Consider the following 115,343-nt stretch of genomic DNA (forward strand, 5'->3'; position numbering starts at 1 on the left):
GGGCTCTGTCTCTGGCTCGCCATCTCGCAAAGCGCGGGCGGTGGCGCTGTTTCCTACTACTTCTAACACGCTGGACCTCAGACAAAGAACTATATGCACGCATAAAAACTGCTCCCCGGAAGTCGGAACTGAATTTCTCAGTCCAACTTCCGGGAAGCAGTTCACCTGGTGAAGGAGCGTCGGTGCAAAACGTGCAGGAAGTGAGAGAGCGTCCGGCTTACCGGGTGACTTCCTCCAGCAGCTCCAGCACGTGCCGGTACTGGGCGCCCGTGGCCCGTGTCATGCCCAGTTCGCAGGTGCGGTTGCACGAGGCGTGGGCGGCGGCGCCCATCTTGGCCACCTCCGCAGCCTGTCTCGCCGTCGCCGACTCCGTCAGTTCAGGGTGCAGCATGCCCCGGTCCCCGGCAAACGCGCAGCAGCCCCAGTTTTCCGGGATGTCCACCCGCTCGGCCACCGCTCCGGCAATGGCACCCAAGGCATCGTTGAGGCCCATCCTGGTGGACGAACAGGTGGGGTGCAGTGCCAGGGACTCCAGCTTCCCGTGGTCAGGCAGCCGGGGCAGGATCTGTTCCGCAGCGAAGTCGACGGCGTCCACCATGCGGAGCGCACGTTGCCCCGGCGCGGGTATGTCCGATTCGACGGCCTGCCGCAGCCCTTCGGTGCACGAGGAGGCGTCGCAGACGATGGGAAGTTCACCGTCCCGGGTGGCTTCCCTGAGGGCGGCCAGGGTCTTCCGGCGCATGGTTGTTTGGCCCGCGGACATGCCCTTGGAGGACCAGGGGGTACCGCAGCACAGGCCGTCGATCCCTTCCGGGACGAGGAGCGTGAGCCCGGCGCGGCCGCATAGCTGCTCAAAGCTGTACTGGACGCCATGGCCTTCTGCGTCGGGACCCGCACCCGCGGGTCCGAACATGGTCCCCACGCACGCCGGGAAGTAGACGGCGTCGGCTCCGCCCGCCGGCGTCGGACGCTTGCGAACCGAACCGCCGCCGGGCAGTTCGGCGGAGTACAGCGGTACCGTGTCCTTCCCGAGGATTGCCCGGGCGGCCTTGTTGGGCGGCGTGATGGCAGCTGCCGGGAGCTTGTCGACCACGGTCAAGGCCAGCGAGGCACCACGGGTCACTCCCTCCCAGTGCTTGGCGACGGCGTTCCACGCACCGTTGGCGAGCGGACCGGCGTCGGCCTTCCGCAGCCGTTTCACGAGCGATCCGGTGTTGATGTCCACCGGGCAGGCGGTCTGGCACATCCCGTCCACGGCGCAGGTGTCCACGGATTCGTACTCGTAGTCCTTTTCCAGTTCTCGCACCAGCGCCATGTCCCCGGCCAGCCTGGCGGATTCGATGGCCCGCAGCGTCACGATCCGCTGGCGCGGCGTGAGCGTGATGTCCTTGCTGGGGCACACCGGCTCGCAGTAGCCGCAGGAGACGCAGCGGTCCACCTCCTCGGCCACGGGCGGCGCCGTCTTGATGTGCCGCAGGTGAGCCAGCGGGTCCTCGTCCATCAGCACGCCCGGGTTGAGCATCGCAGCGGGGTCGAAGAGCCGCTTAATGGTTCGCATGACGTCGTAAAGCTCATCGCCGTACTGCCGGCGGACGAAGGGAGCCATTACACGACCTGTCCCGTGCTCGGCCTTCAGCGATCCGCCCTCGCCCAGGACCAGGTCCACCATGTCCTCCGTGAAGGCGCTGTAGCGGTCCAGTTCGGCCGGAGAGGCGAAACCGTCAGTAAGCATGAAGTGAACGTTGCCGTCCTTGGCGTGGCCGAAGATCACGCTGTTGCTGTAGCCGTATTTGTCGAAGAGCCGGTTCAGTTCCCGGCACGTCCTGCCCAGCACCGGAACCGGAACCACGATGTCTTCCAACAAGGCAGTGGTGCCCTGGGGACGGGCACCGGCAACTGATGCGTAGAGTCCCTTGCGCAACTGCCAGAGCTGCCCACGTTCCCGGGCGTCGCCCGTAAACCGGGCGGGCGAAGACAGGCCGAGGCCCGGGAGGACAGCCTCGCCGTGGGCCTGGAGCTCCACGAGGTCACCGCCGCTGCCGGCGGAATACTCCACGAGCAGGGCGGCATGCTCCCGGACTGCCAGGTCTTGCACGACGGCGGGCGTTCCCTTGAGCGTCCGGCCCACCTTGAGGGACAGCGCATCCATCAGCTCAATGGTGGCGGCACCGGTTTCAACGAGGGCGGGCAGGGCAGCGTTGGCGGCTTCGAGATCCGGAAACACCAGCAAGCCTGCGGCCGCGTGCTGGAGCCGCGGGATGGTGCGGAAGACCGCCTCTGCAACGAACCCCAGGGTGCCTTCGCTGCCAATGATCAGGTGGGTCATGATGTCCACCGGGGACTGGAAGTCCAGCAGGGAGTTCAGGCCATAACCCATGGTGTTCTTCATCGAGAACTGCTGCCGGATTTTGCGCACGGAGTCCACATTGTTACGGACCCGCCTGGCCAGCCGGACCAGGCCTGCGTGGAGTTCCGGTTCGAGGGCGCGGAGCCTTTGGTCGGCGTCGGCTGCTCCGGTATCGATGACGCTGCCGGAGGGCAGCACCACAGTCAGTGACTCCAAGGTGCGGTAGGTGTTGTCCACCGTGCCGCAGTTCATCCCGGAGGAGTTGTTTGCCACCACGCCGCCGACGGTGCACGCCGCCTCGCTGGCCGGATCCGGGCCGAACTTCCGCCCGTAGCGGGCGAGCCTCGCGTTGAGTGCCCGTACCGTGACGCCGGGCTGAACGCGGACCCGCGCGCCGTCGTCGAGCACTTCAATCTCCCGGAAGTTGCGGCGGACATCCACCAGCACGCCGGCGGTGACCGCCTGGCCGCTCAGGCTGGTCCCTCCGGAGCGGAACGTCAATGGCACGCCTTGGGCGGCACTGGCCCGCAGCAGCCCGCCCACTTCGGCGGCACTCCCGGCCGTCACCACGGCCTGCGGGAGCAGGAGGAAATGCGAGGCGTCGTGGGCGTTCGCGTGCAGGTCGATGGCCCGGGTGCTCACCTGCGCGGGATCCTTCACTGCCGCGCGAAGGCCTGCCGTGTCCAGCGGTGCCATCAGGGGACCATCCAGCCAAGTACGGGGGTGGACTGCAGGAAGATCAGGACAGTGATGAGCGCCAGCAGGCCGAGGCTCCAGCCGAGGAGCTTCCGGAAGAGGGCACCCTCGGCACCGTCAAGGCCCACCGCCGCCGAGGCCACGGCAAGGTTCTGCAGCGAAAGCATCTTGCCCATCACACCGGCGGAGGAGTTGGAGGCCGCCATCAGCACCGGAGAGAGGCCGGTCTGCGCCGCGGCGGTGGCCTGCATCTGGCCGAACAGGGAGTTGGAGGAGGTGTCGGAGCCGGTGAGGGCCACACCGATCCATCCGATCAGCGGTGAGAGGATGGCGAAGAAGCCGCCCGCGGAAGCCAGCGCGAAGCCAAGGGTGGTGGTCTGGCCGGACAGGTTCATCACGAAGGACAGCCCCAGGACGGCGGTGACGGTGACGATCGTCCAGCGCAGCTGCACGATCGTATCCCGGTAGATGCGCAGGCCCTGGGATGCAGTGATTTTATACAGCGCCATGGTGAGCAAGCCGGAGAACATCAGCAGGGTGCCGGTCGCCTTGATGTGGTCCAGCTTGAATTTCGTGGCTGCGACAGGCTTGCCGGCGGAATCGGTGATGTCCAGGCCGGGCCACGCGAACGTCACGCTGCCCACCTGGCCCAGCCAGGTCTTGACGAACGGGATCTGGGCCACCGAAAACACAGCGATGATGATCAGGTACGGGGCGATCGCCATCCAGATCCTCCGTGGTTCGGGCCGTGAGTTATCGGCGGACACCGCGGTCCCCGAGGCGGGCACGGAGGCCGGGTGTTCGGCGCCAGTCACGGACCCGGCGGCGGAGCGGCCGTCACGGGCGACGGCGACGGCAGCAGCCGCGTGCGCAGCCTCCGGTTCGGCTTTCGGTGCGGCTTCGACAGTGCCGCCCATTCCGACGGTTTCTTTCGGCTGCCAGACCTTCAGCATCAGCAGCACGGCGGCCACTGTCACGACGGCGGCAACAACGTCGGTGAGTTCCACGGCAAAGTAGTTGGAGGTTACGAACTGGGCCGCTCCGAAGGCGACGCCTGCCACCAGGGCTACGGGCCAGGTCTGCTTCACGCCGCGCCGGCCGTCGACGATGAACACCAGCAGCAGCGGCACGATCAGGGCAATGAACGGCGTCTGGCGTCCGGCCATCGAGGACAGGTCGTGCAGCGGCAGTCCGGTGACGCCGTTGAGTGCGATGATCGGCGCGGCCATGGCGCCGAAGGCCACGGGAGCAGTGTTGGCCAGCAGCGAGACCACAGCCGACTTCAGCGGCTTCATGCCGGCCGCCATCAGCATGGCAGCGGAGATCGCCACGGGGGCGCCGAATCCGGCCAGGGATTCCAGCAGCGCACCAAAGCAGAAGGCGATCAGGATGGACAGGATGCGGAGGTCGTTGGAGATGGAGCGGATTGTCTGACCCAGCACCTCGAACCAGGGTGTGGCCACGGTGAGCCGGTAGATCCACAGCGCGTTGACCAGGATCCAGAGGATCGGGAACAGTCCGTAGAAGATGCCGGCTGCGGTGGCGCTCAGGGCCTGGTTGACCGGCATCTGCCAGCCCACGATGGCCAGCACGAGGGACAGGGCCAGGCTGGCGAGGGCGGCCTTTGGCGCTTTGACTTTGAAAACGCCGAGCAGGACGAAGAGCAGGACGAGGGGAAGCGCAGCGCAAAGGGCTGAAATCACTAGGGACCCGGCAATGGGATCGAGGATCTGCTGAAACATGTGTCTCCAGATTTGTGTTAGGCGTCACAACACCGTGGCGCCCTTCGATTGTCTAACAAGTACACATGTTGGTCAAGAGAGACTTGTTGGCTTGTCTGGCAAGATTGAGGTGACTCAAGCAACTCTTGGCGGGAATGGAGCTCCGGTGGCCGGGCGAATCACAGCAGTTTCGATCGTGGACGCGATCGCCGCGGATCTGCGGAGCCGGATCTTTTCCGGTGAACTCGGTTCCGGCCACACCCTTACCGAAACGGACGTGGCCTCCTCCTACGAGGTGGCTCGTCCCACAGCAAAGGCCTCGATCGAGAAGCTCGTCGCGGAGGGGCTGCTGGACCGCGGGACGCACAAGACCGCCCGCGTGGTGGAACTCGGACCGGATTCCGTGCGGGACATCTATCTGGCCCGCGCCTATTTGGAAAGCGAAGTACTCCGGCGGCTCGCGCGCACCAGGGACGTGCCGGAAGCGGCCGTGCAGGCCAACCGTGACATCGCGGCGCTGCAGACGGGAGCCCCGCTCGACGTCATCGAACCGGACATGCGGTTCCACACCAGCCTGATCGACGCCGTCGGCAACGAACGCATCAGCAGGATGTACCGCTCGCTCGTAGGGGAGGTGCGGCTGTGCATGGTCCGCATCCAGTCCCTGCACCTCCTGGACACCGCATTGATCCAGGCCGAACACCAAAAGATCCTCGAACTCATTGAAGCAGGCCGGGGGGACGCCGCCGCCGAACTGCTCGACGAGCACCTGGGGCGCGCGCGGGAACGGCTGGTCGCCGCTATGGGAGGCATTGCCGGTCCGGAAGCCGGCGCACGCTCCGAACTGCTGCCGGAATAACCTGCACGCCCGCAGCCGGGCCTGCACGCAGGCGCCCGCGCCCCCCAGTAGCGCACCCCCGGAGTAGAGAGCGGCTAGCGGACGCGCTCCACGCGCTTCTCGTCCCAGACCGGCTCGGCGGATTCGTACACCTTGCCGTCGGAGCCGAACACCAGGAAGCGGTCGAACGTCCGGGCGAACCAGCGGTCGTGCGTCACGGCCAGGACCGTTCCCTCGAAGTGGTCGATGGCGCGCTCCAGGGCCTCGGCGGAGTGCAGGTCCAGGTTGTCCGTGGGCTCGTCGAGGAGCAGGAGGGTTGCTCCGGAAAGCTGCAGCAGCAGGATCTGGAACCGCGCCTGCTGGCCGCCGGACAGGGACTCGTACTTTTGCTCCGACTGTGATGCCAGGCCGTATCCGTCCAAGGCACCGGCTGCGGCCTCACGTCCCAGTCCTGAGCGGTGTTCGTCGCCGCGGTGCAGGATCTCCAGCAGCGTCTTGCCCAGCAGGTCGGGGCGAACATGCGTCTGCGCGAAGAAGCCTGGACGGATGCGGGCGCCGAGCTTCACGGTGCCTTCGTGCGGCACTTCGGCGATGTCGACGTCGGACACCGGCAGGTGTTCCCGCTCGGGATCCGTTCCGCCGGTGGCGAGCAGGCGCAGGAAGTGGCTCTTGCCGGAGCCGTTGGAGCCAAGCACGCCCACGCGGTCGCCGAACCACACCTCGGTGGAGAACGGCTTCATCAGCCCGGTCAGTTCCAGCTTTTCGGCCACGATGGCACGCTTGGCGGTCCGTCCGCCCTTGAGCCGCATCTGCACGTTCTGCTCGATCGGCAGGGCCTCGGGCGGGCCTGCTTCCAGGAACTTCGCCAGCCTGGTCTGGGCGGCGTGGTACCTGTTGGCCATGTCGGAGCGGAACGCGGCCTTGTTCTTGTACATGTTGACGAGTTCCTTGAGCTTCACGTGCTCCTCGTCCCAGCGTTTGCGCAGCTCCTCGAAGCGGGCGTTGCGGTCCGCGCGCGCCTCCACATAGGAGCCGAACCCGCCGCCGTGGACCCAGGCTCCTGCCCCGTTGATGCCCGGCTCAAGCGTCACGATCCGGCTGGCAGCGTTGTTCAGCAGCTCGCGGTCGTGGCTGATGAAGAAAACGGTCTTCTTGGACTCGTTGAGCTTGGCCTCGAGCCAGCGCTTGCCCGGCACGTCCAGGTAGTTGTCCGGCTCGTCCAGGAGCAGCAGTTCGTCCGGGCCGGCGAAGAGCGCTTCGAGCACCAGCCGCTTCTGCTCACCACCGGAGAGGGTCGACGCCGGGCGGTGCTGCGCGCGGTCGAACGGAAGTCCCAGCGCGGCCATGCAGACCTCGTCCCAGACGGTTTCGACGTCGTAGCCGCCGGCGTCTCCCCAGTCCACGATCGCCTGGGCGTACTGCATCTGGGTGGGCTCGTCGTCGTGCTCCATCATGGCCAGTTCGGCCTCGTCGACGGCGCGCGCGGCGGCGGCCAGCGCCGGCGGGGCCGCGGACACCAGGAGGTCGCGGACAGTGGATTCGTCCCGGACCTGCCCCACAAACTGGCGCATGATGCCCATGTTGCCGGACCGGCCGATCACGCCTTCATCCGGGACCAGGTCGCCGGAAATGATGCGGAAAAGCGTCGTCTTTCCCGTTCCGTTGGGTCCGATCAGCGCCGTCTTGGTGCCGTCCGGGACCTTGAAGTTCACCCCGTTGAGCAGTTGCGTGCCGTCGGAGAGGAAGTAGTCGATGCCGGAAACGTCAATATGAGCCACGCGTTCAATCTTCCCATGCCCGCGTGGGCGCTAGGCGGGGCTGCAGCCTCCGTTGGCATCCTGGAAAGTGTCCAGCCGGTGGATAAAGGCGGCCATGGCCTCACGCGTGATCGCGTCCAGGGGCCGGTACGTTCCGTCGCTCCAGCCCTTGGAGACTCCCGAATAGTTGGTCCAGGCGATCTCGCCGTAGAAAGGGGCCGGAACAGGAACGTCCTTGAACGGCGAGGCAGTGGGCTCCGCATAGCCCAGGGTGGCCGGCAGCCGGCAGTATTCCCCGCTGTACCTGTAGATAAAGGCGGCCATGGCCTCACGGCTCATCGATGCCCCCGGGCGGAACGTGCCGTCCTCCCAGCCGTTGGCCAGCCCTTCGGCCTCGAGCCACGCGATCTGCTTATAGAACAGGCTTCCGGTGGGCACGTCAACGAACGGCGACTTCGCCGGCGGAGTGTACGCAGGGCTGCCCGCCAGCCGGTACATGAAGGCCGCCATGGCCTCGCGGCTGATCGCCTGGTAGGGCCGGTAGGTGCCGTCGCCCCAGCCGGTGCTCAACCCGCTGTCGTACATCCAGATGATGTCCGAACGGAAGCCGGATCCGCTGATGTCGGTAAAGGGATCGGGGGCTGTAATAGTGACACCCGCCGCGTCCCCGGACACGTAATCGATCCGGACCCTGGTGCCGGCGTGGGTCACGAACGTGCTGCCCGCCTGCCATGCATGGTTCGTCGCGTAATAGCCGTCGAAGGGAACGGTGGACGGCATGAGCAGCAATGAGGAGACGGCTGTGGCTCCGCCACGCTGGACGATCTTCACGCCCTTGTTTCCGTTCACGGCCAGCCGGGCGTCATAGCCCACAGGGAGTCGCAGCTCAACGAAGTACACTTCCCCGCTTTTGGGGTCCGTGAATTTCAGGGCCCGATTGGCTTCGGTGCCGGCCCACGCTTTGAGGGTGTAGCTCTTACTTCCGGCGGCAATCCCTGTGTTGCGGATTTCGTCGCCTCGGCCGAACCCGCCTGCTTCCCAGTGGCTGGAGCTGATGGTGGGCAGCTCAAACCAGCGTGATGCCCCCATGAGGTCCATCGTGTCGCCGTACTCGCGTACGCTGCAGGAGCTGTCGGTGTAGTTGCCGTTGAGGTCGGATCCGACGTCTGACGTGCCGCTGAGGCACTGCAGGCTGTCGGCGTGCATGAGGCCCAGGACGTGTCCAAACTCGTGGGCTACAACATTGTTGGTGAAGTTGCTCGGCAAGGGCATCAGAATCCGCCCGCCCTGGTTCCCGGCGCTCCAGCCTGCTCCCAGCGCACCCCACGACAGTTCGGTCACGGGCACGAACACAACAAGCGCTTTGTATGACGCATTGACCCAGCCCAGCTCGCGGGTCACAGTGTCCATGATCTCGTAGTACGTCTGGGTGGACTTTGCCGCGGAGGGAACGCCGGTCCGGGTGGAAGCGACAGACATGGAAAGCCGGTTGTTCGACATGGTCTTCCAGAAGTTGCTGGAGGCAGTGATCCCGGCTTTTGCGGCATTCAAGTCGATGGCTGCCGTCTGTTCCGCCGTTTTGTCCGCGAGCTTGACGGTCACCAGGGTCACCTGGATGTCACCGGCACGGGTCAGGCTGCTAGCAGCCCCCTGCGGAGTTTCCGCTTCCCGGATGGCTCTCAGGGCCTCGGGTTCGAAGGTGTGGTCGGAATGCGGCGTGCCCTCGGCAGTCGACGAAACCGGGGGTACGGCAGGGTCGGACGGGGCTGCCTGCGCCGGTAGGGTCACCAGGCTGATCGACGTCATCGAAAGAAGCAGGGCCGATAGGACGGCGGCCGTCCGGTGAATGAGCTGCATCGGGCGTCAGTGCTTCTTTCCGTGTTCAGAAATCAAGTGCAGTAGGGCCGCCGCGGGGCGAGCCCTCCCAGAATATGGTCCGCTTGCGTACTTTCCGGGCGCACTCGCCAAAGACTGACGGAATCCTGCGCTGAACCTGCGCTAACGCCGGGTTAACCGGCGGCGACGAGGAAGTTCTTGAGTAAAGGACCCGATGTTGTGGCTCCCAGGCCGCCTTCTTCGACGAAGACAGCGACGGCGAGGTCGCCGTGCACCGCCACAATCCAGGCGTGCGTCTTGGGCGGGTTCTCATTTCCGAATTCCGCAGTGCCCGTCTTGGCTCCCACCGGTTCCCCCGGTACGGAGGCCAGGAATCCAGCGTGTCCCGAGGTAACCACGGCGCGCATCATGTCGGCCAGCGCGGCCGTTTCCGCCGCCGTGACCGGCTTCTCGGCGGCCTTGGCCGGAGCCGGAGCCGTGGAGGACGACGACGACGTTCCGTCCGCCGTCGGGGTTCCGGACCCCTCGGGGGCTGCTGTGCCGGAGTTGGCTTCCGCGTTCAGCACGAGGACGGGTGACACGGGGGACCCCTTGGCCACGGAGCCGGCCATTACAGCAGCAGCCAGCGGCGAGAGCAGTACCTTGCCCTGGCCGATCATGGAAGCGGCATGCTCGGTGCCCTCCGCTTCGCCGGGAACCGAGCCGAGGAAGGCGGCTGCCCCCAGGCCGGGCGCCTCAACGGCAACACCGAGGGAGGTGGCCGCGGATTCAAGCTGCGCCTGGCTGACGGTGTCGCGGGCCGCAATGAAGGCTGTGTTGCAGGAGTGCGCGAACGCGTCCCGCAAGGTGACGGATCCCAGGGAGCTTTCCGGATAGCCCTCCGCATTCTTGAACGTACGGCCGTCCACCGTGAGCGTCGGCGTGCATTCAACCTTGGAGTCCGGAGTCAGGCCGTTGCGGATCATGGCCAGGGAATCCACCATCTTGAACGTTGAGCCGGGGGCATACTGGCCCAGCAGGGCCGTGTTGTAGCCGTTGCTGCCAGGTCCTGAAGCTGCTGCCAGAACTGCGCCGCTGGAAGGGCGCAGGGCCACGATGGCGGACGCCGGACCGACTTCCGCCAGGACATCTTCGGCGAGCTGCTGCAAGCGGGGGTCCAAGGTGGTTTTCACCGGCGTTCCCGGTTTCATATCAGCCTGGAACAGAATCCGGCGGCCTTTGTTGGGCAGTGCCTGCTTCTCGTCAGCCGAGAGCCCTGCCTTTTCGGCATAGACCTGGATTCCGTCGGTGCCGCGGAGCTGTGCGTCGTATTGCTGCTGGAGCCCGCCCGTACCGGTGGTGTCCCCGGCTTTGAGCGTCCCGCCGGATTTTTCGATCTGCTCGGCATTCGCCTCGGCCGCTGTGCCCAGGAGGGCGCGGGCGAAGGTGCGGGTCAGCGCCAGCGGCAGGAGGTCGGCGATGGACGAGGCGCCTGGGATCTGGGCAATCTGTTCGTCGGTAATGGTCCGGCCGTCCTGGCGCAGGGTGATGGCGGTGACGAAAGCGGCGGGGCCGGCAGCCTGTACCTGCTGTGTGTACGCGGCGGGGTCCACTCCCACCAGCTGGGCAAGTTTGGCGGCGGACGCAGCGGGGTCGGCTGAACCCAGCTTGGGCTTGTCGATGCCAACGTTCACCACCGGGCGGTAGGTGACGAGCTTCGCGTCGCCGGCGCCGAGGATATCGGCACGCTGGGGCGACTGGGCGCCCGCGCCAATGACTTCGCCTTCGGCCAGTTCGGGGGCTAGCAGGGCAGGCTTCCACACGGTCAGCCATTTGCCTCCGGACTTCTTCAGTTCGGCGGAGGCGGTGTATTTCCACTCGCCGGAGCCGATCTTCCAGCTGTAGTTCAGCGGGACCGTCGCGGTGTCCTTCTCTAATGTCAGCTCTCCGGTTTCCACGTCCGGTTTGGCGGGATCGAGAGCCTGGAAGACTTCCTTCAGCTGTTCGTTGGCGGCTGCGGAGTCCTTGCCCTCAAAAGCGACGGAGCCGACGTCAAGCGCAGTCATCGCAGAGGCGAGCTGCTTCGCTGCGTCCTGCGCGCCGGCACGGCCGTCGTCGCAAGCCACCAGCGATCCGCCAATTATGAGTCCGACAAGGGCAAGCGAAAGTTTCTGAAAGTTCCCCACCGCGCCATTATGCCCGCAAGCCCGGACAATGTTCTTGTCACATGGCACCCGCCCGTGTTTAGGGCCGGATGATCCGGCGCTGCGTGGCCACGGAAATCGCAGCGGTGCGGTTGTCCACGCCGAGTTTTCCGTAGATGTGCACCAAGTGGGTCTTGACGGTGGCCTCGGAGATGAAAAGCTGCCGGGCGATGGCACGGTTCGGCAGTCCCGTGGCGAGCAGCTGCAGCAGCTGGATTTCCCTGGCGGACAGTGCCGGTTCAGGGTTCCGGATCCTGCCCATCAGCCGGGCGGCCACCTCCGGAGCCAGCGCCGTCCCGCCGGCCGCCGCGGAGAGGACGGCCTGCCGGATTTGCTCGGGCGGGGCATCCTTCAGCATGTAACCGCTGGCGCCGGCTTCGACGGCAGCCAGGATATCGGCGTCGGAATCATAGGTGGTGAGGATCAGCACCGGCGGTGCCGGCATACCCGCCTCGCCGGCCTTGATCTTTTGCGTGGCCGTGACGCCGTCCATGCCCGCTCCCATTTGCAGGTCCATCAGGACCACGTCCACAGGCTCGCCCAGGGTGTGGAGCCTGGCCAGCTGGGCAAGCGCAGCAGCACCGTCGCCGGCTTCGGCGGCCACTGTGATGCCTTCGAAGTCGCTCAGCATGGCCCGGAGCCCGGCGCGTACCACCGGGTGGTCGTCCACCAGCAGGATTCGGATTCCGCTCATGGCCGCTCCCCGTTTGCCGGTTTCCCGGTCGCCGACGCGTCCACCAGCGGGAGCCGGATGGCCACCACTGTTCCCTCGCCCGGAGCGGACTCGATGTCGAGAGTGCCGGCCAGCGCCGCCACCCGTTCCCGGAGGGACCGGAGGCCGTATCCGGAACCATCCTGCGGTTGTGGTCTGTTCGGGTCGACCCCGGATCCCGCCGCTTCCGGGCGGAACCCGACGCCGTCGTCGTAGATGTCCATGGCCACTTCGCTGCCTAGAAAGGACAGGGTCACGACGGCGGTGCTTGCCTTTGCGTGGACCCACACGTTCGCCAGGCTCGCCTGTGCCGCGCGGAGGAGGGTGGTGGAGTACGGGTTGGGCAGCTCCACAGGAGTGCCTTCGAGGTCGAAGCGGCACCGAAGGCCGGCCCCGCGTGCCGCTGCCTCGGCCTCGGTCTTCTCGCAGAGCCGGCGCAGGCTCCCCGCCAGGGACATCTGCTCAAGCGCCGGGGACTGCAGGTCGCGGACAAAGTTGCGCGCCTCGGCAAGGTTGGCGGACGCAGTTTCCTGCACCGTGCGGAGCCGTTCGCGGGCTGTGGCGGTGTCGCCGTCGACGAGTGCCTTTTCAGCCGAGCGGCCCATCAGCACGATGCTCGAGAAACCCTGGGCCAGGGTGTCGTGTATTTCGCGGGCCAGCCGTGCCCGCTCGGTGAGGGTTCCGGCGTCGTGCTGGCTGCGGGCCAGTTCGCCGCGCGTCCGTCGCAACTCCTCGGCCGCGAGGCGCTGGTTCTCGCCCTCAAGGTACAGCGCCCGGTACGCGAGGCCGGTAATCACGGCGAACGCCGCTCCGAATACCGGCCCCAGCACCATCGGCAGCTCCAGGGCCGGGCCGGCCGCGCCTCTGTTGTGGAACCAAAGCGCCACCACAACCAGCACGGTGGACGCCGCAATGACCGGGAGGGCCGCACGCCGCCGCAGTACGTGGAGCTGCAGGAAGAAGAGTGGAAAGGCCAGCCAGACGAAATCCGCGCTGGACCAGATGAGCACCAGCCACAAGGCCGAGACTGCCCCGAGCCACCATGGTGCGTATCGCCGCGGATCAAAGCGCTTCGCATCCGTGGAGTGGCGTTTCTCCAGGACCGTGCCGATGAGGTAGACGGCTGCGAGCACCACGGCAAGGACCAGGGAAAGCCAGCCCGACAGCGCCGGACCGGACGTCAGGACGCGCGCCATGGCCACCAGAAGCAAGACGGCGAAGCCCACGTGGAGGCTGATTCTCAGGAGCCGCAGGATTATCGCCGAACCGCTGGGTTCGCTTTGGATCACCACGTGCCTCGCATCAATCCAGCGTATCCTCCACGACTCCCGTTTCACGGTGAAATCGGGCCCGGCGGCCGGAGATCAACCATTTGGTTGAGCCGCTGCTCCACCCGGTGCCTCCGGATGGCCAACCGGGAGGCCGATGTGCGCTGCCGTCCGTGGCGGAAGAGTGGGAAACAGCACCACACCACCACGAAAGGAACCACGTGTTTCTCGCCATTCGCGATCTCCGCTTTGCCAAAGGCCGCTTCGTCCTGATGGCAGCAGTCATCGCCCTGATCACTTTGCTGCTCGTGATGCTCTCGGGACTGACTGCCGGCCTGGGCAACCAGTCAACGTCGGCGATCGCCGGGCTGCGGACCGACCAGATAATCTTCGGTGCCCCGGCGGGCACTCCGGCCAAGGCGTCGTTTACCGAGTCGGAAGTGACCCGGGAGCAGCTGGCTGCCTGGTCCGCGCAGGACGGCGTTGCCGGGGTGGAGGCGCTCGGGATCAGCCAGGTCCGAGCGCAGGCCGTTGGCACGGCCGGTTCGCCTGGCGGCACCGCAAACGTGGCAGTCTTCGGCGGCAGTAACGGCCTGTCCGCGGGTCCGGCCAGCCCCATGCCTGATCCCGCGGACGACGGAACGGTTGTGGTGGGCGAAACCCTCGCAGCGGACCTGCATCTCAGCCCCGGCAGCCTCCTGGCAGTGGGCGGCGTTGAACTTGCCGTTGCGGGCATCGTTCCTGACCAGTGGTATTCACACATCGGCGTCGTCTGGACCTCGTTGAGTGACTGGCGGCAACTGGCCCGCATCGGCAGCGGGTCCCTGGGCACCGTACTGGCCGTGACGTTCGACGCCGGCGCCCAGGTTGACGTGGACGCCGCCAATGCTGCTGCCGGGACGGTCAGCACCACCCGCGACGGTTCGTTCCAGGCCCTCGGATCCTTCAAGAGCGAGAACGGCTCGCTGATGTTGATGCAGGCGTTCCTGTACGGCATCTCCGCCCTTGTGATCGTGGCTTTCCTGACGGTGTGGACCGTCCAGCGGACCCGGGACATTGCCGTGGTCAAGGCTATGGGCGGGTCGCCCGGCTACGTACTCCGGGATGCAATGGGACAGGCCCTGATGGTGCTGGCCGCAGGGACAATTGCCGGCGGCGGAACGGGCCTGCTCGGCGGGTTCCTGGCGGCACAAGCTGCGCCGTTCCTGCTCACCCCCGCCACCACGCTGGTGCCCATCGCCGGCATCCTGCTCCTGGGCCTGTGCGGTGCAGCAGTGGCCGTCCGCGGCGTGACCAGGATTGACCCCCTGCTTGCCCTCGGCGGCAACTGACTCCGCCCCCACGATCCCCCCACACTTATATTCCTTGAAAGGCATACTCCATTGGATACCCCGCTCAACCTGGTCAACGTGACGCTCGAGTACCCGGACGGAGACACCACCCTCAAGGCACTGGACTGCGTGAACCTCGCGCTCGGCGCAGGGGAATTTCTCGCCCTCGTAGGACCTTCGGGATCCGGCAAGTCCTCCTTGCTTGCAGTCTCAGCGGCGCTCATCCGTCCCACCTCGGGCGTGGTGACCATCGACGGGCAGGAGGCCAACGGCCTGCGGGACGCTGAGCTGACAGCCCTGCGCAGGGAACGGATCGGCATCATCTTCCAACAGCCGAATCTTCTGCCGTCCCTGACTGCGGCCGAGCAGCTCCTCCTCGCGGACCATCTGCGCGGGAAACCCCTGGCTGCGGCCCGCAGGCGTGCCGACGAGCTTCTGGACGTCGTCGGGCTCGGTACCGTGCGGGACAAGCGTCCGCATCAGCTGTCCGGCGGACAGCGTCAGCGCGTCAACATAGCCCGCGCCCTGATGGGCCGCCCCAAGGTGCTTCTAGTGGACGAACCTACCGCCGCCCTGGACCACGAGCGGAGCGGGGGCATCATCCGGCTCCTGCGCGAGGTCACGGACGAATTCAATGTGGCCACTGTGATGGTCACCCACGACACCGAATTCGTGCCAATGACAGACCTCGTGGCCAGCGTGCGGGACGGGCGGGTTTCTGCCCTTCAGCCCGCCAAAGTCCCCTCACGGGCGTCATCGTAAGCTTCCCTGGCGCCCAGAATGCTGGCGACATTTGACTCAGCCCATTCCCTGAGCACGGTCAGCGGGCCCAACAGGGACACCCCCAGGTCAGTCAACTGGTAGTCAACGCGGGGCGGGACCTGGGCGAACACCGTTCTGGTGATCAGCCCGTCCCGTTCCAGCGCCCTGAGCGTCTGGGTGAGGACCTTGGGGGTGATTACGTGGACATGCTTGCGCAATTCGGAGAAACGGACCGGTCCGTCCGCCAGGACCTGCACCACCAGGGAGGCCCATTTGTCACCGACCCTCTGAAAGACAACCCGCGAGGGGCACTTCGGATCCATGATGTCTCCACCCGGCCAGGCGACAAGCTGGTTGGTATCGATTAGGCAGCCTCGTTTCTTCTGCGCCCCTAGGTATCCTAGAGATACTGTGAATTTCTACGATACCCAGTCCGAGGAGCGGCATGAAAATCGCGGTGTACGGTGCCACCGGCATGGTGGGCGGCCAGATCGTCAAGGAATCGCTGCGGCGGGGCCACAAAGTCACCGCCATTTCCCGGACAGGCGCTGCACTCCCCGGCGCCACGGCCTGCAGCGCGGAACTGGCAGACACGCGCATGTTCGCGAGCATTGCCAGCGATCACGACGCCGTGGTGCTGGCCACGGTGCCCAGCCGCACGGGCGGTGATCACGGCGAATGGCTGGCCGCCATGAAGGCAGCCTTCAGCAGTGCCGGTACAACGCGCCTGCTGGTGGTAGGGGGCGCCGGCGCACTCGAAATCAACGGTGTGCGCCTGTGTGATTCGCCCGATTTTCCTGAGCCCTACCGCCCCGAAGCCCGCACCATGGCCGCCGCCTACGATGAAATTCGATCTGCTCCGGAATCCCTTAACTGGACCATGCTGGCGCCCGCCCCAGTCATGCAGCCGGGCATCCGCACCGGCAAGTATGTGACGGCGGACAACTCACCCGCCGGCCGGTCCATCACTACCCAGGACTTTGCCGCGGCAATGCTGGACGAGTTGGAAAATCCGGCCCACCACCGGGCACGCTTCACAGTTGCGAACACGGACGCCAGCGCGGTCGGCGAGCCGGGATACCCCGTTTCCTGATCTGGCGGGCCGTACCACCGGCCCCGCAAGCCGAAGCCACCGGAGCCGGCGCTACAGGCCAAGCCGGGGAAGCGGCAACCCGAATATGTCTTTGAGGGCATATTTCGCGGCGTGGAAGCCGGGCATGCCGGTAACGCCGGGACCGGGAGGGGTGGAGGAGGAGCACAGGTACACGCCCGGCAGGGGAGTTCGCCACGGGACTGGACTAACCACGGGCCTCTGTATCAGCCCGCGGAGGTCCATCAAACCTGCCGCGAAGTCGCCGCCCACGTAGTTCTGGTTGTATACCGCCAGTCCGGCCGCCGTCGTCACCTGCACCTGGACCACAAGGTCACGGAAACCAGGGGCAAAACGTTCCAATTGCGCCGTCACAGCCTCCGCCATGTCCTTGGTTGATCCAGCCGGAACATGGCAGTACGTCCACAGGATGTGCCGTCCCTTCGGGGCGCGGGAATCGTCAAACCGCGAAGGCTGGGACACCAGGACGTAGGGACGATCCGGGTGCTTTCCGGCAGCCACCTGGTTTTCGGCTTCGGCCATCTCGGCTCGCGTGCCGCCCACGTGGACGGTGCCGGCGTCCGCCAATTCCGCCGCTTGCCACGGAACCGGTCCGGCCAGGATGAAATCGACCTTGCAGGCGGCGTTCCCGAACCGATATGACGCCAGGGAGCGGAGGTACCCGGCGGGCAACCTGTCTCCGGAAAGCCTGAGCAGTGCCGGGGGCGCTATATCCAGGAGTGTCGCCCTGACCGCCGGCAGTTCCGCCAGGGAATCGATCCGCCGCCCGGTTTCCACGGACCCGCCGTGCGCTTCGATGTCCCGGACCATGGCGCTGGCGATGGAAGCTGACCCGCCCGCCGGAATAGGCCAGCCCTGCGCATGCGCCAGCGTGCCCAGCATGAGCCCTGCGCCGGCGGGTGCCAGCGACGGCAAGGCGCCCACGGAGTGCGCGGCAACACCAGTCAGGAGGGCCGGTGCCAGATCGTCCCTGAATCTGGTGTTCCATGCCGGTGAGCCCTGCTCAAGGGTCCGCAGGCCGAATAGCACTGCTGCAACGGGGTCGTGCGGGATCCGCAAGAGCTGGTTGAGGGTGAAGTCGGCAACGCCGGCGGCCCGGCGGACGAGGGGTGCCATCAGGCGGTGGTACGCGGGGCCGTCCCGTCCGAGCCCCTCCGCAGTGCGGTCCAGGGAGCGGTACGCCAGCGCAGCCCGGCCCCCGTCCAGGGGCGACGCGAAGGAGAGCTCGGGTGTGATGAGGTGGATTCGCCGCGCCAGCTCGAAGGCCTGGAAAAAGGGGGAGGCCAGCGCCATCGGCTGGACTGCCGAGCAAATATCATGCAGGTGGCCGGGCTGCATCAGTTCGGAGGTCCGAAGGCCGCCGCCGGGAGTGGCTGCCTCCTCAAACACGTGAACCTTGAGCCCGGCGCGGGCCATTGTTACCGCTGCGGCAAGGCCGTTGGGACCGGAGCCGACGACGGCGACGTCAGGCATCGCTGGCCGCCCTCCGCCAGGGGAGCACCGATGCGGCAGGGTTCGCCGGATCCACTCGCAACCAGTCGGGTGCGCCGTCGAACGGCCCTCCTTGGGGATCGTCCAGCGAGTGGCGGCGGATGATGTCGTAGCCCGGGTCCCAGATATCCCAGGCGACCCGGACCATCAGGTATGCCGTGGCAATCATGTGCAGGCCCACCGCCAGCACGTAATAGGGCATATCGATGTTGTGCTGGGTCGGGCCCCCGCTCGTTACCTGCCCGAGGTACATCCAGACCGCCGCCCAGTGCAGGCCTTCGATGCCCTGCCAGATCAGGAAATCGCGCCAGCGCGGGCGGGCCAGGGCCAGAAGGGGGATCAGCCAGATAACGAACTGCGGTGAATACACCTTGTTGGTCAGGATGAATGCCGCAACTATCAGAAACGCCAGCTGGGCGAGCCTGGGGCGGCGCGGTGACGTCAGCGCCAGCAAGGCGATGAGCACGCAGCTGATGAGGAACAGGTTGAGGGCGAGGGTGTTGATCGCTTCGGGCCCCAGGGGCATCCATTGCAGGCGCCCGGCCACCAGGTTGTAGGCGAACCAGGGGGAGCTGTAGCCGGCCGGGCGGTCCTCGGTGAACTGGTAGAAGTACTTCCAGCCGGAGGGGTTCATCGCGGCGATGGGGAGGTTGATGGCGAGCCACGCGGCGGCGGCCGCGGCGGCGGTGACCAGCAGGGGTCGGATCTTTCCGGTCCGCAGCGCCAGCAGGAGGATCGCCCCGAAGATCAGGACCGGGTAGAGCTTGGTGGCCGTACCCAAACCGATCAGGACGCCGGCCAGCACCAGCCGGTCACGGGAGAAGAAATACATCCCGACGGCCAGCAGGCACACGGCCCACATGTCCCAGTTGATCACCCCGGCGAGGATGATACCGGGGGCCACCGCCACCATAGCGGCGTCCCACGGCCGGCGCCGGCTCATGCGCGCAGTTGCGAGGACCGTGACGATCCAGACGGCGGCGATGAGAGTGGCATTGACGTCGAAGTAGCCGAGAATGCGTGCGTCGGTGGGGCCCTGCCCCGGGACCAGCATGGCTGTCAGGCCCGCGATGATTCCCATCAGGACGGGATATTCGAAGAAGCTGCCTTCACTGAAGAAGGGAAAGGTGCCATCGCCCAGTCCGCGGTTGCGGAAAAGCTCCGGGAAATCCGAATAACAGGTGGAGTAGAACTGTCCCGGCGACTCCCAGCCGTTCGCGCGGCAGTAGTTCTTGACCATGATGCTTGCCAGGGCGGCCAGAACCGTAAGGATGATCAGAACGCGTTCAACGGTGAAAATACCCGGCGAGACGACTCCGGGTTCAGCCCGGCGCCCCATGGGCCCGCCGATCAGCTCGGTGAAGTTCCTGAGCAGGAGATCACTTCGGCTCGGAATAACCAGGCGGGACCGTTTCCGGTGCGCCGGCGGCATTGTCTCCTGCATGCCTCGAGCTTACCGTCGCAGCTGCGCACCAGCCGTCCCGGCCTGACGGCTGTACCGGCCAACAAAAAGCCCACGCGTCGCCGCGTGGGCCTTCTGTGCATAAATTTTGCTCGCCGCCATTGGATCTCCTGGATATTTCCGTTACCGGCTGCAGCGCGGTACTTGAGGGAACGACGATCATTACTCAGCGAATGACGCCGCCCATCTGGTGCAGGACGACATACACGTCTTCACGGTTCTGGTCGAGGAGCTGGCCGTTGAACAGCGTCTTCTCCTTCATCGCCGGCTGCCAGCCAAAGCGCAGAACGGCACGGAGCCTTTTCATCATGGTTACCTCCTTCCGGGGTGTTGTCAGGCGGCGTCGGCCACGGTCGACGTGTTGCATGGTGCTGGCAGTGCTGCTCACTTAGGGTCCTTTGATGAGTGTTTCCGCCCGGAATTGGGCATGACGAATAGGGCCAATTAATTGACGGAATTAATGGCAGTAATGAGGCATAGGAATGCCCGGTGAATTGGCTCCGGAATAAAGACCGAAGCAATTGCTGGATTTCGCCAAGCGAAGAATGGCTCCAAGATGCAGCTACGCCACAGACCCCAACAAGAAGCCGGGTTCCGAACTATGGGGTGTTGCGTAACCACATGGGGCCGGCTTTACGGCTGGCTGCCGGGGAGCTTCCCGAGTCAGGATGCCGCCACAAGGATTCGGCCGGAAGGCCGGAATCGCCAGGTTAGGAGGCAGTCACTCCGTGAAAAGGGCGCGTGACAGCAGCAGAGGCCGGGGTGGCGGTGATGGTCATCTTCCATCCGCTAGTCAAAGTAATCATTTTTCCCAACCTCCTTTTCTATTCTGCCGCTGTTCGGTTGACTAACCGGACAGCACGCGCCGATGACCCTGGCAAAACGCACTGGAGTCAGGAATAAAATTACACCAGCATTGGGGCATTTGACTAGCGGATTTGAAGAATTGCAGGAAATATTTGATAAATCGTCTTTATAGTCCCCAGCGGACCACGGCCGGGGTCTTCTTGTCCCATCCAAGCGTGCAGACTTTAGCCGTCCCCAGGATGAAATGCCGGCCCTCGTGCGGGTCGAGTCCCAACCAGCGTGCGGTCAGGATCCTGGAGAAGTGTCCATGGGCCACAATCAGTACGTTGTCCAGTCCGGATTCCAGCACGCGGGCCACAATTTTGTCCGCCCGTGCAGCCACTTCCTCAAGGGCCTCGCCGTTGGGCACGCCGTGCGTCCAGATCAGGTACTCCGGGTTGTCCTTGCGGATCAGGTCGGAACTGATGCCTTCGTAGTCGCCATAGTTCCATTCCACTGCCAGGGGTTCCTGTTCAGCGTCGGGGAATCCCGCCAGTTCCGCCGTCCGGCGGGCGCGCCGCAGGGGTGAGGTCAGCACCAGGTCGAAGTCAACGCCGTCGAGAATCTTCCGTGCCTCCACGGACTGCTGCTCGCCCTCCACCGTCAGGGGCAGGTCGGTGAGCCCGGTGTACTGGCCGCTCTTGGACCATTCAGTTTCACCGTGGCGCAGGATCCAAAGCTGGGGGCGTGCGGTGCTGTTAAGTGAAATCACTTATGACTCCTCGGTAGTGGAAAGTTCGACGCCGGCGGCCGGCTGCTGTTCTGCGGCCGCGGGCTGGCTTGCCCACCACTCGCGCAGCCTGACCTCGGCCACTGCGGGATCGAGCGGGCCGTGCTCCATGCGCTCTTCAAGCAGGAATTTGTAGGCCTTGCCCACCACCGGCCCGGGCTTCAGCCCAAGCAGGGCCATGATCTGGCCGCCGTCAAGGTCAGGCCGGACCGCTTCCAGCGATTCCTGCTCGCGCAGCGCCGCAATGCGCGCCTCGAGGTCGTCATAGGCGAAGGAAAGCCTGTCGGCCTTGCGCTGGTTGCGTGTGGTCACATCCGACCGCGTCAACCGGTGCAGGCGTTCCAGGAGGGGCCCGGCGTCCGTCACGTAGCGGCGGACGGCGGAGTCGCTCCACCCGGCCTCGCCGTAGCCGTAGAAACGCATGTGCAGCTCCACCAGGCGTGCCACGGCCTTGATGGTGTCGTTGTCGAAGCGGAGGGCCTTCATCCGCTTCTTAGTCAGTTTGGAGCCCACCATGTCGTGGTGGCGGAAGCTCACGGCACCGCCCGGTTCGAAACGGCGCGTCGCCGGCTTGCCGACGTCGTGCATAAGGGCAGCGAACCGCAGCACAAAATCGGGGCCGGGCACGGCGCCGTCGGAATCCGTCTCCAGGGATGCGGCCTGCTCAAGTACCTGCAGGGAATGCTGGTAAACGTCCTTGTGGCGGTGGTGTTCGTCCGCTTCGAGCCGCAGCGCGGAAACTTCCGGCAGGACGAATTCGGCCAGGCCTGTGTCCACCAGGAGGTCGATGCCCACGCGGGGATGCGCTCCGCAGATGAGCTTCACCAGTTCCTCGCGGATACGTTCCGCGGAAATAATGGTGATCCGTTCCGCCATCTGCGTCATCGCCTGCTTAACGTCCTCGCGGACCGCCACACCGAGCTGGGAGGCGAAGCGGGCCGCCCGCATCATGCGTAGCGGGTCATCGGAAAACGACGACTCCGGCGAACTTGGCGTGGCCAGAACGGAGGCATGGAGGTCGCGGACGCCGCCGAACGGATCAACCAATTCCATCGAGGGCAGCCGCAGCGCCATGGCGTTAATGGTGAAGTCCCGGCGCAGGAGGTCATCCGTGAGGGATGACCCGAACGCGACGACGGGCTTGCGTGACTCCGGGTCGTAAGCCTCGGCGCGGTAGGTGGTGATTTCAATCTGGAAGCCGGACTTCCGCATTCCGATGGTGCCGAATGCCCGTCCGATCTCCCAGAAGTTGTCCGCCCATTTCTTGATGAGCGCCAGAGTCTGGTCCGGCGTGGCGTCCGTGGTGAAGTCAAGGTCAGGGGAGAGCCTGCCCAGGAACAGGTCACGAACGGGGCCGCCTACCAGCGACAATTCGTGTCCGGCGTCGACGAAGCGCTGCCCGAGCTCCAGGACCACCGGGGCCACCTGGAAATCGACGGTGTGCGGGTCGGACTTTTGATGTGCGTGCGCCATAGTTACTTAAGCTTGTCAGAAAACCGTGCCAACAAGCACCAATCGGGGCCGCCTAACCCTGCCGTTACACCGTTGCTTCCGGAATTTACGTCATACGCAGTCCACTTTCTTGTCATGTTCCGGTCATCACGAACGGGCAAGAGTCGTTAGAGTGGACTTCATGGCCCATCCCGTACCGAGTGCTCCTGGCAGGAGGACAAACCCACCGTTGCCGTCGGCAATCGGTGCCCATGTCGCGCCCGCCCAGCACTCGGGACCGGCCTCGCTGCCCACCGTTGAGGAAATCTCCGCCGGCGGCGTTGTTGTTGACACGTCCGACGGCGAACTGAGGGTTGCGATCATCGCCCGCCTCAACCGCGGGGGGCGCCTCGAGTGGTGCCTGCCGAAGGGCCATCCGGAGGGCAAGGAAAAGAACGAGGAAGCGGCCGTCCGCGAGATCGCCGAAGAAACCGGCATCAGCGGAAGCATCCTGGCCCCGCTGGGCAGTATCGACTACTGGTTTACCGTCAGCGGACACCGCGTCCACAAAACCGTCCACCACTACCTGCTCCGGGCCACGGGCGGCGAGCTGACTATCGAAAACGATCCCGACCAGGAAGCTGTGGATGTCGCCTGGGTGCCCATCCAGGAGCTCGCCCGCAAGCTGTCTTTTCCGAATGAGCGCCGCATCGCGGACCTCGCCAGGGAAGTCCTGCCGGATCACCTCTGAGGTTCTGTGACTGATTCCAAGACCGTCCAGCCCAGCGAGGCCCGCTCCAGTGCCGTCATGGCGGCCGGAACACTCGTCTCCCGGTTCCTGGGCTTCGGCAAGACCTGGATGCTGGGTGCAGCCCTTGGCCTCGGCTCCACGGTCAATGACACCTTTATCAATGCCAACAACCTGCCCAACCTGATCTTCCTCCTCGTGGCCGGTGGTGTGTTCAACGCCGTCCTGGTGCCCCAGATCATCAAGGCCAGCAAGGCCCCGGACAGGGGAGCGGACTACATCAGCCGCCTGCTCACCCTGGCTGTCCTGGTGCTTCTCAGCCTGACGCTGCTGGTGACCCTCCTGGCGCCGTGGGTTATTGAGCTGACCACGCAGGGCTATTCGGCGGAACAGAAATCACTGGCGGTTTCCTTCGCCTTCTGGTGCCTGCCCCAGATCTTCTTTTACGGCCTGTATGCCCTGCTCACGCAGGTCCTCAACGCCAACGGGGCGTTCGGACCGGCAATGTGGGCACCTATCCTGAACAACATCGTGGCCATCGCCGGCCTGGGCATGTTCATCTGGATCCTCGGGGCCAACGTCACAAATCCCCACACCCTGGACAACTGGGGACCCACCCAGACGTTCCTTATCGCCGGGTTTTCCACCATCGGCGTGGTGGCCCAGACGGCCATCCTGCTGATTCCGGTATTCCGGCTCCGGCTGGGACTCCGTCCAAGGTTTGGTTGGCGCGGAGTGGGCCTGGGGCAGGCCGCAAAACTGAGCGTCTGGACGCTCCTTACTGCCGCCGTCGGCCAGCTCGCCTTCCTGTACGTAATGCGCATTGCCACTATTCCGGGTACCGAACGCCTGCGCCTCGAGCGTGCCGGGGATCCGGCGGCCGGGTTCCTCCCGGGCAACGCCGTGCTGGAAGTGGCCAGCCAGCTATACCTGCTGCCGCACTCGATCATCGCCCTCTCGCTGGCCACCGTTCTGTTCAACAGGATGACGCGGGCCTCCCAGGACGGCGACAGGGCGGCCTTGCGGGACGCCCTGTCCCACGGCCTGCGGACCATGGCAGTGGCCACGGTCTTTGGCGCATTGGCTCTCTTCGCACTGGCCGGACCCCTGGGCATGTTCTTCTCCGGCGGCAAGGTGCAGGACGGCGTGATGCTCGCGCAGACCCTGACCATCCTGGCCCTCAGCACGCCGTTCATGAGCGCCAACTTCATGATGTCCCGGGTCTTTTACGCCAACGAGGACGCCCGCACGCCCTTCTACATCCAGCTGGTCCTGGCGATCGTCAACGTGGTTGCGGCCTTCGCCATCCAGTTCTTGCCGTACAACCAGATCATCTTTGCCATAGCCATCCTTTACACGGGCGGCAACATCCTGTCCGTGATTGTGAGTGCGCACTTCCTCCGCCGCCTTCTGGGGCACCTTGACGGCCCCCGCATCGCCAATTCGTACATACGCATGGGTTACGCGGCACTGGGTTCCGCCGTGGCCGGCGCCGGTGCGCTGTGGCTCATGGGCAGCTACAGCGCCGACGGGTTCGCCTGGAGCGGCCGGATCGAGGCCTTGGTGACCGTCGTCGTCGTCGGGCCTGTGATGCTCGTGGCGTACCTGTTCCTGCTCAAGCTCTTCCGCGTCACGGAACTCCGCGACCTGCTGCAGCCGCTTCTCGGCAGGCTGGGGCGGGGGTCCGCCCCAACTACACCGGCGGACACCGCAGCGGATACGGCGCGGGATACCGCCGGGCTCCGGGGACGCACGACGCCGGAGCGCGCCACCGTTTCGGTTGACACCGGCCTGATCCCCCGAATTTCCGGAGAGTTCGATGCGGCATCGTTCCGCGCGGGACCGCAGGTTGAGGAACCGGCACCGGACCATGACCCGCACCAAACCGCTTCCGCGGGTGAATACCTTCCGTCCGAGGATGTGCCCACCACCGCGCGGGGTAGCATCATGCGCGAGGAAATCCCGCTGCCCGGGCGCCGTACCTTCCAGGGAACGGCCGGCCGCAACCCGCACTTCAGCACCCGCTCGGGAGGTCGGCGGAAGAAAAAGAGGTGAACTGCCGCGGTTTCACCGTGCCTGTCTCACACGGCCGTAACGCACCATCGGCTAGGATCAGAAGCTAACTAGGGTAGTAGTAACAGACCAGAAATTAACCGGCTAACCGGCGTATCCGCTTTGGCATGATTGAGGCGGGGATTCCCCGGGCAGTCTAGGAGGAACCCGTGTCCCACCCGATCGATGTTGGATCAGTGCTCGGCGGCCGCTACAAGGTCACCGCCACCGTATTGACCTCACACGACCATGATCTGGTGCTGGATGGTGTTGACCAGGTCCTCAACCGGCCGGTGAGCATCCTGGTTGCGGGTCCGGATAACGCGGAGCAGGTGGCCCAGAGCGCCCGCGAGGTTGCCACCGGGGAACGGCCCGGAAACGTGCAGATCCTCGATCTTGGCGTCAGCGAGTCCACCACCTACCTGATCACCAACCACACGTCAGCCGCCGATCTCCTGGACCTCGTGGTTGCCTCCAACCCGCCCTATGTGGAGCCCTTCTTCACGGACACGCTGGGCAGCGAGATTTTCGGTACCGCCCGGTCCCACGAGCCGGAAACATATGACGGCCTGTACGACGAGGAAGAAGTCGACGCCGGCTACATCAACTACGGCAACAACCAGCCGGCCGGCCAGGACCGCAAGCCCACGTCCCCGCCGGTTGTCCCTCCCGTGGTGCCGCCCCGCACCGCGCCCGTTCGCCCGACGTCGGCCCCCTCCGTCGGCTCCTCCGGATCCGACTCGGGCCAGGCACGCGGGCATGGAGCCGGCGCTGCTGGAGCCGCTGCCGGCGCAGCCGGGCTCGCTGCCGGTGGCGCAGCGGCTGGCAAAGCGTCCCGGGAACCCACCACTGCACCTCAGGCGACCACCCCGCAGCAGGCCGTACCCGCCGGGCGGAACACCGAAACCCCCAATGCCCAGGCCCGCGCAGAAGCCGAATCGCCCAAAGTCTCCCTGTGGGCGAACAACGACTATGACTACCCGGAAGAAGAGGCGCCCTCCACCGGGCCGGCCAGGACCGCCCGCGAACGGATGGCAGCCACATTCCCGGCATTCGCCGGTGGCGGTCGGGGCGACGAAGCGGACGAATATTACGACGACGACGAGCCACCGGAGCGCGAGCCACGGTCAATGCGGTGGCTCGTAGGAGGGCTGCTTGCTGCCGTGCTGGTGGTCGGCCTCATCTTTGCCGTCTCCAACCTCGGAAGCCTCTTCAAGAGCGAGCCCCAGAGCAACCCCGCTCCCGGAACCTCAAGCAGCGCGTCCCAGCCACAGACCAGCGGCGAGCCGACAGCAAGCCAGTCCACAGCGCCGGCCGCAGGTCCGCCCGCCGTCGAGGGCGTCTCCCGCCTTGGCGACTTCGATTTTGCCGCCACCTACGATGGTGACCTTTCCAAGACGTTCGACGGCAATGCGGCAAGCTACTGGTCGGACATGGAGTTTGCAACGGACAACTGGGGCGGGCTGGCTCCCGATGTTTCCCTGGTGGTGAAGCTGAAGAGCCCCTCGAAGGTTTCGTCCATCACGCTCAGCCAGCTTGGCGGCTCCGGAGGCAACATCAGCGTGCTGACAAATGACCGTCCGTCCCTGGAAGGCGCCAAGCAGGTCGGGACCAACAGCTTTACCTCACCAGATCTGACCATGCCGCTCCCGGAGCCGGTCACAGCCCAGTACGTGATCGTGTCCATCAAGAACCTGCCCAAGCTGGCTGCACCGAAAACCCGCTTCGGCTACGGTCTCCGCCTCGGCGAGATCAAGGTCCAGTAGCGGCCTGACCCCCGGCCAATACGGGGCTGCCCCGGGCCAGAGCACCTTCTGTGCCCGGTAACACGGCTTCCTCCGGAACGACTAGGCGGTACCCTGAGTGGTGGCGTCTTGTTGGCCTACCTCCATGCCCGGAATATTCAGGATCAACAATGGGTTGTGCCATGTGGCCGGCCAGCAAAAGCAGGCGCATCGACTAAGGAAGAGGTTCACCGTTCAGTGAGCACCGCAGAAAACACCGCGTCCCAAGTACGTGATGTCATCATCGTCGGCTCCGGCCCTGCAGGCTACACGGCTGCAGTTTATACGGCACGTGCCAACCTTAAGCCGCTGCTCCTTGCCGGTTCCGTCACTGCCGGCGGGGAGTTGATGAACACCACCGACGTGGAAAACTATCCCGGATTCCCTGAAGGCATCATGGGTCCCGACCTCATGGAGAACTTCGAGAAGCAGGCCGCCCGGTTCGGCACGGAGATCCAGTTCGAGGACGTCACGGCTTTGGATCTCGACGGCGACATCAAATCCGTCACCATCGCGACGGGGGAGACCTTCCAGGCTCGAGCCATTATCCTGTCCACAGGATCGGCTTACCGTGAGCTCGGCCTTCCGAACGAAAAGCGACTCTCAGGCCACGGCGTTAGCTGGTGTGCAACCTGTGATGGTTTCTTTTTCAAGGACCAGGACATCGCGGTCATCGGCGGTGGCGACTCGGCCATGGAAGAAGCACTGTTCCTCACCAAGTTCGCCAAGTCAGTCACCGTGGTGCACCGCCGGGACACGCTCAAGGCGTCCAAGATCATGGGTGACCGCGCACAGGCCCACGAGAAGATCAACTTCGTGTGGAACACCGCTGTTGAAGATGTCCTCGGCGGCGACAAGGTCACCGGCCTGAAGCTGAAGAACCTCGTGGACGGCAGCGAATCCGAATTGGCTGTCACCGGCGTATTCGTGGCGATCGGAAACGATCCGCGCACGGAGCTCATCAAGGACACCCTGGAGATCACGCCGGCCGGCACCATTGCCGTTGAAGGGCGCAGCTCCAAGACGAGCGTCAAGGGTGTGTTCGCTGCTGGCGACGTTGTAGACCCCACCTACCGCCAGGCCATCACTGCCTCCGGCTCCGGTTGCGTGGCAGCTATCGACGTCGAGCACTATCTCGCAGACTTCCACGCCTAACAGCGCACTATTGATCCGAAGGGAAACAACAAAACAATGAGCAACGCGAAAGACGTAACCGACGCAAGCTTCAGCACGGATGTACTCTCGGCCGACAAGCCGGTCATCGTGGACTTCTGGGCAGAATGGTGCGGTCCCTGCCGCAAGCTGGGCCCTATCCTGGACGAGATCTCCGTTGAGTACAGCGAGAAGGTCAATGTCGTCAAGGTAAACGTAGATGACAACCCGGCAATCGCAGCCGAATACGGCATCACGTCCATTCCCGCCGTCTACCTGTTCCAGGGTGGCGAGGTGAAGAACACCGTTATAGGCGCCAAGCCGAAGCAGTTCTTTGAGAAGGAATTTGCTGACGTCCTGTCGTAGTACGCTGACCGTCTAAGCGGCATCATGCGTAGCCCGGCAACCCGGGATAAGAAAAGCGGTGGCCATCACCTGGAAAGGTGATGGCCACCGCTTTTCTTTCCTTGCTTTGCTGACTATAGCCGAGTAGCGGGCGGGATGGCCGGCGTCACGGGTGACGGGGCACTGGCGGCCTGGCAACCTGCCCACGAGCTGTTTCGGGGGACCGCTCGACCTACTCCCATCGGACAGAAGCGTGCCCAGCGGGGTGACGGGCTTTCAACAACTCAGGCTGGTTGTTTCGGATCAAGATTCTCATCAGGATTGGCCCACGGAGCGAAGTGGCTCACGGTCTCGAATGGCGGGGCCCCTTGGTGAACTTGCTGTGCATTCTAGTGTCGCCGTAGTCTCGCTAGATTAGTCGAGGAGCTCCTGGTATCTGACTGTGTCGTGGCTTGGCGTCGCCGCCAAGTGCTGATCGAGCCTCTTCCAAAGCCTGCGAGTGTTTCACGTGAAACACTGTCACCCCTGTTCCCAGCGTCCGACAATATGCGTGAGTCCACATGGCGCTGGACGTGGAGTCCTGCAAGGGTGACGGAGTTCGGCTACTAGGTTCTCAGAGACAGTCCAAAAGGAAGTCGCCCTCAATCGACCAGTTCAGGCTCACCCCTCCCGGGAGAATTGTTTCACGTGAAACTCTCGGCGATCCTGCTCGAGAATTCGGCATTAGGAGGCCCCTTCGATTTCGAACTTACTGCGCGAGCCCATTAGGGAGCACTCATCCTGCCAACTCGCCATAGCTTGGCGGAAGCTCCCGCGGCTCTGAATAGACCCTTTCGTGCGTCAAAGTTCAGCCCGAGATCGTAATACGCCGATGCACCAGCCCTAGGGAACCTGGTTCAGTTCACAACCAGCGCCGATCGCTCTCGATCCTAGCGACACATAGGATGGCGACCCCATTCTTTCATCGCTATGGCGCCAACAACTTCACACTCATTGAAGCCCGGCAATGAACAAACGAATCGAAAGCCCGATTTCCTGACAAACTCGGGCACACGAAGGATTTCAACAAGGAAGCGGGTAGCCCCGCAACTCAACCGACTTCGACTGCTCGACTGGCGAATTCGCGAATGGTCCACGAGGGCGCCAAGTCCGGTCAGAGGACGATTCCGCATGGATGCGGACGACACCGCACGGTTGAGGACAGTTCTGGGACTCTAACATCGTCCGATTGAGCGACTCCCGTGTCCATTGGGCCGCTCACTGCGCCAGCGTTTAAATGCAAGGGGACCATTTCAGGGGGCATCAACGGATCGTCACCTGAATCTGAACGCTGAGCCCACAGGATCTCCGAGTGAGCGCCCTATGTGTACCAGCAACGTACCGCCACATGCGGAGCCCCTTGGTAACTCAGGGTAATCGGCGTCTGGAGTCTGGGAGTCGAATCCTGGTCAGTAGATGGAGCAATCTGACATCCTTCCAGGGGAGTGCCCGGGCATGGACTCCGAAAGGGGCCGACAATGACCGATACCCCATCACGGTCCCGTCAAATGCGACCACCGCCGCTGTTTCACGTGAAACATCCACCTAGCACGTGCTGCACCAAACACCATCCTGCGCCGGTCATGCTCCACAACTCCTCATCATTGCGATACACCTGTCTGACGAATCCAACACCAGTAGATGCGCAAGGATGGCAGAATCTTCCGTCGTGGACGTCGCCTGGTCACATGGAACGGACCATGCACCGTGCTCGTGTCTTGACCCCCGGGGTCTGAGGTCAAGAGGATCAACTGGCAGGACGACCCCACCTATACAGCTCGCATTCGCCCGCGAGTGAAGTGCAGCAGCTCGGTTCAGGACCACACTCTGCTCCCACGGCAGTGGCACAGTGCAGTGGTGCGCCGCCGATCAGCCCGGCTTCCTATGCCGGCGGATCTCCAGGCAACCGCACCTGGCGCCCACGCACCAAGGCACCGCCGCACCAGGGCACCAGCGCACCAGCTCGCCAGCTCGCCAGCTCGCCAGCTCGCCAGCTCGCCACGATGTGTACTAGGAATGTCCGGGGAAGGGTGCACGTGCACTCACCCATGTTTCACGTGAAACACAGGCTACATCGGTTCTCAGTAACCAATCTGGTTTTCAAGTCGCACCAGCTGCCAACAGGCGCATTGATTCCCATACTGTTGGTAACTGAACTCACCCCCCCAAAAAGGGATTTCATGACTGCTGAGCAATGTCGCTCCACCGTCACGACTCGGCCCCTGGTTCTCCAAATCCGCTAACCCCATGTAGGTGAATCCTGGCTACCATCGGGCACAACAGTGGCCGAAGACACAGCCCGTGGGATAGACGGGCCCGGTACCTCAGGTCAGGACACGGCGCCCACTCTTCCAAATAGAGCCGACGAAAGTGAAATCCGCAGAAGTATGGGGGAGTATTCAACTCGGCGCTCCTTTGAAACGGCTGCCCGGACCAATGGGAGCCCCGCTGAAGTGATGCCAGCTGGAGACCACCATCTGGAGAACCACGCCTGGCAGACAGCGGCCTCCTCCAGATGGGCGCGCGTTCTCCGACCAACCTATACGGGGAGCCAACCCACGGTACCAATGGCGGCCACGGCGACCCCAGTCCAGTAGCAACGGGAATACCCGAATCTTCCCCACGTCGGGTAGAGCGCACTTCTCATCCGTGGATCGCTTGGCGGATCAGGCTTTCACTCAGCACCGTAGAACCGGAGAATGCCGCGCGGCCACCGACGCTGGCACGTTCGCGATCGAACAAGACACATCGCCGCGACAGACGGGAGACCATCGTCGCCGGCCTGTCAGCCCACCTTGCGGGCTCCCATGCCACCCCAATCTTGGCTTGCACCCTCGGTTTGATACCCCCGACCGCAACCCAGCCGCGGATGAACCCCTCGAGAGTGAAGACGCCTATTCCACGCAACAGGCCACTGTGAACCGGACTGCTACTTGTAAGGACGCTTCTTGAACGCCAGGAATTCGCCGAGGTATCCGGTGAAGAAGTCGGCCCGGCTCCGCGAACCGAGACGTTTGAAGTTCGGTGAAGAAAAGTTATCCGCCCGCGGGCTGTCCCGGCAGGTTCCACGCCTAACAACACGCACCTCGGATACGGGGGCATAGCTTTCGAGATTTTATGGCAAGCCGCTAATACGCTCGGTACGGCCTGCGAGTCTGTATCTGGCCCATGGTTCCGCAATTTGAGCGCGCATTCCTGATGATCTAGCCGCGAGCCTGTTGCCGAGTAGCCGTACAGTGGCGCCTTCCAATCGACCGGAAGTGCTAATGAGGAAGAGCGGACGATGCGTGGTGGCTGTCTTCTGATGTCGTGAACGTACGCGATGGGACTCGGAGTGATGGATCTTTCGCTGTCAGAGCCAGCAGCAAAGTTGTCACGGATCCGCTCCGGAGCGGACTTTTCCCCAAGTGCCCTCCATTTGTCCACATCCGATATCCACAGGTTTGTCCACAGCTCTTTCCACACGTCCGTTGCTGTGATTTTCGCCATGGCCCCTGGTGGCAAGGAACCAGTGTTCGCCGTGACGGGAGTCACTAAAGACTTCCAAAGTCGCGGAAGCTTCCGGATGGTCGAAATTGCCTGCCAATGGTGAAAAGACTGCCCACAATCCGCGAAAATGACGCCTTTGGCGCCAAATTCTCGCCGAAAACAGCTACCTGCCATGTTTCACGTGAAACACAAGAATCCGCTGGCGGACCTAAACCACGACGGCCTTGGATGTACAGCACCGTGACATCATCATGATCGGAGTGTAGTTGCCAATTGTCCACAAAGTTATCCACAGTGATATCCACCGGGTTATGCACCGCCCACCTCACCAACTGACACGCTGTCCACACAGTCGGGAGAGGTCCGACGATGCATGGACGTACTCATGTCGGACCTGTACGACGGCTCTCCGACATCAACGCAGACGTCAAGGAACAGGTCGAGTCCGGTCACTACTGACTGACGATTGGCGTTGTGCCGTCAGGGGAGGTGCTGCCCCCGACGCGCCACGGACCCCAACAATCTGGATCTGTGTGCGTCTCGATCGCAGGAGGTAGCGATGGCGAGAGCTAGCGATCGCGAAAGGTTCCGATCTTCAACTAGGCGCAGGCCCACTCGCCCTGCGAACATCACCGAAGGAAATCAGAAGGGCGACATGGCGTGAAGGCTCCATCCATCAGTCTGTCTCCCGAGGGTTGGCCACACCGCGATCATTCACTCAAATGGAGCCAATCTTGATGTGTAAGTCGAAGCTGATCCGACGACCGCGGACAGGCCGGACAGGCAGGCGTACTCTTCGTCAAGCTGCGGGGGAGCCACGACATTCCGGTAGCCGCCGAGACTCGACTGGACCAGGGGCCTGGGGCATGTCGGCGGCAGCGCGTCCTCGTCTGACATCACGACAGCCCATCGGCATTCCGGGTGACCGGAGCAGTCCAGGTTGCGCTTGTCCTAGACCTTTCCACAGTTGGCCAAATTCCGATGCGCGACCCAAGTCCCCAGAGTCCGTGGCTGTTTCACCACAAGCCGACGAGGTCACAGGGTCGGACAGGCTACTTGCCAACCTGCTAGCTAAGCACGACTCTGACCCGGCGCAGCAGGCCCTTCCTGCACTTGCCCGTGAAAGATGGGTACTGCGTCGTGGAATCACCCGACTACATCAACGTTTCACGTGAAACATAAACCGGCCCTGCAATTGGAGGCAGTGCGACTTGCCGAGCTCTGGACGCTCCGACGCTCCCGGGGGAGTGCCCGGTGAGCCCGTCCATTCAGAACCATGCCACGGGACCAACTAAGTCATGGGTCGACGGTTGGGCTACGCGTTGGGTCGGCATCTGGGATGGGCGCCGCACGAAGACATCGGTCGAGAGAACTGTGGTCTGCAGTCAGCGGAAAAATTCAGTTCCACAGGCAACAGCGGCAGTCCCGCTCGGCCGGCAGCCCCTGTCAGTCGAAGTTCGTCAGTGGGTCAGTCCCAATGCCTGGCCACTGCCACGTCCTGCACATCTAACCGCACCATAATCGCCTGCGCAGCCACTGTAGATCCGAAGGAGATATAGGTGACAGAAGCCGAGATGCACAGAGACCCTGTTGTCGGCACCTTCATCGGGCCATGTCCGCTAGGTGGTTCCGGAGATTGCCTCCGTGGCCGTCCGTCCCTGGCGCCGGCTAAGCCGTGACGCTACCAGTAGACGTCCACACTTTGCGATCCGCCGTAGTCTGATAATTCGCAATCAACAGGGTGCGAGTAGCTACTCCAGTGTGTGCCTGGCATGGTTCCACGTGAACAGCACATGCATCCAATTGAGGCTACAGCTTGAGTTAATCTGCGCCACCCAATGAAATTCCGCGTTACCAACACCGATCCGTCCGGTTCGATTCGGCGAAAGAGGTCCACAGGATCCGCAAAACCCGCCCTTTGCCCTAGTGGAAGACCATCTTCCCTGCGTCAAACAATGTGCCCGGATGGATAGATCTGTACTCGAACGGCGTCCGCACCCAACTCCTTCCGGATCTACCCGCCCTTTCCTCCACCACTACAACGCCGGTGTTACCTACATCAGGAGACTCGGGGACAAGAAGCCCCGATGCGGTGGATTCCGCTATTCCCGTCTCAGGAGACCATCTGCCACCAACCGTCTCCTGGCGATCGAAACGTGAACTGGAGCCGACATCCTTACCTACAGCTCCAGAAGCCACTTGGTTCCGGCCTTGCCACAGGGTGCCTGCGTCCATCCGGCGCCGAGATCTTGCCGGGGTGGGGCAGTCGGGGCCATGTGTGAATATTCGCGCTTTTGGGGTCCATCCGTCGTGTGTTCGGGGGCCGCTGGGCAGAGCGCGCAGTAGCGGTCTTGGGTGCCGGTAGTGGCGTGTTTGGGGGCCATCCTGATTTAGGCTCCTTCCGTCGTGTGTATAGGGCGCACGGCGGAAGGAGTAATCATCAATGGTACGGAAGATCAGAGCGAAGCTCGTGTTGCGGCTGCGCGCCGAGGGCTTGTCGGGCCGGGCAATCGCTGCGTCGCAGGGCATGTCCCGTAAGAGCATCACGGCGGTGCTGGAGGCTGCCGACGCGGCCGGCGTGGCGTGGGATGATATCGCCGACAGTTCGGAGGGCGAGGTCTATACCCGGCTGTTTCCTGGGCGCGGTGAGCATCAGAGTGTGTTCGCGCAGCCGGACTGGGACCAGGTGCATAGGGAGATGGCCCGGGTCGGGGTGACGCTGAAGCTGCTGCATGGCGAGTACGCGGATTCACGCGCCGCTGGCGGTGAGCCGGTGATGGGTTATGACCGGTTCTGCAGGACCTATCAGCGACATGTGCTGGTCACTGGGATGGCGTCCCGGGTCGGGCACAAGGCGGCGCAGACGGTGGAGGTCGACTGGTCGGGCCCGACGATGCAGCTGACAGATCCCGTGACGGGCAAGTCGAGGACGGTGTATCTGTTTGTGGCTTGCCTGCCTTTCAGCCGGTACGCGTTCGTTGAACCCGCCCTGAACATGAAGCAGGACACCTGGTTGCGGGCCCACGTGGCGATGTTCGAGGCCTTTGGCGGTTCGGTGCCGCGGATCGTTCCGGACAACCTGAAGACCGGTGTGATCAAGCATCCCCGCGAAGGCGAGGTCGTGCTCAATGACGCTTACCGGGAGATGGCGGCGCACTATTCGGCGGCGGTGCTGCCCGGCCGTATCAGGGCACCGAAGGACAAGGCGAGCGTGGAGAACACGGTCGCCCACGTGGCTACCTGGGTCATTGCCGGGCTGCGCCAGCAGCAATTCACCTCGTTGCCGGAGCTTCGTGCCGCCATCACCGACCGGGTAGGTGCGTATAACGCGGAGCCGTTCCAGAAGCGGCCGGGGTCCAGAGCCAGCGTGTTCGCAGCCGAGGAGCAGCCCCTCCTGACGGGGTTGCCGGCGGCGGCCTATGAGATCAGCCGGTGGGCCTACGGGCGCCGGGTGGGCCGGAACGGGCACGTGGTCTGGGAAAGGAACTACTACTCGGTGCCGTTCGCCCATGTTGGCACGTCGGTGGACCTGCGGATCACCGATCGGGTGCTTCAGGCGTACCGGGGCAGCGAACGGTTGACCAGCCATCTGTTGCTGCCCGAGAGCGCGGCGAACGAGTACCGCACCAATGATGCCGACCTTCCGGCCGGCGAGAAATACCGGCAGTGGGATCCGGAGCGGGTGCGGGAATGGGCCGGACGGATCGGCCCGGCAGCAGTGACCGTGGTCAACCGGATCTTCGAGTCCGTCCCGGTCGACGAGCAGGGCTTGGACGCGGCCCTTGCCGTGTTGCGGCTTTCCCGGCGCTATTCGGCCGAACGGGTGGAGGCGGCCTGCCGGCTTGCGTTGGCAGGCAGGGTGCGGTCCCCGAGGTATGCGCATTTGCAGCCGATCCTTGCCACGGAGCAGGACAAAGCCGCCGGGCTCAGGCCTCCACGGGATGAAGGAGTCGAACACGGCGGATACGTGCGCGGCGCCGAGTACTACGCAGGTGGCGCCAAATGAGCGGGATCGATACTGAAACCAAGCGCAAGCTCCGTGAGATGGGTGCCGTCCCGATGCTAGAAGCGCTCGAGGCACAGGACGAGGCACTCGTGCTCGGCATGGCCTTCGAGGAACGGCTCCGCCTGGTCGTGGACGAGGCCCACTCCGGGTTCAATCACGCCAAGGTCGAGGGGCTGATCCGACGGGCCGGGCTCCGCTACCCGGGCGCGGACCTACGCCGGCTCGACCTCGTGGACGAGCGCGGCCTCGACCGGAGCCTGATCGCCCAGCTCGGCACGTGCTCCTTCATTGAACGGCAGCAGAACGTCGTGTTTCAGGGATTCACCGGGTCCGGGAAGTCCTACCTCGGGTGCGCTCTGGCCAAGCAGGCCTGTCTGCACCGGATCCGGTCCCACTACGTCCGAATGCCCGACCTCGAGGAAGCCTGGGCGCTGGCGAAGGACAAGCCCTTGGGGGCCACGAAGTTCCTGAAGAAGTACGCGGCTTTCACTTTGCTGGTGATCGACGAGTGGCTTCTCGACCACCCCGACGAGGGCATCCGCAGCATGCTGCTGGAACTGCTCGAACGGCGATACGACACAGCTTCCACCGTGTTCTGCACCCAATACGCCAAGAAGGACTGGCACCAGCGGCTCGGCTCCGGGGTGCACGCCGATGCGATCATGGACCGCATCGTGCACAACACCATCTGGGTCGACACCGGCAATCACAACATGCGTGAACACGCCACCATGACGCAATAGGAAAACGCCGGTGGGGGCCGGTGGCCCCCATGCATGCGGCCGCTGGCCCCCACCGGCAATATCACTGGCCCCCAAAGGCGAGATCGACTGGCCTCCAAGCCTTCAAATACTCAATGTGAGCCATTTTTGGTCGTCTGCGGGCTTGTAGGCCCGGTTGGCCCCGCAATACTCCCTTCTATCCGGGAGCCCAGTATTCACAGCCTAGAGGGCCCTAAGACGGCTCTCCAAGCCGCTAGGTGCCCCCGCGAGACGACAGCACGGACACGAGTAGCGGTCGGCAGGAAGCGCCCGTCTGCGTTCTCCGTAGCTCTGCGGACTCCACGACGGCGAAGCCACGGGCATCCCGCCGCCATAGACTTCAGCTGTTTGAGGTCATCTGAAACCCAAAACTGATGCTGATCAGGTACTACCAGCAGTGATCTCCGGCCAAGTCGTCGACCAGCGGTAGGAGGACACAAAAGAGGGCCTGTTTCACGTGAAACAGGCCCTCTCCGGTCGCGTAGGTTTCAGTTCTCAGATCCTGGTGAAAGAACTTCCATGATCCGGTTCAAGTCCTCCACGCTGGCAAATTCGATACTCACGCGGCCCTTTCGGGCGCCGAGGGAGATCTTTACATTAGTATCCAGTCGATCTGACAGAGACGACGCGAGGTAGTCCAACCGCTCATGACGGGCGCCCGGACGGGGGACATTGTTCTTCGCGGTGGTTGCCGGGCTCTGGTACAGAGTGACAGCTTCCTCGGTGGCGCGAACGGACATTCCTTCTGCGACGATCTTCTGCGCCAGGCGTTCCATCGCCGCTGCATCGGGAAGCGCAAGGAGTGCGCGCGCGTGCCCAGCGGACAGCACACTCGCTGCAACCCTTCGCTGGACCAGCGGGGGCAGCTTCAGGAGGCGCAAGGTGTTCGAGACTTGGGGGCGGGAACGGCCAATGCGATCTGCAAGCTGTTCATGCGTCGTTCCGAAGTCCTCCAACAGCTGCTGGTAGGCGGCCGCCTCTTCGAGGGGATTAAGTTGGCTGCGGTGAAGGTTTTCGAGGAGTGCATCTCGAAGCAGGTCATCGTCAGTGGTGTCCCTGACAATTGCAGGGATGGTTTCCATCCCCGCGGCCTGCACTGCACGCCACCGGCGCTCACCCATAACGAGCTCATACGGTTCGCCACCCTTTTCGGTTGACGTCCGGACCACAATTGGCTGAAGAACGCCTATTTCGCGGACAGAGTGAATGAGCTCCGCCATGTCGTCCTCATCGAAGACGGAGCGGGGCTGTTTACGGTTCGGGTGAATGTCGCCGACCGGAATTTCCGCGAACCTGACACCCGGGACTTCTACCAGTTCAGGTCCGGTATCGGTGACAACGGCAGCCTCTGACGAAGCCACCTCATCCTCATCAGGCTTTTCGGCATCGGCTCGCTTGGCTGAGACGGAGTTGGCTGCTGCTTTCCGGGCCGGAGCCTTCAACTCAGATGGCGCTGCGCTCCCGACGGACTTTTTGGGTCCAGGGGAAGCCGGCACAGACGATTCTTCTTCCACGGGAACGGCTGTGGCCGTGGACGTCTTGCGTGCCTCGGGAAAGAACAAGTCCACTGGTCGTGAAGGCGCTGCGCCGTTGCCGGAAGCGTTAGCCGGAGCGGAACTTGGAATGAGTGCGCCAAGACCACGACCGAGGCCGCGTCGCTTATCGCTCATGGATAAATCCCTCCAATGGAAGAGCCCGGCAGACCCGGCTCTGGCTAGTGCAGTTGTTGAAAATTCTAACGTTCAGCGATTTCGGCTGCGGCTTCCAAGTAGGACAGTGCACCGCTGGAGGAGGGGTCGTACGTCATCACAGTCTGCTGGTAACTGGGTGCCTCGGAGATCCTAACCGATCGCGGCACCACGGCACCGAGGACCTGGTCGGGGAAGTGCTGACGAACTTCGGCTGCCACCTGTGCGGCCAGGTTCGTCCGGCCGTCATACATGGTGAGAAGAATGGTGGAAACAACCAAATCTGCGTTGAGGTGCTTCTGGATCATCTCAATGTTCTTCAGAAGCTGGCTGAGGCCTTCCAAAGCGTAGTACTCGCACTGGATGGGAATCAGGACCTCGCTGGCGGCGCAGAACGCGTTGACCGTTAGCAGCCCAAGGCTCGGCGGGCAGTCGATGAAGATGTAGTCAAGACGGGCCTCGCCCGACTTCTCGCGTTCCTTGGCATACACATCAATCGCGCGGCGGAGCCGCTGTTCCCTGGCGACGAGTGAAACAAGTTCAATTTCAGCGCCGGCCAAGTGAATGGTGGCGGGTGCACAAATCAGGTTATCGATGTCAGGGCACGGGGCCACAACGTCCTTGAGGGGAACGTCGTTGATCAGAACGTCGTAGATGCTGTCGACGTCCGCATGATGTTCAATGCCGAGGGCAGTGGAGGCGTTACCTTGGGGATCGATGTCGATGACCAGGACCTTCAGCCCGGCGGCAGCGAGGGCAGCGGCAATGTTGACCGTGGTGGTTGTCTTGCCAACCCCGCCCTTCTGGTTCGAGACTGTGAAGACGCGCGTCTTCTCCGGCTTCGGCAGGTCCCGGCCGATCAACCGTTCGCGGCGTTTGTTTTCGTGGGCCAGGTCCCGGGCAATCGGGCTCGAGTCATCAATGGAGTCCATGATGTTGCCACTGACCGATTCAGTTTCACGTGAAACTGCCGCGGACTTGGACCGGTTTGTAACCGAATTCAGATGATTCCACGAATCCGTGGGCGCAATTGAGGGCGCGACCATGGCCCGTGCGGACCCCAGGGACACGAACGGGGGTATCCGCTGTGTGGAGGCTTCGCTACTGGTCACTGTGACACACTCACTCTCATTCGGCTTTTTCTGCCGTTCACTAGCCTAACTGCTTCCCCCAAAAGTCCTGCGGCACCGGGCCAGCGGTTAGGCAATCTTTTGTGTCTTATTAACGATGATTCGGACCACAGTGGTGGGTTCTTCGAGGATGTCCTCACCGACCACCACTACGGACGTCTGAACGCCGCCGAGCTTGCGGATGGCTTTGGCAGCCTTCTCGATTTCTTCCCCCGCGCTGCGTCCTTTGATAGCCACAACCTCGCCCTTACCAGCGAGCAGGGGGATCGTCAGGCCGGCAAGGTTGGACAAAGCCGAAACCGCACGAGCGGTGACGACGTCGGCATTCACCATACCCACGGCCAGTTCAGCACGCGTGCGCATGACCGTTACGTTGCTCAGCCCGAGGTCGTCCACAACCTCCTGAAGCCATATCACCCGGCGTTCCAGCGGTTCGATCAGGGTCAGTTCAAGGTCAGGCCTCGCAATTGCCAGACACAGTCCCGGCAGTCCGGCTCCGCTGCCAACATCCGCGACGTGGCTGCCTTGGGCAATTTCCCGCTCGATAACGGCGCAATTCAAAACATGCCGGCTCCAGAGCCTGGGGATTTCACGCGGTCCGATAAGGCCACGTTCGGTACCGGAGGTGGCCAGGTGCTCCACGTAGCGCTTGGCCAGGTCGAGGCGGTCGCCAAAGATGGCCTCAGCCGCCTTCAGCTCGGCGTCGGTAATGTCAACCATTGTCAGCGTCCCGGAATCTTCAGTCTGCGGAGACAACGATGTGCCTCCCGGCACCTTCGCCTTCGGATTCGCTGACGAACCCGAGATCGGCCACAGCGTCGTGGACAATCTTTCGCTCGTAGGCGCTCATCGGTTCCAGTGCCACAGCCTTACCGGATTCCTTCACGGAAGCCACGGCGTCCTCCGCGATCTTCTGGAGGTGGCCTGCGCGCTCCTGGCGGTAGCCGTTGATGTCCAGCACCAAGCGGGAACGGTTCTCGGTGGCGGAAAGGACCGAAAGCCGGGTCAACTCCTGCAGGGCTTCGAGCACTTCACCGTCGCGGCCAACAAGACTCTCAAGACCCGCAGATTCTTCCTCTGCCACGATGGAAATGTATGTCCGTCCGTTGCGGACCTCTATGTCGATATCGCCGTCAATGTCTGCGATGTCAAGCAATTCCTCCAGGTAGTCGGCGGCGACGTCGCCTTCTTCTTCCAGCCGGCTGGCGGAAGAACCCTTGCCTGTATCCTGGATCTCATCCTGGGCGTCGTCCTGGTCTTCAATGGCCTCGGCGGAAACGGCGTTTTCGGTGCTATCGACAGACATTACTTCTTCTTCCTGTTCTTACGTTGTGGCTGGATGCGCTGGCTCTTGGCTTCGGCGACCGCGGCTGCAGCGGCAGCTTCAGCCTCGACGTCGGCCTTCTTGCCTCCCAGGATGGGCAGGGCCGGGAGGCCCTTGGCGGCACGGCGCTCGGCGAGGGCCTTGGCGGCGGGGGATCCCGGCGTTGGCATGCGGCGGATGACGAAGAACTGCTGGGCCATGGTCCAGAGGTTGGTGGTGGTCCAGTAGATGAGGACACCGATGGGGAAGTTGATGCCGCCCACACCGAAGACGATCGGCAGGATGTAAAGCATCATCTTCTGCTGGCGCATGAACGGGCTGGCCATTGCCTCTTCGGACATGTTCTTGGCCATGATCTGCTTCTGCGTGATGAACTGCGATGCCGTCATGGCCAGGATCATCACGATCGAGAGGGTCCAAACAGCCACCACGTTGCCGCCAGGAGGCGTGCCGTGAAGCAGGGTGGCGGACAGCGGGGCACCGAAAATGCTCGACTCGTCGAACTGGACAACTTGTTCGTGGCTCATGGCGCCAATGCCGGCACCCTTATCGCGGGCCGCCGTGATGCCGGAGAGCACCTGGAACAGCGCAAAGAAGAAAGGCATCTGGATCAGCATGGGCAGGCAGGCCGAGAACGGGTTGGTGCCGTGCTTCTTGTACATGGCCATCTGTTCCTGGGCCATGGCCTGGCGGGACAGCTGGTCCGTCTTGCCCTTGTACTTGTCCTGCAGCTTCTTCAGGTCCGGCTGCAGGAGCTGCATTCCGCGCTGGGCCTTGATCTGCTTGACGAACACGGGGATCAGGGCGGCGCGAATGACCAGCACCAGGCCGATGATGGACAGCGTCCACGTCCAGCCGTTCGCTGCCGGCAGGCCAATGGTGCTCAGTCCCTCATGGAAGCCCACCATGATGATGGACACGAGCCACTTGAACGGAAACATGATTGTTTCAAAGAAGTCCATACGATATCCCTATTCGTCAGGCCGCAGTGCGGCCTTCTCCATCAGTCTGAGCAGCCAGGTACTTGTCCGGGTTGTTCAGCACAACAATTGTGGGGGTCCGGTTTTCGGGCCAGTGGCGGTGACCGGCGGGGACATGGTCCACTCCGCCGGCGTTCCAAGGATGACAACGCAGCAGGCGCCGGGCCGCGAGCCAGCTTCCCTTGACGGCGCCATGCACCGTGATCGCTTCGAGGGCGTACGCCGAGCACGAAGGAAAGAAGCGGCAGACCTGGCCGTACAAGGGTGAAATCACCTTGCGGTAGGCCTTCAGCAGCAGGATGAGAAAGTTGCGGGGCAGGTTCCAGAGCGCTGTGCCCACCAGGACCGCTGCCGGTTTGAGGAAGAGGACGACGGCGGCAATGGAGTTACGCACGCGGTGTCCCTTCCTGTCTTGTTTCCCGTGAAACCGCTGACGCGGCCCGAGGAAGGCGGCCGCCCAGCCGTTTCATGGTCGTTTCCAGAGCGGCATTGTAATCTGCCAGCAGTTGGTCCCAGCTGGCAGACGCGGCCGCAGGCAGTGCCCGGACCACAATGGCGAACCCGGTACCGTATTCCTGCAACGACAAAGCACCGGCTTCCCTCAGTCTCCTCTTAACGAGGTTCCTGACAACAGCGTTCCCGACACTCTTGGAAACGATGAATCCGATCCGGCTTGGTTCGTCAGCAGCAATAGCTACCGTATATAACACTACGTTCCGGCGTCCATTGCGGACGCCGGAACGTACAGTTGTTGAAAAATCGGTTGGGGTCCTCAGACGGTTCCTGGTGGCTAGCACCGTTAAACTCGCAAAGGGGTGTTGACCGACGAGTCAGTGTATTTAGGCCGACAGTTCGGTGCGGCCCTTGCCACGACGGGCTGCCAGGATGGCACGGCCGGCACGGGTACGCATACGAAGGCGGAAGCCGTGCTTCTTGGCTCGACGGCGGTTATTCGGCTGAAAAGTCCGCTTGCTCACGTTAGTTACTCCAGTGGATCAAAGGTGCGCCCACCCGATCAAAAAGGGGAAGAACTGGCCGACGCTAAGTTTTGTATGTGCACACGCTGCCCTCGGCTCGTAGGACGCAGAACGTCAGAGAGATTCAAATGAGGTCGAAAAGCGGACACAAAGGACTTCACAACGTTAGGCCAAAAAGCATCCGAGAGTCAAACCGGGCCGCCCCTCACTGCCCTGCACCTGCTGTGGTTAACCTCCGCCCACAGCCTGTGGATGAAGTGGCTCACAGGGCCCGTTTTCGAACCACAACAGTGTAATTATCCACAAGGCTCTACCCAGCTATCTTCTAGGCTTTTCATCCCCTAGAGTGGCTCAGTAGCCGATTATCCACGCTCTGTGCATAACCCTGTGGATATAAGCCGGAACCAGCCCCTGGTTCAGGACTTGTGGCTGCAGGTAATGCAGGCAAGCAAGTTTGAGGAACTGATTGATGACAGTAGACGAAGCCAACCACGCGAATACTGTCGGAAGTTCCTGGCGGCGGGTTGTGAGCCTTCTGGAGCAGGACCACCGGGTTTCACCCCGGCAGCGCGGCTTCGTAATCCTCGCCCAGGCACAGGGACTGATCGGTTCAACCCTCCTGGTCGCGGTGCCCAACGAACTCACCCGTGAAGTCCTGCAAACGCAGGTCAAGGAAGCCCTTGACGACGCCCTGCACAATGTCTTCTCCGACGACATCCGCTGCGCCATCGACGTCGACACCGATCTGGTGCCCCTCCACACGGAGCCGGAACCCGCCGTCGAACTTTCCCTCGCGACCGATCCAACCGTGGAGCAGAAGCCGCAGCCCATGCTGCCGAGCACCTCCCACGAATTCGGCCGGCTGAATCCCAAGTACGTCTTCGACACGTTCGTGATCGGTTCCTCGAACCGGTTTGCGCACGCGGCCGCCGTCGCTGTCGCCGAGGCACCGGCCAAGGCCTACAACCCGCTGTTCATCTACGGTGACTCGGGTCTGGGTAAAACCCACCTCCTGCACGCGATCGGACACTACGCCCGCCGGCTCTACAGCGGCATCCGCGTCCGCTACGTCAACTCCGAAGAATTCACCAACGACTTCATCAACTCCATTCGGGACGATGAGGGCACCAGCTTCAAGACCACGTACCGCAACGTGGATGTCCTGCTGATCGATGACATTCAGTTCCTGGCCGGCAAGGACCGCACGCTGGAGGAGTTCTTCCACACGTTCAACGCGCTCCACAACAACAACAAGCAGGTTGTCATCACCTCGGACCAGCCGCCCAAGCTGCTGGCCGGATTCGAAGACAGGATGAAGTCCCGTTTCGAGTGGGGCCTGCTGACCGACATCCAGCCGCCGGAGCTGGAAACCCGGATCGCGATCCTCCGCAAGAAGGCCCTCAGCGAAGGTCTGTCCGCACCGGATGACGCCTTGGAGTACATCGCGTCCAAAATCTCCAGCAACATCCGTGAACTCGAGGGCGCACTCATCCGGGTCACGGCCTTCGCCAGCCTGAACCGGCAGCCCGTGGACGTCGCCCTCGCCGAGATGGTCCTCAAGGACCTCATCACGGACGACGGCGCCCAGGAGATCACGTCGGCCCAGATCCTCACCCAGACGGCCGACTACTTCAAGCTCAGCATGGAGGAGCTCTGCAGCAAGTCCCGGACCCGCACCCTGGTGACCGCACGCCAGATCGCCATGTACCTGTGCCGCGAGCTGACGGACATGTCACTTCCGAAGATCGGCCAGGAGCTCGGCGGCCGGGACCACACCACGGTGATCCACGCAGACCGCAAAATTCGTGAACTGATGGCCGAGCGCCGTGTGATCTACAACCAGGTTACGGAGCTGACCAACCGCATCAAGCAGCAGCAGCGGGATTCCTAAGCCGGGCTTCGCGCCCGCCTCCTTACCTTATTAACAGGCGCATGTGGATAAGCCTGTGGATAGTTAAGGGGACAACCGCGGTTAATGGGCTTAAAACCCTTAAGGCATCTGTGGATCAGCGAAACGGCCGAAAAAGTTGTCCCCATCCACACCCTGTTTAAAACCTGCGTCGCCCACAACGGATGAACAGGGCTTAACCGCGAAATCCTGCCGTGAAACAGGGTTATCCACAGTTTCCACAGCAGTTATTAACACTACTAATCCCAAAAAATTGAAATTCCCTCAAACAACAATCTCGTTCCCAGCACCGGACAGCCTCGTGACCTCGGCTCTGAAGAGCCAGCGTCCCGGCCGGAGATGGGGAAAACCGGAATCTTCCGGCTAAGCTGTCAGCAGCGCTCCCATCCTTGGGTCTGTTTGTGGTTCAGCAAGCGCGGACCATGCAGGTTCCGGTGTCCGGGGGCAAGGTTTTCGAACTCCCTGCGGGAGTTCCCGTTCAGAAAATGGCAGCAGCAATGAAAGGCGGCACCCTTCCGTGAAGTTCAGAGTCGAACGGGACGTCCTGGCAGAAGCCGTCACATGGACCGCCCGGTCGTTGTCTCCGCGGCCGCCGGTTCCGGTGCTTTCCGGGCTTCTTCTCAAAGCTGAGGCCGGCACAGTCAGCCTCTCGAGTTTCGACTACGAAACGTCGGCCCGCCTTGAAATCCCGGCTGATATCAGCGTGGAAGGCACCATCCTCGTCTCCGGCCGCCTCCTTGCGGACATCTGCCGAAGCCTGCCGTCTGCCCCTGTTGAGGTCGAAACCGACGGCAACAAAGTCACGCTCACCTGCCGCCGCAGCAGCTTCCACCTCGCCACCATGCCCGAGGCCGAATACCCGCCGCTGCCCGCACTGCCCACCATCAGCGGAACCGTTCCAGGTGACTCTTTTGCCCAGGCCGTGTCCCAGGTGATCATCGCTGCCAGCAAAGACGACACCCTTCCGATCCTCACCGGCGTTCGGATGGAGATCGAGGACGACCTCATCACCCTGCTGGCAACGGACCGCTACCGTCTGGCCATGCGCGAAGTACCTTGGAAGCCCGTTACCCCCGGAATCTCCACCAGTGCCCTGGTCAAGGCCAAAACTCTCAACGAAGTTGCCAAAACTCTCGGCAACAGCGGCGACATCAACCTCGCGCTAGCCGACGATGACAGCCGGCTGATCGGATTCGAGAGCGGCGGACGCACCACCACGTCCCTGCTGGTGGACGGCGACTACCCCAAGATCCGTTCGCTGTTCCCGGATGCAACCCCGATTCACGCAACAGTGCAGACCCAGGAACTGGTCGAAGCAGTCCGTCGCGTCTCCCTCGTTGCCGAACGCAATACCCCGGTCCGGCTGGCGTTCACCGAAGGCCAGCTCCACCTCGATGCCGGTACCGGTGAGGACGCCCAGGCTTCGGAAGAGCTTGAAGCACAGCTGACCGGCGACGAGATCACGGTTGCGTTCAACCCGCATTACCTCATCGAGGGCCTCAGCGTCATCGAAACCAAGTACGTCCGGTTCTCCTTCACCACGGCGCCCAAGCCCGCCATGATCACGGCGCAGGCCGACGCCGACGGCGAAGACCAGGACGACTACCGTTACCTGGTTATGCCGGTGCGCCTGCCCAATTAGGTAGCAGCTGATGTCGTTATGGGCAGCCAAAACGACATCTAATGCGACCCAGTCGGGACCACCACCGCAGCCCTTCCACCACACCAGCGCAGAAAAGAGTTCCTACCGTGCACATCGGACTGATCGGCCTTGGAAAAATGGGTTTCAACATGCGCGAGAGGCTGCGCAAGGGCGGTATCGAGGTCACCGGCTTCGACCGCAACCCTGACGTCACCGACGTCGCCACGGTGGACGAGCTCATCGCAGCCGTTCCGGCTCCGCGTGTCATCTGGGTCATGGTTCCGGCCGGCGAGATCACCGATGCAGTGATCACCGAACTGGGTTCCAAGCTCGACGCCGGCGACCTGGTGATCGACGGCGGCAACTCCCGCTTCACCGAAGACCAGAAGCATGGTGCCGCGCTGGCCGAAAAGGGAATCCGGTTCGCGGACTGCGGCGTCTCCGGCGGTGTCTGGGGCCTGCAAAACGGCTACGGCCTGATGGCCGGCGGCGATGCAGCCGACATCGAACGGGCGATGCCCGCATTCGATGCCCTTCGTCCCGAAGGCGACCGCGCGGACAGCTTCGTCCACGTTGGCGGAATCGGCGCAGGACACTACGCCAAAATGGTTCACAACGGCATCGAGTACGGACTCATGCAGGCTTATGCGGAAGGCTATGAACTGCTGGCCGCCAAGGACATCGTGACGGACCTGCCCGGAACCTTCCGCGCCTGGCAGAAGGGAACGGTTGTCCGCTCCTGGCTGCTGGACCTCATGGTGAAGGCGCTGGACGAGGATCCGGGCCTGGCCTCGATCGATGACTACGTCGAGGATTCCGGAGAAGGCCGCTGGACCGTTGAAGAGGCAATCGCCAACGCCGTTCCGGCGCCGGCCATCACAGCGGCGCTGTTTGCGCGCTTCTCTTCCCGCGAAGACAATTCCCCGGCCATGAAGATGGTATCCGCCCTGCGGCACCAGTTCGGCGGGCATGCCACCCGCCCGGCCAAGTAACAGTAGTCCGAGCAGTCCGGGAATCCTGAAGACGGCGTGTACCTAGAAAAGCTTTCGCTGACCGATTTTCGCAGCTATGCCCAGGTGGACCTCTCCTTCGAACCCGGAGTGACGGTCCTCGTGGGGTACAACGGCATCGGCAAGACCAACCTCATGGAGGCCATCGGGTACCTGGCCACGCTTAGCTCACACCGTGTCAGTTCGGATGCCCCGCTGCTTCGCTTCGGCACCGAACGGGCACTGATCCGGGCCAAGCTGGTACGGGGCGGGCAGACCACCGTCCTGGAACTGGAAATCAACGGAAGCCGCGCCAACCGCGGACGCATCAACCGCAGCAACCCCGTCCGCGCCCGGGACATCCTCGGCATCTGCCAGACGGTGCTTTTTGCGCCGGAGGACCTTGCCCTGGTGAAGGGAGACCCGTCCAACCGCCGGCGCTTCCTCGACGAGCTGATGGTCAGCCTCATGCCGCGGCATTCAGCCACGCGGACTGACTACGATCGTGTGCTCAAGCAGCGCAACGCCCTCCTCAAATCAGGTCGGACCGGCAAATTCACCGCCGGGCACGAGGCCACCCTGGATGTGTGGGACCAGCACATGGCACGGGCCGGTGCCGAGCTGCTGCACGCCCGGCTGGAACTGGTGGAAAGAATCCGGCCCCACCTGAAGGCGGCGTACGCGAAGCTGACCGACGGGTCCAAGGAAGCGGACGCGATCTACCGGTCGACGCTCCAGGACATGATGGACGACGACGGCGCCGGTACGGGTTACGCTGAAGGACCCGCCGCCGTCGAACGCGGTGAGGACCTCCGGGAACTGTCCGTCGATGACCTGACCGATCGCTATGTGCAGGCTTTTGCGGCATCCCGGCGCAAAGAACTGGAACGGGGCATTTCCCTGGTGGGGCCCCACCGCGACGACGTCGAACTTATCCTCGGCGAAGCGCCGGCCAAAGGGTATGCCTCGCACGGCGAAACGTGGTCCATGTGCCTTTCCCTGCGGCTGGCGTCCTACTACGTGATGCTCGACGACGCCCGCACCGGCGGGTCGGCCCCGATCCTCATCCTTGACGATGTGTTTGCCGAACTCGACGTCCAGCGCCGGCGTAAACTGGCGGCAATAGTATCCGGCGCCGAACAGGTGCTGGTGACCGCCGCCGTCGACGCCGACATTCCGGAAGAGCTGGCCGGGCGGCGGGTGAAGGTAGTCCCCGGAGGAATCGATGAGTCGGAATCCCGATGAGTAAGGATGCTGGCGGCCTGCAGCCGGGCCGCGATCCCGACGAAATAGATGCGCCCCAGGCGGCGCTCAACAGGATGCGCGAAGCTGCCGCTGCCCGCGGCGAAATCCGGCGCAAGTACCCGCTGCCGGGAGCCGGAGCCAAGAAGCCGGGACGCAGCGCCGGCGGAACGCGGGGCTTCACCCAGTTCCACGGCACGGGCCGCGACCCGTTGGGCCTGGGGAAAGTGGTGGGACGTCTCGTGGCCGAACGAGGCTGGACTTCGCCGGTTGCCGTCGGATCCGTGATGGCCGAGTGGAGCACGCTTGTCGGCCCTGAAATTTCGGCGCACTGCACGCCGGAGAGCTTCACCGACACCACGCTCCATGTGCGGTGCGATTCCACTGCGTGGGCAACCCAGCTGCGCCTGCTCAGTTTCAGTCTCCTCGAGAAATTCCGGACCGAACTGGGGGAAGGCGTCGTGACCAAGATCCAGGTCCTCGGGCCTGCGGCGCCAAGCTGGCGGAAGGGCGGACGGACAGTCAATGGCCGCGGTCCCCGGGACACTTACGGATAGTCACTGACTGTGGCGCCCCGCCAGATTTCCACCGCCACAACCCTCGACCCTTGAAAAATGGCCAAACGGCGTGTACGGCGCTCTAACGCCCCTTGGCCGTATAGGAACCCAGAGACGGTACCCCGGGAGCCTTGCAGGCGGGGCCAATGGCCTGCCAGCACTATATTCCCGCGCGTTTGCGGCCCTGGAATGCGGGATTACGCTCTCCAGCACGGTAGAATCGGGGTAGATAACTGGGCGCCGGTGAAACGTTGACTGAGTCCGTTTTCCGGCGCTTTTCCTGCGGCCGGGCACGGTTCCGCCAGTCAACGAAGTAATCGGCGTTATCAGTGACGTGCCTGTTGGCAGGAGCCTCTTCTATCGGAGACGGTGACGGCCGGCCATACGAATACAGAGGAGTCGAAAGCGCCTGTGGCTAACGACAATGCAGATATCCCGGCAGTGGAACCCGTAGCTGAGGATGCCCGTACAACTGATGCGCCGGCGGAGGCAGCCGAACGCAAGGGATACGGTGCGAGCGACATCACCGTCCTTGAAGGGCTTGAAGCTGTTCGGAAGCGTCCCGGCATGTACATCGGATCCACGGGACCCCGCGGACTCCACCACCTTGTGTACGAAGTGGTGGACAACTCCGTGGACGAGGCCCTGGCCGGCTACTGCACCCACATCGAGATTGTGCTCCAGGCCGACGGCGGCGTCAAAGTCGTTGATGACGGCCGCGGCATCCCGGTGGACATGCACCCCACCGAGCACAAGCCCACGGTTGAGGTTGTTATGACCATCCTGCACGCCGGCGGAAAGTTCGGTGGGGGCGGGTATGCCGTTTCCGGCGGCCTCCACGGCGTGGGCATCTCCGTGGTCAACGCTCTCTCCAGCCGGGTGGATACCGAAGTCCGGCGCCAGGGCCATGTCTGGCGGATGTCCTTCGCCGACGGCGGCAAGCCCCAGGGCAGCCTGGTCCAGGGTGAAGAGACGGACCAGACGGGTACCACCCAGACCTTTTACCCGGACGCCAGCATCTTCGAGAGCACGGAATTCGACTTCGAGACGCTTCGTGCCCGCTTCCAGCAGATGGCGTTCCTCAACAAGGGCCTGCGCATCACGCTGACGGACGAACGCCGCGTTGCCCAGGAAAGTTCGGAGGACGAGGACCTGGATCTCGATGCCGTTCCCACCGAGGGTGAAGTCGCCGCAGAGTTCCGCACGGTTGTGTACCAGTACGACGACGGCCTGCTGGACTACGTCAAGCACCTTAACTCCGGCAAGAAGGTTGACGTAGTCCATGAGGACGTCATCGCCTTCGAAACCGAGGACAAGGAACGGAAGATCGCCCTGGAAATGGCGATGCAGTGGACTAACGCGTATTCCGAGAGCGTCCACACCTATGCCAACACCATCAACACCCACGAAGGCGGCACCCACGAAGAGGGTTTCCGTGCCGCGATGACGTCGCTCATCAACCGCTACGCGCGCGAGAAGAACATCATCAAGGAAAAGGATGACAACCTCACCGGAGATGACATCCGCGAAGGCCTCACCGCCGTCATTTCCGTGAAGCTGGCGGAACCGCAGTTTGAAGGCCAGACCAAGACCAAACTCGGCAACTCCGAGGTCAAGGGCTTCGTCCAGCGTGTGGTCACCGACGGCCTGGGCGACTGGCTGGAGCGCAATCCGGGTCCGGCACGCGATGTCATCCGCAAGGCGATTTCCGCAGCGCAGGCCCGGATGGCCGCCCGCAAGGCCCGCGACAATGCCCGCCGCAAGAGCCCGCTGGAGTCCTTCGGCATGCCGGGCAAGCTTTCAGACTGCTCTTCCAAGGACCCGGCGAAGTGCGAGGTCTACATCGTGGAGGGTGACTCCGCCGGCGGTTCCGCCAAGCGCGGCCGCAACCCCGAAACGCAGGCCATCCTCCCGTTGCGCGGCAAGATCCTGAACGTGGAGCGGGCACGGCTGGACAAGGCCCTCGGCAACAACGAGGTCCAGTCCATGATCACGGCATTTGGCACGGGAATCGGCGAGGACTTCGACCTCAGCAAGCTGCGATACCACAAGATCGTCCTCATGGCCGATGCCGACGTTGACGGACAGCACATCACCACGCTCCTGATGACGCTTCTGTTCCGCTACATGCGCCCGCTGATTGAGAACGGATACGTGTACCTGGCTCAGCCGCCGCTGTACCGCATCAAGTGGTCCAACGCTCCGCACGATTACGTCTACAGCGACCGCGAACGCGATGCCCGGCTGGTTGCCGGCCAGGCCGCCGGGCGCCGCATTCCGAAGGACAACGGCATCCAGCGCTACAAGGGCCTTGGTGAGATGGACTACACGGAACTGTGGGACACCACCATGGACCCTGACCACCGCACACTCCTGCAGGTCACCATGGATGACGCCCTCGCGGCCGACCAGATCTTCACCGTGCTGATGGGCGAGGACGTTGAATCGCGCCGAAACTTCATTCAGCAGAACGCCAAGGATGTCAGGTTCCTGGATATTTAGAGCTCTACAAGAGCCTAAATATTCTTTGAACGACATATACCTGAAACGGAAAATATAGACTATGAGTGACGAAACACCCGAGGTTCCCGCGGACTCCACCGGACCCGTCGAGCCCGTCCTGGAGGGCGATGTGCTGGTCGACCGCGTGGAGCAGGTGGACCTGCAGACGGAAATGCAGCGCTCCTACCTGGACTACGCCATGGCCGTTATTGTCGGCCGCGCGCTGCCGGACGTCCGTGACGGCCTCAAGCCCGTCCACCGCCGCGTTCTTTACGCCATGTTCGACGGCGGCTACCGCCCGGACCGCTCGTTCAACAAGTGCGCCCGTGTGGTGGGCGAGGTTATGGGCCAGTACCACCCGCACGGCGATACAGCCATCTACGATGCCCTGGTCCGCCTGATCCAGGACTGGACCATGCGCTACCCCCTGGCGCTCGGGCAGGGAAACTTCGGTTCGCCGGGTAATGACGGCGCAGCAGCACCCCGGTACACCGAAACCAAAATGGCCCCGCTCGCCATGGAAATGGTCCGCGACATCGACGAGGAAACCGTCGATTTCCAGGACAACTATGACGGCAAGAACCAGGAACCCACCATCCTGCCGGCCCGCTTCCCCAACCTGCTGGTCAACGGTTCCTCGGGTATCGCCGTCGGCATGGCCACGAACATTCCGCCGCACAACCTCCGCGAGGTTGCCGACGGTGTGCAGTGGTACCTGGCCAACCCGACTGCAAGCCGCGAGGAGCTGCTGGAAGAACTCCTGCTCCGCATCAAGGGACCGGATTTCCCCACCGGAGCCACCATCCTGGGCCACAAGGGCATCGAAGATGCCTACCGCACCGGCCGCGGTTCCATCACCATGCGCGCTGTGGTTAACGTGGAGGAGCTCCAGGGACGCACCTGCCTGGTGGTCACCGAACTGCCCTACCAGGCAAACCCGGACAACCTGGCCATCAAGATTGCCGAACTCGTCAAGGACGGCAAGATCTCCGGCATTGCCGACCTTCGGGATGAAACCTCCGGCCGCACCGGCCAGCGGCTGGTGATCGTACTTAAGCGCGACGCCGTGGCGAAGGTCGTGCTCAACAACCTGTACAAGCACACCCAGCTGCAGGACAACTTTGCCGCCAACATGCTGGCGATCGTGGACGGCGTCCCGCGGACGTTGAGCCTCGATGCCTTTATCCGGCACTGGGTGACGCACCAGATGGATGTCATTGCCCGCCGGACCCGGTACCGCCTCCGCAAGGCCGAGGAAGAAGCGCACATCCTGCGGGCCCTCCTCAAGGCCCTGGACATGCTGGACGAGGTCATTGCCTTGATCCGTGCGTCCAACACCACCGAAGCCGCCCGGGACGGCCTGATGCAGCTGCTGGACATCGATGAGCTGCAGGCCCGGGCCATCCTGGACATGCAGCTTCGAAGGCTCGCAGCCCTGGAACGCCAGAAGATCCAGGACCGCCATGCCGAACTCGAGGCCCTGATCGCAGAGTACAACTCGATCCTGGCCTCGGAAGAGCGCCAGCGGGAGATCATCAGCACCGAACTTTCCGAGATCGTGGCCAAGCACGGGGATGACCGCCGCACGAAGATCCTGATGGGCTTCGACGGTGACATGTCCATGGAGGACCTGATCCCGGAAGAGGAGATGGTTGTCACGATCACGCGCGGCGGCTACGTCAAGCGCACGCGCAGTGACAACTACCGCTCACAGCAGCGCGGCGGCAAGGGCATCAAGGGTGCCCAGCTGCGCGGGGACGACGTTGTGGAGCACTTCTTCGTCACCACAACGCACCACTGGCTGCTGTTCTTCACCAACCTGGGGCGCGTCTACCGTGCCAAGGCCTACGAACTCGTGGAAGCGGGGCGTGACGCCAAGGGCCAGCACGTGGCCAACCTGCTGGCCTTCCAGCCGGATGAGCACATCGCCCAGGTCCTGGATCTCCGCGACTACCAGCACGCCCCTTACCTTGTGCTTGCCACCAAGCGGGGCCTCGTCAAGAAGACCCGCCTGGAGGACTACGACACCAACCGCTCCGCTGGCGTGATCGCCATCAACCTGCGCGACGGCGACGAACTCGTCTCCGCCCAGCTCGTTTCGGAAACCGATGATCTGATGCTGGTTTCACGAATGGGCCAGTCCATCCGTTTCACGGCCACGGACGACGCACTGCGGCCCATGGGCCGTGCCACGTCCGGCGTGACCGGCATGAAGTTCCGCGAGGACGATGAACTGCTGGCGGCTGACGTCGTCAAGGACGGCTCGTTCGTCTTCATCGTCACCGAAGGAGGCTACGCCAAGCGGACCGCAGTGGAGGAATACCGTCTCCAGGGCCGCGGCGGCCTCGGCATCAAGGTAGGAAAGTACCAGGAAGAGCGGGGCCACCTTGTAGGTGCCCTCATCGTCCAGGAAGAGGACGAAGTCCTTGTGGTCATGGAAGGCGGAAAGGTAGTCCGCTCCTCGGTGGCCGGAGTGCCCGCCAAGGGCCGCGACACCATGGGCGTCATCTTCGCCAAGCCGGACAAGAACGACCGCATCATCGAGGTGGCGCGGAACAGCGAACGCGGACTTGAGGGCGAGGAAGCGGAAGCCACCGACCCGGAAAACCCGGCTGAAAGCCCGGCAGCGGCCGGGGATGACGTAACGTTGGCTGAAGGTGCCGGATCACATGATGGGTCCGCAGAGGCAGATTCAGCACCGGCCGAGGAGTCCGACGAGTCATCGGACGACGCTGAGCTGGACGAAGAAAATACCGGAGGTAACGAGTGAGTAATTCCGACTCATATCCCAAGCCGAACAGCAACACTCCCGGCGGGATCAGGCAGCCGGCGTCCGCTCCGCGCGTGAACGCCCCCGTACGTCCCCAGCAACGGCCGTCGACGCCGGGCGCCCCGGTGCAGCGCCCGGTGGTCCCCGGCCAGCGTCCGGCGCAGGGGCAGCGTCCCGGTGTTCCGGGCCAGGCCCCCCAGGGCCAGCGACCCGGCGTACCCGGTCAGCGACCCGGCCAGGGCGCCTCCCAGGGTGCCCCCGGACTGGTCAAGCCGGCCCCGAAGGCGAAGGTCCGCCGTGCGCGGCTCCTCGTCAGCAAGGTGGACCCCTGGTCCGTGCTGAAGATGGCCTTCCTGCTGTCCGTTGCCCTGGGCATCGTCACAGTCGTTGCGGCTATCGTCCTGTGGACCGTCCTGGACCTGACAGGCATCTTCGACCAGGTGGACAGCCTGCTCGGAACGCTTGCCGGCTCCGAAGGCGGCGGGTTCGAACTGAAGAAGGTTGCTTCGCTGGGCCAGGTGGCTTCCTTCGCGGTCATCATCGCCGTGGTAAACGTGGTCCTGTTGACCGCCCTGTCGATGCTATCGGCCGTGCTGTACAACATCTCCGCCACCCTCGTAGGTGGCATCGGCGTGACCCTCACGGACGATTAGTCCGCGGATTTTCGCCGGAATTCCACCGGCGAAATGCCTCGATTTGAGATCGGGCCGGGATGTGCTGTAAAGTCATGTCTCGGCCCGATGAGGCATCGGGGCGTATAGCTCAGGCGGTTAGAGCGCTTCGCTGATAACGAAGAGGTCCCAGGTTCAAGTCCTGGTACGCCCACGGAACCTGCACAGGTTTTGGAAATGGTTCGGGTAATACCGGGCCGGAACGGGGTGCATGTGAAGAAGTTGCTGGTTGTTGCAGTAGCTATCGCAGGCGCGCTGCTCTTCAAGAAAGTGCAGGAGTCTGAAGCCCGGAAGACGGTATGGAGCGATTCGACTGACACAGTCGAATAGTCCCGAGCCTGGTACGGACGCTGGTCAGAAGCGTTCCGGAACTAGGGTATGATTGACGGGTTGCTTCTTATGGGGGCATGGCGCAATTGGTAGCGCACCTGCTTTGCAAGCAGGGGGTTCGGGGTTCGAGTCCCCGTGCCTCCACCATAAGAAAGGCCCCGGAATGCGGAAACGCAGTCCGGGGCCTTTTGCTTTGCCCGCCATGCGGCCCGGCGCTGTTGTCCCGGCCACTACTGTTGGAACGGTGAACCTCTTCCTCGCCGCTTTAGGCGTCCTGGGCGTGGCCTCTTCCGGGCCCCTCATTGCCGCCACGCTGGGCGCCACCTCTGTCAGCGCCCTGGCCATCGCCTTCTGGCGCAACGCCATTGGAGCCGCAGTCATGGCCTCGCCGGTCCTCGTGACCAATCCACGGCAGTTCGGCAGGGTGACGCCCCGCGAGTTCCGCTGGGCGGTCCTTGCCGCCGTCGCCCTGGCACTGCACTTCGCCTGCTTCATCACATCCCTTCAGCTTACTTCGGTAGCGGCGGCCACCGCGCTGGTCTGCCTCCAGTCGGGCTGGATTGCGGTGTTCCAGCTTTTCCGGGGCGTACGGCACCGCTGGCAGGTTCTGGTGGGCCTGGGAATGGCCTTCGGCGGCGTTGTGGCCATCACCGGGTTCGACATGGGGACCTCCCGGGACGCCTTGCTGGGAGACCTCCTGGCGGTGGCTGGCGGCGCCCTGGCGGGCCTCTACACCCTCGCGGGCGGCAAGGCGCGGGAGACCATGGGCACCGGCACCTACACAACGCTTTGCTACGGCATGTGCGCGGCCGTAGTAGCGCTTCTTGCCCTGGTCTCCCAGCAGCCGCTGGTGGGCTTCGAGGCAGCCGGCTGGCTGGGAATCATTGCCATCACCGTCTGCGCGCAACTGGTGGGGCACACGGCGTTCAACCATTTGCTGGCCACCATGAGCCCGCTGCTGGTGTCCATGATCATTCTGCTGGAGATCCCCGGTGCCGCGCTGCTGGCGGCTGTGTTCCTGGATGAGAGCCTGCCGGGCGGCACCTACGCCGGCCTGGCGCTGATTCTGGTCGGGCTCGCCGTCGTGGTGGCAGGCCAACGGCGCAGAAAGCCCGCACGAGCCGGTGAAGCCCGCGTGGCGGAGCTTGGCACGGACTGACGCTACTGGCCGCCGCGTCGCACAGGCTGGGCGGAGCTCACCGTGTGGATGGCGCGCAGGAGCTTGGCCGGGAAGTAGACGGAGAAGAACACCACCATCGGAGCCTTGAGGGCCATCTTCTTGACGTTGTGGGCCTTGTAGGTCCGGTCGAACCTGGTCACGTAGTACCGGTAGTCGCGCGGGGAATCCTCGAGGCGGCGGGCGGACATGCCGGAGACCATCTGGGGCCAGTACTGGATACGCAGGTCATGGTCGGCCAGGTGCAGGGACAGGTCGATGTCCTCGTGCATTTCGTCCTTCTCATCCCGGCAGGTTTCGCCGCGGATGGTTTCCCAGGCCGACCGGCGCAGGGCCATGTTCGAGCCAAAGAGGAAGTGGTACTGGTGCTTGGCCAGCTTGAGCATCAGCTGGCGCATCTTGTCATCGGCTTTGAGGCCGAAGCGGCGCATCGGCATGTCGTAGTACACCACCGGACCGGTCGCTGCCTGGACGGACGGGTCGTGGAAAGCTTTCTGGACCTGTTCCACCCAGTCCGGTTCCACCACGGAGTCTGCGTCGATCCGGCCCAGAACATCGCCGGTGGCGTGGTTGAGGCCGAAGTTACGGGTGGGAATGAGGCCCTGGGACCTGTCCTGGGTGAGGAGGATGATGGGGCTCTCAGGATATTCCTGCTGCATCTGGCCGACGATCTCTGCCGTGCGGTCCTTGGACATGTTGTCCACAACAATGATCTCCGTGGCCGGCACCGACTGGTAGATGGCCGCAATAAGGCACTGCCTGATGACGCTGGCCTCGTTATATGCCGGTATGACGATGGATACGCCCGGCATAAGCGCAGCGTCGTGCGAGGCATCCTCGGCGGATCTATCGGGTGACATCACCACAAATTTAGCACCCTTGTGCGTCCCAACCCGGGACGGCGGGTGAAGATACGGGAAACAACGGAGGAGCCCCGCACATTTTGCGTGCGGGGCTCCTCCGATGTTGTACGGGCCGGTGAAGGCCTGGTTTTAGGTGTCGGTGGGCTTAGCGGCACCGTTGTTCATGCTGGAAGCGATGTTCTTCACGGCAGTCTTGGCGTCCGTGGCAACGTTGGCAGCCTGGTCCTTGGCGTCCTCGGCTGCTTCATCAGTCTTCGCGGCGGCGTCGTCGGATGCTGCAGCAACGGAGTCCGCTGCGTCAACAGCCTTCTCACCGGCGGCGGCGGTCGTGGCACTTACGTCATTGACGGTTGTGGCCGGAACGGGCGCGGGCGTCACCGGAGCAGGTGTCTTCCAGGGATCCTCCACAGGCTTGGAGGCTTTCCATGCGGCCACACCGGCGGCGACGGCTGCGGCGATTACACCGAAAATCAGCAATCCGCGGTGCTTGGGCTTCTGCGGCTTGGCCACTTCCCCGGTAACAACGCGGGTGGCCTCGGCGGCAGCAGCCTTGAGCTGGTGGCCTGCGGCCTGTGCCTGATCCTGCAGGGAATGAACGACGCCGGAGTCCGCAAGCCTCTGCGCGACGGCATCCACGTGGGCGGGTGCGCTTTCGAGGGTGCGGTGCACCGCCTCCGAGGCGTGCCCGATCTGGTCCGAGAGCCTGGGCAGGTATTCCACCACCACGCGGTCGCGGGCCTGTGAGATCACGGGCGCGGCCTTGTCCAGTGCTTCGTGGAGCCGCGGTGTGGCGCCGTCCACTACGTCATGGATCTTGGGCGCAAGGTGGGCGAGTCCGTCCTGGATGCGAGGCGTTACGGTGGCAACGCCGTCGGCCAGGTTGTGGGCTGCCGATTTGAGCCCTTCCTGGATCTTCGGGGAAGCGGTGTCAATGCCGTGCTGCAGGCGGGGAACCGCCCAGTCGACGGCTGCTTCAACGCGGGGGGCTGCCCAATCCTTGGCGTTCTCTACCGCGCTGCTGACTGACTGCTCCAGGTCACGGGCAATACGATCCGATTTCTTCACAACTACCTCCCGATTAATGTGACGGTTCTGTCGTTAGCCTACGTGGATTGCCCCGCACCGGCTATTCATCAGGGCCATTTCCAGCCGATTTCACCTAGCGCGGAACTGCCCGGCAGGCCTGATGTGCAATTGCCCGACGTGGAACAATGGGCCTATGACTGCCATCGCAACTGCAAAAGCAACCATCCACACGAGCCTCGGCGACATCGTCGTCAACCTCTTCGGCAACCACGCGCCCAAGACGGTCAAGAACTTCGTCGGCCTGGCCACCGGCGAGCAGGCCTGGACCCACCCCGAAACCGGTGAGGACAAGACCGGCACCCCCCTGTACAACGGCACCATCTTCCACCGCATCATCAAGGACTTCATGATCCAGGCCGGCGACCCCCTCGGCCGCGGCGTGGGCGGACCGGGCTACAAGTTCGACGACGAGATCCACCCCGAACTGACCTTCAACCAGCCCTACAAGCTGGCCATGGCTAACGCCGGCATCCAGATGGGCAAGGGCACCAACGGCTCGCAGTTCTTCATCACCACCATCCCCACCGACTGGCTGCAGGGCAAGCACAGCATCTTCGGTGAAGTTGCCGATGAGGAATCCAAGAAGGTCGTCGACGCCATCGAAGGTGTCCGCACCGGAATGGGCGACCGCCCGGTCGAGGACGTCGTCATCAACAGCATCGACGTAGAGCAGCTCTAACACCCCATGAGTTACGGAATTCCGGCGGCCGAGCCGTCCGCGCAGATTCCGGTGTGCCCCCGGCACCCGGACAGGCCTTCCTATGTCCGGTGCCAGCGCTGCGGGCGCCCGGCATGCCCGGAATGCCAGCGGGCGGCCGCCGTCGGATTCCAATGCATTGACTGTGTCAACGAAACAAAACGTACGACGCCGGCAGCCAGGACCGTTTACGGCGGAACCGCCGTTGCCGGCCGGCCCCTGGTGACGTTCGGGATCATCGCGGCCTGCGCGCTGGTCTTTGTGCTGCAGTGGATAGTCCCCAATGACGGGATTTACCAGAACTTCGCTTTCGCAACGGTCTACGCCACCCCCGAGTACGGCGTCTTTGAACCCTGGCGCATGCTGACCTCGGCGTTCCTCCATTCCCAAGGCTTCCTCCTGCACATCGTGCTGAACATGTACATGCTGTGGATGTTCGGCCAGGCGCTGGAACCCCTCCTCGGACGCATCCGTTTCCTGGCGCTGTACTTGCTGTCCGCCGTCGGCGGATCGGTCGGCTACCTCCTCCTGACACCGACCTATACTCCGGGCCAGCCCCTCGCCGGAGTCGTGGGTGCATCCGGAGCCATCTTTGGACTCTTCGGGGCCATGCTGGTGGTCCAGCGTCACCGCGGCGGTGACACAAAGCAGCTGTGGGTCCTGATCGCCATCAACGGCGTCATCGGCTTTATCGTCCCGCAGATTGCCTGGCAGGCCCACCTTGGCGGCCTGGTGACAGGCGCTGCCTGCGCCGCAGCCATTGCCTACGCTCCCCGTGGCCCGCAGCGCCGGCTCTGGCAGTCGGCGGGCCTCGTGCTGGTCCTGGCTTTGCTCGCCGGCGCCACTTGGCTGCGAATGGCCGGCGCCTAAGCCTTCGATATGACCCAAGATCCCAGGCATACCGTGATCGGAAAAGGGCACAAGGGCATTTATCAGCCGACGCCATACGCTGCCTCAAACGCTTTATAGCCCGTGAAATTTACTACAGCCTGAAACGGGACCTAACACCCAGCGGAGTAAGCAGTGGAACTGTAGATACATTCGCCGGTCAGCCTCGCCGGCGCAAGGCTAGGGTGGGCCGGTTTTGCCCCGGGGCTAGACTGAGCCGGGTAAGGACGGATTGGGGGATCCAGGGCGGCTTGCCGCTGTTCCGCTGGTCGGTCGCAGCCAGCGAACCCAAGGAACGGCCATGACTTTCTTCCAGGACTACCCGATCCCTGCACCGCCTCCCCGCCCACGGACGCCGCAGTACATACCGCCTCCCTGGGTCGTTGCCCCGCGGTACGAGCTGCCCCCTGTCGTTCCCGTGGGCGAGTTCATCTACAAATCCCCGACCTTTGTGATGGCCATTGAAGCCGCCAAGGTGTACTCGACCGGATGCGTCTTAGAAATGTCCTGGATGCTGCGGGCCGCACTGACCAGGATGACCGGCGATGGTCCGAGATGAACGCTATCTTTCACCGGCCTGCGCCTCAATTGCGCGACGGGGCCATTTCGGTCGATTACGTCCTCCTGTTCGGTATGCAGTTCCCGGACGGAACCAAGGCCACCACATCATCCCTGGCGATGTACGAGCAAGGGCAAGGCGCTCCCTTGGATCAGGAACCTGACGGCCCGGTCTTCGAATTTCGCCCCAAGGGCGGCAACGGCGGGGAGGACGACATGTCGGCAATGGGCGCGCTCTGGCTGTGGCCGCTGCCTCCGGCCGGGGAGCTCCGTCTGCTTGCCCAATGGACAAGCATGGGCATGCCCGAATCCTCCATCGTCCTGGACGGAGGGCGGCTCCGGGCGGCCGCAGCAGCGGTGCAGAAGTATTGGCCGGACGAGGAAGGGCAGAAATGATGGCACTCGATAGCCTTGTCCTGGCCGCAGTCCTCGGAACAGTCTTGTTCTACGTCCTATACGGTGTCATCCGCGCTGGGGTCCGTGACGGCATCCTTCAGGCCGATCAGCGGCGGCAGAACGCCCTTGGCATGGTCCGCAGCAACGGAGAGCAGGGATGAGCGCCCGGGGCTGGATAGCGGCGACGGCGGGACGGCCTTCATCATCTTTGTGCTCCCGTACGTCCTGGCAGTGTTCGGCCTGACGCCCAACGGCACCGAGACCCAGGGGCAGGCACCAGCCCCAAACAACCTTAGCCGTTAGGTGTAAAGGCCCAACACAGACATGACTGTGATGAGTAGCCCGAAGATTGCGATGGCGTAGCCGACTGCGAGGGATACACGTGCAAGCTGGCGCCCTTGGCCGCCGTCGCTGTTGATCTGGTTGAGCGCAACGTGACCCGCACCGACGGCGAAGACCGCCAAACTAGTGAAGCCTCCAAAGAAGAATCCGGCTACGGCCACCACGGCACAAGTCAGGGACAGGATGGCCATTCGGTTGTAGCCGGCCTCGGCGGGTGAAGCTGCTGTTGCTGACATCTTATGAGTCCCCCACTCTTGATCGTTTCGGCGAGTCTACTCCGCGTCCCAAGGGTGAATGTCGAGAAAATTCAGCGTTTGGGCTTGTCTATAGGAACATCTCCTCCGGCCGCCGACCACGCTGACGCGGGCGTGGCTACGATTCGCCAAGCGCAAAGTCATCCTCGGGGTAACGCTAGTCCAGAACTTGAAGCGATCGGAGGTTAAGGCCCGTTTCCTTGTGCTGGGAAGTAAACGCCTGGGCGATGAGTCGTACTGAAGCCCTCGAAGCCAACTCTCGTTCGTCCGGAGGTGAAACTTCTGGCCCGTCAATGACCCCACTACGGCTCTCCCATTGTTCGTTGAACTGCTGGGCCGCCTCGACATCATCAAGTTCAATCTCTAATGAGAACGTAAAGACCTCTTTAGACGCCATGAGCCAATACTGCCCGGAAAACGGTAAAAAGGCGTTCTCTTTCCAGCAAGTACTTGTCTATAGGATCATCTTCCGCCGGCTGCCTGCGCTCTCTGCCGCAGCCCGTGGCACTTCAGGCTGTGAACTTGCGTTGCTGCGGCGCCCCTGGCTGTAACGCGTCCAGGACGGACCCTCCCTGGTCCATGACCTGCAACCAGCCGGGGGCAGTGAAACCACCTCGTGTGCTACGATCCTCCCCGCTTTCCGGAGTTTTCCACAGGGGTTATCCACATTGTTGGTAACTTACATGCTTGTAGTTCACTCTCCCTCCCCGGTGATGCCCTTGCCAGCTGGCGATTATCGACAACGGTGATCCTCCTTGTCCACAACTGTGGATAAAGCAGTCCGGCGGGGCTGTGGTTAAGTGGACAACTCAGCTGCCCGCGGCGGGCTGCCGGTGAGGTGCTTCAAGGGCCGGAAGCGAGGATGCCGCCAGCCAAGTGCCAGGTTTCGCGTGGGAAACCCGCCTCTCCGTCGCACGCATTGGGCGCTGAAACGGCATATCCCGCCGCGTCGATTGAGCGCTGGAGATACGCTCTTCAACAGGTTATACACACTGTTAATAACTCCGGAGGGCTGAGGAGTACGAAGCCAATTGGCGGGTTGGAGCCTGATAGAGCATCAGATCACTGATTTATCCCCTGCGTTATCCCCACCTGTGGATAACTTCTGGGGATAGCGTTGTTCTTAAGTGGATAAGTTCAACGCGCTTGGTGCCCGCCGTCATTGCCGCGGTTCCCCTGCGCAAAATGGCGGGGTGGCTGCTGGATCCAGGCGGTCTGCTTGGCGATTTGCCGCTTGGAACCCGTTATCCACAGGCAATCCACACTGTTAATAACTCCGGACCGTGGGATTCTTCCGGGGTCCGGGTCATCCACAGGCCATGGCCCTAGGAAGGATCGCCTCATCGGCCCAGACTTATCAACACTGTGGATAACTTTCCCCACAGGGCCGGGATAAGTTCAGGCCCCGTCAGTCCATACGCCGGACGAGCCGCGACGATGGCTGTCGACAAGATGGGTGTCGATCATTCCGATGGCCTCCATGAGCGCGTACATCGTGGTTGGCCCCACAAATGCGAAGCCTTTGGCACGCAGGGCCTTGGACAGGGCAATGGATTCGGTCGAAGTTGTGGGGATCTCGGAATGTGTGAGCGGACTCGGCGTTACCTCCGGTTGGAAACTCCAGACGAAGTCCACCAGCCCGCCTTCACGCCGCAACGCGATGGTGGCCTGGGCGTTGGTGATGGCCGCCCGGATTTTGAGCCGGTTCCGGACGATGCCGGCGTCGAGCATGAGGCGTTTGACGTCGTCGTCGGTGAAGGCCGCCACCGCATCTGGCTGGAAGCTGTGGAACGCTGACCGGAAGGCAGGCCGTTTCCTCAGGATGGTGGCCCAGGACAGCCCGGCTTGGAAGGCCTCCAGGCTGATGCGCTCGAATAGGCCCCGTTCGTCGCGGACGGGCATGCCCCATTCGGTGTCGTAGTACTCCTGGAGCAGCGCATCCGCGGCCGCCCACGGCGGACGGGCCAGACCGTCGCTGCCGATGATGGTGCCGCGTTCATCCGGGGTCATGTGGGTTCCTTAGGTTTTCCAGCGAGGTGGTGCTGCGTCCAGCATATTCAGCCGCCTGGGCTTGGACATGCCCCGGCGATCGCGCATTTCATAGCCGAACGACGTCTCTCACATTATGCTGTGGCTCTGATCACAAATTACTGGGAGGTACGTGTGAGGAAAACCAAAATTGCCGTGGCTGGCGTGGCGGGGGTCGTTCTCGGGATGCTCAGCATCCAGGCCCCGGCCGTAGCCGCACCACCTGTCGACGACGGGTCAAACAATCCCGCTGCGGCAGTCCGGCAGGACAACCGCCCCGGACCGCGGACCAAGGAACTCGTGGAACGGCGCAAAGCGGCCATTGAGAAGGTGACCAAGGGACAGGCGGAGGCAAGCGACGACGGCGTGGTCCAGTTGGCGCCGGACAAGTTCGCCGAAGTCGAAACCGCCAAGCAGGACAAGATCTTCACCATCCTCGCCGAGTTCGGTACCCAGGGCTCGGGCCGCTTCGGAACCGCGCCGGGGCCTCTGCATAACACGATTGCGAAGCCGGACCGTCTGGTGGACAACACCACGCTGTGGACCGACAACTTCAGCCCCGCCTACTACGAAGAACTCTTCAATGGCAGCGGTGAATCAATGAAGGGGTACTACGAGGCCGTTTCCAACAATAAGTACTCGGTCACCAACACCGTGACGGACTGGGTCACGGTGCCCAACAACGGATCCTTCTACGGCGACAACGCCACAGAGGACACCGGCGGGGCATGGGCTTTTGTTAGGGACTCCGGCAATGCCTGGTGGGATTCCCAGGTGGCGGCTGGCAAGACACCGGCCGAAATCGACGCGTACCTTGCACAATTCGATGTGTGGGACCGCTACGACTTCAACAACAACGGCAACTTTGATGAGCCCGATGGCTACATCGACCACTTCCAGGCGGTCCACGCCGGCGAAGGTGAGGAAGGCGGCGGCGGTGCCTTGGGCGAGGATGCCATCTGGTCCCACCGCTGGTACGCCTATGGCAACCAGTTCGGCGCTGCCGGACCGGAAGGCAACCTTTCCGGCGGAACCCGGATCGGGTCCTCGAAGTACTGGCTCGGCGACTACACAACCGAACCCGAAAACGGCGGAGTCGGCGTCTTCGCCCACGAATTCGGACACGACCTCGGGCTGCCGGACTTCTACGACACCACGGGCGCCGCGACCAACAGCACGGCATTCTGGACCCTCATGAGCTCGGGGTCCTGGCTGGGCCACGGTTCGGCGGCAGGAGCCGGAATCGGCACCACCCCGGGACTGATGGGACCCGAAGAGAAGCTTTTCCTCGGCTGGCTGGACCACAGCACGGTGGAAGCGGGCGCCACGGGTGACTTTGTCCTGAACCCGTCCCAGCTTCAGGTCGACGGCAAGGACCAGTCCGTCAAGGTCAACCTGCCGGACAAGACCACAACCACCAAGTACACCGTTCCCGCCTCGGGGAGCAACGCGTGGTGGACGGGCAGCGCGGACGGCCTCAACGAATCCCTGACCCATGCCGTCCCGGCGCAGTCGAGGGTGACCGTCACGGCGAATGCCTGGTACGACATCGAGGCGAACTACGACTTCCTCTACGGCGAATACTCCACTGATGGCGGCAAGACCTGGAAATCCGCAGGGCGTGCGCTCAGCGGAGCGGCCGCGTGGGGGCAGGTGCGATACTCCTACGACGCTGCCGGCCTCGAATCGCTGTTCCGATTCAGATACCAGACCGACGGCGGCGTCCATAACCCGGGTGCCTTCATTGACGACGTGAAGATTTCCGCGGGACAGACCGTGATCCTCAGCGACGACGTCGAGTCCGGTGCGGGCCAGTGGACTGTCAGCGGCCTGTGGCAGGTGAGCAGCGGCTCGGTAACGCAAACCACCGAGCAGTACTACCTCGTGGAGAACCGTGAGTACGTGGGCTTCGACGCAACGCTCGCGGAAGGGCCATATGCCTTCACGCACAGCATCACGAAGCCGAACTGGGTCGATTTCTTCAAGTACCAGAACGGCATGCTGGTCTGGTACATCGACGACTCCTACGCGGACAACAATGTTTCGGCCCACCCGGGCGCCGGCTCGGCTCTGCCGGTGGATGCCAGGCCTGCCCCGCTGAAGTGGTCCGACGGAACCATGCCCGGCAACAGCCGCCAGCCGTTCGACGCGACGTTCGGGCTGGAGGCCACGGATCCGCTCTGCATCGCGAAGGAAGTGCAGACCGGCACCAAGCGCAGTTCGACAATCAGTTCACTCGATGCCTGTGCCGTAAGCAGCGCGCCGATCGGGGTCTTCAAGGACAGTGATCCGCTGGCCTACTACAGCGCCGACAACCCCTACGGAAGCGTCAAGGTTGCAGGTCACGGCGTGGAGATTTCCGTAACGTCCGACGTCGGCACCGACCTCGCGATCCATGTGGTCAACCCTGCACTGAAGTAGGCGCAGGCAACAAAAAGTCGGACCGGCACAACGTGCCGGTCCGACTTTCTTGTGAAGCAGGTTCCGTGGGGGGCCGATACCCCCGAAAGTCTGTGGCTAGGAACGCCAGCGGGTGGTCATCAGGAACCCTGCGATGGCAATGCCGAATCCGGCAACGATGTTCCAGGATTCCCACGCCCTGACAGGGAGGGCGCCCTCGCTGATGTAGAACGTGATGATCCACAGCAGCCCGATGATCATCAGGCCGAACATGACGGGCTTGAACCACACCGCGTTGGGCTTGTATGCCTGCGATGCAGAAGCCGGCCTGTCCGCGGCGGCGGTCTTCTTTCGTGGCTTTGACTCGGGCACGGGTCCTCCTCGTCGGGCTGAATCAAGGGCGGGGCCTCCGGCTTGATATCCTGCAGGAAGGAACATGCCGGCGGGGTTGGCGCCTTGGGTCAGGTCTGAATTCTTACTAGCAGCCAATTCTAGCTGTAGTTCAGAACACACCCGCGCCAGCCCATGCCGCCAATTGAGGAGACCACGTGGTGTTGCTGGAGAAGGAGACGACCGCTGCCGCGCCGGCGCGCGGCGTCGGAGTTCTCCGGACCCTCATCCAGATCGTTGGCGAGCTGCTGATCACGGTAGGAGTCGTCCTCCTCCTGTTCGTCGCCTGGCAGCTGTGGTGGACCAACGTGGAATCCGATGCCAAGCAGAGCGAGACCATCCGGAACTTCGCCCAGGAACTGGGCGGTTCCCCTGCCCCCGCGGAGTCGCCCGGCCCAGCGGCATCCACGCCCGCCGATTACGGCCCGCCGAAGGTCGCCGAAGCGCCGGGACACGGCCAAACCATCGGCATCATGTATATCCCCCGCTTCGGCGCGGACTACACCCGGCCCATCGTGCAGGGAACCTCCACGGACGTCCTGGACACGCTTGGCCTTGGCCACTACAACGACACCGCGATGCCCGGGGCAACCGGAAACTTTGCCGTGGCCGGCCACCGCCAGACGCACGGGGCCGTTCTGGACAATATCCATACCCTTGTGCCGGGCGACAAGATCTATGTCCAGACCCGGGACGGATTCTATGTGTACGTCTTCCGGAACAACCAGATCGTGCTTCCTTCGGCCACTGACGTGTTGCTTCCGGTGCCCACCCAGCCCGCAGCCAAGCCCACGGAGGCCTACCTCACCATGACCAGCTGCAATCCCCGCTTCGGCGCGCAGGAGCGCATCATTGCGTACTCCCTGCTGGAGCACTGGCAGCCGGCGTCGGCGGGACCGCCGGCAGAAATCGCGGCCCAGGTGGCCAAGGCACTCGGGAAGGTCTGACGTCATGTACGGATGGATTTTCCGCCACCTGCCGGGACCGCTGTGGCTCAGGATTGCCACGTCGCTGGTGCTGCTTGCCGTCGCGCTGGTATTGATGGTTCAGTTCCTCTTCCCCTGGATGTCCCAGTTCACCCAGTTCACCGACTCAACGATTGGTTTAGTAACTCGACAATGAGCGCCACCAAGATCCTGGTCGTAGACAACTACGACAGCTTTGTTTACACCCTGGTGGGATACCTCCAGGAGCTCGGCGCCGAGACGACGGTGGTCCGCAACGACGACGTCACCCTCGCCGAGGCAATCGAGATGGCGGACGCGCGCGACGGCGTCCTCATCTCTCCGGGTCCCGGCACCCCCGCGGAGGCCGGCGTCTGCATCGACCTGATCAAATGGTGCGGCAGCCACGACAAGCCGATGTTCGGCGTGTGTCTGGGTCACCAGGCGCTGGCTGAGGCCTACGGCGCCACGGTGACGCACGCCCCCGAACTGATGCACGGCAAGACATCCCTTGTGGAGCATGAAGGAGCCAGCGTGTTCGCGGGACTCCCCTCCCCTGTCACGGCCACGCGCTACCACTCCCTGGCTGCTGTCCGCGAAACCATCCCCGACGTCCTCGAGATCACCGCGCAGACGGCGAACGGCGTGATCATGGGCCTGCAGCACCGGACGGCACCGCTCTGCGGCGTGCAGTTCCACCCGGAATCAGTCCTCACCGAGGGCGGATACCAGATGCTGGGCAACTGGCTGGAATCCCTCGGCATGACCGGTGCAGCGGAGCGGGCCGCCAAACTGAGCCCGCTGATCCAGCACTAACGGTCTGGGCTTGGCGCCGGCGCCCGGAGCCCGGCGCCCGGGCGTAGCCTCTAGCCGCGGCTCCGGCCCGTCTCGGTAGGCGTAGGCGTGGGGGTTGGTGTTGGTTTGGGTGCCGGCGCCTTGGCAACGACAATGCTGATGGTCTTCCCCTGCTCCACCAGGGCATTGACCGCGTCGCTCTGCTCGGTCACCTTGCCGGGTTCAACTTCGGAGTTCTCGACTTCCTTCACGTCGATCCCCAGGCCAAGGTTCTTGAGTGCCGTCTCTGCTTCCGCCCTGGGCAGCCCGCGGAGTTCGGGCATGGCCACCTTGCCGGTGGATACCACGATTTCCACGGTACTTCCGATGGGGACCGTTTCGCCCGGAGCGGGCTTGGTGGTGATCACGATTCCGGACGGCACCGTGGCGCTGTTCGCCATGGTGGTGCCGGGCGCACCCGCAAGGCCGATCTGCCGCAGGACGTCCCGGGCAGCAGCTTCCGTGCGTCCCGGCAGGTCAGCCGGGATCTTGACGGCGCTGGGACCGTCGGAGATATTCAGGGTTATTTTCGATTCGGGTTCCATCGCTGTACCGGCCGCCGGCACCGTGCCGATGGCCGTTCCCTTGGTGACGGTGTCGTGCGGCAGCCTGTTGATCTGCGGGCTCAGCCTGGCGTTGTACAGCCGTTGCAGCGCCTCGGATTCGCTGAGCGCCGAAACGGCGGGCACCTCGATCTTCGCCACGGCAGGAGGCGTCTGGTTCATCATGTTGTAGAGCCAGAGGCCGCCGCCGGCCAGGACCAGCAGGGTGAAAATCACCAACGTGGCAATCCACGTCCGACGGCGGGACTTCTGCCGCGGGGTGCGCTCACGTTCCGGCGGGAAGCCGAGCGGAAGATCGTTGGATTCCGAAGGTTCGTAAACCTGGGCGGGAATCGCCTGGTCGTCGCCGAGCGTGTCATTGAGCGGCCGGAGCCGGCCGCTGGGCGAATCGTCCAGGAAGGCAGCACCCGTCAGCGAGTAGGGGGCGGCCTGCGCCGTCCGCTCCGCCGCCGGGACCGTGTTGTCAGCATCCGTGGGTTCCTCGCCCGCCGCCACGTCGGGTACGGAGATGCCGTTGCGGGCCGCCCGGAGGGCCCGCTGGAACGCGGCTGCGTCCTGGAAACGGTCAGCCCGGTTCTTTTGCAGGGCCTTGACCAGCACGCTGTCCAGGGCCTCTGACACCTCGGGGTTGAGGCTACTGGCAAGTCCCGGAATCTCACGGACGTGCTGGTATGCCACGGAAACGGGACTGTCGCCAACGAAGGGAGGCCGCCCCGTCAGCATTTCGTACAGCAGGCAAGCTGCGGAGTACAGGTCGCTGCGGGCGTCCACGGTTTCACCGCGGGCCTGTTCCGGAGACAGGTACTGGGCGGTGCCCACCACAGCCTGGGTCTGGGTCATGGTGGCGGACGAATCCGCCATGGCCCGGGCAATCCCGAAATCCATCACCTTGATGGTGTCCGAGTCTTCGCAGAACATCACATTCGCGGGCTTGATATCCCGGTGGACGATTCCCGCGCGGTGGCTGTACTCGAGGGCGGAGAGCACGCCCAGGGTGAAGTCGATGGCATGGTCGATGCTGACTTCCTTCGCACGGATCAGATCCCTCAGGGTCTTCCCGGACACGAACTCCATCACGATGTACGGCACCCGGACGGTGTCCTCGGGACCGCCCGGCACGGCGTGGTCCCCGGTGTCGTAAATGGCAACAATCGAAGGATGGTTCAGGGCGGCCACGGCTTGGGCTTCGCGCTTGAACCGTGCCTGGAACTGCGGATCCCGGGCAAGATCCGGCCGCAGCAGCTTGATGGCCACTGTCCTGCCCAGCCGGGTATCAACGCCGCGGTGGACGTCTGCCATGCCGCCGCGGCCAATGAGCTCACCGAGTTCGTACCGTCCGTTGAGGACGCGCTGGGTATTCACTGGAAGGCTGTCCTCTCTGTGTGACGGGAGGCGGGGTGAGTCCGGCACTGTGCGCCTTAGTTCGACGTCGACGTGGTGGGGGTGGGCAGGAGTTCCTGGGCGAGGTGGTACGTCACCACGGATCCGGCGGGCACCTTGCTGCCGGCGCCCGGTTCCGAACTGACGAAGGTCCCGGCCTGCTGCCCGGCGCTGCCGGGAACATCTGCTCCCTTGACCCAGCGCAGACCGGCGTTCTCGATGGCCTTCTGTGCTTGCGACTCGGAACTGCCTACCCCGATCGCGGGCACGGAGGATTCCTGGGCCGGTTCCTGGCCCTTGGAGTAAGTGACGGTGATGGTCTCGCCGGGGGCCACCGGACCGGACGGCTCTATGTTGGTGACCGTGCCCTCCGGCTTGTCACTGAACACCGGGTCACCCTTGACGGTCAGCCCCATGCCCACGAGCTGGCTGCGGACCGTGTTGTACGGCTGGCCCAAGTAGGCATCCGGGATCAGGTTGATGGTTTCCGGAGTGGACTGCGTGGGAGTCGGGCTCGCACTCGAGGCGGTGGGGCTGGCCGAGGTGGACGTCGGCGAGGCGCTGCGGCTGGTGGGCTTGGCGCTGGTGGACGTCGACGAAGACTCGGCCGGGCCGGACGGGGAAAAGATGCCGGCCTGCGTGAGCATGACACCTATAAGCGCGAACAGGACGAGCACGATAAGGGCGATGAGCGGCCACGTCCACGGGCTGCGGCCCTTGCGCTGCGGCTCGTCCACCGGTTCGTCGTAGCGGTCCTGCTCCTCTTCCTGGTCCCAGCTGCGCTGCGCGGCCAGGGCGTCGGCGCGTGAGAGAGTGCTGTGCGGACCGGTGGCTCCGGCAGCTGCCGCCCCTGCTGCGAGCCCTGCTGCCGCGCCGGCGGCGCCGACGACCGGAAGTGCGGAAGTCGTCGTCGTCGATTTGTCCTTTTCAGGGGATTCGATGACGCCGGTTGCGGCGGTGGGGATGTCCACCGGTGCGGTGATCGGCCCCGTGGCTGCCTCGAAGAGCAGCATTCCGGGGACGGCGGCATGCGCAGCGGCGATATCACCGTTGCGGATGGCTTCGGCCGCCTCGGACAACTTGATGGCGTTGGCCGGGCGGTTCTTGGGGTCCTTGGCGAGCATGGACATCAGGAGGGCCCGTACCGGCGTCGGCAGTGTCTCGGGAAGGGGCGGCGGGGCGTCGTTCACCTGGGCAAGCGCGATGGCGATCTGCGATTCCCCGGAGAACGGACGATGACCGGTGAGGCACTCGTAGCCGATGACGCCGAGGGAGTAGATGTCCGAGGCGCCCGTGGCCGTCTGACCGGTGGCCTGTTCCGGTGCGAGGTACTGGGCTGTGCCCATGACCTGTCCGGTCTGGGTCAGCGGGACCTGGTCCGCCAGCCGGGCGATGCCGAAGTCGGTCACCTTGACGCGGCCGTCCGGTGTGATCAGCAGGTTGCCCGGCTTGATGTCGCGGTGCACCAGGCCCTGTGAGTGGGCCACGGACAGGGCGCGGGCAGTCTGGGCGATCATGGACAGGGTGCGGTCCGGGGACAGCACCTGTTCGCGCTCGATGATGCTGCTCAGCGGGTGGCCCGGGACCAGCTCCATAACCAGGTAGGCCGAGCCCTCTTCTTCGCCGTAGTCAAAGACGTTGGCGATGCCGACGTGATTCAGCAGCGCCGTGTGGCGCGCCTCGGCACGGAAGCGCTGGAGGAACCCGGGATCGCCCGTGTACTCCTCTTTGAGCACCTTGATGGCGACAATCCTGCCAAGGATAAGATCCTTGGCTTTCCAGACTTCTCCCATTCCGCCAATCGCAATACGCGTGGTCAGCTGGAATCTCCCGCCGAGGGTGATTCCCGATGTAGGCCTCACTTATTCAACACCGCCTCAAAAATCTTCTTCGCGTTCGGACTGGTTAGCTGTGCGCCGGTGGTGATGTCCACGCCCTGCATGACGATGGTCACCGACACCTGCGGGTCGTTGGCCGGGGCGAACCCCGTAAACCATGAGTTGTTCAAGCCGTCGGTTCCCAGCTCGGCAGTGCCGGTCTTGCCGGCCACCTGGACGCCGGGAACGGCCGCCCCGCGGCCGATGCCTTCACTGACCACACTGGTCATCCACTCGGTGATCTGCCGCGAAATCTCCGGGCTGGTGGACGTCCGGAGGACTTCGGGTTTCGGTTCGCTGATGATGCGCAGGTCCGGCGACCGCACGGTCTTGATCAGGTTCGGCTGCATCTGGACACCGCCGTTGGCGATGGCCGACGTCATCAGTGCGATCTGCAGCGGCGTGGCGCGAACGTCGCGCTGGCCGATGGCGGACTGGGCGAGCCCGGCCGCGTCCAGCTCCTCCGCAGGGAAGGCCTTCTTAGCGTAGTCCAGCTTCAGCTGGTCGCCGAGGTCCTCGCCGAAGCCGAACTTGGCGGCCTGATCGGCGATGGCTTCCTGTCCCAGGTCCCGGGCGATGTCTGCGAACGGAGTGTTGCACGACTGCTGCAGGGAGAAGGCGAAACTTGCGGTGTTCTGGGTGTAGCAGTTGCCGCCGGCGTAGTTCGGCAGCTTGTACTGGATACCGGGGAAGCTCATCTCGGCGGGGTTGGGCAGGACGCTGTCCTTGTTGTACTTGCCTGAGCTGAGCGCCGCCGCCGTGTCGACAAGCTTGAAGACAGAGCCCGGCGCCAGGAGCGCGCCGGTGGGGCCGCTGACGTTCTGGTTCAGGTTGATTCCCGGGATTTTGTTCAGCTCGTTGTAGTTGGCGGCCTCGGCCTCGGCGTCCTGCGTTGCGATCAGGTTCGGGTCGTAGGACGGTTTGGACACCATCGCCAGGATGTTGCCCGTTTTCGGGTCAGTCACCACAATGGAGCCCCGCTGGCCATCCGGAATGGCATCGTAGGCGAGCTTCTGGAGCGCCGGATCAATGGTGAGTTCAACCGAGGCGCCCTTGGGCTGGTTGCCGAGGAACAGCTGGCCGATGCGGTCCAGGAAGAGCTGGTCGGAGCTGCCGGCCAGTTGCTCGTTCAGCGCGCTTTCCAGGCCGGTGACACCGTAGTTCTTGGAGAAGTATCCCGTGATGCCGGCATACAGTTCGGGTTCCGTGTAGGTCCGCTGGAACTTGCAGCTTTCCGAGGCGGCGACGGACTGCGCGATGGGTTTCCCGCCGACGATGATGGCGCCGCGGTCGTTGCAGTAGTTCTGCAGGATGGCCCGCTTGTTCCAGGGGTTCGCCTGCAGTTCATCCGCGCCCACCACCTGGACATAGCTGAGGGCGCCAAAGATCAGCGCGAACATGGCTACCGCGGCGATCCATGAATTCCGAATGGCGTGGTTCACAGTTGTTTCACCGCTTCAGTTGGCGCGTCGGGATGGGCGGAGGAAGGCTGGCGACCGGGCTGCTTGGCCGGACGCGGCGGGGAAGGCGGAACCGGCTTCTGCTCGCCGGGCTCGGCACCGTGCGGCATGGGCGTGGTGTCCACCGGGCCGCGTGCGGTGTGCGAAATCATCAGCAGCAGGCCAACGATGATCCAGTTGGCCAGCAGGGAGGAGCCGCCGGCTGCCAGGAAGGGAGTGGTGAGCCCGGTCAGGGGGATCAGGCGCGTCACGCCGCCGATCACCACGAAGCACTGCAGGGCGATGGCGAAGGACAGTCCGCAGGCCAGCAGCTTGCCGAAGGCGTCCCGGGTGCCCAGGGCCGCCCGGAAACCGCGTGTGAACAGGAGCAGGTACATCAGCACGATGGCGAAGAGGCCGATCAGGCCAAGTTCTTCGCCGAACGAGGCGATGATCATGTCGCTGTTGGCAAAGGGCACCAGGTTCGGCCGCCCCTGGCCAAGGCCTGTGCCCACGAGGCCGCCGTTGGCCATGCCGAACAGGCCTTCGACGATCTGCAGGCTGCCGCCGAACTGCCGTCCGTAAACCTCGTCCGTGAAGGCGTTGAGCCACCCGTCGATGCGAAGGCCCACGTGGGAGAAGACACGGGAGGCCACAAAGCCGCCGCCGAGCAGCAGTCCCACGCCAATGATCACCCAGCTGATCCGGCTCGTGGCCACGTAGATCATCACGATGAAAAGCCCGAAGAACAGCACCGAGGAACCGAGGTCGCGCTGGAAAATCAGCACCCCGATGCTCACCAGCCACGCCGTGATCATGGGTCCCATGTCCTTGAAGCGCGGGAACTGGAGCGGCCCGATCTTGCGGCCCGCCAGCAGAATGAGGTCCCGATTGGACGAAAGATACCCGGCGAAGAATATGGCCAGCGTGATCTTGGCAATCTCGCCCGGCTGGAAGGTCATCGGCCCGATCTTGATCCAGACGCTTGCGCCGAGGATCTCACCCGCGGAGATCCCCGGTACGAGTGGCAGAATCAGGAGCAGGGCACTCACGGCAAGGGAAATATAGGTGAACCGGCGCAGGATCCGGTGGTCCTTGAGGAACCAGATGACGGCGATGGCAACGCCCATTGCCATCAGGGTCCAGCGGAGCTGATTGTTGCCGGTGTCCTCGCCCACCCGGTCAAGGCGGTGGATCATCGCCAGTCCCAGGCCGTTCAAGGCAACCACCAAGGGAAGTATTACCGGATCGGCATATTTTGCCCGGATCCTTAGCACCACATGGAAGACGAGGGCAGCCGCAGCGAGCAGGCTGGACTGGAACCAGAAGTCGGAGTCAAAGGCTTTCTGCTGGTCAACGCCGACAAGGGCGTTGGCGCCGATGCCTACGGCAAGCGCCAGGATCAGGAGTGCCAGTTCGGTATTCCGTCGTGGCTTTGGGGTGGCCTCAATCTGCGTCATTTGGCCTCCTCACAAGCGTTGGCGGACGGGCTGGGTGTGGCGGACTTCGTGGGTGTTCCGGGCGGTGCTGCCGCACCGCTTGGTGCGGGCGCGGCGCCCGGCGCGGACGGGGACGCTGTCGGCGTGGCAGTCGGGCTGGCGCATTCGTCCGCCGGCGATGTCGTGCCGGTCAGATCGAGGTTCTTGACGATCCGCTGTGCGTCGTAGAGGTCACGTGCCGGGACGGTCTGGCGGACCCGCTGCTGCGAGAACTCCGGAAGGTCGGACATGCGGATGTCCGTCACCGTCTCCAGCGTGGAGAGCTGGATTGGTCCCAGCCGCTGTGATACGCCGTTGAAAATGGCAACCCGCTGGTCGTATTCACCGATGTAGTAGCGCGTTTGAGTCCAGGCATACCCGAGCCACAAGCCGACGCTCAGGATGACCAGGAGTGCGGCGGCCGTTGCGATCGTGACCCAGCGGCGCGGCTTGGCGGGCGGCTTGTATTCGTCAGTTTCCTCGCGGCCCTGATCCGACTTGTGGGTGAGGACGGTAGCGGCGCGGCGTGCGACAGTCCGGCCGGCGATGGTGGGAATCGACCCGGACTCTGCGGCGGCAGCGGCGGCTCCGACAAGTTCATGCGGACGCGTGGAAAGTTCCTCGCGGAGGACAGCGGCCGACAGGTGCTCGCCCAAATGCGGGTCCGTGGTGGTGGTGGGTTCACCAGGTTTTGAGGGGGGCTTCGTGCCGGCGTCAGCTTTGGCGGCAGCGGCAGTATCCCCGGCAACCGCGGTGTCCCCGGTGCCAGCCGGCCCGACGGCCCCGGCGGCCCCGACGGCCGCGGTGCCGTCCGCATGGGCGGAGTCTCCGGCGGGCTTGGGCTTCGAGTCGTCAGACGAGGCTGCCGGGGTCTTGGCCAGGCCGGCGGGCTTTGTCTCGTCGGTACTGCCGGCCAGCGGCTGGACGATTTCAACCGCGGCAGTGCGGACGTCGTCGGGAGTCTGTTCGGCGATTTCGAGCATGACAACAGTGACGTTGTCCGGTGCGCCGGCCTCGAGGGTGAGGTCCACGAGGGTTTCGACGCATTCGCGCAGATCCTTGGTTTCGCGAACAGTGCGTTCCACGACGTGTCCCGCAACATAGTTCAGCCCGTCGGAGCAGAGCAGCCATCGTTCGCCGGGTTCGACGTCGAGGGTTGCGAGGTCGAGTTCAGGGCTGGCATCAACATCGCCCAGGACCCGCATCAGGACGTTCTTGTGCGGATGGGTTTCCGCTTCCTCGGGCCGCAGCCTGCCTTCGTCGATGAGCCGCTGGACAAACGTGTGGTCGACGCTGATCTGCTTGAATTCGCCGTTGCGGAGCCGGTAGGCGCGGGAGTCGCCGATATGCGCGAAGTGCAGTTTTCCTTCGGCGAGGAGAAGGGCCGTCACAGTGGTTCCCATGCCGGCGAGCTTCGGATTGATGTGCACGAGTTCAGACAGGAGGGAATTGGCGGTCTGGATCTCGTCCGCCAGGACGGTCCCGGCGTCGCCGTCGTAATGACCGTGGTCCAGGTGGAGCATGTCCAGGACGGTGGCTGCGGAGGCCACGTCACCCCCGGCGTGTCCGCCCATGCCGTCCGCCACGATGGCCAGGTGCCGGCCGACGTAGGCGGAGTCATCGTTTTTGGCGCGGATGCGTCCCACGTCCGAGCGGGCGGCGTAGCGCATGATGAGCGGCCGCGTCGGGGCGGGGCCCTTGTCGGCGGGAGTTTCCGGGACGGCCACGGCTATGGCCTCAATTCGATGACCGTCTTGCCGATTCTCACGGGGACACCGAGCTCCACCGGGAGGGCGCGGGTGAGCTGCTGATTGGCCAGGTACGTGCCGTTGGTCGAGCCTAGATCCTCGATGAACCAGCGGCTGCCCTGCGGGAAGAGCCGGGCGTGCCGGCCCGAGGCATAATCGTCCTCAAGGACCAGCGTGGCCTCCTGCGCGCGGCCCAGGAGGATGGGACTTTCCGCCAGCGGAATGGTGTGTCCCCTAAGCGGGCCTTCCGTCACAACCAGCTGGCGGGCCTGCTGTTTCGCGGGCGGCGGTGCTGTCTCTGCCAGTTCGGGGTGCTTGCGTACCTGGCGGGCAGTGGGAGCGCCCATTGCCGCCTTCCTGCCGATCATCAGGTCCCGTCGCATGGCGGACACGATGCTGAAGATAAGGACCCACAGCAGCAGGAGGAATCCGAACCGCAGGGCCGTAATGGTCAGTTCGCTCACGGGCGGCCACCGGAGTTGGCGGGCAAAAGGCGGAAGATGATTTTGGTCCGTCCCATCGTGATGGTGGAGCCGTCAGTAAGGTCGACGCTGCCGACAACCTTGTGTCCGTTGACGTAGCTGCCGTTGGTGGATCCCAGGTCTACGGCTTCTGTCGTGCCGTTTGTGGTGCGGATTTCGAGGTGGCGCCGTGAAACCCCGGTGTCGTCCACCAGGATGTCAGCCTCCGATGACCGGCCCAAAACGATGGAGGCGGCATTCAGCGAATAGCGCTGGCCGTCGATGTCCAGGACCGGCTGAAGGCGAACCGGCTGGCGGCTCGGCGCGGCGGGCACGTTGTTCCGTGGCATCGGCGGGGCCACGGCGGAACCGGAGGCGTTCTCTGTTTTCGAATCAATTTCGAAGTCACCGGCGCGGATTGCCTCGTCCCGCCGGAAGGAAATGCGGACCGAGCCGCGGAGTGTGTAGCCCTGGCTCCTGACGTGGTTGATTACTACGTCGCAGAGTTCCTCGGCCAGGGGAGTGCCCCATTCCTGCGCCCGCTTGAAGTCATCCTCGCTGAGGCGGACGTCAAACACGTTGGGGGCAAGTGTTCGTCCAGCGGCGACGGTGATGGCTTTGTGGTCAACTTCCCGGCGGAGCCGGCTGGCGATTTCCACAGGCTCAACCTGGGCCTTCGAACCGGTGGAGAAGACACCGCGGACGGCCTTTTCGATGCCGCGCTCGACTTTGTCCAGCATTCCCATGGCACCTCTCCTCTCCCTACGGCTGCGCGGCAGCACACGATTCGGAACTCAGTTCACAACATTGCCGGGAGTGCGCCGGGGACGGGCACTCCTACATCTGATACTACTGGCCGGGGCTGTGAATGACCTTAATGCACAACGCCGGGGCGCGGAGATTAGTTCATGAGGGGCTGAGCCGCCGAGGGCCTTTCGTCGTCTCCGCACAGGCGTATCCACGTGCCTGACCTGCGCGATTTTTCTGCCATGCAGGGTCCCGGGAAGGCCGATTGGTGTTTTCCCGTGGTTGTCCGTTATGCTTGATCTCGCTGCTTTTACGAGGTTGGCAGTCCGGAAAACGGGCTCCTTTTCGAGTGAAAGAAGTTGCGCGCGAGTGGCGGAACGGCAGACGCGCTGGCTTCAGGTGCCAGTGTCCGAAAGGGCGTGGGGGTTCAAATCCCCCCTCGCGCACGCAAATGAAGAGCCCCGGTCTTAGGACCGGGGCTCTTTGCTTTAAGTCGAGGCTTTAGGTGCCGGCGTCGAGCTCCTGGAACAGGGTGAGCTGAAGTCCCGCCGGCCCGTCCAGCCTGGAGTTCAGGGACCGCCACGGGGTTTCCCTGGGTTCGGCAATGAGTGTGGCCCCCGCTTCGACGAGCCTTCGGGTTGCGCCCTCTGCATCATCAACTTCCAGGGCGACGCGGAGCCGTGCGCTGGGCCGGCCTTCCGCCTCGACGCTGTCAATCAGCCGGACCTGGGCGGGGTTTGAGAGCTCGAGCGTGGCCCGGCCTGCATCGAGGATGCTCACGCGGGCACCGCCGTCGCCTTGGAACGCTGCTTCTTCCGTCATCCCGAGAACGTCCCGGTAGAACGCGACGGCGGCGTCGTAGTCCTCAGCCTCCACCACGAGCCGTAGCTGCCGCACGGTGGGTTGTTCGCTGTTTCCGGTTGTCATGTTCGTACCGTACGCCGGAACCGGGTGCAGCCGCCATGGCTAAATGACAGTTAACTTCGCTGAAACGGCTCAAGCAGATTCCTGAAACAACCGTTCCATAGTGTCGGTGCCAGACGGCCCCCGGGGGCCGCTTTCACATGTGACCGCCTGCCGATTTGGAGTAGAAGAATGACGGCTTTCAGTTCGGACAAAGGACCACTGCGCCCATCGCGGCGGATGGTGCTGGCAGGATTTTCGTCGGCGGCGCTGGTGGCGCTGACCGGCTGCGCAGCCGAATCGGGCGCCACGGCTCCGGCCGCTTCAGGTACGGCTTCCGGGGCGGCCGCCGAGTTCGGCACGCTTGAGGTCCAGCTTTCGTGGCTGAAGAACGCGGAATTCGCCGGCGAGTACTTTGCCGACAGCAAGGGCTATTACAAGGAGGCGGGCTTTACCGCCGTCAACCTGATAGCCGGTGGCCCGGGAGGGGCCTCGACGGAGACCATGGTCCTGTCCGGCAAGGCCTTGGTGGGCACCTCCTCGCCCGTGGGTGTTGCTCCCGTGGTCCTCAACGAGGGTGCGCCGCTGAAGATCATTGGCTCCACCTACCAGAAGAACCCGTTCACCATCGTTTCGCTGGCGGCCAACTCCATCACCGCCCCGGAAGACCTCATCGGCAAGAAGATCGGCGTCCAGGCCGGCGTCAATGAAACGTTGTTCGATGCCCTGCTAGAGGTCAACAAGATCGACGCGTCAAAGGTCACCAAGGTGCCAGTGCAGTACGATCCGCAGCCGCTGCTGAACGGCGACGTCGAGGGCTTCTTTGCGTACCTGACCAACGAGGTGCTCACCCTTGAGCTGGGCGGGCACAAGACGGCGGTCCTGCCGTTCGCGGACAACGGCCTTCCCTTCATTGCCGAGAGCTTCGTGGTCACGGAGGAATCCATCAAGGACAAGCGGCCGGAGCTGAAGGCGTTCCTCGTGGCCACCATCAAGGGCTGGAAGGATGCCCTGTCCGATCCGGCGGAGTCGGCACGGCTCGCCGTCGAGGTCTACGGCAAGGAGCTGGGCCTGACCATGGCCAAGGAAAAGGGCCAGGCGGAAGCCCAGAACACCAAGCTCATTGCCACGCCCGAGACGGACAGCAACGGCCTGTTCACGGTTTCCAAGGAACTGATGGACAAGAACATCGAGATCCTCAAGTTGGCCGGTTATGACACCACCGCGGACGCGATCTTCGACCTGAGCCTCCTCGATGAGGTCTACGCCGAAAACCCCGACCTTAAGTAGGACGCATGACTGAAGTGAGCACGGAAGCCGTCACCGCAGGGCTGCTCTCCGGGACAGGCATATCGCTCAGCAACCTGGGCAAGAGTTTCAAGATGGGCCGGAAGAGCGTGGTGGCACTGGAGGATGCCAACCTGATGACGTCCAAGGGGACGTTCCTCTCCCTGCTGGGACCCTCCGGCTGCGGCAAGTCCACCATCCTGAGGATTCTTGCCGGCCTGGAAACCCCCACCACCGGACAAGTGACGGTGGACGGCCACACGCCGGCCGAGCTGCGAACGCGGCATGAACTGGGGATCGCCTTCCAGGATCCGGCGCTGCTGCCCTGGCGGAGCGTGGTGTCCAACATCCGGCTGCCTTTCGAGGTGGCCGGCCTCCCCGTTGACCACGCGATGGTGGAGGATCTGGTGGAGCTGATCGGCCTGAAGGGCTTCGAGAAGGCAAAGCCGGCCCAGCTGTCCGGCGGCATGCGGCAGCGGGTGTCCATCGCCCGGGCCCTGGCGCTCAAGCCGTCGGTGCTGCTGCTGGATGAGCCCTTCGGCGCACTGGACGACATGACCCGCCAGCGGCTGAACTTGGAGCTCCTCAGGATCTGGACGGAGAAGCCCGCCACGACCCTGATGGTCACCCACGGCATCGCCGAAGCCATGTTCCTCTCCGACGTGGTGGCTGTGATGAGCGCCCGGCCGGGACGGATCAAGGAAATCATCACCGTGGACCTGCCCCGCCCCCGGACTCCGGAGATGATGCGCACGCCGGAATTCCATGCCCTGTGTGACCGGGCGTCGGAGCTCCTGTTCGGCGACGCCGGCGCGCCCCTTGAGGAAGTGGAGTCACCGTGACGCGGCCTTTCCTGTTAAGTACGAGGGTGGTGAGTGCGACGGCGGCCCGGCCGCTGCCGCCATGGGCCGCGGCCGGGATCGGTATGGCAGCCACGGTCGCACTCTGGTGGCTGGCCGCCGCGACGGTTCTTTCCGGGGTGGGCGCCAGTGCGGACGGTTCCGGCGGTGCCGTGCCGACGCCGCCCGAAGTCCTGGGGCAACTGGCGAGCGACGGCGTCGGGTTTTACTGGCCCAACCTTGTAGTGACCATGTCGGAGGCTTCCGCAGGGTACCTGTGGGGGAACGCCGCTGCGCTGCTGCTGTCCGCGAGTGTCCTGGTGCTTCCGTCCTTGGAACGTCTGGTCACCCAGCTGGCGGTGATCAGCTATTGCCTGCCCATCGTGGCCATCGGGCCGCTGGCCTTCATCGTCATCGGTTCGCCCGCACACGGGGAGTCGTCCGGCACGGCCGTCCTCTTGGCGGGCATCTCGGTCTTTTTCACCACCGTGGTGGGCGCGCTGGCGGCGCTGAAGAGCGCGGACCGGGCCAGCCTGGACCTCGTGGCGGTCTACGGCGGGGGCCGGCTCAAGCAGTTGGTGAAGGTCCAGCTCATTTCCGCACTGCCGGGAATCCTGAACGCGCTGAAGATCGCCGTCCCGGCCGCCGTCCTGGGAGCCGTGCTGGGCGAATACGTGGGCGGCGTGGACCGGGGGATCGGCCCGGCGCTGGTCAATGCGCAGCAGAACCTCGAGATCGCCAGGGCGTGGGGTGTTGCCCTGGTGGCGGGCCTTGTTGCCGGGGCCGGCTATGGAGTGTTCGCGCTGCTGGCAAGGTTCGTGACCCCGTGGTCCTCCGGGCGCCAGGCGGCATCATGAGGCCGGCAACGGCGGCCGGCGTGGCCGCACTGAAAGGCGCGGGCCGCGCGGGTGTGGGCCTGCTGGTTTCCCTGGCCGTGGTGCTGCTGCTGTGGGTTGCTCTGCTCAAGGTCTTCAACATCTCGCCGTTTGTCGGCAAGGGCCCACTGGACGTGTTCAACTTCCTGTTCGCTGTCCCGGCCGCGGAAACCAACCGGCAGGCCGTCCTGCAGAACCTCGGCCAGACCATGGTGGACGCGTTCTTCGGGTTCACCGCGGGAATGGTGGGCGCCGTGGTGATTGCCGGTGTGTTCGTCCTGTTCCGCGGTGTGGAGAATGCCCTGATGCCGGTCGCCATGCTGCTGCGCTCCGTTCCGCTCGTGGCCCTGGCACCCATCATCATCCTGATCTTCGGCCGGCAGGAACCGGCGGTCGCGGCCATCGGCGGGATCGTGGTGTTGTTCCCCGCCGTGGTCACGATTGTGTTCGGGCTGCGCTCGGCTTCCCCGGCCATGCTCGAAGTCATCGACGTCTATGGCGGATCACGCTGGACCGCCCTGCTGAAGGTTGCCCTGCCGTCGTCCCTGCCGGCATTCTTCACCGCGGTGAAGGTCTCCATTCCGGGGGCGATTACCGGCGCGCTGCTGGCAGAGTGGCTCGCCACAGGCAAGGGAATCGGCTACGCCATCATCTCTGCCGTGTCCCGGGCCAGAAACAACGAGGTGTGGGCGTCGGTGGTGGTGATCACCCTGGTGTCGATCATCCTCTACACCGTGGTGGCGCTGCTTGAGGAAACCATGCTGCGGAGGTCCGGGAGGTTGCCGTCAGCGTCCGGGTAGCGGGATTCCCCGCCCCGCGGTCTTTTCCCCTTGGCGTTGCCGGGGGATGCGACCATGGGGCGGGGATTAGCTGCGCGGGGGATGCCTAGCGGGTTGCGGCAGGCTGGCGGGTTACGGTCGCGGCACCGTCAGCGGGCACGACGGCGGGCGGTTCCGCCGCCGTCGTCCGTTCCTTGAGGAAGTACACCAGACCGGCGGCGAGGGTGGACGCGGCCGCCAGGGCGAACAGTCCCGGAACCACGCTTCCGGTGTGTTCCTTGATGATGCCGAAGCCGAAGGGGGCCACGAAGCCGCCCAGGTTGCCGAGCGAGTTGATGATGGCGATGGCCGGTGCAAGGACCAGGGGGTGCAGGCCTGACTGGGGGATGGTCCAGAACAGGGGTGACGCGCTCTTGAATCCCATCGCGGCCACAGCCAGGAATACCAGCGCCAGTACCGGAGTGGCGACGGCTGCCGCGAACGTTCCCACGGCGGCCACGAGCAGGGCAACCACCAGCAGCGGGCGCTTGGATGTGGCCTTGTCCTGCCACTTGGCCGCGAAGTACATGGCGACGACGGCGCAGACCCAGGGAATGGCGGATAGGAAGCCTACGCTCAGGTCCGTTGTGCCGGGGATCTGTTTGACGATGCTGGGCAGCCAGAAGGTGTTGGCATAGATGGACAGTTGCACTGAGAAGTAGATGCCGCACAGCAGGAGGATCTGCGGGTTCAGCAGCATCTTCCAGCGGTTGATTTTGGTGTCCTTGCCCGTGGCAGGGTTGTGCTGGGCATCCTCGCTGGCGATGGCGCCGATGAGCGCAGCCTTTTCCTTGAGGGTCAGCCATTTGGCGTCCTCGATCCTGGCGTCCAGGAGGAAGTACACGGTGATGCCAACGACGACGGAGAGCAGTCCTTCGAAACCAAAGAGCCACTGCCAGCCACGGAATCCGAGAGCACCCTGGAGGCTGAGCAGCATTCCTGCGATGGGTCCCGAAAGAGCGGCGGCAACCGAGGAACCGGCGATGAAAATGGCCGTGGCCTTGCCCCGCTGGCCGGCCGGTACCCAGCGGGCGAAATAGAAGATGACGGCGGGGAAGAACCCGGCCTCAGCCGCTCCCAGCAGGAAGCGCAGCACATAGAACATCATTTCGTTCTGCACGAACGCCATCAGGAAGGAAACGATGCCCCAGCTGACCATGATCCTGGTGAGCCAGACCCTGGCGCCGAACTTCTCCATCATCACGTTGCTGGGCAGTTCAAAGATCGCGTAGGCGATGAAGAACAGGCCAGCCCCGAAACCGTAGGCGGCGGCGCCGATGCCGACATCCGCTTCCAGGTGCTCGTGGGCGTAGCCGATGTTCGAACGGTTCAGCTGGTTGCAGACGAGCATGACCAGCATGATGGGCAGGACGCGCCGGAAGAACTTCTGCGTGGCGGACGCCAGATCCGTGACAGCGATGTCGACAGACTGCATGGGAAAAATCCTCTGTATCGGGGAATAAGCTTGCGCTGCGGCGGACCGGGAGGCCAGCCCTTTGTGGTCCTCGCCACAGCTTTCCCTAGACTTTATTCACCTGCGGCGATGCACGTCCAACACGCCTTTTGCATTGCGTGATACCTATGGCGCACTGCGGGGCGCCCCGGTGCTCACAAGCGCGGCCCGACCTCGGCTTTAACCGCCGTGACCGGGCAGCCGGCCTCAAGGATGACGCGCTGGGCAGTGCTGCCGAGGAACAGTTTCCCCACCGGGGAGCGGCGCCGGACTCCTATCACTATCAGTTCAATATCCTCCTCGTAGGAGGCGTCGATCATGACGTCCGCTGCGTCGCTGCCCTCATTAGGGCGGAGTGTAGCTTGGACGCCCGCTGCTGCCGCGGCAGCAATGGCTTCGCGGATGTCCCCCTCCGCCTCGGCCGATGCGTCGCCCGCAACAGGGCCCATGATCTGCAGGGCGGTCTTTCGGAGTGCAGCCTCCCCGATGGCGGCACTCAGGGCGGCGCGGCCCTCCTGGCCGGCCACGTATCCCACTGCGACGCTCATGCCTGCACCGCGGTGAGGACCGAACCGGACTCAACGAACTGCCGCAGGTTCGCGAGCGTAAGTTCTGCCATTGCGGCCCTCGTTTCGTGGGTTCCGCTCCCCAGATGGGGCAGCAGGACTACATTGTCCAGGGCGAGGAGGTCTTCCGGGACCTTTGGCTCCTCCGCAAAGACGTCCAGGCCGGCCCCGGCCAGCCGCCCGGCCAGCAGGGCAGCCACAAGGGCGTCCTCATCCACCACGCTTCCCCGTGCGATGTTGATCAGGTAGCCCTCAGGCCCGATCGCGTCGATAACGGCGGCGTCCACGAGTTTGGCCGAGCCGGACCCGCCGGCCGCGGCGACAATCAGGACGTCACAACCGGCGGCGAGTTCGCGCGGTGAGGCCTTGTACCCGTAGCTGACCCCGTCCACCGGATTGCGGCTGTGGTAACTGATGCTGCAGTCGAAGCCTTCCAGGCGCCGGGCGATGACCCGTCCAATCCGGCCGAGCCCCAGGATGCCCACTCTCTTGCCGCTGGCCTTGGTGGCGAGCGGGAAGTTGCCCTTGCTGAGCCAGTCACCGCGGCGGACGAAGCGGTCCGCGGCGCTCACCCGGCGCAGGACGTCCAGGTACAGGGCGATTGCGGTGTCCGCCACGCAGTCGTTGAGGACGTCGGGGGTGTTGCTGACCGTGATGCCGCGCCGGGCGGCCTGGGCAACGTCCGTGGTGTCATAGCCGACACCGAAGTTGATGACCGCGCGCAGGCTGGGAAGTGCGCGCATCAGGTCCGGGCCGACGCCGAACTTGCCCGAGGTCACGGCGACCTCGAAGGATTCGCCGTGGAGATGCAGGAATTCTTCCCGCTCGGGGGTTGAGTCTGGGAGGCGCACGGCGTCGTACTCGCTCCGGATGGCTTCTTGGACGGCTGGCATGAGTGGCCCTACCTGCAGGACGGCGGTGTTCTTCATATCTGCACCCTAGGTTTCGGATCCATACGCGTCCAACATGTAAATGGCATTGTTCGATGCCGGAAGTGAATCGATTGTGGTACTCCGGCGGAACCGCGCGGATTTCCGGGATAAGTGGTGCCCGTCACAGGGCGTCGGTGGCTGGAACCGGCGCCGGCGCGCGCCACCGGCGGCCGGTAAAAACCTTGTGGAGCCTGTGGACCTCAACTAGCTTGAGTCCAGCGCGGCCCGAACTACCTGATCTTGTTGCCCGGTTCCACTGGTGCACGAGCACACCCCTGCCGCAAACACCCAATTCGGAGGAATCCAATGACGTCTTCTTCAAAGTCCCCATTTCCCGCTGCCTTGCTTAAATGGCCGGCCCTGGCGTCCGTCGCGGTGCTCGGTCTGAGCGGCTGTTCGGTGGCCAATTCCGACGCCGGCGCCGCCTCCTCGAACACGGTGCGCGTGGTCCTCGGCCAGGAACCGCCCACGCTGGAAGCCTGTGAGTCCAACCTGACCTCCACCGGTGTTGTGGTGCGCTCTAACGTCACCGAACCGCTGATTGAACGCAACCCGACCAGCGGCGAACTCGAGCCCAAGCTCGCCACTGAATGGAAGGCCACTACGGATACTGAGTGGACCCTTAAGCTGCGCGAAGGCGTGACTTTCCAGGACGGCACGCCGTTCAATGCCGAAGCCGCCGCCTTCACCATCGAAAGGGCAGTCAACTCCAAGCTCGGCTGCAACGTGGAAGGCTACGTCTTCGGCGACGCGGACCTCGCCGTGAAGGCCGTGGATGCCACCACCCTGACCGTCACCACTCCCGAACCTGATCCCATCCTGCCGCTGCGCCTTTCGTTCCTCGAGGTGGTGCCGACGTCCACAAGTACCACGGCGAAGGTCCGTGAGCCGATCGGCACGGGTCCCTACAAGATCGAGAAGTGGGACGCCGGCCAGAAGATCACTTTGTCCAGCTGGGACGGGTATTGGGGGGACAAGCCCGCTTACGCCAAGGCGGAGTACCAGTGGCGTTCCGAGAGCTCAGTGCGCGCTGCCATGATCACCAGCGGCGAGGCAGATGTTGCCATGGGACTGAGCCCGGACGACAACATCGGCGACCTTGGCGTCGACTACCCCAACAACGAGACCGTGGCATTGCGGCTCGATGCCAATGAGGCGCCGCTCAACGACCTCCGGGTCCGCCAGGCGGTCAACTACGCCCTCGACAAGGAGGGAATCGTCAACTCGCTCTACCAGGGCAAGCACCAGGTGGCTGCCCAGCTGGTTCCCGAAGGCATCGTGGGGCACAACGCGGCGCTGAAGGCCTGGCCGTTCGACCTGGACAAGGCGAAGTCCCTCGTTGCCGACGCCAAGGCCGACGGCGTTGATACGTCCGCGCAGATCTCGCTGGTAGTCCGGAGCGCGCAGTTCCCGAAGATCACTGAGCTCGCTCAGGTCCTCCAGGAGCAGCTGAGCCAGGCCGGCCTGAACGTCAAGCTCAAGATGCTCGAAACCAGCCAGCACCTGACCTACCAGGTCCGTCCCTTCTCCGATGATGAAGGCGCGGTGGCCCTGATGACCCAGCACGGCAACCAGGCCGGCGATGCAGCCTTCACCGTGGACCAGTACATGCTGTCCACCGGAGCCCAGAGCTACTTCGGCACCCCCGAGTTCGACGCCATGATCAAGAAGGCGGATGCGGCCTCCGGCGACGAGCGGAAGAAGGACTTTGAGGACATCTTCGCGTACCAGAACGACAAAGTTGTCCAGTTTGCCCACATCTCGCACCAGACCGGCATCATCGGCAAGGCCAAGTCCGTGAAGTACACGCCCAATTCGTCCAGTGGCGACGAGTTGCGTGTTTCGGAAATGACGCCGGCAAACTAGCCCGGACCCGGAGATAAGGACAGCCATGCTGATCTACTTGAGAAAGCGGATTGTCTCCAGCGCTCTACCGCTGGTGGTGGTGATCGTTGGTGTGTTCGCGCTGGCCAGGATGACAGGAAACCCTGCCAGCCTGTACCTGCCGCTGAACGCCACCCAGCAGATGCGCGACGACTTCACCGCACGCAATGGACTGGACCAGCCGCTGCTGGTACAGATGGCCGACTACTTCGGCGGAGTGCTCCGGCTCGACTTCGGACAGTCACTCCGCACGGGGCAGGATGCCGCGGCCATGGCACTGCGCGCCTTCCCGGCCACCCTGCAGCTGGCCGCCACCACAATGGTGCTGGCTGTGCTGCTGGCGCTGGTGGTCGGGTGCTGGGCTGCGCTGAAGCCGAATGGCATCGCGGACCGTATCTCAAGTTTCGTCTCCATGGCTGCAGCCTCGATACCGGACTTCTGGCTGGCAATCGTGGGCATCTGGGTCTTCGCCATCACCCTGGGCTGGCTCCCGACATCCGGTGTGTCGGGGGCCGGCGCCTGGGTATTGCCCATCGCCACGTTGCTCCTGCGGCCGTTCGGCGTGCTGGTCCAGATTGTCCGCGGCTCCATGGTCTCCGCCCTCTCGGAGCCCTACATCAAACTGGCCCGCAGCCGCGGAGCAGGCGAACTCCGTGTGGTCACGCACCATGCGCTGCGCAACGCGGCCGCCCCCGCGCTGACGGTGGCCGGCGACCTGACCGTGGGCCTCGTGAACGGCGCCGTGGTGGTGGAGACCATCTTCGGCTGGCCGGGCATCGGAAAGCTCATGATCGATTCGATCCTGCAACGGGACTTCGCCGTCCTGCAGGCAGCCGTCCTGCTCACCGCCGTCGCGATTTTTGCCCTGAACATCCTTATCGACATGGGCTACGCGCTGCTGGACGCGCGCGTCCGGCCCGTCACGGTTAAGGCCTAGGAGTAGCCATGAAGAGTTCACTGACTGAGGGCGCGGCGCCGGAGAAGCTGCCGGCGGCCCGCGAACACCAGAACGAAAAGAAGGACGAAAAGCAGGTGGGACAGCTGAGTCTTTTCCGCCTCCTGCTCAAGGACCGCTTTGCCACCGTCTCTGCGCTGATCCTGATCATTATCGGCCTGACCGCCCTGGTCGGCCCTGCGCTGATGGGCGATCTGGCCACCAAACAGAACCTGCTGTTCGCCAACAAGGCACCATTCACGCTGGCGCACGGCTGGGAATACTTCCTGGGCAGCGACTCGCTGGGCCGCAGCATGCTGGCCCGGCTGGTCGTGGCGAGCCGGACCACTCTGTCCGTCGCCTTGCCCGCGGTGGCCGTGGCCCTGGTCGTTGGCTCCCTGTGGGGCGTCTGGGCCGGCTACCACCGCGGCTGGCGGGAGAACGTGTCCATGCGCATCGCCGACGTGATCATGAGCTTCCCGTCCCTGCTGCTCGCCGTCGTCGTGCTTTACGTTTTTAGCCCCAGTGCGGCGAACATCGTGCTGATCCTGGCACTCACCCGCATCCCGATCTACCTGCGCACCGCGCGCGCCGAATCGGCGGAACTCCAGAGCCGGACATTTGTCGACGCCGCCCGGACCTTTGGTGCCAAACCCAATGCGATCATCCTCCGGCACGTCATCCCCGTGGTGCTGCCGACGCTCCTGACGCTGGCCACCCTCGAGTTCTGCTACGTCATGCTCGCCGAGTCCTCACTGAGCTTCCTGGGCATCGGCATCCAGCCGCCGGACGTCAGCTGGGGCCTGATGGTCTCCCAGGGCCGGCAGTACCTGCAGACCGCCTGGTGGCTCTCGATCTTCCCCGGCGTTGCCATCGTGGTCACCACCATCGCCGCCAACGTCCTCGCCGCCTGGCTGCGGATCGCCACCGATCCGGCCCAGCGCTGGCGCCTGGCACTTCCCCGCAAGCGGCTGATCGCCCGTATCCCAGCCAAGGAGGCACAGCCGTGAAAACAGCCGCCCAGCAAGCCCCCATCCAGCGCACCGGCGAGGCTGCCCGCGCTGCCACAGGCCAGACCAAGGCGCACGACGTCGTCCTGCAGGTCCGTGACCTTGCCGTGGACATCCGCACCCACCGCGGCACCGTGCGCGCCGTCAACAGCGTGGCTTTCGAAGCCCGTGCCGGGGAGACACTGGCGTTGCTCGGGGAATCAGGGTGCGGAAAGTCCATGACAGCAAAGGCACTCGCCGGGATCATGGACCCCGTCTGCGACCTCGCCGACGGCGAGATCGTCCTCAACGGCACCGATCTCGCCGCACTCAGCGCCAAGGAACGGCTCAAGTTTGCCGGGCCCGAGCTGGGCATCGTCTTCCAGGACGCGCTGACTGCCCTGAACCCCGTCTATACGGTGGGGACGCAACTGGGCGAAGCCTTCCGCATCCACCGCGGGCTCAGCGCGAAGGAAGCCCGGGTTGAAGCGATTGACCTGATGAAACGCGTCGGCATTCCCGAGCCGGAATCCCGGATCAATTCCTACCCGCACCAGTTCTCAGGCGGCATGCGCCAGCGCATCCTCATCGCCATGGCCGTGGCCCTCAACCCGCGCCTGCTGATCGCCGATGAACCCACCACGGCACTGGACGTCACGGTCCAGGCGCAGATCATGCAGCTTCTGCGGAAGCTCCGTGAGGAGGGCCAGATGGCGGTCATCCTCATTACGCACGACCTGGCCGTGGTGGCCGAGGAAGCCGACACCGTGGCCGTGATGTACGCCGGCAACGTGGTGGAGAGCGGACCGGTCTCCGAAGTTTTCGCCGACCCGCGCCATCCCTACACCAAAGGGCTGCTGGAATCGGTGCCCGTCCACCTGGAGCGGGGCGCCAAGCTCAAGTCCATTGCCGGCAGCCCGCCGGAGCTCCACGACATCCCGTCCGGCTGCGTCTACCAGTCCCGCTGCCCGCTGGTGCAGGACATCTGCAGGGCCGAACGTCCCGTGCTCCGCCCGGTAGCCGGAGACCGCCCAGTAGCCGGAGCCCACCCGGTAGCCGGAGACCGCCCAGTAGCCGGAGCCGCGGGCATCGGCGGCACCCCCGTCAACATCCCTTCCGGCGCCCAGCCGCGGCCTGCCCGCACGGCCGCCTGCCACTTCAGCGAGGAGATCAGCAATGTCTGAGCCGCTTCTGACAATCGAGGGCCTGACCAAGACGTTCCACGTGGCCAGGAGCGCCAGCGGCAACACCCGGCTCAAGGCCCTGGACGGGATCAGCCTGACCGTGGGCCGGGGTGAGACCCTGGGACTGGTGGGCGAGTCCGGCTGCGGCAAGTCCACCCTGGCGCGGACCCTGATGATGCTGGAAACACCGGATGAAGGGACCGTGACCTTCGAAGGAACCAACCCCTTCGGGCTCCGCGGGAAGGAACTGCTGAGCTGGCGGCGGCGCGTGCAGATGGTCTTCCAGGACCCGTTTGCCTCCCTGAACGCCCGGATGAACGCCGGCGACATCATCGCCGAACCGTGGGCCACCCACCGCGGCCTCTACCCGACGTCCCGGGAGCGCCAGGCAAGGGTAAGTGAACTGCTGCACATGGTGGGGCTGCGTCCCTCCGATGCGCGCAAGTCGCCGCAGGAATTCTCCGGCGGCCAGCGCCAGCGCATCGGGATCGCCCGTGCCCTGGCACTGAACCCGGACGTCATCATCCTCGACGAGCCCGTCTCGGCCCTGGACCTTTCCGTGCAGGCGCAGGTCCTGAACCTGCTCAATGAACTCCAGCAGGAACTCGGTGTTTCCTACATCTTCATCTCGCACGACCTGACCGTGGTCCGCCATGTGGCGGACAGGGTGGCTGTGATGTACCTCGGACGAATCATCGAGACCGGGGCCACCGAGGAAGTCTTTGACCATCCCCGGCACCCGTACACGGCGGCCCTGATGTCGGCGTCCCCGAAACTGGACGTCAGCGGAACCAGACGGGACAGGATTGTCCTTCAAGGTGAGCTGCCCTCTCCTCTGGATCCGCCGTCGGGCTGCCGCTTCCGGACGCGCTGCTGGAAGGCGCAGGATATCTGCGCCGAAGTATCACCGGAACCGCAGGTCCTGGCAGCCCCTGACGGCACGCGGCACGTGGCGGAATGCCATTTCCCGCTCGATTCCCTCAAGGGCCTGACCGGCGCCGCGGCAACTGCCACTGCTACCTCCGCTGTGCCCGTCCAGTGACGGGACCCGAGTGACTGGTGCCGAATATGCCGTCATAGCCGGGGTGATCTTCCTGGCAGCCTGCCTGCAGGCCTCCAGCGGCTTCGGCATGGGCATGCTCGCAGCGCCGGTGATCGCGATGGTGGATCCGGCGCTGCTTCCCGCCACCCTGATCCTCCTGGCCCTGCTCGTCACCCTCATGGTCACCGTGCGGGAGCGGCAAAGCCTGGACCTCAGAGGCACGGGCTGGGCCCTGGTGGGCCGGATTCCCGGGAGCTTCCTGGGCGCGTGGCTGGTGACGGCACTGTCCCGCGAAGGCCTGGCGTGGGTGGTGGTGGCGGTGGTGCTGGCCGGTCTGGTGCTGGCGGGCCGCGGCTGGGCTCCCCGGCCGGTCCGCGCCAACCTGATCGTTGCCGGCGCGGCCTCCGGCATCATGGGTACCGCCACGTCCATCGGGGGACCGCCCATGGCCCTGGTGTGGCACGGGCACGACGGCCCCCGGCTGCGCGGCACCATGAGCGCCTTCTTTATGGTGGGCTCATCCATTTCCATGGCAATGCTGTGGCTGGCAGGAGCTGTTACCACGGACATGCTTTCACTGGCGCTGTGGATGGTTCCTGCGGCCGTTGGCGGCTACGCGGCATCCCGGTTCGTGAACCACTTCCTCAATGCCGCACGCCTGAAGGCCCTGGCCCTGGGTGCGTCAGCGCTGGGAAGCGCCCTGCTGATCGTGCAGCTGGTCTTGGCGGCTACGTAGCCGGAACGGGCCGCGGCACCAGGTTCACAAGCTCCCCGCCCCGTGCAAGCAGCCCGATGTTGGCGGCGATGTCCGCCGCGCGTCGTTCAAAGGTGGTGCGTGCATGGCCGGAATGGTGCGGGGTCAGCACGGTGTTCTGCAGGGACGCGAAGGGCAGTTCAGCAGGCGGAACCACGCCGTCCGCGGGCGATCCCCACCAGACGTCGAGGCCGGCGCCGGCGATCCGCCGCTCCTTCAGGGCCGCGTACAGTGCCGCCTGATCCACCACCGGCCCGCGTGCCACGTTAATAAGGAACGCTGACGGTTTCATGGCGGACAGTTCCGCCGCCCCGATCATCCCTTCCGTGCCGGAATCCAGCGGCACGGTCACCACCACGACGTCGGACGCCGCCAGGAGTTCGTGGAGCTCATTGTTTCCGCCTACCCGGTCGAGGCTGACCCCCTGCGGCAGGGCGGCCGCAGGATTGCGCCGCACAGCGCGGACTTTCATGCCCAGCGATCCGGCCATGCGGGCGACCTCGGCGCCGATGGATCCCAGGCCCACCAGGCCCAGGGTCAGGTCGGCGAGAACGGGATGGAACGGCACGTCGTCGGCCGTTGCGATGGTCCGCCACTGCCCCTGGCGGACCTCCCGGTCGGCTGCCGCAACATTGCGGGAAAGCATCAGGGTGACCATCAGGACGTGCTCGGCGATGGGCCGTGCGTGGTGGAAGGTGTTGGCCACCAGAGCCGACTGTGCCAGGTGCGGGAAGGAAATCTTGTCGTAGCCTGCACCCGTGACGTGGACCAGGCGCACGCGGCCGGCAGCCTCCGCTTCCACGGGGCCCAGGGAGGAGCAAACCACGACGTCGGCGCCCGCCAGGGCGTCCAGCCGGCGTTCCGGAGTCCAAGCCGCAGCCATGTCCCACTGGTGAGTGCCGCCGTCGGACCTTAACCGGTCCTCGAAGCGGCTGATAATGGGATCGGTGACCACGATCTTCAGTGATTCCGGGCGGTCCGGAGCCTGCTCCCCGGTGTTTACCACCGGGGGCCCTGAAGCTCGTAGGACGGGTGGAGCCGCTGCATGTAGCCGGTGTCGTCCCGGCTCGTGATCCCGCAGTCCAAGTACTGGCGGTGCAGGCGTTCCAGGGCGTCACGGTCCACCTCGACGCCGAGGCCGGGCCCGGTGGGGACCTGGACGGCGCCGTCCTTGAACGTGAACACACCGCCGGCAATGACATCCTCCGACGGGTCCTTCCACGGCCAGTGCGTGTCGCAGGCGTAGTCGAGGTTGGGGGTTGCCGCAGCCAAATGCACCATGGCGGCGAGGCTGATGCCAAGGTGGGAGTTGGAGTGCATGGACAGCCCCAGGCCGAACGTCTCGGTAATGCCGGCCAGGAACTGGGTCCGGCGGAGGCCGCCCCAGAAGTGGTGGTCCGAGAGGATGACGTCCACGGCGCCGGCCGCCACGGCAGGGGCCACGTCCGCGAAGCTGACCACGCACATGTTCGTGGCCAGGGGCATGCCGACCTCTCGGCGGACGGCCGCCATGCCCTCAATGCCTGGTGTGGGGTCCTCAAGGTACTCCAGGACGCCGTGCAATTCCTTGCCCACGCGGATGGAGGTCTCCACTGTCCAGGCACCGTTGGGATCGATGCGGAGAGGGAGGCCGGGGAATTCGGCGCGGAGGGCGTGGATGGCCGCGATCTCTTCTTCCGGCGGGAACACGCCGGCCTTCAGTTTGAGTGCGCTGAAGCCGTAGCGGTCCACCATGGTCCGGGCCTGCTGCACGATCCCGGCCGGGTCCAGGGCCGCACCCCAGGCGTCGTCCTCCTGGCCTGGGTGGCCCGCCCACTTGTAGAACAAATACCCGCTGAACTGCACAGAGCCACGGACGGCGCCGCCCAGGAGGTCGCTGACCGGGCGGCCGAGGAGTTTGCCCTGGATATCCAGGGCGGCGACATCGAACGCGGACAGCACGCGGTCGGCTGTGCTCGAACCGGTGACCATGCCGCTCATGCCGTGGCCGCCCTGGATGGTGTCCTGCTGCAGTGCCTGGGCGATCCGGCTGCGCAGCACGTTGATGTTGAAAATGTCCGTGCCGGGCACGGCCGCAGCTGCGAGCCGGAGCCGGGCAATGTGGCCGGCATCGCCGTAGGTTTCACCGAAGCCCGATACGCCGGCATCCGTCTGGACCTCCACGATGGCCCGCAGCGCGAATGGTTCGTGAACGCCCACGGTGTTCAGGAGCGGCGGGTCCTTGAAGGCCACCGGCGTGATGAAGACGCCGGTAATCCTGGCCTGGTTGATGTACTGGGCGGGATCGTATGCCTGGTCCACAGCGCTGTGCTCCTTGGGTTGCCTCGGGGGTTGATTTACCTGCTCCGTTCACCGACCATAAGGGGAGTCATCGATCCAAGTCCAAGCTAATTTGTGCACTCAACAATTCAGTAAAGGTATGAATGTTTTCCCTACCCCAGTTAGAGGCGTTCGTTGCCGTCGCTGAAGAGCTCCACTTCGGCGCGGCGGCCGAGCGGCTCAACATGACCCAGCCGCCGCTGAGCCGCCAGATCCAGATGCTCGAGAAGAAGCTGGGAACCCAGCTCTTCGGCCGCACCAGCAGGAAGGTGGAGCTGACCGCCGCGGGCGCCACGCTGCTGCCGAGGGCACGCCAGATCCTGGATATGTGCATCAAGACCGACCTGGATGTCCGCCGGGTGTCCTCCGGCGAAGCAGGCGCCATCACCGTGGGGTACACGGCCATCGCCGGCCAAAGCGCACTGCCCCTGATGCTGCGCCGGGCTGCCGAGGGGATGCCGGGAGTGTCCTTTGTGCTCCGGGAACTGGTCTCAACGGACCAGATGGACGGGCTGGTGAAGGGCAGCGTGGACATCGGCCTGCTGCGGCCCATCGTGGCTCGGCCCGGCGTGGTGTCCCGGCCGCTCATGCAGGACCGGCTGGTGGTGGCGCTGCCCGAGGGGAGCTCACTGCTGGGCAATATGGCGGTGCCGCCGGGTCAGCCGCTGCCGCTTGGGTCCCTGGACAGGCTGCCGCTGCTGATGTACTCCACCAAGGAGGCCCGGTATTTCCACGACCTGGTGCTCCGGTTGTTCGCCAGCGCTGGCGCCCACGCCAACGTCACGCAGTACGCCAGCCAGGTTCCGGCCCTTTTGGCCTTCGTCCAGGCGGGACTGGGGGTGACGCTTGTCCCCGCTTCGGCCATGGCTTTCGCGCCCGCCGGGGTGGAATTCCACGAGATTGATGGACGGTACGGGATCCAGGAGCTGAACCGCGTGGACCTGGAGCTGGCATGGAATGAAGAAACAGCCAACCCCGCAGTCCTGCGGCTCCTCAGGCTGATCGACACGCCTGAACGGCTGGCTGACCTCAACGCCTGAGCGGCCCACCCGGCCCCCGGCGCCCCGGCTGGCAGGAGCCGGCCGCCGCTACTGGCGTCCGTCCCTGAGCCGTCGCCTCGAGTTGGCCAGGTGGCTGCGCATGGCAGCAGACGACGACGGCACGTCACCTTCCGCGATGGCCGCATAGATCGATTCGTGCTCGTGGACCACCTGTTCGAAGTGGTCACGGGCGTAGTGTTCGACGCCGGTCATCAGCCGGGTGCGCGGCATGGCGATCATGGTCTGGCCCAGGGACGCGAGGCAGTCCGAATAGAAGGGGTTTCCCGTCGCCGCGGCGATGGCCTTGTGGAATTCGTAGTCGGACTTCATGGCATGCGCCGGGTGGTCGCCGCTGGCAGTGAACTCCTCCAGGGCGCTCAGGACGGCCTTCAGTTGCCGGTCCGTCCGGTTGCGGGCGGCGAGGGCGGCGGCCTCCGCCTCGACGCCGATGCGGAACTCGAGCAGGTGGAGCCGGTCCTCAAGGCTTGCCACCGGCCGTCCGCCGGGGGAGTGCGGATCGCCGTGCGGGGGCGGGGTCAGCGCGAAGCTGCCCCGCCCGCGTTCGGTTTCCACCAGTCCTTCAGCCTGGAGCCGGGTCAGGGCAGCCCGGACCACCGTGCGGCTCACACCGAACTCGCCGATCAGCGTGTTTTCGCTGGGAAGCTTGTCGCCGGGCTGGATGACGCCGTCAACGATGCGGGTGCGAAGATCGGCGGCGAGGTCCGCGGTCAGGTTCCGGCTCATGCGTTCAAGGTTACGCGCCGAACTCCACGGACTCGGTGGTCCAGGCGCGGGCCTGGTCACTGAGTGTCACGCCGAGGCCGGGGCGGTCCGGAACCAGCATGCGGCCGTTCTTCGTTTCGAGGCGCTCGTTGAACAGCGGGTCCAGCCAGTCGAAGTGCTCCACCCATGGTTCGCGGGGGTAGGCGGCGGCGAGGTGCAGGTGGATCTCCATGGCGAAGTGCGGTGCGAGCCCCAGTCCCCGCTCGTCCGCCAGGGCGGCCAGGCGCAGGAACTGCGTGATGCCGCCGACGCGGGGGGCGTCGGGCTGGATGATGTCGCAGCCGTTCGCGTTGATCAGGCCCTTGTGCTCGGCCACGGAGGCCAGCATCTCGCCGGTGGCGATGGGGGTGTCCAGGACCTGGGCGAGGTGGGCATGGCCTTCGAAGTCGTAGGCGTCCAGCGGCTCTTCGATCCAGATGAGGTTGAACTCCTCCAGCTGCCGGCCCATCCGCAGTGCGGTGGCGCGGTCCCACTGCTGGTTTGCATCCACCATAAGCGGCACGTCCCAGCCGATGTGTTCGCGGATTCCGGCGACGCGGCGCAGGTCCTCTTTGCTGTCGGGGAGGCCCACCTTGATTTTGATGCCGCCGATGCCTTCGTCGATGGACTGGGTGGCGCGGGCCTTGACTTCGTCCAGGGAGGCGTTGAGGAAGCCGCCGGACGTGTTGTAGGTCTGGACGGAGTCGCGGTAGGAGCCCAGCAGCTTGGCCAGGGGCAGGCCCGCGCGCTTGGCCTTGAGGTCGTACAGGGCGATGTCTATGGCGGCCAGTGCCTGGGTGGCTACGCCCGAGCGGCCCACGGAGGCGCCGGCCCAGAGCAGCTTGGTGTAGATCTTGCCGATGTCGTTGGGGTCCTCGCCGATGATGCCCTCGGCCACCTCCTTGGCGTGCGCATACTGGGCCGGTCCGCCCGCGCGCTTGGAGTAGCTGAAGCCGATGCCGCTGTGGCCCTGCTCGGTGGTGATTTCAGCGAAGAGGAAGGCCACCTCGGTCATGGGCTTCTGGCGGCCCGTGAACACTTTGGCGTCGCTGATCGGCACGGCAAGGGGAAGCCTTGCGGTGGAAAGTTTGACGTGGCGGATGAGGTCTACGGTGCTCATGGGGGCTCCTCGGAAAATCGGTAGGGGGCAGCGTCGCCCGCACTCCTTATGCTACAAGTTGGAAACTTGTATTACAAGTAGTGGTTGTCACGCGCCTAGCCCACCAGCCACGCCACCACGAGCAGCGCCCCGATGCTCAAGACGGTGGTACAGAGGATGACGTCGCGGGCTACGGTCATGCCGCGGCCGTACGGGGACGCGAAGAGGAAGACGTTCTGGGCGGTGGGGAGTGCGGCCATGATCACGCTGGCCAGCAGGTGCTGCCCCTCCAGTCCGAAGACAAAACGTCCGAGGACCCACACAATGAGCGGCATTCCGGCAATTTTCAGGAACGTGGCCACGAGGGTCTCTGTGCGGCCGTCGTCCTTCTGCAGCGGGGCCCGGCCGGCGAGTGAGAGCCCGAAGGCAAGCAGCACCATGGGCACGGCGCCGCCGGCCAGCATGTCGATGGGTTTTTGCAGGAGGTCCGGGGCGCTCCAGCCGGTCAGCGCCACGGCGGCCCCCAGTCCGGAGGCGATGATCATGGGATTGGCGAAGGGTTGAAGCAGGAGCTTCTTCCAGGAGATTTTGGTGCCGGAAACCAGGCCCAGCACCGTGAGGTAGAACGGCGCCATCACCAGGATCTGCACCAGGAGTACTGGGGCCACGTGCTGTGCCGTTCCGACGGCGTAGAGCGACACCGGGATGCCGATGTTGTTGGCGTTTGCGTAGCTGCTGGCCATAGCACCAACAGCGGTTTCGGCCGCCGGGCGGCGGAAGAACAGGAAGCTCGCCAGGCAGTAAAGAAGCCCCACTATCGCTGCCGAGAGCAGCGCGAGCGGGGCGTCCGTTCCGAGGGCTGCCCGGATATCGCTGCCGGCCACCACTGTGAACAGCAGAGCCGGGTTGGTGACGTAATAGGCGGTGCGGGTTAGCGCGCCTTGGACTTCCGGGCCCAGGATCCGAAAGCGGGCAGCGAAATAGCCTACGGCAATGACTGCGGAGACGATGAGTATTCCGGAGACAACGCCGCCCAAAAGTGCGCCCTTCTATTTATCTGTTGATAGTGGGTTTCCGCACGGCCGTCTCCCTGTTGCGTCGGGAGGGCCGGCCGTGCGGAAGCTTTCGGTACTCACGCACCGGCCAGTAGCTAGCGCACCAGGCAGGGCCGTTTCGGATCGAAGGACCAGCCCTCGACGTAGTACTGCATTCCAATGCTGTCGTCGCGGGCATCCAAACCGTGCTCCAGGTACAGCTGGTGCGCTTTGTCCAGGGCGTCGCGGTCCAGTTCGATGCCCAGCCCGGGAGCGTCCGGCACCTCGATGGCGCCGTTCCGGATCTGCAGCGGTTCTTTGGTGAGGCCCTGCCCGTCCTGCCAGATCCAGTGGGTGTCCAGCGCGGTGATCTCGCCGGGGGCTGCCGCGCCGGTGTGCGTGAACATCGCCAGCGAGATGTCGAAGTGGTTGTTCGAGTGCGAGCCCCAGGTGAGGCCGAATTCGTGGCAGAGCTGCGCCACCCGGACGGAGCCGTGCATGGTCCAGAAGTGCGGGTCGGCCAGCGGAATGTCCACGGCGTTGCTGCGGATCGCGTGGGACATTTCCCGCCAGTCCGTGGCAATCATGTTGGTGGCCGTCTTGAGACCGGTGGCCCGGCGGAATTCCGCCATGACTTCGCGCCCGGAGAAGCGGCCTTCGGCGCCGCAGGGGTCCTCGGCGTAGGCCACGACGCCCTGCATCCGCTTGCCGAGCCGGATGGCCTCCTCCAGGAGCCAGCCGCCGTTGGGGTCCAATGTGACGCGGGCTTCGGGGAAGCGCTTGGCCAGGGCGGTGACCACGTCCACTTCGTCGTCGCCGGACAGCACGCCGCCCTTGAGCTTGAAGTCGCTGAACCCGTACCGCTCCTGCGCGGCTTCGGCCAGGGCGACTACGGCTGCAGGTGTCATGGCTTCCTGCCGGCGCAGCCGCTCCCAGCGGTCCGCCGGCGCATCCTCCACCAGATACGGCAGGTCCGTCCGCCGGCGGTCGCCGATGAAGAACAGGTAGCCGAGCATCGGAACGGAGGAGCGCTGCTGCCCGTCACCGAGCAGTTCGGCCACCGGGACGCCCAGGAACTGGCCGTGGAGGTCCAGCAGGGCGGATTCGACGGCCGTGACCGCGTGGACGGTAGTTCGGAGGTCGAAGGTCTGCAACCCGCGGCCGCCGGCGTCGCGGTCCGCGAATTCCGCCGCGATTTCCCGCAGCAGGGAGCGGTACCGGGCCACCGGCTTGCCGGCGATGAAGGCCCCGGCCTCCTCGATGGTGGTGCGGATTTTCTCGCCGCCGGGGACCTCACCCAGGCCGGAGCGTCCGTCCGAGTCGGTAATGATCACCACGTTGCGGGTGAAGAACGGTCCGTGCGCACCGCTGAGGTTCATCAGCATGCTGTCGTACCCGGCGACGGGAACTACCTCAACCTTGGCGATAGTGGGCTGGGTGCTCATGCGTTGACCTTATCTTCTGCGTCGGCTACGGCTTCGACCGTACCGTCGATCCGGCGGTTCAGGTGCCACGGATTAGCATCCTGCAGCGGAGCCGGGAGCAGTTCCTGGGGCAGGTTCTGGTAGGCGACCGGCCGCAGGAAGCGGTTGATCGCGAGCGTGCCGACCGACGTCGTGCGGGTGTCCGACGTCGCCGGGAAGGGGCCGCCGTGGACCATGGCATGGCCCACTTCGACGCCGGTGGGCCAGCCGTTCACGATGATCCGCCCCACCTTCTGTTCGAGGGCGGGCAGCAGCTGCGCCGCCGTCGGGTAGTCCTCTTCGGTGAGTTGCAGGGAAGCGGTGAGCTGTCCCTCCAGCCGGTTGGTGGCCTCGATCAGTTCCGCGGCGGTGGAGTAGCGGATCACCAGGGATGCGGCCCCGAAAATCTCGGCGTGCAGGACGTGGTTGGACACGAAGTCGGCAATGTCGGTCCCGAAGATGGTGGGTGCCGGTGCGTTTTCGGTGGGGCCTGCAGTGCCCTGGCCGACAATGGTCACATTGTCGGCCGAACCGAGCGCCTCGGCCCCGGTGTTCCACGAGCCGGCGATGCCGGCGGTCAGCATGGTCTGTCCGGCACAGGCGGATACTGCGCGGCCGACGGCGGCAGCCAGTTTGTCCCCTGCCTCGCCGGCGGGGGCAAACAGCAGGCCGGGGGAGGTGCAGAGCTGCCCGGAGCTGCCGGTGACGGCAGCGACATACTGTTGCGCCAGGGCGTCAATGTGTTCGGCGGAGCCGTTGAGGGCGCCAGGGAAAACGAAGACCGGGTTGAGCGAAGACATTTCCGCGTAGACAGGAATGGGCTCCGGGCGTGCCGCCGCGGTGCGCATCAGCGCGATGCCGGCGCTCTGCGACCCGGTGAAGCCCACGGCCTTGACGGCCGGGTCCGCCACGAGGGCCTGGCCGATGCTGCTGCCGGGTCCGTAGATGAGCGAGAAGACGCCGGGGTGGAGTCCGCTGTCGTTGACGGCCTTGACGATTGCCTGGCCGACAAGCTCGCCCGTTCCCGGGTGGGCGTTGTGCGCTTTGAAGACCACCGGGCAACCTGCGGCGAGGGCCGAGGCGGTGTCTCCTCCCGCCGTCGAGAAGGCCAGCGGGAAGTTGCTGGCACCGAAGACGGCCACGGGGCCCAGCGGAATCTGGCGCTGGCGGATGTCCGCGCGGGGGAGCGGCGTGCGCTCCGGCAGGGCCGGATCGATGCGGACGCCGCGGAAGTCGCCTTGGCGGACCACGTTGGCGAAGAGGCGGAGCTGGCCGGTGGTGCGGGCACGTTCACCCTGCAGGCGGGCCGCCGGCAGTCCGGTCTCCTGGCCGGCGCGGATGATCAGTTCGTCGCCGATGGCCTCGATGTTGTCCGCGATTGCTTCCAGGAAGCGTGCGTGCGTCCCGGGATCGAGCGTGCTGAAGGACGGGTAGGCGTCAGCGGCCGCGGCCGTGGCTGCCTTGAGCTGGTCCTCGGTGAGCAGGGTGTACGGGGGCTCAAGCTGTTCGTTGCTGGCGGGGTTGAAGCCAAAGGCGGCTTTGCCTTCGCCGACGACGGCACGCCCGGCGATCAGGGAATGTCCGGTGAGTGTCACGGTGGTAACTCCTAGGAAGGGGATCGATCAGGAGACGGTGGATCAGGAAACGGCAGGTCAGGAAACGGTGGCGATGAGTGCCTTGAGGTCCGCCAGGTCCTGCGGCGCCAGGTTCTGCAGCGGCGGGCGGACGCCTCCGGCCGAGCGGCCTATGGCGTCCAGGCCGCCCTTGACGATGGAAACGGAGTAGCCCTTGACCCGGTCGCGGATGTCCAGGTACGGGATGACGAAGTCGTTGAGCTTCTTGTTGACGGCTACGCGGTCCTGGTTGCGCACGTCCTGGTAGAAGTCCAGGGCGAACTGCGGGACGAAGTTGTACATGGCGCTGGAGTAAGTGCTCATGCCCAGCTGCAGCAACGGCAGTGCGAAGGTCTCGGCCGTCGGGAGGCCGCCAAGGTAGAAGAGCCGGTCGCCGAGCTTGGCGTACACGCGGGCGTCGTGTTCGAGGTCGCCCACGCCGTCCTTGAAGCCGATCAGGTTTGCGTGGCGGTCGGCCAGGGTTGCAACAGTGGTGTCCTTGTAGATTGCGTTGGCGCGGTTGTAGATGATGACGCCGAGCGAGGTGGAACTGCAGACGGCGCTGACGTGCTCGATCAGACCGCCCTGGTCCGCTTCCGTCAGGTACGGCGGAAGGAGCAGGATGCCCTCGGCTCCCGCGGCCTCTGCAGCCTGGGCGTTTTCAATGGCCTGCGCCGTGGAACCTCCGGCCGATGCCAGCACGGGAACAATATTTCCGACTTCTTCGACGGCGGCGCGGACCACGCGGGCGGATTCCGCCGGCGTGAGGGAGAAACCTTCGCCCGTGCCGCCGGCGGCGAAGAGCCCCGCCACCGGGTAGCTGGCCTGCCAGGCAAGGTGCTTGCGGTAGTTCTCCTCGTCGAACTGGAGTTGCGAATCGAACGAGGTCACCGGGAAGGAGAGCAACCCGTCTTTGAGAACGCTGGCAAGTTCCTGGGGTGAATGTTTGGCCACGATGAGTCCTCCATGTCGGCGCCGCGTCGGTGCGGCAGTAGATGATTTCTCCTTCAGCCTAGGGAGCCAGTTGATGCCTGTCTAAGTTCATTTTTGTATGCATTGATACCCTTCGTGCATGGTGCGGCGGCCTTGTAAGGTGGCATTCCAGTGGCCGTTGCGGCCGGGCGGCTCAGTTTTCCTGGAAGTCGAGGGTCCTCAAGGCCAGTGCGAGTGCCGGGTTGGTGATGGTGCGGGTCCAGATGGCGTGCAGTTCGACGGGGTCGTTCACGCTGCTTTCCAGTGGCAGGAATTCCACGCCGTGGACGCCCAGCAGGGTTGCCGAGTGCGGAACGAAGGCCACGCCGCGCTTGGCCGCAACGAGGGACACCATGGTGAGGATCTGGCTGACGGTGTGGACCACGTTGGAGTGCTGGATAGGGATCATCCGGACCACCAGGTCATAGAAGTACCGGGCCTGGGTGGAGGAGTGCATGATCAGCGGCGCGTCCCGGAGGTCCTTCTCGGTGATGTCCCTGTTGAGTCCGGCCAGCGGGTGGCCGGACGGCACCGCCAGGACCATCGCTTCCCGGTAGAGCAGGTGCGAATCGAAGATTTCGTTGTCAAAGGGCGGCCTTGCCAGGCCAAGGTCCAGCTCGCCGGACAGGAGCCCGGCGATCTGCTCGCCCGTCACGAGCTCCTGCAGGTCGATGTCGACGTCGGGCAGTGTTGCGGTGATTTCCTCCAGCAGGGGGCCAAGGATGCTGAAGCCGCTCGCAGCCGTGAACCCGATCCGGAGCAGGCCCGAGCGCCCCGAGGCGATCCGCCGTGCTGTCACGGGTGCCCGGCTGGCCAGGGCCATCAGCCGCCGGGCCTCGTCCAGGAAGGCCCGTCCCGCAGCCGTCAGCTGGACTTTCCGGTTGTCGCGTTCCAGCAGTTCGGCACCCACGGCCTTTTCCAGCTTCTGGATTTGGCGGCTCAGTGGCGGTTGGGTCATGTTGAGCCGTTCCGCGGCCCTCCCGAAGTGGAGCTCCTCAGCTACGGCGATGAATCCCGCCAGTTGGTCAAAGGTAAACATGATGCCCTCCGGGTATCACTCGATGCATATTTGGGCTTAGACATGCATCATAGAGGGTTCCTACACTCGATACAGCCGACCGGCAGTGATCCGGTTCACAAACGTATTTGGGGCGTAGCCCTATAGCGCCAACGAGGAGTTCCAATGATGCACTTCCCCACCCGCCGAGCCGTACTCGGAGCGGCGTCTGCCATGACGCTCCTGGCACTGACCGCCTGCGGCAACGTCGCCGGCGGCAGCAAGGATTCTTCGAAATATCCCAGCGGCCCCATCAGCGTGACCGTCGGCCAGGCGGCCGGCGGCAGTACTGACCTGATTGCCCGGGCCGTCGCCGAGGGCGCCTCCAAGACGCTCGGCACGCCGATGCCGGTGGTCAACAAGCCCGGCGCCAACGGCGCCCTCGCCACCAAGGAAGTGGCGGGCAAGCCTGCCGACGGGCAGAACCTCCTGCTCGTTACGGCGTCGCTCGTGACCATCACGCCGCTGGCCGTCACGGCGGATGAAGCCGTCAACATCGACGACCTGGACATCATCACCGGCCTCTCCCAGGACGACTACGTCCTGGTTGCCAGCACCCAGTCCGGCTTCAAGACCATCAAGGACGTGACCGGCGCGGGCCGCAACATCACGTTCGGCACCACGGGCGTGGGCACCGGCAGCCAGCTGGCACAGACGGTGCTCTTCAAGCAGGCCAAGGTGCAGGGGACCGACGTTCCGTTCGACAGCGGCAAGCCCGCCCTGACGGCCGTCCTGGGAAACCAGGTGGAGCTGGCAACCATCCAGCTGGGTGAAGCCATGCCGCAGATCCAGGCAGGGAAGGTGGCCCCGCTGCTGGTCTTCTCCGAGGAGCGCAACACGTTCCTTCCCGACGTTCCCACTGCCAAGGAATCCGGCTACGACGTCCCTGTCGCGCAGTACCGGGCGGTCGCAGCCCCCAAGGGAACGCCGCAGGATGTGAAGGACAAGCTGCTCGCGGCCTTCAAGGAGACCTTCAAGTCGGAGGCTTACCAGGAGTTCAACAAGAAGAACATGCTGACCCCCAAGGAGATCTCCGGCGAGGAAGTGGTCACGCAGTGGAAGGAATACGCCGCCAAGTACAAGTCCCTGGTTGAGAAGTACGACATCAGCCTCAGCGGAACGAAGTGATTCCAGTGAAGGAAACCTCCGCGGACCCGGTGGCCGAGGACGACCTGACACCGGAACAGCTGGCCGCGCAGTGGGAAGACGAAAAGCCGCCGGCCGCCGGACCCCTGGCCAATGCAGCGTCATCCCTCGTGGTCCTCGGCGTCGGCATCGCTGCCGTCATCCTGTCTGTTGCCATGGGACTCGGCACTCCGTCGGCACCGCAGCCCGGACTGTGGCCGTTCATCATCAGCTGCGTCATGGTGGCCCTGGGACTGTTCCAACTGATTGCCGGGCGGCACAACAGGGATGCGGAAAAGTTCACCCGCATGTCCATCTCCCCGCTGACCGGCCTGGTGACGCTTGCCGCCATGGTGGCCGTGATGCCGCTCATCGGCTTTGAACTGCCGGCGCTGGTGCTGTGCATCATCTGGATGCGGTTCCTGGGCGGCGAAACCTGGCGCTCCACGGTGCTCATCAGCGCCATCGTCGTCGCGGCGTTCTACGGCATCTTCGTGCTGGCGCTCGGCACCTCCATCCCCCACCTCTTCTAGGAGACCCCCGTGGATTTTCTAAATCCCGTCATCAACGGATTCGCCGTTGTCCTGGAGCCGACAAACCTCCTGTACTGCCTGATCGGCGTCGTCATCGGAATGCTGATCGGGGTGCTGCCCGGACTGGGGCCCGCGGCAACCATCGCCATCCTCCTTCCGCTCACCTACAACGTGGAGCCCGTCACCGCCATCATCATGCTGGCGGGCATCTTCTACGGTGCCCAGTACGGCGGCACCATCACCTCCGTCCTCCTGCGGCTGCCGGGCGAGGCGTCGTCCGTCGTCACCGTTTTCGACGGCTACCAGATGGCCAAGCAGGGAAAGGCCGGAACGGCCCTGGGCCTGGCAGCCATCGGCTCATTCGTCGGCGGCACCGCGGCGATTATCGGCCTGACATTCCTGGCGCCGGTGGTGGCCAGCTTCGCGCTGGACTTCGGACCGCCGGAATACACCGCGCTGGCGCTCCTGGGCATCCTGCTGGTGGCCACCATCAGCAGCGGCGCCAAGGCGAAGGCACTCATCGCAGCGGCCCTCGGACTGCTCCTGGCCACGGTTGGCCGGGACATTTTCACAGGCGAAAGCCGCTTCACCTTCGGCAGCCTTGACCTGGCGGACGGCATCGACTTCGTGCCGATCGCCATGGGCATCTTCGGCCTTGGCGAAATCCTCTACAACCTGGAGGAACGGCACCGCGCCGCCAAGGCTCCGTCCAAGGTGGCCAACGTCTGGCCGTCACGCAAGGAACTGAAGCAGGCTTCGGGCGCGATCGGGCGCGGCTCCGTCCTGGGATTCTTCCTGGGCATCCTCCCCGGAGGCGGCGCCACCATCGCCTCCATGGCGTCCTATGCCATGGAGAAGAAAAGGGCCAAGCAGCCGGAGCGATTCGGCAAGGGCGCCCCCGAAGGAGTCGCGGGCCCGGAAACAGCCAACAACGCGGCAGCGACGTCGTCCTTCATCCCGCTGCTGACCCTGGGCATACCGGCGAACGCCACCATGGCGCTGATGTTCGGTGCCCTGCTGATCCAGGGCGTGACCCCGGGACCGCAGTTGGTGGAACAGGATCCCGAGCTCTTCTGGGGTGTTGTGAACTCGATGTACATCGGCAACGTCCTGCTGCTGATCATGAGCCTGCCGCTCGTGGGAATCTTCGTGAAGATCCTCCGTGTCCGCGCCGCCATCCTGGCTCCCGTCACGGCCCTCATCACGCTCCTGGGTGCCTACACCATCAACAACAGCATGTTCGAGGTCTCGCTGGTGGTGGTCTTCGGCATCGTGGGCTACCTGATGAAGAAGTTCGGTTTCGAACCCGGACCGCTGGTGCTCGCGTTTGTGCTCGGCGAACTGCTCGAAAGCTCCATGCGCCGCTCACTGCTGGTCTTCGGCGGCGACCCCATGGGCTTCTTCGGCCGCCCGATCTCCGCCACGCTGCTTGTGGTGTTCGTGCTGGTCGCCGTGCTTCCCGCCCTCAAATCAATGCTGGCCAAGCGCAAAGCCCCCGCTGCGGCAGAGCCCGCACCCACCAAAATCAAGGAGAAGGTATGAGCATCATCGTCGGATTCGTTCCCACGCCCGCGGGCGAGGCGGCGCTCACGGCAGGCATCGCCGAGGCAACCCTTCGAAACGAGGACCTGGTGATCGTCAACTCTGCACGTGAAGGCGCGCTGGTGGACAAGTCCGTGGCGGGAGAGGACGTCCTGGCACGGGCCGCGAAGCGTGCGGAGGAGGCTGGCGTCACGGCAAAGGTGATCCAGCCGCCGTACCACCACGACCTCGCCGATGAGTTCCTGGACGTGGCTCGTGAAGCGAATGCGTCCCTTATCGTCATTGGCCTTCGGCACCGCTCCCAGGTGGGCAAGTTCATCCTGGGCAGCCACGCCCAGCGCATCCTGATGCAGGCTGACCGGCCGGTCCTGGCCGTCAAGGCCGACGGCGCGCACTTTTAAGCGGCCAGTATCCATCCAGGGGGCGGTACGCGAGACCTTCACAGGGCCGCGGCCGCCCCTTTCCGCGCGTCCGGCAGGTTGACCGCAGTCCGGCTTCCGCCGCGGACCGGCTAGCGCCGCAAGGCCCCCAGACCCGAAATCAACGCCTCGAGACCGAGGCCAAAGGCGACGTCGGCAGGCTTTTCGTGGCCTTGGTCGGCAAGGCTGCGCACTGCGGCCGTGAAACTGGGCGTGGATTCGGCCATGCTGCCCGGATCGAAGATGTCCGCGGGGGCTGTGACATCGAAGGCCGAGCCGAAAATGAAGGACTCCAGCGCCACGATCGAGGAGATGATGCGTTCCTCCGGGAAGCCGGCCTCCCGCAGTCCTTGGCTGACGGCCTCGTACATGGCCAGGGTCTGCGGCGCATCCGTGACGGGCAGGACCGCGATCACCGGGATCAACGGGGTGTGCTTGGAGAAGACGTCCCGGTAGCTCCAGGCCCACCGCCGCACGGCTTCGTCCCACGGTTCAGCACCGAAAGCGGATACGTCCACCAGGGCGGCGAGGTGGTCCTCCACTAGGACCAGCACGTCGCGTTTGGATGCCACATGGTTGTACAGGGCCGACGGCGCCACATCCAGCGAGCGGGCCAGCGCAGCCATAGTGAGGCCGTCGTAGCCGCTCTTCCCGATCAGCCGCAGGGCTGCCGAGGTAATCACTGCCTGATCCAGCACCGCTGTGGCCGGCCTGCCCGCGCGTCGCTTCGCCGGGGTCGCGGCCGCGCGGGGCGCGGCTTCATGCGATACCGCGGGGGGCTTGGTGTTCGGGCGGGCGGCTGCCGGCATCGCTGGCCTTTCTGCTGGCGGGGTCCCCAGCATTATTCCATTGACCACTTCCGTGGCGGTGCTGGAACCGCTATAGTCTTAATAAATGAATGGCATTCATTTAGTGGTACGCATCACTCGAGCGGCCACGGAGAGGACATCATGCTGGAACTTGACCGCGACGTCGTCGTCGTAGGCGCCGGCCCCTCGGGTCTCACCGCAGCCCGTGAACTGAAGAAGGCCGGCCTCACTGTCGCCGTGCTGGAGGCGCGGGACCGCGTGGGCGGCCGCACCTGGACGGACACCATTGACGGCGCCATGCTGGAAATCGGCGGCCAGTGGGTCTCGCCGGACCAGACGGTACTCCTGGAACTCCTGGACGAGCTGGGACTGGAAACGTACTCCCGCTACCGCGAGGGTGAATCCATCTATGTGGGGGCCGACGGCAGGAAGACCCGCTACACCGGCGATTCCTTCCCGGTCAGCGACACCACGGCGGCCGAAATGGACAAGCTGATCGGCCTGCTGGACGGGCTTGCTGCGGAAATTGGCGCTTCCGAACCCTGGGCCCACCCCAAGGCGCGCCAGCTGGACACCGTCTCCTTCCATCACTGGCTCCGGCAGAACTCGCCGGATGAGGAAGCCTGCAACAACATCGGCCTGTTCATTGCCGGTGGCATGCTCACCAAGCCCGCGCACGCATTCTCCGCGCTGCAGGCCGTCCTGATGGCCGCCTCCGCGGGGTCTTTCAGCCACCTGACGGATGAGGACTTCATCCTGGACAAGCGCGTTGTGGGAGGGATGCAGCAGGTTTCGCTGCTGCAGGCACGCGAACTGGGTGACGACGTCGTGCTTAACAGTCCGGTGCGCACCATTAACTGGACGGAAGAGCGCGACGGCGGCCCGCGCGTCACCGTGGTGTCGGAGCGGGCCACGGTCAATGCCCGCTACGTGATCATGGCGGTGCCGCCGAACCTGTATTCGCGGGTTTCCTTCAACCCGCCGCTGCCCCGCCGCCAGCACCAGATGCACCAGCACCAGTCGCTGGGCCTGGTCATCAAGGTGCACGCCGTCTACAAGACGCCGTTCTGGCGCGGCGAGGGGCTGTCCGGCACCTGCTTCAGTGCCGGATCGCTGGTGCAGGAGGTGTACGACAACACCAACCACGGGGATTCCCGCGGCACGCTGGTGGGTTTCGTCTCGGACGAGAAGGCCGACGCCGTCTTCGAGCTCAGTGCCGAAGACCGCCGCCGCGCCATCCTGGAATCGATCGCGGCCTTCCTGGGGGATCAGGCCCTGGAGCCCGAGGTGTACTACGAATCCGACTGGGGCTCGGAGGAATGGACCCGCGGGGCCTACGCCTCCAGCTACGACCTCGGCGGACTGCACCGGTACGGCAAGGACCAGCACCAGCCCGTAGGCCCCATCTACTGGAGTTCCTCCGACCTGGCGGCAGAGGGTTACCAGCACGTGGACGGCGCCATCCGGATGGGCCAGCTGACTGCCGCCCGGGTTGCCGCCGTCGCCAGGGTGGGCGCTTCGGCGTAGGGCCCCGGCCAAACCGCCCGGACAGGTCCCCGCCAGCCGTTGAAAGTAAGCAAACTTACTAATACTCTTGGTTGGCGGGGATCTTCCCCGTTGGACACGAACGAGGTGAGTGCATGTCTGACACTGAGAGCATCAGCAAAGTCACAGAGATCATCAACGGTTCCCATATCGGGATGCTGACCACCATCAACGAAGAAGGCGCCCTGGTCAGTCGGCCGCTTGCTGTCCAGGAAGTCAAGGACGACGGCGACATGTGGTTCTTCACGTCATCGGAAACGTCCCAGGTAGCGCACGTGCGCGCCGACCCGCGGGTGAACGTCTCCTTCGGCAAGAACACCGAATGGGTCTCGGTGGCCGGCACGGCGGAAGTGGTCACGGACAGGCAGAAGATCCACGATATGTGGAACCAGGTGGTTGAAGCCTGGTTCCCGGACGGGCCGGACACTCCGGAAGTGGTGCTGCTGCGGGTCGACTCGGATTCGGCGGAGTACTGGACCAGCCCCGGCGGCAGGGCGGCAACGGTGCTTCAGTGGATCAAGTCCAAGGTGACGCACAGCCGCATGAGCGTCGGCGAAAGCGGGACAGTGGACCTGTAGTCCTTACAGCCCCCCCGCACTCCTACGGCAGCTGCCGGAGGGCCGAAAGGACCTCCGGGAGCAGCACGTCGTTCCGGCCCCACACGGGATCCAGGACTTCCACGTACCAGGAATCGGCGAGGAGCAGGGCCAGCGTTTCGTTGGTCTCGTCCGACCAGTCGCGGAGCTGGTCCTCGTCCACCGGGTTCTCACTGGACCCGAGCACGGTGACCACAGCATCGCCGTCGAACGTTACCGGGATGGCCGCGGCGCTCACTTCACCGGGGGCATGGCCGACGGTGATGAGCTCGGTCCTGGTGGACAGGGCCATGAGTTCCGCGGCGGCCTCCGCGCTGCAGAAGCCGGTCACGTACTGCCTCTGTGCGAGTTGTCTTTGGGCGTGGCCGGCGTCGGCGCGAATGCCGGGCTGGGATTCTTTGGTGAAGAGGCCGTTCCGGTTGATTTCCGCCAGCTCGGCGGCGATGGGCCGGGTTTCCTCATCGAAGCTGGGCGCAAACGTTCCCGGCTGGAATTCGCTGTGGGATTCAAGCCACCGCGCGGTGAGTTCGCCCGCCGCTGCGAGGGTTGTGGCCTGCCGCCAGACTCCCCGGTCCGATCGCAACCTGCCGTGCTGGTCTCGTGTGTCCGTGACTAAAGGCTCCATTATGGGATGCTACCGCCGCCGGTTCCGGCCTTTCCAATGGTCCCGACACACCAGTTAACTTCCGCGGGGCTGGACTCACCCAAAGCGCGGCTCCCTGCGAGGGCGCCAGTCTTTACCGGGAGGGCACGCCCGCCGCGGCTTCCGCCCGGCCCAGGGCATGTTCCAGCCGGTCGACGGCGGGAACGTAGCCGGCTGCCTCGGCCGCCCGGAGCCGTTCGGCCTCCTTCATGGCCTTGATCAGGGCCGCCGTTTCCGGACGGCGCACATCGGTCATGTCCGGGTAGTCGATGCAGCAGGCGGGATCAAGCTCGTAGCGCTGCCACCGGGTCAGCACGGTCCGGTGCCGGGCCGCTGCCGCTTCGATCTCCGCCCGGGCGGTTCCCGTGTGGATCCGGGCGTCCCGCCAGGCCATGACGCAGGGACTCCACACATACGCGGCCGCGGCAGTGGCGGCGGCGAGCGTGCCTACAGCGAACCCCAGCCATGGGGACGCGAGCGAAGGTATCAGGACGGCCGGGAACACAATCACCAGGCCGGCGAAGCCGTCCCAAAAGACGGCGTCCGTTAGCTGTCCGGCGTCACGCCTGGCGTGATATCGCGCCGAAAATACGGCGCCGGCCACGCCGCACACCACGACGGCGGCGCAGACCGCCAGCTGCAGGGGCCCCATGGGGACCGACTCCGTTATGACAGACACCGTTCCACCTCCAACAGAACCTGCCCGGGCTGGGTGGCTCCGCTACTTCCATTGGAATCCCGGCAAAGCCGGCCGTCAATGGGCAGGACTTCCTGACGGGTGGTGCGCCCGGCGTTGCGGGCCGGCCCCGTTCCGAGCGAGGCGGGGCACCGGTAGCCTAGGCACCATGCGACTAAAAATGTGCAGCATCCACGTCAAGGATCCGGCCGCGGCCCACCAGTTCTACACGGAGACACTGGGTTTTGAAACGCTCATGGCCATGCCCGAATACAACCTCTACATCGTGAAGGATCCAGGCTCCGCCGGGGGCAGTTCGGGGTCAGTAGGACTCCTGCTGGAGCCCAGCGACAACCCCATCGGCGCGAACTACATGAACGCCCTGCACGACGCCGGGATGCCGGCGATCGTGTTCGGCGTTCCGGACGTGCGGGCCGAGCATAAGCGACTCGCGGCCCTCGGCGTCATCTTCCAGGACGAACCGGCGGAGGGCCCCACCGGAACCTCGGTGGTGCTGGACGATGGCTGCGGAAACTTCGTCCAGCTGCACCAGGACTAGACCTTTTGCAGCAGGACTAGGGGCTAAAGGACTCTGGACTCCACCAAGGCACCGGCTGGTACTGTGGCCGCATGACAGCAGCATTGGTTCGGCCCAGGAATGGCAAAATGATCGCCGGCGTCTGCGCCGGGCTCGCAGCCAGGTTCGGTGTGTCAACAGCCCTCGTCCGCATTGGCTTTGTACTGTTCGGCTTGTTTGGCGTGGGCGAATTGGTCTACATCGCGCTGTGGATCATTATGCCCAAGGAGTGACTGCCTGATCTGAAGGCGGCACCTTCGGATGGCCAGTCCTGTGCGCGCGGGTCAGAGGAACATGAACCGCGCAAGCGTCTTTGCCGGAAAGATCTCCAGCGCGGCCCGGATCCAGGGCTGTTGCGACCGTGCCTAGAAACCGCCCCCTACTGCAGCGGCGGTAACCGCCATGACGACCAGCCTCCGCACTGTGGCCGTGCCCCCTTGCGCGAACACGGACAGCTGACCGAACGTGGCTTGCTGACCGGCCGCGGCCGGCGAACCACTGCCCGCCGGGAAGACCAGGTCCGTGATGCAGGCTTGGCCGCCCTGGGCAAACACCTCAACGGAGCAGAGGTCCACCACGATCTCCAGTTTGAGGGAGCCGTCCCGCAGCGCGACGGGGCACCTGTCCACTGAAGCGAAGAGCGGGTGGAAGTCCGTGTTCCCGGAACGCGTCCTGTCAACCACCAGTTCGCCGGTTGAGGCTTCATAGTAGATTTCCGTTCCGCCGCCGTCGTGGCCGGCCGCTCCTGCGCCGAGGACGAAGCCGAACCGCTCGGCTGTGACCGACTCGAATTCCGCCCGGATGATGAGGGCGGCGTCGCTTCGCCCCGCAGGAATGTCGAGGGCGCTGTTGGTGATTCCCGCCGGTTCGGAAAGCTCAAAAAACGGCGCGGGGAGCGCCGTGGCCGGAAGAACAGGATTCTGGATCAGCGCCGGCCGTCCGCTAACTGTGGCCAGGCTGACCTCCCTGGCCAGGGACATGGGTGAACGCCACGGCCACGTGGGAATGTGGTTGGCGTAGTCCCAGTTGTTCATCCAGCCGATCATGATCCTGCGGTTGTCCGGGGCGTTGGAGAAGGACACGGCCGCGTAGTAGTCACGGCCCCAGTCAAGCCATTGGAAGGTCTTCAGCAGCTCTGCGGACTGGCGGGCTTCAAAAGCCGGCGGTTCTGCCGCCGTGCCGGACTGAGATCGGGCCGCGTTGACGGCAGGGGAGACATCCGGGATGAAGCGGGCGCCGTCGAAGTCGCCGATGAAGTACTGACCGCCGGAGCCGCCAGCCACCGCGCCGGGGTTGGTGTTCACGGTCAGGACCCACTTGGTCTTCTCCGGGTCGCCGTCCAGGGGAAGCGGAAACAGGTCCGGGCACTCCCATTCGCCGCCGATCGCGTTGGCGGGCCCGAATTCGCTGAGCAGTTCCCACTCGCGCAGGTTGGGTGAACGGTAGAACAGGACCTGGCGGGCCTGGGCCTCCACTGCCACCATCACCCAGTAGCCGCCGTCCGGGTCGGCAACGCCAGGGCCGGAGTCGCCAGGGCCGGAGTACCAAAAGACTTTCGGGTCGCGGAAGTTGGCCGAGTCCCTTGTCAGCACGGGAGTGGTCCCGAACTTGGTCCAGGTCATCCCCGAGTCGGTGCTGAAGGCGAGCGACTGTGCCTGCGTTCCGCTGTGCGGGGACGCATCCTTGAAGGCACTGGTGTAAATGGCCACCCAGGGCGGGGAGTGCGCCGACCCCAGACCGGAGGTGTTCAGGTGGTCCACCACGACGCTGCCCGAGAAGACATCCTCGAGGTCGTCGCAGGGAATGGCTACCGGGTGCTCGGTCCAGGCGAGAAGGTCCGTGGACGTCGCGTGGCCCCAGGACATGTTTCCCCAGACGTTCGCGAAGGGGTTGTTCTGGTAGAAGAGGTGGTACGTGCCGTCGTCGTAAACTAGTCCGTTGGGATCGTTGAGCCACGTGTCAGCCGCGGTGTAGTGCAGGACCGGGCGGCAGTCTGGAGTGCCGTCGGTGGCGACCTCGTGCGGAAGCGTGCGGATCTCAGTCACGGGAGCTCCGGGCAGGCGGGAGCAGGGCAGGTGTGCGTCATGTTCGTCCTCGGGAGTAGGCAGGGCGTCGTTGGAGGGTCCGGCTGGCGGGGCTTATGCGGCCGGTGCCGCAACCGAGTCCCGCACAACCAGCGGGCATTCCAGGACGGTGGGGTGGGCAGCGAACAGCGCCAGGTCGGTTTTGCCCTCAATGGCGTCGATGAGGTTTTCCGTGGCCCAGGCGCCCATCTCGTAGTGGGGGAGCGCCACCGTGGTGAGGGCCGGGTGGAGGTTTTCGGCGATGAGTTCCTGATTGTCGAAGCCAACCACCGATAGCTCGTCCGGAATCCTGAGGCCCAGTTCGCTGGCGGCCCGGTACGCCCCCATGGCCATGCGGTCGTTGTAGCAGAAGACGGCCGTTGGCCTGCTCTGAGGTTTCAGGAGACGCAGCGCCGCCTGGTAGCCGCCACTGACCTCCGAATGCTCGGACTGGACCAGTTCTTCGTGGAACGGCAGCCCGGCATCTGCCAGCGTTTCCTTGAAGGCCCTGAGCCGGGAGTGAGTTGCCGGCACATCGTCGGTGTTGTTGAGCATGCCGATCCGGGTGTGCCCGGCGTCGATCAGGGTCTGCACGGCCGACCTTGCGCCGCGCACTTCGTCGGGGATGACGGAGGAAACAGTGTTGCTGATGTCTTCGGAGTCCACCAGGACTGCCGGTAATCCGGCCAGATTCCTGGGGACAGCCAGCTTGCGGTGATACATCGTGGCATACAGGATGCCGTCCACCTGCCGGTCCAGCAGATCCGCCACTTGGCTTTCCTTGGAATCCTGGGAGCTGGTGCTGGTGGAGTTGATGATCATGATGCGGTACCCGCG

At 64.4% G+C, this 115,343-nt stretch carries 101 protein-coding genes and 3 tRNA genes (1 of these 104 running past the window's edge); 51 read left to right on the forward strand and 53 right to left on the reverse strand.

Translation table 11 applies throughout. The annotated features are described in order from the left end of the window. Positions 1 to 217: 217 nt before the first annotated feature. Together ASF98_RS03060 and ASF98_RS03065 are read right to left on the reverse strand one after the other, a co-directional pair. On the reverse strand, positions 218 to 3,043 hold the full coding sequence (locus ASF98_RS03060) for an FAD-binding and (Fe-S)-binding domain-containing protein (RefSeq protein WP_055797331.1): 2,826 nt from the start codon (positions 3,041 to 3,043) through the stop codon (positions 218 to 220). Next, positions 3,043 to 4,785, reverse strand: a complete 1,743-nt coding sequence (locus ASF98_RS03065) for an L-lactate permease (RefSeq protein ID WP_055797334.1) — start codon at positions 4,783 to 4,785, stop codon at positions 3,043 to 3,045. Before ASF98_RS03065 ends, ASF98_RS03060 begins: the two co-directional genes overlap by 1 nt. A gap of 145 nt (positions 4,786 to 4,930) precedes the next feature. Between ASF98_RS03065 and ASF98_RS03070 the strand changes: the two genes are divergently transcribed. After that, a complete protein-coding gene (locus ASF98_RS03070; protein ID WP_055797336.1) occupies positions 4,931 to 5,623 on the forward strand; it encodes a GntR family transcriptional regulator in 693 nt (230 codons plus the stop codon). 74 nt (positions 5,624 to 5,697) lie between these two features. Here the strand turns inward: ASF98_RS03070 and ASF98_RS03075 are convergent, their stop codons facing one another. The 5 genes from ASF98_RS03075 to ASF98_RS03095 form a co-directional block, all read right to left on the reverse strand. Continuing rightward, the gene (locus tag ASF98_RS03075; protein WP_055797338.1) at positions 5,698 to 7,380 is read right to left on the reverse strand and encodes an ABC-F family ATP-binding cassette domain-containing protein; all 1,683 of its coding nucleotides are present in this window, start codon (positions 7,378 to 7,380) and stop codon (positions 5,698 to 5,700) included. Positions 7,381 to 7,410: 30 nt separating this feature from the next. After that, positions 7,411 to 9,216 carry an S-layer homology domain-containing protein gene (locus ASF98_RS03080; RefSeq protein WP_055797341.1) on the reverse strand — a complete coding sequence of 602 codons (1,806 nt, stop codon included), beginning with the start codon at positions 9,214 to 9,216 and terminating at the stop codon, positions 7,411 to 7,413. 152 nt (positions 9,217 to 9,368) lie between these two features. Then, positions 9,369 to 11,360 (reverse strand): penicillin-binding transpeptidase domain-containing protein, encoded by a 1,992-nt coding sequence (locus tag ASF98_RS03085; protein WP_055797345.1) that lies wholly within the window; start codon positions 11,358 to 11,360, stop codon positions 9,369 to 9,371. Between the two features lie 58 nt (positions 11,361 to 11,418). Further along, positions 11,419 to 12,072 carry a response regulator gene (locus ASF98_RS03090; RefSeq protein ID WP_055797348.1) on the reverse strand — a complete coding sequence of 218 codons (654 nt, stop codon included), beginning with the start codon at positions 12,070 to 12,072 and terminating at the stop codon, positions 11,419 to 11,421. Then, entirely contained in the window at positions 12,069 to 13,379 is a 1,311-nt protein-coding gene (locus tag ASF98_RS03095) for a sensor histidine kinase (protein ID WP_055797811.1), read from the reverse strand. Before ASF98_RS03095 ends, ASF98_RS03090 begins: the two co-directional genes overlap by 4 nt. A gap of 200 nt (positions 13,380 to 13,579) precedes the next feature. On the opposite strand from ASF98_RS03095, the gene ASF98_RS03100 reads away from it, so the two are divergent. Both ASF98_RS03100 and ASF98_RS03105 read left to right on the forward strand, forming a co-directional pair. Next, entirely contained in the window at positions 13,580 to 14,689 is a 1,110-nt protein-coding gene (locus ASF98_RS03100) for an ABC transporter permease (protein ID WP_082506684.1), read from the forward strand. Positions 14,690 to 14,740: 51 nt separating this feature from the next. After that, positions 14,741 to 15,451 (forward strand): ABC transporter ATP-binding protein, encoded by a 711-nt coding sequence (locus ASF98_RS03105; RefSeq protein ID WP_055797351.1) that lies wholly within the window; start codon positions 14,741 to 14,743, stop codon positions 15,449 to 15,451. Here the strand turns inward: ASF98_RS03105 and ASF98_RS03110 are convergent. Continuing rightward, positions 15,415 to 15,774 carry a winged helix-turn-helix transcriptional regulator gene (locus tag ASF98_RS03110; protein WP_156372263.1) on the reverse strand — a complete coding sequence of 120 codons (360 nt, stop codon included), beginning with the start codon at positions 15,772 to 15,774 and terminating at the stop codon, positions 15,415 to 15,417. The genes ASF98_RS03105 and ASF98_RS03110 overlap by 37 nt on opposite strands. A gap of 122 nt (positions 15,775 to 15,896) precedes the next feature. Between ASF98_RS03110 and ASF98_RS03115 the strand changes: the two genes are divergently transcribed. Beyond that, positions 15,897 to 16,544, forward strand: a complete 648-nt coding sequence (locus tag ASF98_RS03115; RefSeq protein WP_055797357.1) for an NAD(P)-dependent oxidoreductase — start codon at positions 15,897 to 15,899, stop codon at positions 16,542 to 16,544. Between the two features lie 51 nt (positions 16,545 to 16,595). Here ASF98_RS03115 and ASF98_RS03120 read toward each other — a convergent pair whose 3' ends face one another. The 5 genes from ASF98_RS03120 to ASF98_RS03135 all read right to left on the reverse strand — a co-directional run bounded on the left by ASF98_RS03120 (position 16,596) and on the right by ASF98_RS03135 (position 22,564). Beyond that, positions 16,596 to 18,035 carry a phytoene desaturase family protein gene (locus tag ASF98_RS03120; RefSeq protein WP_055797359.1) on the reverse strand — a complete coding sequence of 480 codons (1,440 nt, stop codon included), beginning with the start codon at positions 18,033 to 18,035 and terminating at the stop codon, positions 16,596 to 16,598. Continuing rightward, complete coding sequence (locus tag ASF98_RS03125; RefSeq protein WP_055797362.1) at positions 18,028 to 19,497, reverse strand: glycosyltransferase family 87 protein; 1,470 nt, start codon at positions 19,495 to 19,497, stop codon at positions 18,028 to 18,030. Before ASF98_RS03125 ends, ASF98_RS03120 begins: the two co-directional genes overlap by 8 nt. Positions 19,498 to 19,681: 184 nt before the next feature. Further along, on the reverse strand, positions 19,682 to 19,903 hold the full coding sequence (locus tag ASF98_RS23995; RefSeq protein ID WP_156372264.1) for a hypothetical protein: 222 nt from the start codon (positions 19,901 to 19,903) through the stop codon (positions 19,682 to 19,684). Positions 19,904 to 20,488: 585 nt separating this feature from the next. Further along, on the reverse strand, positions 20,489 to 21,073 hold the full coding sequence (locus ASF98_RS03130) for a histidine phosphatase family protein (RefSeq protein WP_436059217.1): 585 nt from the start codon (positions 21,071 to 21,073) through the stop codon (positions 20,489 to 20,491). Further along, the gene (locus ASF98_RS03135; RefSeq protein ID WP_055797365.1) at positions 21,074 to 22,564 is read right to left on the reverse strand and encodes a CCA tRNA nucleotidyltransferase; all 1,491 of its coding nucleotides are present in this window, start codon (positions 22,562 to 22,564) and stop codon (positions 21,074 to 21,076) included. Between the two features lie 208 nt (positions 22,565 to 22,772). On the opposite strand from ASF98_RS03135, the gene ASF98_RS03140 reads away from it, so the two are divergent. The 7 genes from ASF98_RS03140 (at position 22,773) to ASF98_RS03170 (ending at position 36,880) form a co-directional block, all read left to right on the forward strand. Continuing rightward, positions 22,773 to 23,273 (forward strand): NUDIX hydrolase, encoded by a 501-nt coding sequence (locus ASF98_RS03140; protein WP_055797368.1) that lies wholly within the window; start codon positions 22,773 to 22,775, stop codon positions 23,271 to 23,273. A gap of 57 nt (positions 23,274 to 23,330) precedes the next feature. After that, positions 23,331 to 25,325, forward strand: a complete 1,995-nt coding sequence (gene murJ / locus ASF98_RS03145) for a murein biosynthesis integral membrane protein MurJ (RefSeq protein ID WP_235505600.1) — start codon at positions 23,331 to 23,333, stop codon at positions 25,323 to 25,325. A gap of 167 nt (positions 25,326 to 25,492) precedes the next feature. Continuing rightward, positions 25,493 to 27,088, forward strand: a complete 1,596-nt coding sequence (locus ASF98_RS03150; protein WP_055797375.1) for a hypothetical protein — start codon at positions 25,493 to 25,495, stop codon at positions 27,086 to 27,088. Positions 27,089 to 27,304: 216 nt separating this feature from the next. After that, positions 27,305 to 28,261 carry a thioredoxin-disulfide reductase gene (gene trxB, locus ASF98_RS03155; RefSeq protein WP_055797377.1) on the forward strand — a complete coding sequence of 319 codons (957 nt, stop codon included), beginning with the start codon at positions 27,305 to 27,307 and terminating at the stop codon, positions 28,259 to 28,261. A gap of 36 nt (positions 28,262 to 28,297) precedes the next feature. Then, on the forward strand, positions 28,298 to 28,624 hold the full coding sequence (gene trxA / locus ASF98_RS03160; RefSeq protein ID WP_011693983.1) for a thioredoxin: 327 nt from the start codon (positions 28,298 to 28,300) through the stop codon (positions 28,622 to 28,624). 5,950 nt (positions 28,625 to 34,574) lie between these two features. Beyond that, the gene (istA, locus tag ASF98_RS03165; protein WP_055797380.1) at positions 34,575 to 36,137 is read left to right on the forward strand and encodes an IS21 family transposase; all 1,563 of its coding nucleotides are present in this window, start codon (positions 34,575 to 34,577) and stop codon (positions 36,135 to 36,137) included. Continuing rightward, complete coding sequence (locus tag ASF98_RS03170) at positions 36,134 to 36,880, forward strand: ATP-binding protein (RefSeq protein ID WP_055797382.1); 747 nt, start codon at positions 36,134 to 36,136, stop codon at positions 36,878 to 36,880. The genes istA and ASF98_RS03170 overlap by 4 nt, the downstream gene beginning before the upstream one ends. Positions 36,881 to 37,386: 506 nt before the next feature. On the opposite strand, the gene ASF98_RS03175 is transcribed toward ASF98_RS03170, so the two are convergent. The 8 genes from ASF98_RS03175 to rpmH form a co-directional block, all read right to left on the reverse strand. Next, complete coding sequence (locus ASF98_RS03175) at positions 37,387 to 38,568, reverse strand: ParB/RepB/Spo0J family partition protein (protein WP_055797385.1); 1,182 nt, start codon at positions 38,566 to 38,568, stop codon at positions 37,387 to 37,389. A gap of 65 nt (positions 38,569 to 38,633) precedes the next feature. Then, a complete protein-coding gene (locus ASF98_RS03180; RefSeq protein ID WP_082506685.1) occupies positions 38,634 to 39,698 on the reverse strand; it encodes a ParA family protein in 1,065 nt (354 codons plus the stop codon). Positions 39,699 to 39,785: 87 nt separating this feature from the next. Continuing rightward, complete coding sequence (gene rsmG, locus ASF98_RS03185; RefSeq protein ID WP_055797387.1) at positions 39,786 to 40,436, reverse strand: 16S rRNA (guanine(527)-N(7))-methyltransferase RsmG; 651 nt, start codon at positions 40,434 to 40,436, stop codon at positions 39,786 to 39,788. 19 nt (positions 40,437 to 40,455) lie between these two features. Further along, positions 40,456 to 41,022 carry a Jag family protein gene (locus ASF98_RS03190; protein ID WP_055797390.1) on the reverse strand — a complete coding sequence of 189 codons (567 nt, stop codon included), beginning with the start codon at positions 41,020 to 41,022 and terminating at the stop codon, positions 40,456 to 40,458. After that, a complete protein-coding gene (yidC, locus tag ASF98_RS03195) occupies positions 41,022 to 42,002 on the reverse strand; it encodes a membrane protein insertase YidC (RefSeq protein WP_055797394.1) in 981 nt (326 codons plus the stop codon). The genes ASF98_RS03190 and yidC overlap by 1 nt, the downstream gene beginning before the upstream one ends. Positions 42,003 to 42,018: 16 nt before the next feature. Next, the gene (gene yidD, locus ASF98_RS03200) at positions 42,019 to 42,414 is read right to left on the reverse strand and encodes a membrane protein insertion efficiency factor YidD (RefSeq protein WP_055797397.1); all 396 of its coding nucleotides are present in this window, start codon (positions 42,412 to 42,414) and stop codon (positions 42,019 to 42,021) included. Further along, positions 42,407 to 42,817 (reverse strand): ribonuclease P protein component, encoded by a 411-nt coding sequence (gene rnpA / locus ASF98_RS03205; protein WP_055797400.1) that lies wholly within the window; start codon positions 42,815 to 42,817, stop codon positions 42,407 to 42,409. Before rnpA ends, yidD begins: the two co-directional genes overlap by 8 nt. Before the next feature lie 42 nt (positions 42,818 to 42,859). Continuing rightward, the gene (gene rpmH, locus ASF98_RS23575) at positions 42,860 to 42,997 is read right to left on the reverse strand and encodes a 50S ribosomal protein L34 (protein ID WP_003800212.1); all 138 of its coding nucleotides are present in this window, start codon (positions 42,995 to 42,997) and stop codon (positions 42,860 to 42,862) included. A 469-nt stretch (positions 42,998 to 43,466) separates the two neighbouring features. Between rpmH and dnaA the strand changes: the two genes are divergently transcribed. From dnaA to ASF98_RS03260, 12 genes are all read left to right on the forward strand, one after another. Next, the gene (gene dnaA / locus ASF98_RS03210) at positions 43,467 to 44,888 is read left to right on the forward strand and encodes a chromosomal replication initiator protein DnaA (RefSeq protein ID WP_043479795.1); all 1,422 of its coding nucleotides are present in this window, start codon (positions 43,467 to 43,469) and stop codon (positions 44,886 to 44,888) included. A 535-nt stretch (positions 44,889 to 45,423) separates the two neighbouring features. Beyond that, positions 45,424 to 46,548 (forward strand): DNA polymerase III subunit beta, encoded by a 1,125-nt coding sequence (gene dnaN, locus ASF98_RS03215; protein ID WP_028271883.1) that lies wholly within the window; start codon positions 45,424 to 45,426, stop codon positions 46,546 to 46,548. A 107-nt stretch (positions 46,549 to 46,655) separates the two neighbouring features. Beyond that, positions 46,656 to 47,540: a phosphogluconate dehydrogenase (NAD(+)-dependent, decarboxylating) gene (gene gnd / locus ASF98_RS03220; protein ID WP_055797403.1), complete on the forward strand. Its 885-nt coding sequence runs from the start codon at positions 46,656 to 46,658 to the stop codon at positions 47,538 to 47,540. 36 nt (positions 47,541 to 47,576) lie between these two features. Then, the gene (recF, locus tag ASF98_RS03225) at positions 47,577 to 48,782 is read left to right on the forward strand and encodes a DNA replication/repair protein RecF (protein ID WP_055797406.1); all 1,206 of its coding nucleotides are present in this window, start codon (positions 47,577 to 47,579) and stop codon (positions 48,780 to 48,782) included. Further along, complete coding sequence (locus ASF98_RS03230) at positions 48,779 to 49,336, forward strand: DUF721 domain-containing protein (protein WP_055797409.1); 558 nt, start codon at positions 48,779 to 48,781, stop codon at positions 49,334 to 49,336. The genes recF and ASF98_RS03230 overlap by 4 nt, the downstream gene beginning before the upstream one ends. Positions 49,337 to 49,747: 411 nt before the next feature. Then, positions 49,748 to 51,838: a DNA topoisomerase (ATP-hydrolyzing) subunit B gene (gyrB, locus tag ASF98_RS03235; RefSeq protein WP_055797412.1), complete on the forward strand. Its 2,091-nt coding sequence runs from the start codon at positions 49,748 to 49,750 to the stop codon at positions 51,836 to 51,838. A gap of 61 nt (positions 51,839 to 51,899) precedes the next feature. Then, entirely contained in the window at positions 51,900 to 54,608 is a 2,709-nt protein-coding gene (gene gyrA, locus ASF98_RS03240; RefSeq protein WP_156372265.1) for a DNA gyrase subunit A, read from the forward strand. Further along, the gene (locus ASF98_RS03245) at positions 54,605 to 55,261 is read left to right on the forward strand and encodes a DUF3566 domain-containing protein (RefSeq protein WP_055797415.1); all 657 of its coding nucleotides are present in this window, start codon (positions 54,605 to 54,607) and stop codon (positions 55,259 to 55,261) included. Before gyrA ends, ASF98_RS03245 begins: the two co-directional genes overlap by 4 nt. A gap of 98 nt (positions 55,262 to 55,359) precedes the next feature. Continuing rightward, positions 55,360 to 55,433: transfer RNA gene (locus ASF98_RS03250), tRNA-Ile, on the forward strand. Positions 55,434 to 55,456: 23 nt separating this feature from the next. Continuing rightward, positions 55,457 to 55,609, forward strand: coding sequence for a DLW-39 family protein (locus ASF98_RS24630; protein ID WP_235505590.1), 153 nt, complete (start codon positions 55,457 to 55,459; stop codon positions 55,607 to 55,609). 71 nt (positions 55,610 to 55,680) lie between these two features. Further along, positions 55,681 to 55,756: transfer RNA gene (locus ASF98_RS03255), tRNA-Ala, on the forward strand. 97 nt (positions 55,757 to 55,853) lie between these two features. After that, positions 55,854 to 56,768, forward strand: coding sequence for a DMT family transporter (locus ASF98_RS03260; protein ID WP_055797821.1), 915 nt, complete (start codon positions 55,854 to 55,856; stop codon positions 56,766 to 56,768). 2 nt (positions 56,769 to 56,770) lie between these two features. Here the strand turns inward: ASF98_RS03260 and ASF98_RS03265 are convergent, their stop codons facing one another. Next, a complete protein-coding gene (locus ASF98_RS03265) occupies positions 56,771 to 57,646 on the reverse strand; it encodes a glycosyltransferase (RefSeq protein ID WP_055797824.1) in 876 nt (291 codons plus the stop codon). A gap of 132 nt (positions 57,647 to 57,778) precedes the next feature. Continuing rightward, positions 57,779 to 58,714, reverse strand: a complete 936-nt coding sequence (locus ASF98_RS03270) for a hypothetical protein (protein WP_055797417.1) — start codon at positions 58,712 to 58,714, stop codon at positions 57,779 to 57,781. 154 nt (positions 58,715 to 58,868) lie between these two features. Between ASF98_RS03270 and ASF98_RS03275 the strand changes: the two genes are divergently transcribed. The 4 genes from ASF98_RS03275 (at position 58,869) to ASF98_RS24640 (ending at position 61,274) form a co-directional block, all read left to right on the forward strand. Beyond that, positions 58,869 to 59,414 (forward strand): peptidylprolyl isomerase, encoded by a 546-nt coding sequence (locus tag ASF98_RS03275; RefSeq protein ID WP_028271893.1) that lies wholly within the window; start codon positions 58,869 to 58,871, stop codon positions 59,412 to 59,414. Between the two features lie 6 nt (positions 59,415 to 59,420). After that, on the forward strand, positions 59,421 to 60,302 hold the full coding sequence (locus ASF98_RS03280; protein ID WP_055797419.1) for a rhomboid family intramembrane serine protease: 882 nt from the start codon (positions 59,421 to 59,423) through the stop codon (positions 60,300 to 60,302). 319 nt (positions 60,303 to 60,621) lie between these two features. After that, on the forward strand, positions 60,622 to 60,879 hold the full coding sequence (locus tag ASF98_RS24635; RefSeq protein ID WP_235505591.1) for a hypothetical protein: 258 nt from the start codon (positions 60,622 to 60,624) through the stop codon (positions 60,877 to 60,879). Next, positions 60,876 to 61,274 carry a hypothetical protein gene (locus ASF98_RS24640; RefSeq protein WP_235505592.1) on the forward strand — a complete coding sequence of 133 codons (399 nt, stop codon included), beginning with the start codon at positions 60,876 to 60,878 and terminating at the stop codon, positions 61,272 to 61,274. Before ASF98_RS24635 ends, ASF98_RS24640 begins: the two co-directional genes overlap by 4 nt. A gap of 56 nt (positions 61,275 to 61,330) precedes the next feature. Here the strand turns inward: ASF98_RS24640 and ASF98_RS24000 are convergent, their stop codons facing one another. The 4 genes from ASF98_RS24000 to ASF98_RS03295 form a co-directional block, all read right to left on the reverse strand. Beyond that, positions 61,331 to 61,480 carry a hypothetical protein gene (locus ASF98_RS24000; RefSeq protein ID WP_156372266.1) on the reverse strand — a complete coding sequence of 50 codons (150 nt, stop codon included), beginning with the start codon at positions 61,478 to 61,480 and terminating at the stop codon, positions 61,331 to 61,333. 93 nt (positions 61,481 to 61,573) lie between these two features. Next, positions 61,574 to 61,852, reverse strand: coding sequence for a DUF4190 domain-containing protein (locus tag ASF98_RS03290; RefSeq protein WP_055797428.1), 279 nt, complete (start codon positions 61,850 to 61,852; stop codon positions 61,574 to 61,576). Between the two features lie 175 nt (positions 61,853 to 62,027). Continuing rightward, the gene (locus ASF98_RS24005; protein ID WP_156372267.1) at positions 62,028 to 62,267 is read right to left on the reverse strand and encodes a hypothetical protein; all 240 of its coding nucleotides are present in this window, start codon (positions 62,265 to 62,267) and stop codon (positions 62,028 to 62,030) included. A gap of 1,001 nt (positions 62,268 to 63,268) precedes the next feature. After that, complete coding sequence (locus ASF98_RS03295) at positions 63,269 to 63,880, reverse strand: DNA-3-methyladenine glycosylase I (protein WP_055797430.1); 612 nt, start codon at positions 63,878 to 63,880, stop codon at positions 63,269 to 63,271. Positions 63,881 to 64,033: 153 nt separating this feature from the next. Between ASF98_RS03295 and ASF98_RS03300 the strand changes: the two genes are divergently transcribed. After that, entirely contained in the window at positions 64,034 to 66,319 is a 2,286-nt protein-coding gene (locus ASF98_RS03300; RefSeq protein ID WP_055797433.1) for an immune inhibitor A domain-containing protein, read from the forward strand. Positions 66,320 to 66,415: 96 nt separating this feature from the next. Here the strand turns inward: ASF98_RS03300 and ASF98_RS03305 are convergent, their stop codons facing one another. Then, complete coding sequence (locus ASF98_RS03305) at positions 66,416 to 66,670, reverse strand: cell division protein CrgA (protein WP_028272337.1); 255 nt, start codon at positions 66,668 to 66,670, stop codon at positions 66,416 to 66,418. A gap of 176 nt (positions 66,671 to 66,846) precedes the next feature. Here ASF98_RS03305 and ASF98_RS03310 point away from each other — a divergent pair, with 176 nt between their 5' ends. From ASF98_RS03310 to ASF98_RS03315, 3 genes are read left to right on the forward strand one after another with little or no spacing between them, the layout of a single operon-like run. After that, positions 66,847 to 67,635, forward strand: coding sequence for a class E sortase (locus ASF98_RS03310; protein ID WP_055797437.1), 789 nt, complete (start codon positions 66,847 to 66,849; stop codon positions 67,633 to 67,635). A 4-nt stretch (positions 67,636 to 67,639) separates the two neighbouring features. Next, positions 67,640 to 67,810, forward strand: coding sequence for a hypothetical protein (locus ASF98_RS24500; protein ID WP_200939291.1), 171 nt, complete (start codon positions 67,640 to 67,642; stop codon positions 67,808 to 67,810). Then, positions 67,807 to 68,448: an aminodeoxychorismate/anthranilate synthase component II gene (locus tag ASF98_RS03315; RefSeq protein ID WP_055797440.1), complete on the forward strand. Its 642-nt coding sequence runs from the start codon at positions 67,807 to 67,809 to the stop codon at positions 68,446 to 68,448. Before ASF98_RS24500 ends, ASF98_RS03315 begins: the two co-directional genes overlap by 4 nt. A 50-nt stretch (positions 68,449 to 68,498) precedes the next feature. Here ASF98_RS03315 and pknB read toward each other — a convergent pair whose 3' ends face one another. From pknB to ASF98_RS03350, 7 genes are read right to left on the reverse strand one after another with little or no spacing between them, the layout of a single operon-like run. Next, a complete protein-coding gene (gene pknB, locus ASF98_RS03320; RefSeq protein ID WP_235505593.1) occupies positions 68,499 to 70,391 on the reverse strand; it encodes a Stk1 family PASTA domain-containing Ser/Thr kinase in 1,893 nt (630 codons plus the stop codon). 56 nt (positions 70,392 to 70,447) lie between these two features. Next, complete coding sequence (locus tag ASF98_RS03325; protein WP_055797445.1) at positions 70,448 to 72,271, reverse strand: protein kinase domain-containing protein; 1,824 nt, start codon at positions 72,269 to 72,271, stop codon at positions 70,448 to 70,450. Beyond that, positions 72,268 to 73,728, reverse strand: coding sequence for a peptidoglycan D,D-transpeptidase FtsI family protein (locus ASF98_RS03330; RefSeq protein WP_055797446.1), 1,461 nt, complete (start codon positions 73,726 to 73,728; stop codon positions 72,268 to 72,270). Before ASF98_RS03330 ends, ASF98_RS03325 begins: the two co-directional genes overlap by 4 nt. Continuing rightward, positions 73,725 to 75,185, reverse strand: a complete 1,461-nt coding sequence (locus ASF98_RS03335; RefSeq protein ID WP_055797447.1) for an FtsW/RodA/SpoVE family cell cycle protein — start codon at positions 75,183 to 75,185, stop codon at positions 73,725 to 73,727. Before ASF98_RS03335 ends, ASF98_RS03330 begins: the two co-directional genes overlap by 4 nt. Continuing rightward, complete coding sequence (locus tag ASF98_RS03340; RefSeq protein WP_055797449.1) at positions 75,182 to 76,930, reverse strand: PP2C family protein-serine/threonine phosphatase; 1,749 nt, start codon at positions 76,928 to 76,930, stop codon at positions 75,182 to 75,184. Before ASF98_RS03340 ends, ASF98_RS03335 begins: the two co-directional genes overlap by 4 nt. Before the next feature lie 2 nt (positions 76,931 to 76,932). After that, positions 76,933 to 77,415: an FHA domain-containing protein FhaB/FipA gene (locus ASF98_RS03345; RefSeq protein WP_055797451.1), complete on the reverse strand. Its 483-nt coding sequence runs from the start codon at positions 77,413 to 77,415 to the stop codon at positions 76,933 to 76,935. Then, the gene (locus ASF98_RS03350; protein WP_055797452.1) at positions 77,412 to 78,158 is read right to left on the reverse strand and encodes an FhaA domain-containing protein; all 747 of its coding nucleotides are present in this window, start codon (positions 78,156 to 78,158) and stop codon (positions 77,412 to 77,414) included. Before ASF98_RS03350 ends, ASF98_RS03345 begins: the two co-directional genes overlap by 4 nt. 364 nt (positions 78,159 to 78,522) lie before the next feature. On the opposite strand from ASF98_RS03350, the gene ASF98_RS03355 reads away from it, so the two are divergent. Continuing rightward, a tRNA-Leu gene (locus ASF98_RS03355) sits at positions 78,523 to 78,605 on the forward strand. Positions 78,606 to 78,660: 55 nt separating this feature from the next. Here ASF98_RS03355 and ASF98_RS03360 read toward each other — a convergent pair. Continuing rightward, positions 78,661 to 79,086: a VOC family protein gene (locus ASF98_RS03360; RefSeq protein ID WP_055797455.1), complete on the reverse strand. Its 426-nt coding sequence runs from the start codon at positions 79,084 to 79,086 to the stop codon at positions 78,661 to 78,663. Between the two features lie 168 nt (positions 79,087 to 79,254). Here ASF98_RS03360 and ASF98_RS03365 point away from each other — a divergent pair, with 168 nt between their 5' ends. From ASF98_RS03365 to ASF98_RS03380, 4 genes are read left to right on the forward strand one after another with little or no spacing between them, the layout of a single operon-like run. Further along, on the forward strand, positions 79,255 to 80,352 hold the full coding sequence (locus ASF98_RS03365) for an ABC transporter substrate-binding protein (protein ID WP_055797457.1): 1,098 nt from the start codon (positions 79,255 to 79,257) through the stop codon (positions 80,350 to 80,352). A gap of 5 nt (positions 80,353 to 80,357) precedes the next feature. Beyond that, positions 80,358 to 81,191 carry an ABC transporter ATP-binding protein gene (locus ASF98_RS03370; RefSeq protein WP_055797459.1) on the forward strand — a complete coding sequence of 278 codons (834 nt, stop codon included), beginning with the start codon at positions 80,358 to 80,360 and terminating at the stop codon, positions 81,189 to 81,191. Then, on the forward strand, positions 81,188 to 82,045 hold the full coding sequence (locus tag ASF98_RS03375) for an ABC transporter permease (RefSeq protein WP_082506687.1): 858 nt from the start codon (positions 81,188 to 81,190) through the stop codon (positions 82,043 to 82,045). The genes ASF98_RS03370 and ASF98_RS03375 overlap by 4 nt, the downstream gene beginning before the upstream one ends. Beyond that, positions 82,042 to 82,863, forward strand: coding sequence for an ABC transporter permease (locus tag ASF98_RS03380; RefSeq protein ID WP_055797827.1), 822 nt, complete (start codon positions 82,042 to 82,044; stop codon positions 82,861 to 82,863). The genes ASF98_RS03375 and ASF98_RS03380 overlap by 4 nt, the downstream gene beginning before the upstream one ends. Before the next feature lie 85 nt (positions 82,864 to 82,948). On the opposite strand, the gene ASF98_RS03385 is transcribed toward ASF98_RS03380, so the two are convergent. From ASF98_RS03385 to ASF98_RS03395, 3 genes are all read right to left on the reverse strand, one after another. Beyond that, the gene (locus ASF98_RS03385) at positions 82,949 to 84,316 is read right to left on the reverse strand and encodes an MFS transporter (RefSeq protein WP_082506688.1); all 1,368 of its coding nucleotides are present in this window, start codon (positions 84,314 to 84,316) and stop codon (positions 82,949 to 82,951) included. Positions 84,317 to 84,489: 173 nt separating this feature from the next. Continuing rightward, entirely contained in the window at positions 84,490 to 84,882 is a 393-nt protein-coding gene (locus ASF98_RS03390) for a universal stress protein (RefSeq protein WP_055797464.1), read from the reverse strand. Next, a complete protein-coding gene (locus ASF98_RS03395; RefSeq protein WP_055797467.1) occupies positions 84,879 to 85,829 on the reverse strand; it encodes a 2-hydroxyacid dehydrogenase in 951 nt (316 codons plus the stop codon). Before ASF98_RS03395 ends, ASF98_RS03390 begins: the two co-directional genes overlap by 4 nt. Positions 85,830 to 86,138: 309 nt before the next feature. On the opposite strand from ASF98_RS03395, the gene ASF98_RS03400 reads away from it, so the two are divergent. Genes ASF98_RS03400 through ASF98_RS03425 form a run of 6 tightly spaced genes read left to right on the forward strand, consistent with a single transcriptional unit; the run spans position 86,139 to position 92,601 of the window. Then, complete coding sequence (locus ASF98_RS03400; protein WP_055797471.1) at positions 86,139 to 87,698, forward strand: ABC transporter substrate-binding protein; 1,560 nt, start codon at positions 86,139 to 86,141, stop codon at positions 87,696 to 87,698. 25 nt (positions 87,699 to 87,723) lie between these two features. Next, the gene (locus ASF98_RS03405) at positions 87,724 to 88,653 is read left to right on the forward strand and encodes an ABC transporter permease (RefSeq protein ID WP_028272355.1); all 930 of its coding nucleotides are present in this window, start codon (positions 87,724 to 87,726) and stop codon (positions 88,651 to 88,653) included. Positions 88,654 to 88,661: 8 nt separating this feature from the next. Then, positions 88,662 to 89,660 carry an ABC transporter permease gene (locus ASF98_RS03410; protein ID WP_156372268.1) on the forward strand — a complete coding sequence of 333 codons (999 nt, stop codon included), beginning with the start codon at positions 88,662 to 88,664 and terminating at the stop codon, positions 89,658 to 89,660. Next, positions 89,657 to 90,823, forward strand: coding sequence for an ABC transporter ATP-binding protein (locus ASF98_RS03415; protein WP_082506689.1), 1,167 nt, complete (start codon positions 89,657 to 89,659; stop codon positions 90,821 to 90,823). Before ASF98_RS03410 ends, ASF98_RS03415 begins: the two co-directional genes overlap by 4 nt. Next, positions 90,816 to 91,865, forward strand: coding sequence for an ABC transporter ATP-binding protein (locus tag ASF98_RS03420; RefSeq protein WP_055797474.1), 1,050 nt, complete (start codon positions 90,816 to 90,818; stop codon positions 91,863 to 91,865). Before ASF98_RS03415 ends, ASF98_RS03420 begins: the two co-directional genes overlap by 8 nt. A gap of 10 nt (positions 91,866 to 91,875) precedes the next feature. Continuing rightward, positions 91,876 to 92,601 (forward strand): sulfite exporter TauE/SafE family protein, encoded by a 726-nt coding sequence (locus ASF98_RS03425; protein ID WP_055797476.1) that lies wholly within the window; start codon positions 91,876 to 91,878, stop codon positions 92,599 to 92,601. Here the strand turns inward: ASF98_RS03425 and ASF98_RS03430 are convergent. Then, on the reverse strand, positions 92,594 to 93,625 hold the full coding sequence (locus ASF98_RS03430) for a 2-hydroxyacid dehydrogenase (protein ID WP_082506690.1): 1,032 nt from the start codon (positions 93,623 to 93,625) through the stop codon (positions 92,594 to 92,596). The genes ASF98_RS03425 and ASF98_RS03430 overlap by 8 nt on opposite strands. Beyond that, positions 93,619 to 94,920, reverse strand: coding sequence for a glucarate dehydratase family protein (locus ASF98_RS03435; protein WP_156372269.1), 1,302 nt, complete (start codon positions 94,918 to 94,920; stop codon positions 93,619 to 93,621). The genes ASF98_RS03430 and ASF98_RS03435 overlap by 7 nt, the downstream gene beginning before the upstream one ends. A gap of 122 nt (positions 94,921 to 95,042) precedes the next feature. Here ASF98_RS03435 and ASF98_RS03440 point away from each other — a divergent pair, with 122 nt between their 5' ends. Continuing rightward, positions 95,043 to 95,978 carry a LysR family transcriptional regulator gene (locus ASF98_RS03440; protein WP_055797478.1) on the forward strand — a complete coding sequence of 312 codons (936 nt, stop codon included), beginning with the start codon at positions 95,043 to 95,045 and terminating at the stop codon, positions 95,976 to 95,978. A gap of 48 nt (positions 95,979 to 96,026) precedes the next feature. On the opposite strand, the gene ASF98_RS03445 is transcribed toward ASF98_RS03440, so the two are convergent. The 7 genes from ASF98_RS03445 to ASF98_RS03475 all read right to left on the reverse strand — a co-directional run bounded on the left by ASF98_RS03445 (position 96,027) and on the right by ASF98_RS03475 (position 103,960). Further along, entirely contained in the window at positions 96,027 to 96,722 is a 696-nt protein-coding gene (locus tag ASF98_RS03445) for a FadR/GntR family transcriptional regulator (RefSeq protein WP_055797481.1), read from the reverse strand. 10 nt (positions 96,723 to 96,732) lie between these two features. Next, positions 96,733 to 97,860, reverse strand: a complete 1,128-nt coding sequence (locus ASF98_RS03450; RefSeq protein ID WP_055797484.1) for an L-talarate/galactarate dehydratase — start codon at positions 97,858 to 97,860, stop codon at positions 96,733 to 96,735. Positions 97,861 to 97,955: 95 nt separating this feature from the next. Then, positions 97,956 to 98,876: an AEC family transporter gene (locus tag ASF98_RS03455; protein WP_055797487.1), complete on the reverse strand. Its 921-nt coding sequence runs from the start codon at positions 98,874 to 98,876 to the stop codon at positions 97,956 to 97,958. 113 nt (positions 98,877 to 98,989) lie between these two features. Beyond that, on the reverse strand, positions 98,990 to 100,318 hold the full coding sequence (locus tag ASF98_RS03460; protein ID WP_055797490.1) for an enolase C-terminal domain-like protein: 1,329 nt from the start codon (positions 100,316 to 100,318) through the stop codon (positions 98,990 to 98,992). Next, entirely contained in the window at positions 100,315 to 101,931 is a 1,617-nt protein-coding gene (locus ASF98_RS03465) for an aldehyde dehydrogenase (NADP(+)) (RefSeq protein ID WP_055797493.1), read from the reverse strand. The genes ASF98_RS03460 and ASF98_RS03465 overlap by 4 nt, the downstream gene beginning before the upstream one ends. A 57-nt stretch (positions 101,932 to 101,988) precedes the next feature. Further along, entirely contained in the window at positions 101,989 to 102,903 is a 915-nt protein-coding gene (gene kdgD / locus ASF98_RS03470; RefSeq protein WP_055797496.1) for a 5-dehydro-4-deoxyglucarate dehydratase, read from the reverse strand. Positions 102,904 to 103,075: 172 nt separating this feature from the next. After that, positions 103,076 to 103,960, reverse strand: coding sequence for a LysR family transcriptional regulator (locus ASF98_RS03475; RefSeq protein ID WP_055797499.1), 885 nt, complete (start codon positions 103,958 to 103,960; stop codon positions 103,076 to 103,078). Positions 103,961 to 104,104: 144 nt separating this feature from the next. On the opposite strand from ASF98_RS03475, the gene ASF98_RS03480 reads away from it, so the two are divergent. From ASF98_RS03480 to ASF98_RS03495, 4 genes are read left to right on the forward strand one after another with little or no spacing between them, the layout of a single operon-like run. Beyond that, complete coding sequence (locus ASF98_RS03480) at positions 104,105 to 105,106, forward strand: Bug family tripartite tricarboxylate transporter substrate binding protein (protein ID WP_055797502.1); 1,002 nt, start codon at positions 104,105 to 104,107, stop codon at positions 105,104 to 105,106. A 5-nt stretch (positions 105,107 to 105,111) separates the two neighbouring features. Next, positions 105,112 to 105,636: a tripartite tricarboxylate transporter TctB family protein gene (locus ASF98_RS03485; RefSeq protein ID WP_235505594.1), complete on the forward strand. Its 525-nt coding sequence runs from the start codon at positions 105,112 to 105,114 to the stop codon at positions 105,634 to 105,636. A 9-nt stretch (positions 105,637 to 105,645) separates the two neighbouring features. Continuing rightward, positions 105,646 to 107,178, forward strand: coding sequence for a tripartite tricarboxylate transporter permease (locus ASF98_RS03490; protein WP_055797506.1), 1,533 nt, complete (start codon positions 105,646 to 105,648; stop codon positions 107,176 to 107,178). Further along, the gene (locus ASF98_RS03495) at positions 107,175 to 107,579 is read left to right on the forward strand and encodes a universal stress protein (RefSeq protein ID WP_055797509.1); all 405 of its coding nucleotides are present in this window, start codon (positions 107,175 to 107,177) and stop codon (positions 107,577 to 107,579) included. The genes ASF98_RS03490 and ASF98_RS03495 overlap by 4 nt, the downstream gene beginning before the upstream one ends. Before the next feature lie 110 nt (positions 107,580 to 107,689). Here the strand turns inward: ASF98_RS03495 and ASF98_RS03500 are convergent, their stop codons facing one another. After that, positions 107,690 to 108,439, reverse strand: a complete 750-nt coding sequence (locus tag ASF98_RS03500; RefSeq protein WP_055797512.1) for a TetR/AcrR family transcriptional regulator — start codon at positions 108,437 to 108,439, stop codon at positions 107,690 to 107,692. 108 nt (positions 108,440 to 108,547) lie between these two features. Here ASF98_RS03500 and ASF98_RS03505 point away from each other — a divergent pair, with 108 nt between their 5' ends. Continuing rightward, complete coding sequence (locus ASF98_RS03505; protein WP_055797515.1) at positions 108,548 to 109,933, forward strand: flavin monoamine oxidase family protein; 1,386 nt, start codon at positions 108,548 to 108,550, stop codon at positions 109,931 to 109,933. Positions 109,934 to 110,046: 113 nt separating this feature from the next. Further along, positions 110,047 to 110,529, forward strand: a complete 483-nt coding sequence (locus tag ASF98_RS03510) for a pyridoxamine 5'-phosphate oxidase family protein (RefSeq protein WP_055797518.1) — start codon at positions 110,047 to 110,049, stop codon at positions 110,527 to 110,529. Positions 110,530 to 110,551: 22 nt separating this feature from the next. On the opposite strand, the gene ASF98_RS03515 is transcribed toward ASF98_RS03510, so the two are convergent. Beyond that, positions 110,552 to 111,172 carry a DUF6919 domain-containing protein gene (locus ASF98_RS03515; RefSeq protein WP_055797519.1) on the reverse strand — a complete coding sequence of 207 codons (621 nt, stop codon included), beginning with the start codon at positions 111,170 to 111,172 and terminating at the stop codon, positions 110,552 to 110,554. Positions 111,173 to 111,284: 112 nt separating this feature from the next. Then, entirely contained in the window at positions 111,285 to 111,869 is a 585-nt protein-coding gene (locus ASF98_RS03520) for a hypothetical protein (protein WP_156372270.1), read from the reverse strand. Positions 111,870 to 112,035: 166 nt separating this feature from the next. Here ASF98_RS03520 and ASF98_RS03525 point away from each other — a divergent pair, with 166 nt between their 5' ends. Together ASF98_RS03525 and ASF98_RS03530 are read left to right on the forward strand one after the other, a co-directional pair. Next, complete coding sequence (locus ASF98_RS03525; protein ID WP_055797525.1) at positions 112,036 to 112,425, forward strand: VOC family protein; 390 nt, start codon at positions 112,036 to 112,038, stop codon at positions 112,423 to 112,425. A 71-nt stretch (positions 112,426 to 112,496) separates the two neighbouring features. Continuing rightward, positions 112,497 to 112,676 carry a PspC domain-containing protein gene (locus ASF98_RS03530; protein ID WP_051629032.1) on the forward strand — a complete coding sequence of 60 codons (180 nt, stop codon included), beginning with the start codon at positions 112,497 to 112,499 and terminating at the stop codon, positions 112,674 to 112,676. Positions 112,677 to 112,808: 132 nt separating this feature from the next. Here the strand turns inward: ASF98_RS03530 and ASF98_RS03535 are convergent, their stop codons facing one another. Together ASF98_RS03535 and ASF98_RS03540 are read right to left on the reverse strand one after the other, a co-directional pair. Continuing rightward, complete coding sequence (locus ASF98_RS03535; protein ID WP_235505595.1) at positions 112,809 to 114,488, reverse strand: glycoside hydrolase family 32 protein; 1,680 nt, start codon at positions 114,486 to 114,488, stop codon at positions 112,809 to 112,811. Between the two features lie 93 nt (positions 114,489 to 114,581). After that, on the reverse strand, positions 114,582 to 115,343 hold the 3' portion of the coding sequence (locus tag ASF98_RS03540) for a LacI family DNA-binding transcriptional regulator (RefSeq protein ID WP_055797528.1). The gene runs 279 nt beyond the window's last position; only the last 762 of its 1,041 coding nucleotides appear in the window; its start codon lies beyond the right edge, outside the window; its stop codon occupies positions 114,582 to 114,584.

Origin of the sequence: Arthrobacter sp. Leaf337 (genome assembly GCF_001423745.1) — a bacterium.
Lineage (GTDB): Bacteria > Actinomycetota > Actinomycetes > Actinomycetales > Micrococcaceae > Arthrobacter.

Excerpts from the sequence above, each read along its gene's own strand:
- ASF98_RS03060 (WP_055797331.1), bottom strand. The coding sequence starts at position 3,043 with ATGGCACCGCTGGACACGGCAGGCCTTCGCGCGGCAGTGAAGGATCCC.
- ASF98_RS03065 (WP_055797334.1), bottom strand. The coding sequence starts at position 4,785 with ATGTTTCAGCAGATCCTCGATCCCATTGCCGGGTCCCTAGTGATTTCA.
- ASF98_RS03080 (WP_055797341.1), bottom strand. The coding sequence starts at position 9,216 with ATGCAGCTCATTCACCGGACGGCCGCCGTCCTATCGGCCCTGCTTCTT.
- ASF98_RS03090 (WP_055797348.1), bottom strand. The coding sequence starts at position 12,072 with ATGAGCGGAATCCGAATCCTGCTGGTGGACGACCACCCGGTGGTACGC.
- ASF98_RS03110 (WP_156372263.1), bottom strand. The coding sequence starts at position 15,774 with ATGGATCCGAAGTGCCCCTCGCGGGTTGTCTTTCAGAGGGTCGGTGAC.
- ASF98_RS03115 (WP_055797357.1), top strand. The coding sequence starts at position 15,897 with ATGAAAATCGCGGTGTACGGTGCCACCGGCATGGTGGGCGGCCAGATC.
- ASF98_RS03120 (WP_055797359.1), bottom strand. The coding sequence starts at position 18,035 with ATGCCTGACGTCGCCGTCGTCGGCTCCGGTCCCAACGGCCTTGCCGCA.
- ASF98_RS03125 (WP_055797362.1), bottom strand. The coding sequence starts at position 19,497 with ATGCAGGAGACAATGCCGCCGGCGCACCGGAAACGGTCCCGCCTGGTT.
- ASF98_RS03135 (WP_055797365.1), bottom strand. The coding sequence starts at position 22,564 with ATGGCGCACGCACATCAAAAGTCCGACCCGCACACCGTCGATTTCCAG.
- murJ (WP_235505600.1), top strand. The coding sequence starts at position 23,331 with ATGGCGGCCGGAACACTCGTCTCCCGGTTCCTGGGCTTCGGCAAGACC.
- trxA (WP_011693983.1), top strand. The coding sequence starts at position 28,298 with ATGAGCAACGCGAAAGACGTAACCGACGCAAGCTTCAGCACGGATGTA.
- istA (WP_055797380.1), top strand. The coding sequence starts at position 34,575 with ATGGTACGGAAGATCAGAGCGAAGCTCGTGTTGCGGCTGCGCGCCGAG.
- ASF98_RS03170 (WP_055797382.1), top strand. The coding sequence starts at position 36,134 with ATGAGCGGGATCGATACTGAAACCAAGCGCAAGCTCCGTGAGATGGGT.
- ASF98_RS03175 (WP_055797385.1), bottom strand. The coding sequence starts at position 38,568 with ATGAGCGATAAGCGACGCGGCCTCGGTCGTGGTCTTGGCGCACTCATT.
- rsmG (WP_055797387.1), bottom strand. The coding sequence starts at position 40,436 with ATGGTTGACATTACCGACGCCGAGCTGAAGGCGGCTGAGGCCATCTTT.
- ASF98_RS03190 (WP_055797390.1), bottom strand. The coding sequence starts at position 41,022 with ATGTCTGTCGATAGCACCGAAAACGCCGTTTCCGCCGAGGCCATTGAA.
- yidC (WP_055797394.1), bottom strand. The coding sequence starts at position 42,002 with ATGGACTTCTTTGAAACAATCATGTTTCCGTTCAAGTGGCTCGTGTCC.
- dnaA (WP_043479795.1), top strand. The coding sequence starts at position 43,467 with ATGACAGTAGACGAAGCCAACCACGCGAATACTGTCGGAAGTTCCTGG.
- ASF98_RS03230 (WP_055797409.1), top strand. The coding sequence starts at position 48,779 with ATGAGTAAGGATGCTGGCGGCCTGCAGCCGGGCCGCGATCCCGACGAA.
- gyrA (WP_156372265.1), top strand. The coding sequence starts at position 51,900 with ATGAGTGACGAAACACCCGAGGTTCCCGCGGACTCCACCGGACCCGTC.
- ASF98_RS24630 (WP_235505590.1), top strand. The coding sequence starts at position 55,457 with ATGGTTCGGGTAATACCGGGCCGGAACGGGGTGCATGTGAAGAAGTTG.
- ASF98_RS03265 (WP_055797824.1), bottom strand. The coding sequence starts at position 57,646 with ATGTCACCCGATAGATCCGCCGAGGATGCCTCGCACGACGCTGCGCTT.
- ASF98_RS03275 (WP_028271893.1), top strand. The coding sequence starts at position 58,869 with ATGACTGCCATCGCAACTGCAAAAGCAACCATCCACACGAGCCTCGGC.
- ASF98_RS03280 (WP_055797419.1), top strand. The coding sequence starts at position 59,421 with ATGAGTTACGGAATTCCGGCGGCCGAGCCGTCCGCGCAGATTCCGGTG.
- ASF98_RS24635 (WP_235505591.1), top strand. The coding sequence starts at position 60,622 with ATGACTTTCTTCCAGGACTACCCGATCCCTGCACCGCCTCCCCGCCCA.
- ASF98_RS24640 (WP_235505592.1), top strand. The coding sequence starts at position 60,876 with ATGAACGCTATCTTTCACCGGCCTGCGCCTCAATTGCGCGACGGGGCC.
- ASF98_RS24000 (WP_156372266.1), bottom strand. The coding sequence starts at position 61,480 with ATGATGAAGGCCGTCCCGCCGTCGCCGCTATCCAGCCCCGGGCGCTCA.
- ASF98_RS03290 (WP_055797428.1), bottom strand. The coding sequence starts at position 61,852 with ATGTCAGCAACAGCAGCTTCACCCGCCGAGGCCGGCTACAACCGAATG.
- ASF98_RS24005 (WP_156372267.1), bottom strand. The coding sequence starts at position 62,267 with ATGGCGTCTAAAGAGGTCTTTACGTTCTCATTAGAGATTGAACTTGAT.
- ASF98_RS03295 (WP_055797430.1), bottom strand. The coding sequence starts at position 63,880 with ATGACCCCGGATGAACGCGGCACCATCATCGGCAGCGACGGTCTGGCC.
- ASF98_RS24500 (WP_200939291.1), top strand. The coding sequence starts at position 67,640 with ATGTACGGATGGATTTTCCGCCACCTGCCGGGACCGCTGTGGCTCAGG.
- ASF98_RS03315 (WP_055797440.1), top strand. The coding sequence starts at position 67,807 with ATGAGCGCCACCAAGATCCTGGTCGTAGACAACTACGACAGCTTTGTT.
- ASF98_RS03335 (WP_055797447.1), bottom strand. The coding sequence starts at position 75,185 with ATGACGCAGATTGAGGCCACCCCAAAGCCACGACGGAATACCGAACTG.
- ASF98_RS03350 (WP_055797452.1), bottom strand. The coding sequence starts at position 78,158 with ATGGGAATGCTGGACAAAGTCGAGCGCGGCATCGAAAAGGCCGTCCGC.
- ASF98_RS03360 (WP_055797455.1), bottom strand. The coding sequence starts at position 79,086 with ATGACAACCGGAAACAGCGAACAACCCACCGTGCGGCAGCTACGGCTC.
- ASF98_RS03365 (WP_055797457.1), top strand. The coding sequence starts at position 79,255 with ATGACGGCTTTCAGTTCGGACAAAGGACCACTGCGCCCATCGCGGCGG.
- ASF98_RS03370 (WP_055797459.1), top strand. The coding sequence starts at position 80,358 with ATGACTGAAGTGAGCACGGAAGCCGTCACCGCAGGGCTGCTCTCCGGG.
- ASF98_RS03380 (WP_055797827.1), top strand. The coding sequence starts at position 82,042 with ATGAGGCCGGCAACGGCGGCCGGCGTGGCCGCACTGAAAGGCGCGGGC.
- ASF98_RS03385 (WP_082506688.1), bottom strand. The coding sequence starts at position 84,316 with ATGCAGTCTGTCGACATCGCTGTCACGGATCTGGCGTCCGCCACGCAG.
- ASF98_RS03390 (WP_055797464.1), bottom strand. The coding sequence starts at position 84,882 with ATGAGCGTCGCAGTGGGATACGTGGCCGGCCAGGAGGGCCGCGCCGCC.
- ASF98_RS03395 (WP_055797467.1), bottom strand. The coding sequence starts at position 85,829 with ATGAAGAACACCGCCGTCCTGCAGGTAGGGCCACTCATGCCAGCCGTC.
- ASF98_RS03400 (WP_055797471.1), top strand. The coding sequence starts at position 86,139 with ATGACGTCTTCTTCAAAGTCCCCATTTCCCGCTGCCTTGCTTAAATGG.
- ASF98_RS03405 (WP_028272355.1), top strand. The coding sequence starts at position 87,724 with ATGCTGATCTACTTGAGAAAGCGGATTGTCTCCAGCGCTCTACCGCTG.
- ASF98_RS03410 (WP_156372268.1), top strand. The coding sequence starts at position 88,662 with ATGAAGAGTTCACTGACTGAGGGCGCGGCGCCGGAGAAGCTGCCGGCG.
- ASF98_RS03420 (WP_055797474.1), top strand. The coding sequence starts at position 90,816 with ATGTCTGAGCCGCTTCTGACAATCGAGGGCCTGACCAAGACGTTCCAC.
- ASF98_RS03440 (WP_055797478.1), top strand. The coding sequence starts at position 95,043 with ATGTTTTCCCTACCCCAGTTAGAGGCGTTCGTTGCCGTCGCTGAAGAG.
- ASF98_RS03445 (WP_055797481.1), bottom strand. The coding sequence starts at position 96,722 with ATGAGCCGGAACCTGACCGCGGACCTCGCCGCCGATCTTCGCACCCGC.
- ASF98_RS03450 (WP_055797484.1), bottom strand. The coding sequence starts at position 97,860 with ATGAGCACCGTAGACCTCATCCGCCACGTCAAACTTTCCACCGCAAGG.
- ASF98_RS03460 (WP_055797490.1), bottom strand. The coding sequence starts at position 100,318 with ATGAGCACCCAGCCCACTATCGCCAAGGTTGAGGTAGTTCCCGTCGCC.
- ASF98_RS03475 (WP_055797499.1), bottom strand. The coding sequence starts at position 103,960 with ATGTTTACCTTTGACCAACTGGCGGGATTCATCGCCGTAGCTGAGGAG.
- ASF98_RS03480 (WP_055797502.1), top strand. The coding sequence starts at position 104,105 with ATGATGCACTTCCCCACCCGCCGAGCCGTACTCGGAGCGGCGTCTGCC.
- ASF98_RS03495 (WP_055797509.1), top strand. The coding sequence starts at position 107,175 with ATGAGCATCATCGTCGGATTCGTTCCCACGCCCGCGGGCGAGGCGGCG.
- ASF98_RS03500 (WP_055797512.1), bottom strand. The coding sequence starts at position 108,439 with ATGCTGGGGACCCCGCCAGCAGAAAGGCCAGCGATGCCGGCAGCCGCC.
- ASF98_RS03505 (WP_055797515.1), top strand. The coding sequence starts at position 108,548 with ATGCTGGAACTTGACCGCGACGTCGTCGTCGTAGGCGCCGGCCCCTCG.
- ASF98_RS03510 (WP_055797518.1), top strand. The coding sequence starts at position 110,047 with ATGTCTGACACTGAGAGCATCAGCAAAGTCACAGAGATCATCAACGGT.
- ASF98_RS03515 (WP_055797519.1), bottom strand. The coding sequence starts at position 111,172 with ATGGAGCCTTTAGTCACGGACACACGAGACCAGCACGGCAGGTTGCGA.
- ASF98_RS03525 (WP_055797525.1), top strand. The coding sequence starts at position 112,036 with ATGCGACTAAAAATGTGCAGCATCCACGTCAAGGATCCGGCCGCGGCC.
- ASF98_RS03530 (WP_051629032.1), top strand. The coding sequence starts at position 112,497 with ATGACAGCAGCATTGGTTCGGCCCAGGAATGGCAAAATGATCGCCGGC.